The sequence below is a fragment of the Pelagerythrobacter sp. Soil_C_18 genome, assembly GCF_057657235.1.
On sequence record NZ_JBDGIU010000002.1, the window covers coordinates 386,543 to 499,184 of the forward strand.

Here is a 112,642-nt window from a genome sequence, read left to right on the forward strand (position 1 = left end):
CTGGAACGCCTCGCGCGGGATGTCGCCGGAAGGGCGCGGCCATGACGACCCGCATCGCCATGTGGTCGGGCCCGCGCAACATCTCGACCGCAATGATGCGCAGCTTCTCCTCGCGGGCCGACTGCGCCGTTTCGGACGAGCCGTTCTACGGCGCGTTCCTCAAGGCGACGGGCGAGCCGCACCCGATGGCGGAGGAAACGATCGCCTCGATGGATTGCGACTGGCGCTCGGTGCTGGCGGCCCAGTCCGGCGACTCTCCCGGCGGCGAGCCCATCTGGTATCAGAAGCACATGCCGCACCATATGGTCGGCCCGGTGGGAATCGCCGACATGGCGGATCATCGGCACGCCTTCCTGATCCGTTCGCCGGAACGGGTGGTCGCGAGCTACCGCGCAAAGAACGAATTGCGCCGGCCCGAGATGCTCGGCTTCGCGCAGCTGCGCCGCTATTTCGAATATGAGGCGGAGCGGACGGGCAGCATTCCCCCGGTGGTGGACTCGGACGACATTCTCGCCGACCCGCCGGGCGTGCTGGAGAAGCTATGCCTTGCGCTCGGGATCGACTGGGATCCCGCCATGCTTCGGTGGGAAACGGGGCCGCACCGGGAGGACGGCGTCTGGGGCGCGCATTGGTACGACAGAGTCAATGACTCCACGGGATTCGGCAACCCTCCCGGTCCTTTGCCGATGCTCGGCGAAAGCCACCGCGAAGTCGCGGACGCGTGCCGCGCAGACTACGAGGCGCTGCAAGGCCACGCGATTACCGCCTGACAGCGGTTCGGCGAAAAAACCGGGCGCTCCACCGACGACGCCGTTACCACTTGAAGTCCCACGCGTTTCTCCATCGAAGGAGAGGTGCGATGGAGTACGAAATCGACGACGACCCGCAGGATCACGAGGGCGACCGCTGCGAGGCGAACCGAAGAGGCGGCGTCCGCGAAGATCACCTGCTCCGCACACGCAGGGAACACGGCCCCGCCGAACCGAGGTCGGCCCCGCCACCGATTCATTGAACGTCGGAAAGTGGCGGACAGGGTGGGATTCGAACCCACGGTGGGCGTTAACCCACGGCGGTTTTCAAGACCGCTGCCTTAAACCACTCGGCCACCTGTCCGCTGTTTTGCGCGCTAGCGGCTGCGCGCGCGGTTGTCATCATCGGCGCGTCGGTTCGGCTCTGCCGCCAGCATAAACATCGAAAATCATTTGCGGTTAAACTGAGCTCTGCCACAACGTCCACATGATCAAGCGCGCTCTCCTGACCCTCGCCCTGTCCGCCGCCGTGTTCACGCCTGCCGTTCCCGTCGCGGCGCAGGACATGCCGTTCGATAGCTATCTCCAGCAGCTCACCGCACGGGCGCGGGCCGAAGGGGTGAGCAAAGCGACGATCGTGCGCATGACTCAGGGTCTTCAACCCAACCACCGGGTGATCGAGCTCGACCGCGGACAGCCGGGGTCGTCGTCGAGCGGTAGCGGGTTCCCGCCGTTGTCGTCCTATATCGACAGGCATGTCGATGCCGCGCGGATCAACGGCGGCAAGCGCGCCTATTCCTCGTCGATCGGCACGATCCGTGCGATCGAGCGCGAATACAGCGTGCCCGGTGAAATCCTGGTCGCGATCTGGGGCCACGAAACGGCCTACGGCGCGGTGACCGGGAGCTTCGATCTGGCCCAGGCGCTCGCAACGCTCGCCTGGGAAGGGCGCCGGCGGGAGCTGTTCGCGGGCGAGTTCGTCGACCTGCTCAAGGTCGCCGACAAGGGCTATCCACGCTCGCAGCTCAAGGGGAGCTGGGCCGGCGCGTTCGGCAACCCTCAGTTCCTGCCGAGCGTCTACCTGCGTCTGGCGACCGACGGCGACGGTGACGGACGGGCGAACATCTTCAGCAACAGTGCCGACACGCTGGCGTCGATCGCCAACTACTTCCGCGATGCAGGCTGGCGGGCCGGCCAGCCCTGGGGCGTGCGCGCCTCGGTGCCGAGCGGGTTCAACTGGTCCGCGGTGCGCAGCAAGGTCGTCTCTCCGGTCTGTCCGCGCGTGCACGAGCGGCACAGCCAGTGGCGGACCGTGGGCGAGTGGCGTGCGCTCGGCGTTCAGCCGCAGCGCCCGCTGGACGACAGCGTGATGGCCTCGCTCTTTCAGCCGGATGGGCCCGGCGCTCCGGCGTGGCTCTTAACGGCAAATTATAGGGTTATCCTCGAATACAACTGCTCGAACTACTACGCGATGAGTGTGGGATTGCTTGCAGATGAGATTGCCCGATGACCTGTTTCGTGGAGCCGCCGCGCTCGCACTGAGCGTCGCCCTGGCCGGGTGCGGGCTCGCCGGTGGAGGCGATCGTCCCGCTGCCGAAGCGGGATCGCCGCTCGCGGCGCAGGCGACCGGACCGGCGGCCGATTATCCGATGGTGTTGGGGAATCCATTTACGATCGACGGCATCGAGTACGTCCCCACCGACGTGATGAACTACGACGAGGTCGGCTATCTGGCTGCCGACGAGGGCGCCGCGGGCGTGACCGCGGCCCACAAGACGCTTCCGCTGCCGAGCTACGTCGAAGTGACCTCGCTCGAGACCGGCCGGACCATTCTCGCGCGGGTCGAGCGGCGGGGTCCGATGTCGACCAAGCAACTGGTGGCGCTGTCGCCCGACGCGCTTGTGCAGCTCGGCGCAGGCGCGGGAGCACCCGTGCGTGTGCGCCGGGTCAATCCACCTGAGGTGCAGCGCGCCGAGCTTCGCGCCGGCCGCACGGCACCGCTGCGCATGGACACGCCGGAGACCCTTCTCGGGGTGTTGCGGCGCAGTCTGCCCAAGCACGGATCGGCCAGCCTGGCGGACGGTCGCAGGCCGCCCGTTCCCTCGGGCGTTCAGACGGCGGGCCCGCCCACCGCACCGCCGCCCCTTGCACGCGCCGAACCGGCCACGAGCGCACCGTCTGCGCCATCGGGGCAGCCGGCGGCCGCGGCATACCCGCTCGAACCTCTCGAGGGCGCGGCGCCGGCGCAATCGGAACCGCCCGCTGGCGCCTTCGTGGTTCAGGCTGCCGCCTTCTCGAGCAAGGAAAACGCCGATCGGGCAGCCGTTGCGCTGGGCGGGTTCGTCTCCAAGGCCGGGCGCTTCTACCGCGTCCGCACGGGCCCTTACGCGACCCGTGGACAGGCCGAAGCCGCGCTCGCCAAGGTACGCGCTGCCGGTTATAGCGACGCGAGAGTGTCCACAGCAGGTTGATCCGCCGGCTTCCCGCCGGCGGCGGGAGCGCAATTGACCGGTCTTCTTCGATATTTCGCCGTTCTTCCCGCGCTGGCGCTTGCCAGTGCGGCGGGAAGCGCCGATCCCGAGCCGGGCACGGTGCAGCCGTTCTCGGGCGCGCCGATCGCGCTGCTCGTCGACCTTTCGTCCGGACAGGTGCTGTTTTCCCGCGAGGCCGACCGGCGCTTCATGCCCGCCTCGATCACCAAGGTGATGACCGCGTTCCTCGCCTTCGAGCTGATGGATGCCGGCGAGCTGTCCCCCGGCCAGTCGTACATGATGAGCGAGAACGCCTACCGCGAGTGGTTTGGCAAGGGATCGCGCATGTTCCTGGACAGGAGCGAACCCGTCACGGTCGAGACGCTGCTGCTCGGGGTTACGAGCGTTTCGGCCAACGACGCGGCGGTGGTGCTGGCGGAAGGCGCGGCCGGCTCGGTCGACAACTGGGTCGCGATGATGAACGCCAAGGCGCGGGAGATCGGGATGACCGACAGCCACTTCGGCACGCCCAACGGCTGGATGGACGAAGGGCGGACATTCACCACTGCCAACGACCTGGCCATCCTCGCCCGCGAGATGATTGTCCGTCACCCGGATCTCTACAGCTTCTATTTCGGGCGCGAGGGCATGACATATCGGGGAATCGCGCAGGCGAACCATGACCCTATCACCGGCAAGGTCGAGGGCGCGGATGGGATCAAGACCGGCTTCACCAATCAGGCCGGCTACGGCTTCCTCGGCAGCGCCGAGCGTGACGGCCGGCGGCTGATCATGGTCGCGGCGACTGCACCGACGCCGCGCGACCGCAACGAGGCGTCGATTGCGATGATGGAATGGGGCTTCGAGGCGTTCGACACGCGCAAGCTCTATGCGCGCGGCGGCTATGTCGGTGAAGCGCTGGTACAGGAGGGCGCTCGCAGCACGGTTCCGCTGGTCGCGGCAGGGCCGATCCACGCGACCTATCCAGACGGGACCAGAGCCACACCGCGCCTGACGATCCGCTACGACGGTCCGCTCGAAGCGCCGCTGGAAGAAGGCGAGCACGTCGCGGAACTCGAAATCGCGGTCGAAGGCGCGCCGCCCTCGCGGGTGCCGCTGCTGACGGGCGAGGCCGTCCCGCAGGCGAACGCCTGGCAGCGACTGGTGAACGGCGTGGTAGGTGTGTTTCGATGATCCGCGGCCGCTTCATCGCGCTCGAAGGCGGCGAGGGGACGGGCAAGTCCACCCAGGCGAAGATGCTCGCCGAAGCGCTCGCCGTGCGCGGCGTCGATGTCGAGCTGACCCGCGAACCCGGTGGCACACCAGGCGCCGAAGCCATTCGCGGGCTCCTGCTGGACCCGCCGGGGGAAGGGTGGGGCGCACCTGCGGAGGCACTGCTCTTCGCTGCCGCGCGTGCGGATCACGTCGCGCGCCGCATTCGCCCCGCGCTCGAAGATGGGCGATGGATCGTGTGCGACCGCTTCGTGGATTCGAGCAGAGCCTATCAAGGCAGCGCCGGCGGGATCGGCGACGATGCAGTGCGGGCGCTGCACGACATCGGCAGCGGCGGACTGCGGCCGGATCTTGCGCTGCTGATCGACGTCGCGCCCGACATCGCGGCCGAGCGCCTGGCCGCGCGCGATGCCGGACGGTCCGACGCGATCGGCGGGCGCGACGCCGGCTATCACGCGCAGGTGGCGGAGGCCTTCCGAGGTTTCGCGGCAGCCGCCCCCTCGGCTTTCGCCGTCGTCGACGGCACAGGAACGCCCGAGCAGGTCCACGCTCGGGTTCTCGAGGTGATCGAGCCGCTGCTGCGGGAGGCAGCGCGATGACGATGCTCGGGCACGACGAACCCTGGCGGCAATGGCGCGATGCCCTGCAGGGCGAGCGCATGCACCACGCATGGCTCCTCGCGGGCCGGCGCGGTCTCGGCAAGATGCGCTTCGCAGAGGCGGCCGCGCGCGAGCTGTGCGCCGAGCCGGGCATTCCTCAGCCCCAGGGCGTCCATCCGGACGTCCACGTTCTCACGCACCTGCCGAAGGACGAGAAGGAGGAACGCAAGCGCGAGGAAGGCAAGCCGTACGAGGTCAAACGCAACATCACCGTCGCGCAGATCCGTGCGATGCAGCAGCGCTTGACCACCCGGCCCACGCTGGGATCGCGCCGCGCGGTCATCATCGACCCGGCTGACGACCTCGAGAAGAGCGCTTCGAACGCGTTGCTTAAGAGCCTCGAGGAGCCTCCCGCGGGCACTTTCTTCCTGCTTGTCGCGCACAGGCCGGCCAAGCTTCTGCCGACGATCCGCTCGCGTTGCCGCGTGCTGCGGTTCCCGGCGCTCGGCGAGGCGGAGTTGGCGGCCTGGCTTGCCGCGGAAGCGCCCGATGCCGATGCGGGAACGCGGGAGGCGGCCGTGCGCGCCGCGAGCGGCTCTCCCGGTGCGGCGCTCGAGTTCGTGGAACGCGACCTCGCTCCGCTCGATAGGTTAATGACGCGGATCGTCCACCAAGGCGACCAGAGCTTCGAACTGCGCGGGCAACTGGCCGAGGCGATCGGTGCGCGTCCGGATCGCGAGAGGATGGTCGCGGTCCTCGACCTTGCCCGCTCGGTGCTCGCCAGCCAGATGGCTGGCGAAGGCAGGGCTGACTGGTCGAATCTGGTCGACGCGCACGCTGCGCTCGTCCGCCTCGCCGGGGAAGCCCCGACCTACAATTTCGATCCGGGCCTGCTGGTAATGGAGATCGGCACCTTGCTCGCCTCCGCCGCGCCCGCTAGCGAGCGCGCCGATGCCTGATCCTTTCTATATCACCACCGCAATCAACTACCCGAACGGCCGGCCGCACATCGGCCATGCGTACGAGGCCGTCGCAGCCGACGTCGTCGCCCGGTTCCAGCGGGCCATGGGGCGCGAAGTTCGCTTCCAGACCGGCACCGACGAGCACGGACTCAAGATGGCGCGCAAGGCGGCCGAGCAGGGCAGGACCGCGCGCGAGTTGGCTGACGAAATGGCCGGCTACTTCAAGGTGATGGCCGATGCCCTTAACGTCTCGTATGACCGCTTCATCCGCACGGTGGAGGAGGATCACCACCGCGCCAGCCAAGCAATCTGGCGCGCAATGGAGGCCAGCGGTGACCTCTATCTCGACCGCTACGAAGGCTGGTACTCGGTCCGCGACGAGGCCTACTACGACGAGAAGGAACTTGTCGAAGGTGAAGGCGGAGAGAAGCTCTCCCCGCACGGCACACCGGTGGAATGGACGGTCGAGGAAAGCTGGTTCTTCCGCCTCTCGAAGTACCAGGAACCGCTGCTGGAGCTCCTGCGCGCGCCGGGATTCGTCGAACCGGAGAGCCGCCGCAACGAAATGATCGCCTTCGTTTCCGGCGGGCTGAAGGACCTTTCGGTCAGCCGTACGAGCTTCGACTGGGGCGTGCCGGTGCCGGGCAACGACGGACACGTCATGTATGTCTGGGTCGACGCGCTGACCAACTACATCACCGGCCTCGGCTATCCCGAAGATACCGAGCTCTGGCGCAAGTTCTGGCCCGCCAGCCTGCATCTGATCGGCAAGGACATCGTCCGTTTCCACACGGTCTACTGGCCTGCCTTCCTGATGAGCGCGGGGCTGCCGCTGCCGACGAAGGTTTTCGGCCACGGCTTCCTGCTCAACCGCGGGCAGAAGGAATCCAAATCGGTCGGCAACGTGACCGATCCGCTCGAACTGGCGGAACGCTTCGGGGTCGATCCTCTGCGCTATTTCTTCCTGCGCGAGATCGCGTTCGGGCAGGACGGCAGCTATTCGCCCGAAGCGATCGTGACCCGCGCGAATGCGGAGCTCGCGAACAGCTTCGGCAATCTGGCGCAGCGGACGTTATCCATGATTCACAAGAACATGGACGGCAAACTTGCCGTGCGCGAGCCGGACGCGGCGGACCAGGCGCTGACGGCGGCGGTACGTACCGCCTGCGCCGAGGATCTGCCGCGTGAGTTCGAGCGGCTCAACTTCTCGGTCGGTCTGGAGGCCTGGATGCGAGCAGTGTTCGCCTGCAACCAGTATGTCGACGAGCAGGCCCCCTGGGCGCTACGCAAGACCGACCCCGCGCGGATGGAGGCGGTGCTGATGACGCTCTTCCGCTGCGTGCACGATCTGGCGATAGCGGTGCGGCCCGTCGTGCCCAGCGCTGCCGGCGCCTTGCTCGATCAGATGGGGGTTGCCGAGGATGCGCGCGGCTACGCCGCGATCGGGAACGACACCTGGTTCGAAGCGCTCGTTGATGGCGGGTTCGCTCTCGACAAGCCGGTCGGCGTGTTCCCGCGTCTCGAGCTGCCGGAGAACGAGACGGCCTGATGCTGATCGACAGCCACTGTCACCTCGAATACGAAGGACTGGCGGAGAACCAGCCCGACGTGCTCGCGCGTGCCCGAGCGGCAGGGGTAGGGGGCTTTCTCAACATTTCCACCCGCCGCAGCGAATGGGACAGGGTGGTCGGCACCGCGGAACGCGAGAGCGACGTCTGGGCGAGCGTCGGCATCCATCCGCACGAAGCCGACGCGCATGAAGATCTTGGCGCCGCGGAACTGTTCGCTGCAACCGAGAACCCGCGCGTGATCGGCATCGGCGAGACTGGGCTCGACTATTATTACGACAAGTCGGACCGCGGCGTGCAGCAGGCGCTGTTTCGCACGCACATCGGCGTCGCGCGGGAAACCAACCTGCCGGTGATCATCCATACGCGTGATGCGGAGGACGATACTGCCGCAATCCTTGCTGACGAAATGGAGAAGGGCGCTTTCCCGGCGCTGATCCACTGCTTTACCGCTTCGGCCGAATTCGCGCGCAAGGTTCTGGATCTCGGCCTGACGATCTCCCTTTCGGGGATAGTGACTTTCAAGAACGCGTCGGAACTGCAGGAAATTGCGGCCGGATTGCCGGCAGAACGGCTGCTGGTCGAGACCGATAGCCCATTCCTCGCGCCGGTGCCTCATCGCGGCAAGAAATGCGAGCCAGCCTTCGTGCGCAACACGGCGCAGTTCATTGCGGACCTGCGCGGCGAACCGTTGGAGCAGCTTGCGGAGACCACCACGCGCAACTTCTACCGCCTCTTTTCGAAGGCGAAGGCGTGAAGTGCATCCTGCTCGGCTCGGGCACGTCCACCGGGGTTCCGCGGATCGGCGACGACTGGGGCGATTGCGATCCCGACGAGCCGAGAAATCGGCGCACCCGCGTGTCGATTCTGCTCGAGAGCAACGAGGGGCGCCGGATCCTGGTCGATACGTCTACCGATCTCCGCCAACAGCTCCTGGCCAACCGCATCGACGCAATTGACGCGGTGTTCTGGACGCACGACCATGCCGACCACTGTCACGGTATCGACGATCTGCGGGTGCTTCGCTATGGGCGCGGCGGACCGATCCCGGGGTACGCCAACGCCGTGACGGCTGATCGCCTGCGGCGACGGTTCGACTACGTCTTCGCCGGGCAGCACGGCTATCCCACGATCGTCTCGCTGGAAGCGCTCGATCGACTGAGGCTTTGCGCCGGCTTCTCCATCGCATGGTGTCAGATGGCCCACGGACCGGCGCAATCCACAGGGTTTCGCTTCGAGATTGACGGGAAATCCGTGGCTTACGCAACGGATTTCAGTGAAATTCGTGATGAAATGGTCGAGATCTTCGCGGGCGTCGATCTTCTCGTTACCGATTGCCTGCGCCGCGAGCCGCATCCGACGCATGCGCACCTTGCCATGGCGCTCGATCTCGCAGAGCGCTGCAAGGCGCGGCGTACCGTGCTGACGCATCTCGACAAGAGCATGGATTACCGCACGTTGTCCGACGAAGTGCCGGATGGCGTCCTAGTGGGTTACGACGGGATGGAGGTCGTGCTGTGACGGATCTCGATGCGCTCCGAATGGTTTCGCTGATCGGATGGCTGGCTGTGGCTATCGCTGCCTACGCGTCGTTCCGGTTCGACTGGAAGAAGAGCGTGCGCATGGCGCTGCTGTGGATCGCGATCTTCGTGGGGGTCGCATTCCTGTTTTCGTCGATCGGCGGATGGGGCGGCTAGCTCCGTCACCCTCTTATTTTACATAATATATATTATCATTCTATTATGACCGACCAGCTGACCCGCCTTCTCCGCATCATGGCCACTCTTCGCGACCCGGAGCGCGGTTGCGAATGGGATCGCGCGCAACGCTTCGAGACCATCGTGCCGCACACGATCGAAGAAGCCTACGAAGTCGCCGACGCGGTAGCGCGCGGCGACGTTGCCGACATTCGCGATGAACTCGGCGATCTGCTGTTCCAGGTCGTGTTCCAGGCCCGCATTGCCGAGGAAGCCGGTCATTTCGATTTCGAGGACGTGGCACGATCCATCGCCGACAAGCTCGAGGCCCGCCATCCGCACATCTTCGGTGACGCCGACATGCCGGGCGGCATGCGCGAGGAACGCTGGGAGGCACTCAAGGCGCAGGAACGGGCTGCCAAAGGCGCAGAAAGTGCTCTCGACGGTGTTGCGGCCGCGCTTCCGGCGCTCATGCGCGCCGAGAAGCTCCAGAAGCGGGCTGCACGTGCCGGGTTCGACTGGCCCGATCCGGAAGGGCCCCGGGCCAAAGTCGTCGAGGAGATGGCGGAACTCGCCGACGCCACCCCTGACGACCGAGCCGCCGAAGCGGGCGACTTGCTGTTCGCGGCAGTCAATCTCGTGCGCGCGTACGGTATCCCGGCGGAGGAAGCCCTGCGCAGCGCCAACGACAAGTTCGAGCGCCGCTTCCGCGCAATGGAAGCCTTGGCGGGCGGCGCGTTCCCCGACCTCTCGCTCGAAGAGCAGGAAGCGCTCTGGCAGGAGGTCAAGCGAACGGAGCGTTAGCGCAGGCTGGCAAAGCGCCCGAATTCCTTCGGCGTCAGACGCACCTGGAGTCGATGAACCGGACCGCCTTCGCCGTCCTCCGCCCGATCGCCAAGCACTTGCCCGTGCGCGTGAAGCCAGGCGATCTTCTGCCCCTCGCCCGCCGGCAGCACGATCTCGTGCACTTTGGCACCGGCGGTCAGCAAGGCGTCGAGCCGACCGAGCAGCGCTTCAACGCCCTCGCCAGTTTCAGCAGAGATCGGGACGATATTCTGCTCACTCTCCGCGACCGCAAGCAGTTCCTCGAACGGCTCCTGTGGCAACAGGTCGATCTTGTTCCAGGCTTCGACGATAGGGATGGCGCTCTCGCCCCCCTCCCCTTCGACGATGCCGAGCTCGGCGAGCACCTGAAGGACCTGCGTCTTCTGGGCGCCGGCCGAAGCGTTCGCCATGTCGCGCACGTGAACGATCACGTCGGCGCCAGTGACTTCCTCCAGCGTGGCGCGGAATGCAGCTACGAGCTGGGTCGGTAGATCGGAAATGAAGCCGACCGTATCGGACAGGATCGCCTTCTCCACACCCGGCAGACGAATCGCACGCATGGTCGGATCGAGGGTGGCGAAGAGAAGATCTTCCGCCATCACAGTTTCGCCTGTCAAACGATTGAAAAGCGTTGATTTCCCAGCGTTCGTGTAACCCACCAGCGCGATCACCGGCCAAGGCGCCCTGCCCCGTCTCTCACGGTGCAGCGTGCGCGTCTTGCGCACTTGCTCGAGCTCCTTGCGGAGCCGCCCCATGCGCTGGCGGATCATTCGCCGGTCCGCCTCGATCTGCGTTTCGCCGGGTCCGCCGAGGAAGCCGAAGCCGCCGCGCTGACGCTCGAGGTGGGTCCAGGATCGCACCAGACGGCTCTGCTGATAGTCTAGATGCGCGAGTTCGACCTGCAGGCGCCCTTCGGCGGTCGCGGCACGTTCGCCGAAGATCTCGAGGATCAAGCCGGTCCGGTCGATCACCTTGCGCTTCAGCGTCTCTTCCAGATTGCGCTGCTGGATCGGCGACAGTGCCCCATCGACGACGACCAATTCGGCCTCGTTCTGCTCGCAGGCAATCGCAATGTTCTCGACCTGACCTGCGCCGAAGAGGGTGCCCGGCCGCACCTGGCGCACGGGCAGAACGAAGGCGTCGGCGACCACGATCCCGATGGCGAGCGCGAGCCCGCTTGCTTCGGCGAGGCGTGCCTCGGCATCCAGATCATGGTGCTGTCCGCGGATCTCGGGGCAGACGACAAGGGCCCGCGCACCGCGGGACACCTCGCCGAGAAGATTGTCGTCGAAGCTCAGTCGTCCTCGCCTTCGAAGTCGTCATCGTCGCTCAGATCGACCGGCGTTGCGGGCTGGATCGTCGAGATCGCATGCTTGTAGGCGAGCTGCACGTAACCCTCGCGCTCCAGCAGCATGCAAAACAGGTCGTAAGCCGCAATCGCGCCTTGCAGCATGACGCCGTTGACGAGGAACATCGTCACCTGCGCTTCCGCGTCACGCACGCGCGACAGGAAGACGTCCTGCAGGAGGCGCTGCTTCTTGCTCGAATCCTGACTTGCGAACTGCGACGCGTCCATCGGCTGCGCGGGCATGATCGTCGAGATCGCATGCTTGTAGACGAGCTGCGACTGACCGTCGCGGCGCAGCAGGATCGAGAAGTTATCGAACCAGGTGACGATACCCTGCAGCTTGACGCCCTTCACCAGGAACATGGTCACCGGCGTCTTGTTCTTGCGCAGGATATTGAGGAACGCGTCCTGCAGATTCGCCTGGCGCGTCTGCTGCTTCGACTCATCGGCCGGCTTGGGCTCAGGTTTGGGCTTGGGACGCGCGGAAAGCGTCTGTCCGGTAGGCATGGCTGCTTCCTTCTTCTTGGCGGCCGCCCTTGCGGTCCGCATTCTGACCACGGCTCGAAAGCCGCCGCCGCATGGGTAACCGATTATGCCGCGATTGGTGCCCGCGGGCAAATCGTTATTGCATCCGATGCAATCCGAGGCTGTTCAGACCTTCCGGTCCGGTGCGTGCCGCTCGCCCATGCCGAGCAGCTTCAGCTTGCGGTGCAGTGCCGAGCGTTCCATCCCGATGAAGCTCGCGGTCTTGGAGATATTGCCCGAGAAGCGCCGGATCTGAATGCTCAGATACTCGCGTTCAAACGTCTCGCGCGCCTCGCGCAGGGGGACGCCCATTAGCGTGGAAAGCCCGTTCGCGCCGCCCAGCTTGCCGCCGGTAACCTCACTCGGCAGCATCTCGGCCTCGATCACTTCGAGGTTCTCGCGTGGGGAGAGAATCACCGTCCGCTCGACCACGTTCCTCAACTGGCGGACGTTGCCGGGCCAGTCATAGGCCTGCAACGCGGCCATGGCCTCCTCCGAGATATCGGGCGCTGGAACACCCTGCTCGGCAGCATAGCGCGCGAAGAAATGCTGGGCGAGCGCCGGGACATCGTCGCGGCGCTCGGCAAGCGAGGGAATCGCGACAGGCACGACGTTGAGACGGTAAAACAGATCTTCCCGGAAGCGCTTGTCCTCCATCTCCTCGGTCAAATCACGCGAGGTCGAGGAGACGACCCGCACGTCGACGCCGATCTGCCGATTCCCGCCGACACGGACGAAGGATTGTTCGGTCAGCACGCGCAGGATGCGTGCCTGGGTCGAGAGAGGCATGTCCGCCACTTCGTCGAGATAGAGCGTGCCGCCATCGGCTAGTTCGAGAAGACCGGGCCGGACGAGCTGACCGTCGGCTTCCTCGCCGAACAGCTCCTGCTCGAACCTCTCCGGCGTGATCCGCGCAGAATTGACGATGACGAAGGCGGAATCGGCGCGTCCGCTCCAGCTATGCAGCAGGCGCGCAGCAACTTCCTTGCCCGCCCCGGCTGGCCCGCTGATGAGCACGCGGCTGCCGGTGTTGGCGACCCGCTTCAGCGTAGCGCGCACCTGGTTGATGGCCGGCGAATTGCCGGTGAATTCCTCGCCATGCGAGAAACCCTGCCGCAGACGAGTATTTTCCCGCCGCAGCCGTTCGGTCTCGGTCGCGCGGCCAACGAGATGGAGCAGGCGTTCGGCCTCGAACGGCTTCTCGATGAAATCCATCGCCCCGCGGCCGACGGCCGACACCGCGGTGTCGATATTGCCGTGGCCGGAGAAGATGATCACTGGCAGCTCGGGCTCGCGCTTCTTGATCTCGTCGAGCACCTCGAGCCCGTCCATCGCGCTGCCGTGCAGCCATACGTCGAGCAGCACCAGGCTCGGGCGGCGCTCATCGATCGCGGCCAGCGCTCCGTTGCTGTCACCTGCCGTGCGGCATTCGTAGCCCTCGTCGCACAGGACGCCGGAGACGAGCTCGCGAATGTCGCGTTCATCGTCGACGACGAGGATGTCTAGGGCCATCAGGGGAACTCCTTGTCATGCATCATTCGGCGGCCTCGCTCCCCTGCACCGCAGGTTCGCGCGTAAACCGCAGTGTTACGCGAGTGCCGCCACCTTCGGCGGTTGCGAAGATCATCTCCCCCCCGTGTTCCTCGACGATCTTGTTGACGATGGCGAGCCCTAGCCCGGTGCCCTTCTCGCGCGTCGTGACGTAGGGTTCGACGATGCGATCGCGGTCCTGCGGCAGGCCGACGCCGTTGTCCTCGACCGTGACCGTAACGTCGTCTTCGCCCGGAACGACCGACACCGTGATCTGTCCGCGGAAATCCGGCTCGGCGTCTCGCACGCGCGCGTCCACAGCCTCGACGGCGTTCTTGAGGACATTGGTAAGCGCCTGACCGACCTGGTGACGGTCGCAGGCGAGCGGGATCGGACCCTCGCCCTCGTAGCTGAAGCGGAAGTCGATCTCGGGATGGGCGACTTCCTGCAGGAACAGCGCTTGCCGCACGAGATCGAGCGCGTCCTCCTTGCGGAAGACCGGCTTGGGCAGGCGCGCGAAGGACGAGAATTCGTCGACCATTTTCCGCAGGGCGGCCACCTGTCGCACGATGGTGTTGGTGAGCTCGTCGAACAGGTCTCCGTCGCTGTCGATCTGCTTGCGGTAGCGGCGCTTGAGACGCTCGGTCGCGAGCTGGATCGGAGTGAGCGGATTCTTGATCTCATGCGCGATCCGCCGCGCGACGTCCGACCAGGCAGCCTGCCGCTGGTCGAGCAACTGGCGCGTGATATCCTCGAACGTGATCACCTTGCCTTCGGAGAAGTCGGCAACCTTGACCGCGAGTGTCAGCAGGTCTCCGCCCACGGTCTGGTTCACAATTCCGCGATCGACTCCTCCGCGAACGAGCGTCGAAATCTGAGGGCTGAGCTGTTCGAGCGTGAGGCCGAGGGGCGGCGGCGAAGCTTCTTCGATCAGTAGCGCCTGCGCCGACCCGTTCATCAGCAGTACCTGCCCGTCCTGATCGACCGAGATCACCCCTGCGGTGACCGATTCGAGCACGGTTTCCATGAACGCGCGGCGATTTTCCAACTGGCGGTTGGCGCTGACGAGAGCATCCGTCTGCTTCTCGATCTGCGCCGTCATGCGGTTGAACGCGCGGTTGAGCAACCCGATCTCGTCGGGCCCGGTTCGCCCCTCCACGCGCAGCGCGAAGTTGCCGGCGCCGACCTGGCGCGCCGCTCCGACGAGATCAGTAAGCGGTTCGACTTGCCGGTCTGCGAAGCGCAAGGCGAACCACACCGAGAGTGCAAGCAGCGCAAGCGAGACGAAGAACAGCGCGAGATTGAAACGCAACTGTAGCGCCCGCGCGCGCTGCGTGAGCAGGTCGTAATTGGTGGAGATCGCGTTGGCGCGGTCCCACAAGTCGAACGCAAAGGCCTGGGAATTGCGCGCGTTGTAGAGGAAGATTCCGCTTTCTTTATCGATAGCCGCCACCGCCTCGATGCGCTCGGGACTGCCCTGCACCACAACCTGTTCGCCGCCCGCAACCCGATCGAATATCGTCGGATCGAGCTCGGTCGGATCATTGTCGCTGACAAGCCCGAGCATCGCCGCGGTGCGAAGACTTCCGTCCGCCACGCGCTGGAGAATGGCCGATTCGTTGATCCCCCTCCCCTCTGCTTGGTAGCGGTAATAATCCTCGAAACCCCCGTCAGTGAGCGAGCCCCTCTGGAAATAGAATAGCAGGTCGCTCGCCATGCTTACGGTCTCGCTGGCCACTTCGAGTTGGTTCTGCTCGTAGTAATCCTGTGCGAGTTCGTTCGCGTTGCGCATCAATCCGCGCGAATCGTCGGAGAACCAGAAGTCGACGCCCGATTGGAAGAGCACCGCCGCAAACACGGCGACGAGCAGCGTCGGAATGGCCGCAACGAGCGAGAAGAAGAACACGAGCCGCACGTGAAGCCGGGCCGTGCTGCCGGCTGCGCGACGCAACGCAAACCGCCGGCCGAAAAGCACGACCAGCGCCATCGCTGGCAGCAGCGTGCCGATCAGCAGGCTCGCCACCTGCCCCGCCGGGACGAGTTGGCCATCCGGCGGCGCGCTTTCGAACGTCACCCAGGTCGTCAGCACCATTGCCGCGAGAGCAAGCGCCGCAGCAATCTCGAGCAGGAGGAAAAAATTCGACCGGCGCGAAGCGACCACGACGCGGCGCCACAAGCGCGGCGCTCGCCTGGTCAACGGGAGTGTCGGTGCTGCCACAGTTGCAAGCTTACAACGCCGCTGTTGCAGTTTTGCAAGCTCATTTTCGCTCAAGCGAACGTTCGTGCGGACGAAAGGTCAGTTGGCGCGAACGAAGCTGTCTGCCTGGATCTCGAGATCCGCTAGCTTCTTGCGCAGCGTGTTCCGATTGATGCCCAGAAGTTTCGCCGCCCGCAACTGATTGCCGGCGGTCTGCGCCAGCGCGTGTTCGAACAGCGGCCGCTCGAACGCTGCGAGGGCGCGATGATAGACTGTGCCCGGCGCCGGCGCGCTACCGACGATCCAGCCCTCCAGCGCGCTGCGCAGGCCGTCATCATCGTCGGGCCGAGCCGAATGCGCCGCGTCTTCGCCAAGAACCGATGTGATCGTCTGGGAATCGATCACATCGTCGCGTGCCATCAGCGCCAAGCGATAGATTGCATTCCGCAATTCGCGGACGTTGCCGCGCCAGGGCTGTTGTTCGAGCAGCGCGATGGCGGCGCGGTCGATCCGGCGTTCGGGCAGACCCTCCCGCGCGGCATGGCCGAGGAAATGCTTGGCCAGCGCCTCGATGTCTTCCGCACGGTCGCGCAGCGGCGGCAATTGGATCGGCACGACATTGAGGCGATAGAAAAGATCCTCGCGGAACCGGGCGCTGGCGATCATCGGCTTGAGATCGCGGTTCGTCGCGGCGACGATACGCACGTCCACGCCGATCTCCTGGCGCCCGCCGACGCGCCGGATGCGTCCAGACTGCAGCGCGCGAAGCAACCGCGTCTGCGCCTCCATCGGCATGTCCCCGATCTCGTCGAGGAACAGTGTGCCCCCATTGGCCTGCTCGAACTTGCCGATCGCCTGCGCGATGGCACCCGTGAAAGCGCCCTTTTCGTGCCCGAACAGCTCGCTTTCGATCAGGTCCGACGGAATCGCCGCTGCGTTGACCGCAACGAACGGCCCGGACTTGCGATGGCCGAGTTCATGGATGGCCTCTGCCACGAGCTCCTTGCCAGTCCCCGATTCGCCGAGGATCAGGACCGTCAGATCGTTGCGCAGGACACGAGTGATCATGCGGTAGACCGCCTGCATCGCCTGGCTACGGCCAACGAGCGGCAGCCCGTCGCCGGCTTCCGCCTCCTCGCCCCGCCGCACGCCCGAACCCGCTGCCTGCACGACCGCGCGCACCAGATCCTCCAGATCGAACGGCTTCGGGAAGTACTCGAACGCACCGGTGTCGCTCGCACGCACCGCCGTATCGAGCGTATTCTGGGCCGACAGCACGATCAGCGGCATGGTTGGGCAAGCCGCACGGACACTGCCGATCGTCGCAATGCCGTCGCCGTCGGCGAGCACGACGTCGGTCAACATCACGTCATACTTCCCCGACGCGAGCAGCTTGTCGCGCGCGGCGATGCTGTCGCAGCGGTCGACCGCAAACCCCTCGTCCTCCAGCGCGGACCGGATGACGGTCGCGATCGAAGTATCGTCCTCGACCAGCAGGATCTTGCCGCTCATGCCTGTTCCCTCTCGTCCTTCGCCAGCGGCAGATGGATGCGAAAATGCGTCAGCCCCGCACGTTCGTCGCGCTGATGTCCGATCCGCCCGTCCATGTCGCGCACCAGCTTGCGCACCAGCGCGAGGCCGAGGCCCTGTCCGCTTGCCTTGGATGTGACGAACGGTTCGAACACATGATCGCGGAGCGCGGGATCGATACCCGACCCGTTGTCGCTGACGGTGATCTCGATCGGAAGGCGCACGGTCCGCCCGAGCTTGAGGTTCGAGACAAGCCCGCTGGCAAAGCGCGTGCGGATAACCACCCGCGGTGTCTCGGCGTTGGCGCAGGCGTCACGGGCGTTCGATATCAGGTTGATCAGCACCTGTTCCAGCGCATCGCGGCTGGCGAGCACCGGCGGCAAGGATGGGTCGAACTCCTCAATCAGTTCCACTCCGCTGTCATCCGCCGCGCGGACCGAAGCGATCGCGCTGCGGACCGCGGCGTGGAGGTTGACCGGCGTGACCGGATCGGCGCGCTCGCTGCCGAGACGCTGCATGCGATCGACCAGGCGCGCGATCCGGTCAACTTCGTCCGAGATCATCGCCGCCAGCGGCCGGTCCTTCTCGTTCAGTTTGCGCGCGACGAGTTGGCCGGCACCGCGGATCGCTGCGAGCGGATTCTTGATCTCGTGCGCGAGGATAGCCGGCGCGCGGAGCGTGGTTGCCTCGCCGGCATCCTCCGCCATCTCGCCCTGCCCCACTTCGGAGACCGTCATGACGCGCCACCCCGGGTGCGACGCAAGGGGGGAGACGGTCAGATTGACTTGCGTCACACGCGCGCCGCAACGCAGCGTCATGCCGCGCACGGTAAGCCTTGCATCGGTTTCCGTCAGGCGCTTCGCCACGCGCACGTCATCGAGTTGAACGACATCGAGCAGCCCGGCGCCGACAAGCCGCTTGGCGCTGCGGTGGAGCAGGTCTTCAGCCGCCGGATTGGCCTCGCGCACGACGAGGTCGGGATCGAGCAGCAGGACCGCGAAGATCAGCCCGGCGATCTGCGCCCGCGGGCCGGGCGGCGCACCCTCCATGATCACGCAGCGCGACGGCGCATGAACGGCTCGTAGAACCGCTCGAGCTCGCCGAGCACCTGGTCGGGATCGTCGATGAAGTTCACGCGATTGCGGAACTCGGCCGAGCCGTGCATGCCTTTCGTGTACCAACCTAGGTGCTTGCGCGCGACCTTGGCGCCCACGTCGCGGCCATAATGCTCGAGCATCCCGCGATAGTGCTCGACAAGCACCTCGAACTGCTCGTTGAAGCTCGGGCTCGCGAGGCTCTGCCCCGTGCGCCACCAGTGCATGACCTGGCCGAGCAGCCACGGCTTGCCATAGGCGCCGCGGCCGATCATCACACCGTCAGCGCCCGACTGCTCGAGCGCCTTGGCTGCATCGGCGATGCTGCAGATGTCGCCGTTGACGATCACCGGAATGGACACCGCCTCCTTCACCTTGCGGATGAAGGACCAGTCGGCGCTGCCCTTGTACATCTGGTTGCGCGTGCGGCCGTGAACGGTGATCATCTTGACGCCGAGATCCTCGGCGATCCGCGCGAGTTCCGGCGCGTTGAGGCTGTCATGGTCCCAGCCCATGCGCATCTTGACCGTTACCGGCACCGAGACGGCCTCGACGGTCGCCTCCATGAGCCTGGTTGCCAGGGGCACCTCGCGCATCAGCGCGGAGCCGGCCATGCCGTTGGTAACCTTGCGCACCGGACAGCCGAAGTTGATGTCGATGATCTCGGCGCCGCGGTCTTCGTTGAGCTTGGCCGCGTCCCCCATCGACTCCGGATCGCATCCGACGAGCTGCATCGAGACCGGCTCTTCGGTCGGATCCCACGCAGCCTTTTGGATCGACTGGCGCGTCTCGCGGATCGCAGCCTGGCTGGCGATCATCTCGGTGACGTTGAGGCCTGAGCCGTAGCGCCGGACGAGCGTGCGGAACGGCATGTCGGTGACGCCGGTCATTGGCGCGAGGACCACCGGGCAGTCGATCGTCACCGGACCGACATGGATCGGCTTCAGCGCCGGGGGAGTGGGAAGCGGAGTCATAGCGACGGCGTGCCTAAAATTTGGGCAGCGCATAGTGGATTGCCCGTCCTCGCGCAAGCGGCTAGCCGCGGCGGCGATGCCGGACAGCCCGCCCCTGCCCCTATTCGCCGCGGTTGTCGTCGCCGCGGGCAAAGGGCTGCGCGCAGGACAGCCGGTTCCCAAGCAATTCGCGCGCTGGCGCGGCAAGCCGGTGGTGCGCCACTCGGTTGAGGCACTGATCGACGCAGGGGCCCAGAGAGTGGTGGTCGCCATTCCGGAAGGAGCGGAGACGGTCGCCCGAGAAGCGCTGGCAGGTCTCGCCCCGATGGAGCTGGTGACCGGCGGCGCAACCCGGCAAGGTTCCGTGCGGCGGGCTCTCGAGACGCTGGAGCCCCGGGCGCCCGAACTGATCCTGATCCATGACGCTGCTCGCCCCGCCCTCGCCCGACCCGTGATCGCGCGGCTGCTGGCGGCGCTCGCTGGCAGTCCGGGCGCAATTCCGGTTCTGCCGGTCGTCGATAGCCTCGCAATCGACGATCACGGGATGATGGGTGGCGCGGCCGACCGCGAAGCGTTGCGCCGCGTCCAGACACCGCAGGCATTCCGTTTCCACGACATTCTCGCTGCGCATCGTGCATGGTCTGACGAGCCAACAGCCGGCGACGATGCGCAGGTCCTGCGCGCCATCGGCGGGACGGTCGCGCTCGTCGAAGGGGACGAAGCGCTCAGGAAGCTGACATTCGCGGAGGATTTTGTGCCCCAACCTAGCCCCATCCGCACCGGCATGGGCTTCGACGTGCACCGGCTCGCCGCTGGCAAGGAACTGTGGCTCGGCGGCGTGCTCGTGCCGCATGACAAGGGACTGGCGGGGCACAGCGACGCGGACGTCGCGCTCCATGCGCTGGCGGACGCGCTGCTGGGCGCGATCGGCGACGGCGACATCGGCGCCCACTTCCCGCCGAGCGATCCCCAGTGGAAGGGGGCACACTCGGCGCGCTTCGTAGAGCACGCGGCCGCGCTCGTCGACGCCGCCGGTTACCGGATCGCCAACGTCGATCTCACCATCATCTGTGAGATGCCGAAGATCGGTCCGCACCGGGACGCGATGAGGACGCGCATCGCAGCGCTCTTGGCGATCGACCTTGGCGCGGTTAGCGTGAAGGCCACGACTACCGAGGGACTCGGCCTTACCGGCCGCGGCGAAGGCATCGCCGCCCAGGCGGTCGCGACTTTGGTCGGAAAGGATTGAACGGATCCCATGAAAGCCATCCTGGCACGCACCGCTCTCGCGCCGCTGGCGCTCGCGTCCTTCGCCATGCCCGCGAACGCGCAGGCCGGACCGAGCGGTCCGGAGATCGAGGGCGCGGTCCGCTTCGGCCTGCCAGCCTTGTTCGACGGATTCCGGGCGACCTGTTCCGCCCAACTGGCACCGCACGGCTATGTCGCGCAGAACGCCGACCGTCTCAGGGCCAAGTTCGCGGAAGGCGCGGATGCGCACTGGCCTGCGGCGAAGGCCGCGCTCTCCACGTTGGGCGAGGATCAGGGCATGGACAGCGCGATGCTTGCCGAGATGCCCGACGACGCGCTCAAGCCTTTCGTCACCGCCCTGCTGCAGCAGATGGTCGTGGCGGAGATCGAGCCTACGCAATGTGTCGACGTGGAGCGCGGGCTCGAGCTGATCGATCCACTGCCCGCCGACAATATCGCGGGCCTGATCGGCTTTATGGTCGAAATAGCCGAGCGGGATGAGAGCAATACCGACGCCGCTGGCGTGGCTGGCGAATAGATGGCCGGCGCTCTCCTGTCGGACGACATCGAGGAACTCGCGCGCCGCTGTGTCGAGGAGAATCTCGCAGCGTGCCGCCGCGTCGCGCTGGCCGAAAGCTGCACCGGTGGCCTCGTCACCGCCGCGCTGACCGAAATTCCCGGTTCCTCCAAAGTCCTCGACCGCGGCTTCGTCACTTACTCCAACGAGGCCAAGTTCGAACTTCTCGGCGTGTCTAACGAAATCATGGAGACGTTCGGCGCGGTCTCGATTGCCTGCGTCTGGGCCATGGCGCAGGGTGCGCTCGAGCGTAGCCAGGCCGACGTCGCAGTCGCTATCAGCGGCGTGGCCGGACCGGACGGCGGCTCTGGCCTCAAGCCGGTGGGTACGGTCGTGTTCGCCCGCGTCACACGGGGCGAAGTCGGCGATCCTGAAGGTGAATTGAGGAACTTCGGCAACGTCGGCCGGGCCGAGGTGCGCCGTCAGGCAACGCTCTGCGCGCTCGAACTCCTGTTGCCGTAAAGCTCTTCCGCCCGGGCTTCGAACGCGGCGACCATCTTGCGGAAGGCGCGATCGAAATACTGGCCGGCTAAGGCTTCGAACACGCGGTTCTTGAAAGTGAATTCGACCGCAAAATCGACCCGGCAGCCGCCTTCGGGCAGGTCGGTGAAGTGCCATTCGTTATCGAGATCGCGCAGCGGCCCGTCGATATAGACCACGTCGATCATCTCCGCCCGGCGCTTGGTCACTTTCGATGTGAAGCTCTCGCGGAAGCTCTTGAAGCCGACCAACATGTCGGCAACCATCTCGGTCTCGCTGTTCGAACGGACCCGGGTCGCGATCACCCAAGGCAGAAATTCCTTGTAGTGACCTACGTCCGCAACCAGGTCGAACATCTGTTCGGCGCTGTAGGGGACGTGTCGGGTCTCGCGTATTCCGGGCATGCTCGTCTTCTGGGTGCTCGTTAGTTCGAGGCGTTCGTCGCCATCTCGGGTCCGCGCAGACCGCGTTGCCGCGGATGCAGTGTTACGCCCGCGCCGATACCTTCGCCAGCTTCGCCTCGCGCGCGGCCTTCATCTCTGCGAAATCGTCGCCCGCGTGATAGCTCGAGCGCGTGAGCGGGCTTGCAGCAACCTGCAGGAAGCCCTTGGCGCGCGCAATCGATCCGTAGGCAGCGAAGGCCTTAGGGGTCACGAATTCCTCGACCTTCGCGTGCCGCGGCGTTGGCTGGAGATACTGGCCCATGGTGATGAAATCGACATCGGCGCTGCGCATGTCGTCCATCACCTGGTGCACTTCGAGCCGCTGCTCCCCGAGCCCGAGCATGATGCCCGACTTGGTGAAGATCAGCGGGTCGTGCGCCTTGACCTCCTCCAGCAGGCGCAGCGAGGCATAATAGCGCGCGCCTGGCCTGATCGTCGGGTAAAGACGTGGCACGGTTTCGAGGTTGTGGTTGTAAACGTCAGGCCCGGCTTCGCAGATCGCCTCGACCGCGGCGCGCATCTTGCCACGGAAGTCCGGGGTGAGAATCTCGATCGTCGTATCAGGCGCCTCGCGGCGGAGCGCCTTGATCACCTTGACGAACTGCCCTGCCCCGCCGTCCGGCAGGTCGTCGCGGTCGACGCTGGTGATCACGATGTGCTGCAGGCCCATCTTGCCCGCTGCGATCGCAACGTTTTCGGGCTCCATCGGATCAACCATCCGCGGCATGCCGGTCTTGACGTTGCAGAACGCGCAGGCGCGCGTGCAGACGTCCCCCAGGATCATCACCGTCGCGTGTTTCTTGGTCCAGCACTCTCCGATATTCGGACAGGCCGCTTCCTCGCACACCGTGTTGAGGTTGAGCTCGCGCATCAACTGGCGCGTCTCGTGATAGCCCTTACTCACCGGGGCCTTGACGCGAATCCAGTCGGGCTTGCGCTGCCGTTCGGGGCGCGGGCTCTCGGGTACGGGTGCGCTGGAGAGATCGTTCATGGGGCCCATCTAATGGCGGCGTTGCAGTCTTGCCAGCCCTTTCCCAGCGCGGCATGGGGCGGGCATGAAGAGCTTTGCAGAACTGATCGACGGTTACCGCAACTTCCGCAGGAATGCCTGGTCCACGCAGCGTGAGCGGTGGAGCGAACTTGCCGAGGGCCAGTCGCCGAGGGTCATGGTCATCGCCTGCTCCGACAGCCGGGCCGATCCAATGCAGATATTCGACGCTGCCCCCGGCGAGATCTTCGTCGTGCGCAACGTTGCGGCGATGGTCCCGCCGTTCGAGACCACGCCCGGCAACCACGGCGTCTCGGCAGCTCTGGAATTTGCCGTCCAATTTCTCAACGTCCGCGAAATCGTGGTGATGGGGCATGGCTTCTGCGGCGGCTGCAAGGCGGCACTGACCCAGGATCTGCGCGGTACACAGCCCGGCGAAGGCGGCTTCATCGCCAACTGGATGGCCATGCTGGACGAGGTGCGCGATCCGATCGCGGCCGAGCTGGGCACCGAAGGGCGCGAAGCGGAACGGGCGCTGGAGCATGCCGCGGTCAAGGTCAGCCTCGGCAACCTGCGCACCTTCCCGTGCGTACAGGCCAAAGAAGGCAAAGGCGCGCTCAAGCTCCACGGCGCTTTCTTCGCGATTTCGGACGGCGTGCTTCACCTGCTCGACGAGCGGATGGGCGAGTTCAATCCCGCCGACTAAGCGCTTGTCACGCCTCGCTCCGCCCGGCATGTAGCCGCACATGGCCGAAGAGCTGCAACGCAACATCGCTCTCCTGATCGACTCCGACAACGCGAGTCCCGCCGGCATTGATCCGGTGCTGACCGTTCTGGCGGAGCTCGGGCAGGTCAATATCCGGCGCGCATACGGCAACTGGCGCAAGCCCGCGCTCAAGAGCTGGGCCGATCTCGTTCACCGTTATGGCATCGAACCGCAGCAGCAGTTCGATCTCACGCGCGGCAAGAACGCGACCGACATGAAGATGACCATCGATGCGATGGATCTGATGTACCGCGGCCGCGTCCATGGCTTCGGCATCATGAGTTCGGACAGCGATTTCATGCCGCTTGCGATGCGCATCCGGCAGGATGGCTATCCCGTTTACGGCTTCGGCAGCCCCAAGACGCCTGAGGCCCTCCGCCAGGCTTGCACGCGCTTCATCGATGTCGAAGCGCTGATCCGTGCGGAGAAGGAAGAGCGCGCGAACGGCGGCAAAAGAAAGGACAAGCTGGACGAGGAACTGCTCCAGCTTCTGTTCGACGCCTATAACGCGAGCAAGCGCGACGAGAAGGGCTTCGCCAAGCTCTCCGAAGTTGGCCAGCTCGCCGGCAACCGCTCCAGCTTCGACACGCGCAATTACGGCTTCGCGCGGCTGATCGACATGATCGAGACTATTCCCAACTTCGCGACCGAACGGCGCGATGGCGGACAGATCTGGGTCAAGCGCCTGCGCTGAGAACGCGCAAAGAAAAAGGCGCGGGCCAAAACCCGCGCCTCCTCTTGTTTCGGTAAACAACGATTACTGGGCAGGCGCCGGAGCGGCAGGTGCTGCCGGCCTGGCGCCAGCGGTCTGCGTGGTGGCGTAGAGAGCCCACAGGTCTGCGATCGGCGCACGGATTCCCTCGATCCTGTCGAAGGTCGCCTTGGCTTCCGCGGACTTGCCCTGGTCGATCTGGGCGATGCCGAGGCGCGTCAGCACGCGGGCGGTATCCACGTCCGGCCGCGTCAGAGCGAGCTGGTACATCTCCTCCGCTTTCGCGGGCTGCTCGAAGTTCAGGTACATGTCGCCCGCCGCCGCTGCGAGAAGCGCGTTGGCGCCGGAAGCGCGCGCGTCGCTCTCGAGCTCGGGGAGATCGGCACGTGCCGAAGCAGTCTGTCCCTGCGCCGTCGACTTCGCTTCGGTCACGAGGACGTCGCCCTGCTTCAGCATGTTCGCCGCCAGGCCCGCGTCGATAACGCGCCCGACCTCTGCCGGCAAACGGCGGGGATCGGCCGCCGCAATGTAATCGACATAGTCACGTTCGCTCCGCAGGCTGTTCGTGCGCTCGGCGAGCCGCATCAGGTCGAGCAGCGCCTGATCGTCGTAGTTGTAGAAGCTGCGCTGCACGGCGATCGCATCGCCCCACACGTCGCTCGACGGGTAGTGCGTGACATAGAGCCTGCTGAACGCGGTCGCCTGCTCGGGAAGCTGATTGTTGTAGGCGATCGCGAAACCGCGCTGGATCCAGCTCTCCTCTACCGGCTGCCCGGCTTGTTCCTGCGCGGTGATTGCCTGCATGAGGAAATCGAGGCCGGCCGCATGGTTGCCTTCGGAGAAATAGGTTTCCGCGATCAGCCCCTGGGCGTTCGCGCTCTCGAAACCGCCGGCAACCGCCTGTTCGAAGCGTGTACGCGCCTTCGCCCAATCCTCGGCCTGATAGGCGAGCTGTCCGGCCGCGAAAGCCATGCGGCCCTGGTCCGCCGCGGCGACCTTGCCGCTTTCCAGCATCATCTCGACGCCCTGGCGCTGGAGAGCGGTGTCCTCGCTGCGGGCCCCGATGGTATAGATCGCCTGCCCGGCAACCAGCTTGTCGTCCGGGGTCTGGGCGGCCGCGAGCAGCGTGGGGATCTCGGCTTTCAGCACAGCCGGATCCTCCTGGGCCTCGAGGCGCTTGCCGAGCGGCTGATAAACCTCGATGAAGCCCTTGGAATAATCGGACTTCGCCTGCTCTTCCTTCTTGTCCTTCTGGGCCTGCGCGGGGGATTCCAGTGCGACGGTGGCGATCGCCCCGCCCGAGAGGAGCGCGATGGCGAGAGCAAGGTGTGAGCCGAACGGCTGGGCGCGCGCTTTCGGATCGCGGACGAATGACTGCATCTGGGTATCTCCCCTTGACAAAATAGACGCCATTTAGGCTGAGAAGCACATGAGGCAGGCGCTAGTGCCGCCTCGTGCCGGGTATTGCAATATCTTGTAGGGGAAGCGTGCTGAACGGGCTTTGAATGCCTCGTTCGGCCTCCGGTGAGGCACAAGTCGCCGGAAGTGTGGAAAAAGCGGGCCTGAATGCCCATCTGGGGCCTGTTCAGGTGGCGATTCCCAGTCATCTGGCCTAGGCATAACGCCGGATTCCCAGCAACAGAACCAAAAGAAAAGAAGTCCGTTGAGCGACGATACCGATACTCTTGCACCGCCCCTTCCCGCGGGCGATTTCGATCGGGTCGACATTGTCGACGAAATGAAGACGAGCTATCTCGATTACGCGATGAGCGTGATCGTGAGCCGCGCGCTGCCGGATGTGCGCGACGGCCTCAAGCCCGTCCATCGCCGGGTTCTTTTCGCCAGCCAGGAAGGCGGCTTCGTCGCCGGGCGCCCCTACCGCAAGAGCGCCAAGATCGTCGGCGACGTGATGGGTAACTACCACCCGCACGGCGACGCTTCGATCTATGACGCGCTGGCGCGTATGACGCAGCCGTGGTCGATGCGCGTGCCGCTGGTCGACGGCCAGGGCAACTTCGGCTCGATGGACCCCGATCCGCCCGCCTCGATGCGATACACCGAGGCACGCCTGGCGAAAGTCGCGAACAGCCTGCTGGACGATCTCGACAAGGATACGGTCGATTTCGCCGACAACTACGACGGTTCCAGGCGGGAGCCGACCGTTCTCCCGGCACGCTTCCCCAACCTGCTGGTCAACGGCGCCGGCGGCATCGCGGTCGGCATGGCGACGAACATTCCGCCCCATAATCTGGGCGAAGTGATCGACGGCTGCCTTGCCTTCATCGACAACCCCGGAATCAGCATCGAAGAGCTGATCGAGATCATTCCCGGGCCGGACTTCCCGACGGCGCCGCTGATCCTCGGCCAGTCGGGCGCGAAGTCGGCCTATACCACCGGGCGCGGCTCCGTCCTGATGCGCTGTCGCCATTCGATCGAGACGACGCGCGGCGATCGCCAGTCGATTGTGCTGACCTCGATCCCCTATCAGGTCGGCAAGTCGGGCCTGGTCGAAAAGATCGCCGACGCCGCCAAAGAAAAGCGAATCGAGGGCATCGCGGACATTCGCGACGAATCTAGCCGCGAGGGCGTGCGCGTAGTCGTCGACCTCAAGCGCGACGCGACGGCCGAAGTCGTGCTCAACCAGATCTGGCGGCACACGCCGGCACAGGCGAGCTTCCCGGCGAACATGCTCGCCATCCGTGGCGGGCGGCCCGAAGTCCTCAACCTGCGCGACTTTATCCAGGCTTTCATCACCTTCCGCGAGCAGGTCATCACCCGCCGCACCAAGTTCGAACTGAACAAGGCGCGCGAGCGGGCCCATATCTTGCTCGGCCTGGTGGTCGCGGTTTCGAATCTCGACGAGATCGTCGCGATGATCCGCGGGTCGTCCAATCCGGCCGCCGCGCGCGCCATACTGCTCGGCAAGGAATGGCCGATCGGCGACATCGCGCAGTACATCCGCCTGGTCGAGGCGATCGAGCCCGACGCCGAGCAGCAGGGCGGCACCTATCGTCTGTCCGAGCGGCAGGTGAAGGCGATCCTCGACCTGCGCCTTCACCGCCTCACCGCGCTCGGCCGGGACGAGATCGGCGGGGAGCTCAAGGAGCTGTCGATCGCGATCGAGGAGTATCTCTCGATCCTCGGCGACCGAGCGAAGCTCTATGGCGTGATGCGCGACGAGCTGACCGAGATCCGCGAACTCTACGCCACACCGCGCATGTCCGAGATTGCGCCCGCGTGGGACGGCATCGACGACGAGGACCTGATCGAGCGCGACGAGATGGTCGTGACGGTCACGCTCGACGGCTACATCAAGCGCACGCCGCTCTCTACTTTCCGCGCACAGAACCGCGGCGGCAAGGGCCGCGCCGGGATGGCGACAAAGGAAGAGGATGCGGTGATGGAGATGTTCGTCACCTCCACTCACAATCCGGTGCTGTTCTTCTCCACGGCAGGCAAAGTCTACCGCCTCAAGGTCTGGAAACTGCCTGAAGGCGGCCCCGCGACCCGGGGGCGGCCGATCGTCAATCTGCTTCCTGCGCTCGACGAAGGGGAAACGATCCGCACCGTGCTCCCGCTGCCGGAAGACGAAAGCAGTTGGGGCGCGCTATCGGTCGTGTTCGCCACGGCCAAGGGTAATGTCCGCCGCAACTCGATGGATGCGTTCGCCAACATCCCGTCGAACGGCAAGTACGCGATGAAGTTCGAGGAGGGCAGCGATGATCGCCTGATCGGCGTGGCGCTGCTCGACGCGAACGACGACGTGCTGCTCGCGAGCCGCAACGGCAAGGCCATCCGCTTCGCCGGCGACGATGTGCGCGAGTTCACCAGCCGCACCTCGACCGGGGTCCGCGGGATGAACCTCAAGGACGGCGACGAAGTCGTCTCGCTCTCCATCCTGCACCGCGTCGGCACCGATTCGGAAGAGCGCGACCGCTACCTCAGGTACGCGCCGTGGAAGGGTGAGAGAGACGGCGAGACCGACCTTGCTCGCGAACGGTTCGAGGAGCTGGCTGAAAAGGAGCAGTTCATTCTTACCGTCTGCGCCAACGGTTACGGCAAGCTGTCCTCGGCTTACGAATATCGCCGCATCGGGCGCGGCGGCCAGGGCATTCTCAACATCGACAATTTCGAGCGCAACGGCCCGGTGGTGGCGAGTTTCAACGCCACGCAGCGCGACCAGCTCATGCTGGTGACCGACCAGGCCAAGCTGATCCGCATCGGGCTCGACAGCCTGCGCGTGATCGGCCGTGGATCGGCAGGGGTGCGCCTGTTCAAGGTGGCGGAAGGCGAGAAGATCGTCAGCGCCGTGCGACTCGACGAGGAGCCCGATCCCGAGAACGAGGCCGAGGAGGCGATCGTCGAAGAAATGGCCGCCCGAGGCAGCGTGGAAACTGTGCCCGAGACGACCGCACAATCGGACGCCGATGTCGAAGGCGAGCCCGGCGGCGAGTGACGCCGCCGGAGGTCCGCCTCTAGGCGTTGCGGCGCAGCGTCTGGATCACGCCGGTGGCAATCAGGAACTGGCCGGCGAAGTAGGCCGGCCAGACCAGCAGCCCCGGTAGCGCGCTCGACGCGAGCGGCCCCATGCGCGCGAAGATCAGCCAGTCGGAAATGACGAATAGAACCGCCCCGAAACCGACCCGGTAGCGCGGGAAGCGGCTCATCCACGCACAGGCGGCCATGCCACCGAGTGCCAGAGCGTAGAGCGCGATCCCCTCGTCGCGCGTGAGCAGCCATGAGATCAGCGGCGTACCGATCAGCAGTGCGACAGCGAGCGCCTTCTGGCTGGGCGCAGGTGCTTCTCGCCCATTACGCAGGTAGAGAGACATGGCGGCGAGGTGGGAGGCGAAGAAAGCCGCGCCGCCCCAGATGAAGTCGAGCTCCAGCAGCATGTCGCCCAGGGCCGAAAGTGCCATGACGAGCGCCAGAAGTCTGCCGTCGGCGCTCGCATGACGCCGCCAGGCGTAAACCGCGAGGAAGCCGACACCCGCCCCCTTGAGCAGGATTAGCCACAGCTCGTCGATCGGCCACGCACGGACGAAAAAATAGACCGTCGCCGCCGCAATCGCGGCTAGCAGCCACGGCCGGTGTTCAAGCAGCGCGCGTTTCGGCATCGTTCTCATCCCCTCGACGCGGGTACTTGGACTCGAACCCCATGGCAGGCAAGCACGAAGGGCTCCGCTGCCATGGCACGCCCACCCCGACCATTGCAGGTTATCGGCCCGGCCCCTAGGTGCACGCGATGACACATGACGTCCACATCATCGGCGGAGGTCTCGCGGGCAGCGAGGCGGTCTGGCAACTCGCGCAGCGCGGCTACCGCGTGCGCCTGTCGGAGATGCGCGGCAGCGGGGACATGACGCCCGCGCACCAGACGGACGGCCTGGCAGAGCTGGTCTGCTCCAACAGCTTCCGTTCCGACGACGACGAGCGCAATGCCGTCGGCCTTCTGCACCACGAGATGCGGCGCCTCGATTCTCTGGTGATGCGCGCCGGCGAGGTCGCACGCGTCCCTGCGGGCTCAGCGATGGCGGTCGACCGCGACGTGTTCTCGGCCGAGGTCGAGCGCGCCCTCACAGCACATCCGAACATAACGATCGTGCGCGAGCGGATCGACGAGCTGCCCACCTCGGGCCTCACGGTAGTGGCGACGGGGCCTCTCACCGCGCAGACGCTGGCCGAAAGCATCATCCGGGCGACGGGACAGGATCGGCTCGCCTTCTTCGATGCGATCGCGCCAATCGTCCACCGCGACTCCATCGACATGGACGTGTGCTGGTTCCAGAGCCGCTGGAACAAAGGCGACGGCTCAAATGAGAACGGGGACTACATCAACTGCCCGATGACCAAGGAGCAGTACCTCGCCTTCCATCAGGGCCTGCTCGACGGAGAGAAGATCGCTTTCAAGGAGTGGGAGGCCGATACCCCCTATTTCGAAGGATGCATGCCGATCGAGGTCATGGCCGCGCGCGGCGTCGATACGCTGCGTTACGGCCCGATGAAGCCGGTCGGGCTCGACAATCCGCGCGACGCAACCCCCGAGTTTCCTCAAGGACGCTGGCCCTATGCCGTGGTGCAGCTACGGCAGGACAACAAGCTTGGCACGCTGTGGAACATGGTCGGCTTCCAGACCAAGCTGAAGCATGGCGCACAGATCGAGCTGTTCCGCACGATCCCTGGCTTGGAGAACGCGGAGTTCGCGCGGCTGGGCGGGTTGCACCGGAACACCTTCCTCAACTCGCCGCTGGTGCTCGACCGACAGCTGCGCCTCAAGGGCGGCGAGCACATCCGTTTCGCCGGGCAGATCACCGGTTGCGAGGGCTATGTCGAAAGCTCGGCGGTCGGGATCATGGCCGGACTGATGACCGCGGCCGAACTGGCGGGTGCGGGGTGGACTCCGCCGCCGCGCACTACCGCCATGGGCGCACTCCTCGCACACATCACCGATGATGCGGAGGCGGAGACGTTTCAGCCGATGAACGTAAATTTCGGGCTCTTCCCACCGCTCCACGACGTGAAGAAGAAGTCGCGCAAGGAAGCCTACACGAGCCGCGCGAAAGCCGATTTCGGAGAATGGCTGGAGAGTATCATGCGGGTCCCGGCGTAGGCGGCTAACATTCGCATGCCGGCTTCGGCTTGCGCTTCGGCGCGGTGGTGGCGAACTCCGCAGGGGTCAGTTCGCTGTTCCCATCGGCATCGGCGCTTTCGAAGCGTTCCGCTGTCGTTACCGCCCACTCCTCGAAGGTCAGCAGATTGTTGCCGTCCTTGTCGAGCTCCCGGAATCCGTCGCTTCGCGTGGAGAGCATCTCGTTGCGCGTGATCTTGAGGTCGCGGTTGCGGTCGTAGCGGAAGAAGCGGCGCTGCTCGCGCGTCAACTCGGTTGCCTCGGGGGGCTTGGGGCCGATCAGCGTTTCGGGATCGGCCTGCGGCAACGCTTCGTCATCGGGCTCCGCCATTTCGGGCAGTGGCGGCGGAGCCCCGCGCTCGACCTCCGCCCTTCCCTGCCACCAGAACATGCCGATCCCGACAAGAATCAAGGCGCCGACCGCCCCCAGAACCAGCCGGTTCATCGTCCATTCTCCCCCTGCTTTGCCGGGAGATAATAGGCTACCGACCGATCATGCCAAGACGCAGCGCGGCTAGAATGTCGCGCCGCCGCACGACCAGCGATGCTCCGCCGCGCGCGAGAGAGCGATGCGCAAGGCCCCGAAGCACGGCCAGTGGCCGCAGAGCACGCGGCAGAGACGGGAAGCGGTGCCCGTGCGCATCCGCGAGGCCAAGGGCCGTCTGACGCTCCTCGACGTTGCTCACCCGCGCGGCAAAATCGGCAAGCGCCCAGATCCTTCCCGCTTGGTGGGCGCCCTCTTCTGCAGCGGATTGGCCGGCGAGGCGGGCAAGTGCAGCGAATGCGCCGGCCCGGCCGCTTGCGAAGCCGCCGATCGCAGGAGTGGGCAGTGGCGCTTCGCCGACGAGCTGCTCCCACCCGTCGATCAGGCGGACGAGCGCGCGTTCCTCTCCCGTCCATGTTTCGCCGATCGCATCGAGTATGGGATCGCCTTTCGCCCGATCCGTGGGCGCCTTGCTCAACTCGTCGCGCCACCAAGCCAGGCGTAGCTGCGCGAGTAGCGGTTCGTTGGCCTTGGCGACGAGTTCGCCCAGACGCGCGTCGAGGGCAAACAGCGCAGCGGTCGGCGCACGCAGGTACGCGGGGGCGTAGTTCAGCGCCAGCCGCTGCGGCAGAGGGAAGAGATCGTCATGCATCGAGACGGCTGCCGATAGCACCGATCAGACCGGCGGCGCCACGCCGATCCGAAATGCTCCCCATTTGGAGTTTCTTAATGCTACTCCCCTAGGGCGGCGGTGAACAGCTTCGGACGTTCCATGAGGGGTATCGGCATCGCCAAATCGCTGGCAGCGCTCTGGCGCGATCGACGGGGGAACACCCTGCCGATTTTCGCGGCGTCGCTCGTTCCACTGCTCGCGATCGTCGGCGGCGGGGTGGACGCCAGCCGCGGCTATCTCATCAAGACGCAGCTACAGAACGCCTGCGACGCCGGCGTTCTCGCCGGCCGGCGCGCGATGGCCAAGTCCGGCCTGTTCGAAACCTCCGAAAAGGCGAAGGCATCGCGCATGTTCGACGCGAACTTCGATTCCGCAATTGTCGATGCGGAGGAGGTGACGTTCAATACCCGCGCCGGCACCGACGGCGACGTCTACGGCACCGCCACCGCCACGATCCCGACCGTGCTGATGAAGCTGTTCGGCACGAATGAGCTTTCGTTCTCGGTCGGATGCATGGCCGAACTGCAGATTACCAACACCGACGTGATGTTCGTGCTGGATACGACCGGATCCATGGCCGGCACCCGCATTCAGGGTCTGCGCGATGCAGTGAAAGACTTCCATAAGACGATCGCCTCGTCGGTGACCGACGATGACGTGCGGGTGCGGTACGGCTTCGTACCCTACAGCATGACGGTGAACGCGAAGCGGCTGCTCGTGAACGGCGATATGCCGAAGGACTATATCGCCAACACGGTGCAGTATCAGTCCCGCACGGCAGTATTCCAGCGGGCGAAGACAGTGAACGGCAAGACCGTTTATGAGTTTTCCAATTGGCACTACGGACCGGCGGAAATCGACGTATCCGCACTGAAGAACTTTACCCCTGTCACCTTCGTGAATGAAATCGAGACTGGTTACTGGGACGACGACCAGAAAAGATATCGAGACCGCGCCTACATCGAGAACCGGGGTGAATACGATATCCGGACGCTCGCCCTGCTTACTGGCAAAGTAAAGGTCTACACGCAGGATTATACGTGGGGTGGCTGCATCGAAGAACGTCAGACCGTAGCGGAACTGGACATGGACCCTGTCCCTTCCGGGGCTACGGACCTCGACATCAACTCGGCGCCCGACAGTGACCCAACGCGCTGGAAACCCTACTTTCCCCGGGCAGTATTCAATCGGGCCGGTTATTACAATGGTCATTATAATGAGTATTACGACGGACGAGATACGTCCTCGAATCTGTCGAGCACGACCAATTATTGCCCGGCGCCGATGCGAATCTTTGAGGAAGTGGACCTTACGCCCGATGTCGTGCCGGAATGGCTCGATGATTATCTCGACGACCTCACTCCTGTAGGCGGCACCTATCACGACATAGGGATGATCTGGGGAGGTCGTCTTGCAAGCCCCAACGGCATCTTCGCAACCACAGTGAATGACGAACCGGATCGGTCGGTCAGCCGTCACATCATCTTCATGACCGACGGCGAGATGGCGCCTGAAACCGAATATTATTCGGCTTATGGATTCGAGAAATACGACAATCGCGTCGCCCCGCGCTATACCAGTCGGACCGGCTTGATCCCCTACCATAACGCTCGGTTCGTGGCGGCATGCAACGCGATCAAGGACGAGGGCTACACCGTCTGGGTGATCGGTTTCGGCTCGTCTCTGACGAAGCAAATGAAGGACTGCGCGACCGGCCACCGCGCGTACTACTCCAACGACTCCGACGAACTGCGCGCCACCTTCCGCTACATCGCCTCGCAAGTGGCCGACCTGAGGCTAGGCGAGTGAAGCGCTTGTACTCTCTCCTGCGCGATCGTGCCGGCGTCACGGTCGTCGAATTCGCGATCGTGGCACCGGTTTTGCTGACGCTGATCTTCGGCGTACTGGACCTGGGGCACGGCCTCTACATGCAGTCGGTGCTTCAGGGCGCGGTGCAGGACGCGGGGCGCGATGCCGGGCTCGAGAGCGGGCGTACCACGCAAGCCACGATCGACGGGAACGTCCGGGCGAGCGTTCAGGCCGTCATGCCATTCATCCCGGACGAGGATATCGATATCCGGCGCTCCAACTACGCGACGTTCAGCGACGTCGGTGTGCCGGAGGACTACGACGACACCAACAACAACGATGCGTACGACATTACCGAGTGCTTCACAGATCAGAACGGTAACAACCACTGGGATGATGACATCGGCGCCGATGGTCTCGGCGGCGCAGACGATGTCGTCTACTACGAAGTGACTGTCGGATACGACCGGCTCTTCCCGCTCTGGTCCATGATCGGCCTATCGCAGCGGGCGACGGCGCAGGCGACCACCGTTATGCGCAGCCAGCCGTTCGGTGAGCAGGCGGCTCGCAAGTCGGTGCGCATATGCCCGTGATGCATTTGACCTCCAGATTGGTGCGCGAGCTTCGCGCTCTCGCCCGCGCGCGCGACGGCGTGGCGCTGATCGAGTTCGCGTACTCGCTGCCGATCATGGTCACCCTCGGCCTCGGGGGGCTCGAACTGGTCAACTACACAACCGCGCATCTGCGAGTGAACCAGATCGCGATCTCGCTCGCCGACAACGCCTCCCGCGCCAAGCAGGAGGTGGTCGGCAGCAATCCCCGGTTCCGGGAACTCGACGCGAACGAATCGATCCGCGCCGCGCAGTTGCAGGGCGGCAACCTCGACCTGAAGGCGAACGGCCGGGTCATTCTCTCCAGCCTTGAGGTGAATGAGGACCACGGCCAGTGGATTCATTGGCAGCGCTGCGGCGGAGATAAGTCCTATCCGTCGCGCTATGGCGAAGAGGGCGAGGGAGAGACGGGAACTTCGTTCGCCGGGATGGGCTCGGGCACACGATTAGTGCAAGCAGAACCGAGGTTCGCAATCATGTATGCCGAGGTTTTCTATGACTATCAGCCCGTCGTATTCCGCGGGCTTATTCCGGCACAGACGATCTACAAAACAGCCGCGATGTACGTCCGCGATGATCGCGACCTCAGTGGGATCTTCAATCCGGCCCCAGAGGCGGTTCAAGGTCTCTGCTGAGCCGAAACGAACGATCTCAATAAATTAACTCCAGTCGTTCACGATAATCTTACCCTCCCGCGATAACAGCGAAGCGTGGGAAACCGCCTCGCCTCGACCAGCCGGTCCGTCGCCGGAATGCTGACGCGCCTCGGCCGCGATCGTTCGGGCAACACGCTGGCGATCATCGCCGCGGCGATCGCCCCGATCCTCGCCATGGTCGGCGGCGGGATCGACATGGGGCGCTCCTACCTCAGCCAGAGCCGGCTACAGCAGGCATGCGACTCGGGCGTGCTCGCGGCACGCAAGCGGCTGGGCGCACAAGCGGCCTTTACCGGTGAGATATCGCCCGAGGTTGCCGAGACCGGACAGCGCTTCTTCAACATCAACTTCCGCTCGGGCTCATACGGCACCGAGGATCGCGATTTCGTGATGACGCTGGAGGAGGATTTCGCCATTTCCGGCGTGGCGACCGTCGACGTGCCCACCACCATCATGCAGATCTTCGGCTTCACGGTCGTCCCGGTGCGCGTCGAGTGCGAGGCGCAGATCGACTTCGCCAATACCGACGTGATGATGGTCCTCGACGTCACCGGCTCGATGGCGCAGCATAATCCGGGCGATGCGCAATCTCGCCTCGATGCAATGAAGGAGACGGTCGCAACCTTCCACGCGCAGCTGGCGGCGGCGTCGCAAGCCGGTTCGCGCATCCGGTACGGCTTCGTGCCCTACTCGACCAACGTCAATGTCGGGGGTCTCCTGCGGGACGAGTGGGTGACCGAAACCTGGACCTACCAATCGCGCGAGAAGGTCGCCGATCGACAGAACTCATCCACGCGGACTTATACGACCGGTGCGACGAAAGTCTCGGGCGACGTCAAGGTCACCGAATACGAGTCCTACAAGGCAAGCTTCACCGAGTTGGAGGGCTATCACTGCCCTTCCCGCCCCGCCAGCAATGTGACCACGAAGGAGGAGCAGACCGCATACGAGGAGGAAGCGGTCGTCGACCCGGTAGAGGGCGTGCGCAAGGAATGGACCTACGTCCGAACGCGCACCGGCCAGAGCTACTCGACGGTGCTCAACGACACGACCTGCATCGTGCGCCAGCACACCTACAGCAACTATGTGGACACCTATAAGAGGGTTCAGGAACCCTCATTGTCGAGCAAGAAAGAGTGGCGATACGCCCCGATCGAATACGACGTTTCCGATTGGCGGAACATCGGAAACGGCTGCATCGAGGAACGCGATACCTACGAAATCAGCAATTACACCGCGGTAGATCTCGCCCGTGCGCTCGACCTCGATCTCGACCGCGTCCCGAGCAGCGGCAACCCGGCGACGCAGTGGCGTCCGATGATCCCCTCCTACATATATGGCCGCGCTCTCCAATGGAACGGCAAGGGAAAGTTTCAGACGAAGGAAAAGATCACCGGGGACGAGTATGTTTCGCCGGCCGGCCTTGAGTCCGCCGCATGCCCCGCTCCCTCGCGCAAGCTGTCGGAAATGACGGCGGACGAATTGCAGGACTATCTCGGCACTCTGAACGCGGAAGGCAGCACCTACCACGACATCGGAATGATCTGGGGCGGCCGCCTCATCTCTCCGACCGGCCTGTTCGCGGCAGAGAATGCGGATGGCGCCAACTCCATGACCAGCCGCCACCTGATCTTCCTGACCGACGGCGAGACCGCGCCGCTCGACCTCAGCTATTCGAGCTACGGCTTCGAGCCGCTCGACCAGCGGCGGTGGTCGCCGGACTCTCCGCTCTCGCTCGCCGAAACCGTCGAGCAGCGCTTCGCCTTCACTTGCGGAGAAGTACGCAGGAAGAACGTCACCGTGTGGGTGATCGGCTTCGGCGTCACGTTGACCGACGTGATGAAGAATTGCGCGGGCGAAGGTCACTACTTCGAAGCGGCCGACGCGGCGGAGCTCAACGCCTCGTTCGCCGCGATCGCCGAAAGCATGAGCGACTTGCGGGTGAGCCGATGACGCCGCAGCGCAGCCTCCTCGCCGACCGCGACGGCGCCACACTGGTCGAGTTCGCGCTGGTCGCGCCTGTGCTGCTGCTCATGCTGCTCGGCATGTTCGACATGGGCTACAACTACTACGTCCAGTCGCAGCTCCAGGGCGCAATCCAGAAGGCGGCGCGCGATTCCGGCATCGAAGGCGCGCATTCGCGGATGGACGAGATCGATGCGCGGGTGACCGATGCCGTTCACGCCATCGTGCCCAGCGCGGAGGTGACGTTCTCGCGCAAGGCCTATGCCCGCTTCTCCGATGTCGCGCGGCCCGAGGATTTCAGCGACGTCGATGGCAACGGCGCGTGCAACGGCGGCGAGCCGTTCGAGGATGTGAACGGCAACGGCGTGTGGGACCAGGATCGCGGCGCAGACGGCCTCGGCGGGGCTCGCGATGCGGTGCTTTACGTCGTCACCGTAAGCTACCAGCGCGCTTTCGCCATCACTGCCTTCGTCGGCATGCCGGACACGTTCACCACACAGGCGACGACGGTGCTGCGCAATCAGCCATACGGCGAGCAGGATGTCTCTTCGCTGATCAGGAACTGTGCATGAAGCCGCTCCGCGCCCTCCTCGCGCACCTGCGCCGCTCGACATCGGGCGCCGCGCTTACCGAGTTCGCCCTCGCCGCACCGTTGGTGATGACAGCCGGCCTCTGGGGAGTGGAATCGGCGCATCGTGCAGTCGTGCAGATGCGCATCAGCCAAGTCGCGGTGCTGATCGCCGACAATGCCTCGCGCGTGGGCGAGAACTCGCTGCTCGGCGAGACCAGGCTCTACGAGACCGACATCAACGACGTGCTCTACGGCGGGCATGTCCAGGCGGGGACCTTCGACCTCTACAAGCATGGGCGGGTGATCCTATCCAGCCTCGAGGTGGTGCCGGGAACCGAGGATCAGCAGTACATTCACTGGCAGCGGTGCAAGGGCGAACTGGTCCACACGTCGAGCTACGGACATGCCGGCGACGGGCAGATGAGCGGCATCCCCGGCATGGGACCACCCGGCGAGGAGATCATCGCGTTCGACGGGGAGGCGGTGATGTTCGTAGAGGTGGCCTACGACTATCAGCCGCTGATCTCACATGCCTTCACACATGCGGATAAGATAACCGCCACCGCCGCCTTCAACGTGCGCGACAATCGCGATCTGTCGCAGGTTTACCAGCACGATTCAGGGAATCCCGACGCGACCGCGGACTGCAACGTATATGACGGAGTGGCGACGCTCGACTGAGCGCCGCCGCACGTCAGACGTAGCAGACCTTCTTCACAGCCTCGATGATCCGCGGGGCATCGATCAGCGCCATCTTCTCGAGGTTGGCCGCATAAGGCAGCGGAACGTCCTCGTTGCACACACGCAGGACCGGCGCGTCGAGGTGGTCGAAGCCTTCCTCCATGCAGATCGCGATCACTTCCGACGCGATCGAGCACGTCGGCCAGCCTTCTTCCGCGACGACCAGGCGGTTGGTCTTGGCCAGGCTTTCGAGGATCGTCTGCCTGTCGAGCGGGCGGAGCGTGCGCAGGTCGATGACTTCCGCTTCGATACCCTCCTCGGCGAGCTTCTCGGCCGCCTGGAGCGCGAAGCCCACGCCGATCGAATAGCTGACGATGGTGACGTCCGAACCTTCGCGCACGATCCGCGCCTTGCCGATCGGCAGGACGTGATCGTCGAGCTCCGGCAGTTCGAAGCTGCGACCGTAGACCAGCTCGTTCTCGAGGAAGACGACCGGATCCTCGCTGCGGATCGCAGCCTTGAGCAGGCCCTTGGCGTCTGAACTGTCGTAAGGTGCGATCACGATCAGGCCCGGCACGCTGGCGTACCACGGGCCGTAGTTCTGGCTGTGCTGCGCGCCCACGCGGCTCGCTGCGCCGTTCGGGCCGCGGAACACGACCGGGCAGCGCATCTGACCGCCCGACATGTAGTTCGTCTTGGCCGCAGAGTTCACGATGTGATCGATCGCCTGCATGGCGAAGTTGAACGTCATGAATTCGACGATCGGACGCAGACCGCCCATAGCAGCGCCCGTGCCGATGCCGGCAAAGCCGTACTCGGTAATCGGCGTGTCGATCACACGCTTGGGCCCGAACTCCTCAAGCAGACCCTGCGTGACCTTGTAAGCGCCCTGATATTCGGCGACTTCCTCGCCCATGATGAAGACGCGCTCGTCGCGGCGCATCTCCTCCGCCATGGCATCGCGCAGCGCTTCGCGCACGGTGACGGTGGCCATGTTGGTGCCGTCTGGAATGGCAGGATCGGACTTTGGCTCAGACTTCGGCTTGCTCGGAGCGATCGCATCCTTCTCGTCGTCGGACTTTTCCTGCTCTCCCGAGGACGCGGGAGGTTCAGGCTGTTGCTCGCCCTCGTCGGAGGTTGCCGCCTCTGCCGAGGCAGCGGCTTCGGAGGCGTCCTCGCCCTCGCCCGCGAGCACGGCGATCACGGTGCCGACTTTGACGTTCTCGGTCCCTTCCGGGATCAGGATCTTGCCGACCGTGCCCTCATCAATGGACTCGAATTCCATCGTCGCCTTGTCGGTCTCGATCTCGGCGAGGATATCGCCGCTGGAAACGGTGTCGCCTTCCTTGACCAACCACTTGGCGATCGTGCCTTCCTCCATGGTCGGGGAAAGCGCGGGCATCTTGAGTTCGATCGCCATGGCTCAGTACTCCTCCACCAGCACGTCGGTGTAGAGTTCGCTCGCTTCCGGCTCGGGAGAGTTCTCCGAAAAATCAGCCGCTTCTGACACGATCTTGCGAATCTCCTTGTCGATCGCCTTCAGGTCGTCCTCGCTCTTGCCCTTGTCGACCAGCACTTTCTTCAGGCCCTCGATCGGGTCCTTGTGCTCGCGAACGTCCTGCACTTCCTCGCGCGTGCGGTACTTAGCCGGATCGGACATCGAGTGCCCGCGATAGCGATAGGTGTTGAGCTCCATCAGCACCGGGCCATTGCCTTCGCGCACGTGCTTGAATGCGACTTCGGCCGCGGCGCGCACCTCGAGCACGTCCATCCCGTTCACGTCCATGCCGGGGATGCGGAACGCGGTGCCGCGGCGGTAGAACTCGGTCTCCGCGCTCGACCGCGCGGTGCTGGTGCCCATCGCGTACTGGTTGTTCTCGATCACGAAGACGATCGGCAGCTTCCACAGCGAGGCCATGTTGAAGGTTTCGTAGACCTGCCCCTGGTTCGCCGCGCCATCGCCGAAATAGGCGAGGCACAGGCCGCCATCCTCGTTGTACTTGTGCGCGAGCGCGAGCCCTCCGCCCAGCGCCACCTGCGCGCCGACGATGCCGTGCCCGCCGTAGAACTTATGCTCGGTGCTGAACATGTGCATCGAGCCGCCCTTGCCCTTCGAGATGCCGGCCTGGCGTCCCGTCAACTCGGCCATGATGACCTTCGGATCGATGCCGTACGCGAGCATGTGCCCGTGATCGCGATAACCGGTGATCACGCTGTCCTTGTCGTTGTCGAGCGCGCTCTGAAGGCCGATCGCAACCGCTTCCTGCCCGATGTAGAGGTGGCAGAAGCCGCCGATCAGGCCCAGGCCGTAGAGTTGCCCCGCCCTCTCCTCGAACCGGCGGATGAGCAGCATCTGCCGGTAGAATTCCATCATCTCGTCTTCCGAGGCGTCGTAGACCTTCGCCTTCTCGAAAGCTTCCTGCAGGCTGTGCAGCGCGAAATCGGAATCGTCTGACGGGCCGCCCTGCTGCTGGCTTTTCGCGGGCGTCTTGCGGGTCTTGGCGGTTCTGGCCAATTCTCTTTCCTCGGTTGTGGCGATCACCTGGGGAGGTGCGCCGCATCGCGCGGCATGCCGCGCCTATAGGCGCAAGCAGCGCGCACGTGCAACGCCCCGGACTGCAGATGAATACGAAATTCCCGGCGGCGCGAAGAGTGCCCGCAGCAGGCCTACTCGCCGTCGGGCTCGAGCATCAGGACGACCTCGTCCGGATGCACCACGTTGAAGTTCCGGCGCAACTGCTCGCCCACCAGATCGGGGTCCGCGTGATCCGGGTCCAGCAGCTCGACCCGGTTGCGGAGCGCGTTGCGCTCTTCCGTCAGCTTCGCGATGCGCGTCTGGTGCTTGCCCAGCAACTGCTCGTTCTCACCCCACGCAAGCAGTCCACTCGGCCCTGCGATAGCAAGACCCATGAGCAGCAGGAGAAGCGCCAGGGCGAACCCTTGCGTCAATTGCTCCTTCGGCAAAGTGATCTTGTGCCCTGCTCGCGTCACGAGAGCGACAGAATCACAGTTAATGCCGCGATTCAAGCGGTTTGTCGGCGATCATCACCCATTTGCGACGACCCGATGCTCCTGCGCGAGCCCTACCGTGCCTCCCGCGCGTTTCCAACATGACCTCACCCTTGCGGAATCGGATCGAATTGGTTACACTTGAAACCAATAGAGGAGACGACATTCATGCCCGACCTGTTCGAAAACCCCGCCGGCCTCGATGGCTTCGAGTTCGTGGAATTCTGCGCGCCGGAGAAGGGCGTTCTCGAACCGGTGTTCGAAGCCATGGGTTTCACGCACGTGGCCACCCACCGCAGCAAGGATGTGCACCTCTGGCGCCAGGGCGGCATCAACCTGGTCACCAATTACGAGCCCAGAAGCGCAGCCTGGTATTTCGCGCGCGAGCACGGCCCGTCCGCCTGCGGCATGGCGTTCCGCGTGAAGGATGCCACCAAGGCCTGGCAGCACCTGATGGACAACGGTGCCGAGCCGGTCCACGTCGAGACTGGACCGATGGAATTGCGCCTGCCTGCGATCCGCGGCATCGGCGGCGCGATCCTCTATCTCGTCGACCGTTATGAGAACGAGGGCGGCGAAGGCCTGACGATCTACGACATCGATTTCGAATATCTGCCCGGTGTCGAGAAGCACCCGGCCGGCGCCGGCTTCAAGCTGATCGATCACCTGACGCACAACGTCTACGGCGGGCGCATGAAGTATTGGGCGGACTACTACGAGACGCTCTTCAACTTCCAGGAAATCCGCTACTTCGACATCAAGGGCGAATATACCGGCCTCACCTCGAAGGCGCTGACGGCACCCGACGGCAAGGTCCGCATCCCGCTCAACGAGGAAGGCGAAAGCGGCAAGGGCCAGATCGAGGAATACCTGCGCGAATTCAACGGCGAAGGCATCCAGCACATCGCCCTCATCTGCGACGATCTCCTGGCCTGCTGGGACAAGCTCAAGAAGCTTGGCGTGCCGTTCATGACCGCGCCGCCCGCCACTTACTACGAAATGCTCGACGAGCGCCTGCCCGGCCACGGCGAGGACGTCGAGGCGCTGAAGGCGCGCGGCATCCTCCTCGACGGCACCACCGAAGGCGGTCGTCCGCGCCTGCTCCTGCAGATCTTCGCGGAGGCGCAGGTCGGCCCGGTGTTCTTCGAATTCATCCAGCGCAAGGGCGACGAAGGCTTCGGCGAGGGCAACTTCAAGGCGCTGTTCGAATCGATGGAACGCGACCAGATCAAGCGCGGCGCACTCAAGGTCGAGGACGCGCAACCCGCAGAGACGGAACCGGCGGAGTAAGCCATACGGAGGCAGCGATGACCGAACAGGCAATGCACCCGATTAAGCTCGGCGGGGTCCACCACGCGGCCTACCGCTGCAAGGACGCCAAAGAGACGGTGGAATGGTACGAGAAGGTGCTCGGCATGGAGTATGTCAGCGCCTTCTCCGAAGACCATGTACCCTCCACGGGCGAGTACGATCCCTACATGCACGTGTTCCTCGATGCGGGTAACGGCAACGTTCTGGCGTTCTTCGAACTGCCCCAGCAGAAGGACATGGGCCGCGACGAGAACACGCCCGCCTGGGTCCAGCACCTCGCCTTCCGCGTCGGCTCGGAGGAGGAATTGCTCGCAGCCAAGGAACACGTCGAAAGCCTCGGCATCGACGTGATCGGCCCGACGCATCATGGCATCTTCAAGTCGATCTATTTCTTCGACCCCAACGGCCACCGCGTCGAGCTCGCTGCCGACATCGGCACCGATGAACAGTATGCAGAACTCAAGCGGGTCGCGATGCCGATGCTCGAGGAATGGTCGCAGACCAAGAAGGCACCGCGCCATGCGGACTGGCTGCACGAGATCGCCCGCGCGGAACACTCCGCGAAAGGCTGACACCTTCTCGCGTGGGCGTCGTCCGGCCCGGGGGCCGGTTCCGCGTAGTTCTTGCAGCGCCGCGCCCGCGACCCTAAAGCGCGCTGCGGGGCGCCCGTAGCTCAGTCGGATAGAGCACCAGATTCCTAATCTGGGGGCCACAGGTTCGAATCCTGTCGGGCGCACCACACTTCGATCGAGCAGCTCACATGCCTGGGAAGCCGGCGGCCCGGCGGGCATCGAGAAGTGCGGGCACCCGGTCCGCCGCAATCGCTCGGCCGAAGTAATATCCCTGCCCCAACGAACACCCCTGCTCGAGCAGGATGCGTCTCTGCTGCTCGGTCTCGATGCCTTCGGCGACCACCGAGAGGCGCAGGCTTCGCGCCAGTGCGGCGATGGCCGCGACGATCGCGCGCATGTCGGGATCGGCCGCCACCTTCTCCACGAACGAGCGATCGATCTTGACCAGGTCGACCGGGAAATCCCTCAGATGCGAGAGCGAGGAATAGCCGGTGCCGAAGTCGTCGAGCGCGATGTGTACGCCGGCGCAGCTGAGCACCTCGAGAGCGCGGCCGACGTAGCCCGAGCACCGGTCGAGGAAGACGTGCTCCGTCACCTCGACTTCGATGAGCGCGGGGGGCACATCGTGTTCCTGCAACCGCGCCAGCAATCGTTCGGCGAAGTCGTCGCGGAGAAATTCCGCCGGCGCGGCATTGATGGCAATGCGGCCGACGCTGAGCCCCTGCCCCAGCCATTCGCGCACATCGGAGAAGACGCGCCGCTGCACGAGATCGCCGATCTTTGAGGCCAGCTCGTAGTCGCGGAAGGCTTCGAGCACGGAATCTGGCGGCTGCAGCCCTCGCCCTTCGTGATGCCATCGGAGCAGCGCTTCGAAGCCGACGATCCGGCCTGTGCAGAGATCCACCTTGGGTTGATAGTGCGGGTCGACCGTGCGGTCCGAGACGGCCGACCGCGCGAGATCGAGCTGCGTCGCGACGACGAGCGCCTGTTCGAGCATTTCCCGGCGGAACATCCTCGTCCCGCCCCGTCCGCTGTCCTTGAGGGCGTAGAGCGCGACGTCGGCGTGCTTGAACAGCTCGTTCGCGCTTTCGGCATCCGCCGGGAACATCGCCCCGCCGATACTCACATCGACGTTGATCGTTCGTCCGTCGATCCGAAACGGGCGGCGCAAGTGCTTGCGGATCTCGTTGCCCAACGCGGCGAGCTCGGCACTTCCATGGCAATGCTCAACCAGGATCGCGAACTCGTCGCCCCCGAGGCGCGCTGCGAGATCGGTGTGCCGCAGACACTTGCCGAGCCGGTCCCCGATCTCCTGCAGAAGTTGATCGCCCGCGGCGTGGCCGGCGCTGTCGTTCACGTGCTTGAAGTGATCGAGGTCGAGCAGGAGCAGCCCGACAGCGCGGCGCGTATGCATCGCGCGGAGCGTGGCGGCCTGCAGACGCGCATCGAAGGCGCGGCGATTGGGCAGTCCGGTCAGCGCGTCGTGCTCGCTCGCCCACTTCAGGCGTTCGTTCGTCTCGCGCTGCTGCGTGATATCCTCGGCAACGACGATCGAGCTCTCGACCTCGCCAGTCGGCGCGCAAACGAATGACACGCTGACGCGGCACCAGACGATCGTCCCGTCGGGGCGAACGTATCGCTTCTCGATCTGGAAGGCCTCGCCGTCCTTGCGCTGCTTGCCAAGAAAGGCGTTGTTCCAAGGCAGATCGTCGGGGTGCGTGAAGTCCATCACGTCGACCCCGAGCACCTCGTCCTCGCTGCGGCCGAGTATCTCGCAAAAGCGCGCGTTGACCAGCCGCGCGCGCCCGTCAGGGCCGCTCTCGAGAATGCCGACCAAAGCCTGAGAGAAGATGTTGGCGAGCTGAGCGGTGCGGCGCCGGATCGCGTTGTTGGCCCGGTTCTGTTCGGAAACGTCCCGCACAGCCACGATCATGCGGAGCGGATGTCCGCGCCTGTCGCACTGTACCACCCCGGTCTGCCGCACGTCGGCATACGTCCCGTCGGCCTTGCGGAGCCGCATTTCGCATACGAAGCGCTCGCCGGTCTCGAGGCCCCGGCGGATCTCCGAGAAAACATCTGCCCGGTCAGCCGGATGCACCCGCGCAGCACACCACCGGCGCGAGCGGGCGATGCCGTCGCCGAAACCGAAGTCCGACTGGAGCGACTCCCAGAGCACGACCTGCCCAGTCTCCAGATTCCAATCGAGGACCAGATCGGTGGCGGCGGACGCTGCGAGCCGGTACCGTTCCTCGGCGCGGCGCAGCTCTTCTTCGGCCTTCTTGCGTCCGTCGATGTTGCGGAACCAGACCGCGAGACCGCTACCTGCAAGGGGCGCGACGGCAACCTCGTACCAGCCGCCGAGAGGACCGTAGTAGGCCTCGAGGCGGGCCTCGCGTCGTGCGGCCATCGCGTCGCGATACTGCCGCTCGACTTTGGTTCCGAGCAGCGCCGGGAACTCCGTCCACAGCGACTTGCCCAGGAGAGATCGGCCCTCGGCGATCTCGTCACAGGCAGGCTTGTTCAGGTAGGTGAAGTGCCAGTTCGCATCCACGGCGAAGACGCACGCGGTCGCGAAGTCGAGGATCCTGCTCGCGGGATGCGTCGGCGAAAGCTCTTCGAGAGCCGAGACATCGTGCCGGTCCGCGTACGGCGCAACTCCGCGGCGGGGCGATGCCGCAACTGCCTTCGATGCTGCCACCAAGTGGGTTCCTATGAGACGTGCCCCGCGGGCGTAGTGAATCGCATCCCGCCGTAGCCAGGAGCCTTCTACAGACCGCTAGGTCTCGACCAGTTAATGCACTGTAAAAAATATGAAACCGGCAGCATTCATAATCCGCTGCCTCGAAGCGATTCGATGCGGCCGTCAGTTCAGCTCGTCGGGTTCGGGTACCGGAAACGGCAGCGGGGCGAGCGAGATGCCCTCGTCCAGCAGTTCCTTCGCTTCCTTGAGCGTCGCCTTGCCGTGGATCGCTTCGAGATCCTTCTCGCCATAGTGCATCGCGCGCGATTCCTCGGCGAAGCCGTCGCCGACCCAGCGGCTGCTTTCGAGAGCCTTCGCCTGGGCCTTGGCGAGCGCTTCCATTGCCTTGCGCACCTCGGGCGGTATCTTACCGCCGCTCATCGGCTTCTTCGGCTCGCCTGCCGCAGGCCGCCGATTGCCTTTGGCCCCCACTGCCGGCGCCATCGGCGCCTTGACGATCTCGGCCGAACCGCACTGCGGGCAGGCCACGAGCCCACGCGCCTGCTGGCCGGCAAAGTCGTCGGACGAGCCGAACCAGCCTTCGAAACGGTGCCCTTCGGCGCAGGAGAGGTCGAACACGATCATCGCGGGCGCGCTAGTCGGGCATCTTGCGGCGATTGGCAAGGCTCGGGACCTGCCGGCGCGCCTCGGCGATGCGCTCTGCCTCGATCTCCGCGAAATCCAGCCCCGGCGCTTCGCCGCCCATGTCGAGCAGGACTTCGCCCCAGGGATCGACCACGAGGCTGTGCCCGTAAGTTCGCCGGCCGTCCTCGTGAGTGCCGACCTGTGCCGCGGCGATCACGTAGGCGCTCGTCTCGATCGCCCGCGCCCGCTGCAGCACGTGCCAGTGCGCCTCGCCCGTCGGTACGGTGAAAGCGGCGGGAACGGCAATCGCGTCGCACCGGCGGTTGCCGAGCGCCTCGAACAACGCCGGGAAACGCAGGTCGTAGCAGACCGAAAGACCCAGGCGGCCGAGCGGCGTTTCGGCCGTCACGACCTCCTCGCCCGGACGATAGGCGTTCGATTCGCGCCAGCTCTCGCCGCTCGCGAGATCGACGTCGAACATGTGCATCTTGTCGTAGCGTGCGGCGATATTCCCGCCGGAGTCGATCAGATAGCTGCGGTTCGCCCACTTGCCGTCGCCGAGATCGATTGCGAGCGAGCCAAGGGCGATCGACAGCCCTTCCCGCGCCGCCGCCTCGCGTACGGCGACCAGCACGCGGTCGTCGGCTTCCCGTGCAACGTTCTGCGCCGCGCGAACGCGGTCGCGGTCGAGCAGGCCCGACATCTCGGGCGTGAACAGCATCGCCGCGCCCTCGCCCGCAGCGCGTTTCGCAGCCTCCACTATCGCTGCAGCATTGCGCCCCGGGTCGATACCCGACTGCATCTGGAGAAGCGCGACGCGGGTCATCCGCCGAGCAGCGCGTCCAGCTTGCCTTCGCGCTCGAGCGCGTGAAGCTCATCCGATCCGCCGACATGCGTGTCGCCGATGAAGATCTGCGGCACCGTGCGCGCGCCCGACGCGCGCTTCAGCATCTCGTCGCGCTTCGGGCCGCCCAGAGTGATATCGTATTCGGTATAGTCGACATCTTTCTGATCGAGCAGGCGCTTGGCGCGAACGCAGTATCCGCATCCGAACTTGGTGTAGATGTCGATCTTGGGCGTACTCATTGTTATTTCTCGATTATCCTTGCAAGAATGAAGCTCTTGAACGGCGGATCGTGCTCCCTATCTGGCGAATGGAGGCGCATGCCGCAATGGATGCGTCCTTCACGAAACCGCCGGGTGCCGCATTGCGTGGGCCCGGCACATGGTCAAATTGCTCTTTGGAGGATTTGTTTTCGATGAACCGCTTTGATTTTACCCCCTATCGCCGTTCCACCGTCGGCTTCGACCATCTGTTCGACCTGCTCGAGCGGCAGGCGCGCAGCAACACCGGCGACAACTACCCGCCGTTCAATATCGAGCGTCGCGGCGAAGACAGCTATCGCATCGTTCTGGCGATTGCCGGCTTCCGCCCCGCGGACATCGATATCACGGCGCAGCAGAACCTGCTGGTCGTTCAGGGCAAGAAGCGCGAAGAAACCGACGGCGAGAGCGAGATGCTCCATGTGGGCATCGCCAACCGCGGGTTCGAGCGCCGCTTCGAACTCGCCGACTACGTTCGCGTCGAGAACGCGCGGCTCGAAGACGGGCTGCTCACGATCGATCTGGTCCGTGAGGTACCCGAAGCAATGAAACCGAAGAAGATCGCCGTAAACGGGCAGAAGACGCTCGAGGTCGTGCGCGACGACAACGAAGAAAGCGAAAGCAAGGTCGACGCCGCCTGACGGCATCGCGCAAGTCGAGCGGCCCGCCTCCGGAAACGGGGCGGGCCGTTTGATTCCGTAGCGGGAGCGGATGGAGGCGGGCCCGAAAGCCCGCCCCCGCGGCGCGGACGCCGCCTTGTCACGGAGCATGATCGTCCGGGTCGCAGAAGACGATCGACTCCGAGCCAAGCTCGATGGAATAGCCTGGGGCCCCTCGCGGACGACTCGAAAAAAATCGCGTACGCCCAACGGCATCATGCGCCGAATTCATCAAAAGATAAAGCGCGGGCGCAAACATCCGCGCTTCCCTGTCCCGATTTGACGCTGTTTATTGCGCCTGCGCGGATCAAAGAGGCGTATGAGTTCGCAACTTCGCTAACAATAATACGCGCTTACGCGACTTAGACGAGACGCGACTGGTCCAGCGCGGCCGCCACGAAGCCGGCGAACAGCGGATGCGGATCGAAGGGTTTCGATTTCAGCTCCGGATGGAACTGCACGCCGACGAACCAGGGATGTTCGGGCCGCTCGACGATCTCGGGCAGCAGGCCGTCGGGCGACATGCCCGAGAAGATCAGTCCGCCGCTCTCCAGCGCATCGCGATATGCGACGTTGACCTCGTAGCGATGGCGATGGCGCTCCGAAATTTCCGTAGCCCCGCCGTAGATGCGCGAAACGTGGCTGTTGCCGGTGAGCTTGGCGTCATAGGCGCCGAGCCGCATCGTTCCGCCGAGGTCGCCGCCCGCCTCACGCTTCTGCAGGCCTTCCTCGCTCATCCACTCGGTGATGATGCCGACGACTGGTTCGTCGGTTGCGCCGAATTCGGTCGAGGAAGCGCCGGGGTGCCCGGCGCTGCGCGCACCTTCGATGCAGGCCATCTGCATGCCGAGGCAGATGCCGAGGAACGGCACGCCGCGCTCCCGCGCGAAACGGACGCTGGCGATCTTCCCTTCCGACCCGCGCTCGCCGAATCCGCCCGGCACGAGAATGCCGTGCAGCGGCTCGAGCTTGGCGGCGAGTTCGGAATCCTCGCTTTCGAACATCTCGGCGTCGATCCAGCGGATGTTGACCCTGACCCGGTTGGCCATGCCGCCGTGGATCAGCGCCTCGTTGAGCGACTTGTAGGCGTCGGGCAGACCGACGTACTTGCCGACTACGCCGATCGTCACTTCGCCCTCGGGTTGCTCGTAGCGGTCGAGGATGTCGTGCCAAGTCGACAGTTCCGGCTCCGGCGCATCGTCGATTCCGAAGCCGCGGAGCACCTGGGTGTCGAGCCCCTCGCGGTGATACTGCAGCGGCACAGCATAGATGGACGACGCGTCGAGCGCGGGAATGACCGCCTCTGGGCGCACGTTGCAGAACTGCGCGATCTTGCGGCGATCGCTGTCGGGCAGCGGATGCTCGCAGCGGCACAGCAGGAGATCGGGCTTGATTCCCAGGCTGGCGAGTTCGCGCACGGAGTGCTGCGTCGGCTTGGTCTTCAGCTCGCCGGCCGCGGCGATGTAGGGCACCAGCGTGACATGCACGCTCAGCGTCCGGTCGGGCTCGAGCTCGTTCCTGAGCTGACGGATCGCTTCCATGAAGGGCAGCGATTCGATGTCGCCCACGGTGCCGCCGATCTCGCACAGGATGAAGTCGTGATCGTCCTGATCGGCAAGCGCGAATTCCTTGATCGCGTCGGTCACGTGCGGGATCACCTGGACGGTAGCCCCCAGGTAGTCGCCGCGGCGCTCGCGGGCGATGATCTGCTGGTAGATCCTGCCCGAAGTGACGTTGTCGCTCTGGCGCGCGGAAACGCCGGTGAAGCGCTCATAGTGGCCGAGGTCGAGGTCGGTTTCGGCTCCGTCGTCGGTGACGTAGACCTCACCGTGCTGATAGGGGCTCATCGTCCCCGGATCGACGTTGAGGTAAGGGTCGAACTTGCGAATGCGGACCTTGAAGCCGCGTGCCTGCAGCAGCGCGCCGAGGCTCGCTGCCATGAGACCCTTGCCGAGCGAAGAGACCACGCCGCCGGTGATAAAGATGTACCGCGCCATGGGAGTCGGGCCTTAAGCGTGAGGTATGAGTCGGGGCAAGCGGAATGGTGCGGGCAGGCGCCCGCAATCCACAGCTGTCCGGGTGATGTTACTCGGTGACGTCAGCGAGCGGATCGTCGCCGGCCGGCGTGACCAGCTGCGTTGCCGGTGCCGCCGGCGGCGGCGCACCGCCGGCAGCCGGGCCGAGCGGATCGGCAGCCGAGCGGTCGAGCGTCGAGGTAATGCTGTCCTGCCCGCTCGTCTCTGCCGCAATCGCCGCGAGCGCGATCGAGAGGACGACGAAGACGACCGCCAGCCACTTGGTCGCGCGCGTGAGGAAGTCGGCCGCGCCGCGGGCGCTCATCAGCCCGGTGGGGCTGCCACCGATGCCGAGACCGCCGCCCTCGGAACGCTGCATCAGCACGACGCCGACCAGCGCCGAGGCGACAATCGCCTGAAGCACGAAAAGGAAAATGAAGAGGGACATGCGTTCTATCTCGATCCGTTTGCCCGCGCATCTAGGGACTGCGCGGCGCCGGGGCAAGCCGCGCCTCCGGCACAGAGCTTAGTGCTCGTGTACCTCCGCCGCGGCGATGACGATACCCATGAAGCTGTCGGCCGTCAGGCTCGCCCCGCCGACCAGCGCGCCGCCGACCTCGTCGGCCGCGAGCAGTTCGCGCGCGTTGTCCGCCTTGACCGACCCGCCGTAAAGGATTCGCACGGCAGCGCCGTCGGCTTCTCCGTAGAGTTCGACCAGCAGTTCGCGGATCGCCCTGTGCATCACGCCGATGTCGTCCACCGTGGGCGTGCGGCCGGTGCCGATCGCCCAGACCGGCTCATACGCGACCGTCAGCATTTCGCCGGCACGCTCGCGGTTCTCGGGCAGCGACGTGCGGAGCTGTGACGTGACGAACGCGACCGCATTGCCCGCATCGCGGACGTCCTCCGTCTCGCCGCAGCACATGATCACGCGCAGGCCGGCGGCCAGAGCCGCTTCCGCCTTGGCGTGAACCAGCGCGTCGTCTTCGCCGTGGTTCTGCCGCCGCTCGCTATGTCCGAGAATCACGAACTTCGCGCCCGCGTCGGCGACCATCGTCGCGGAAACGTCGCCGGTGTGCGCACCGTCGGTAGCGCAATGGCAGTCCTGAGCGCCGACGCCGATCTGCTCGACCTCCCGATGGGTCGCGTGAATCAGCGTGAAGGGCGGCGCGAGCGCCACTTCGACCTTCATCAGGTTCTGTGCGGCGCGGTCGATGGCACGCGCCTGGGCGAGCATTGCCCGCGTGCCGTTCATCTTCCAGTTTCCAACGATATAGGGCCGTTCGGCCATGACAATCCGTCCTGTAATCCCGATTTTAGACGATTCCGATCGCCGCCTATATGGGGCGATATGCCCGGCCTGCCAGATGCTTCGCCTTGCAGGGCCAAAAGCGCTGCCGACCTGTTGCCGGGACGCCGCAGGCCGGATAAAGCGCTCGCCGTATAGCGCAACCCCAAATCGATCGCAGCTTCCGGAACCACCCACGACATGCTCCTATTCTTCCGCAACTTCTTCCAATCGAAGTTTGGCGTTCCCATCACGTTGGCCTTTCTCGCGCTGATCGCGGTCGCCTTTGCGAGCAGCGATCTGGCTAACACGGGCACTTTCGGCGGCGTCGCGGGCGGCGACAGGGTGGCGGTCGTCGGCGACCGGAAGATCGATTCGGCCGATCTGGTCAGCAGCGCGAATGCCGCGCTCGACCAGGCGCGCCAGAGCAATCCCAACATGTCGATGGACGCCTTCATCGCCCAGGGCGGTCTGGACGACGTGCTCGACCAGATGATCGACCGCGCAGCGATTGCGGAATATGCGAAGCGGCACGGGCTCCGCGCGGGCGAGAACCTGGTCAACAGCGAGATCATCGCCATTCCGCAGTTCCGTGGGGCGAACGGGGAGTTCGACGCGAACGTCTTCCGCCAGTTGATCGGCGCCCAAGGCCTTTCCGAGGCGACGTTCCGCGCCGATCTCGCGCAGGGCCTGCTTGCACAGCAGCTGCTCGTGCCCGTCGCGATCGGCGGCAAGGCTCCGGAAAAGGTCGTGATGCACTATGCCGCCCTGCTCAAGGAGCGGCGCCGCGGCGCCATTGCGGTTCTCCCGGCGCAGGCCTTCGCGCCGACCGGCAACCCCAGCCAGTCTGCACTCGACGCTTACTACACCGAAAACCGCAGCGACTTCATCCGGCCCGAACGGCGGGTGATCCGCTATGCGGTGTTCGGCGCCGACACGCTCGGACAACAGGCCGAGCCCACGGCCGCCGAAATTCGCGCACGTTACGAAGAGAACCGTGCGCAGTATGCAGCGAGCGAGGATCGCAGCGTCACGCAACTGATCGTGCCCACGCAGGAAGCCGCGAACGCCATCCGCCAGCGGGTGAGCGCAGGCGGTTCGCTGGAGGCGGCAGCGCGCGAGGCCGGCTTCGACACCGCAACGCTGGGCCCGGTCTCGCGCGAAGCCCTCGCGGCCCGCAGTTCGCCCGAAGTCGCCAGCGCAGCCTTCGCTGCCGGTCGCGGACAGATCGCGGCGCCCGCTCGCAGCGGTCTCGGCTGGCATGTCGTGCGCGTCGACGAGATCGATGCGCGGGCGGCGCGCAGCCTCGAGCAGGTTCGCGGCGAGATCGCGGATGCCCTGCGGGTCGAGAAGCGCCAGACCGCCCTCGCCGATCTCGCGGCGAGCGTCGAAGAACAGCTCGCGGACGGCGTCTCGCTCTCCGACATCGCGGAAGACCTCGGCGCCGAAACGCAAACCACGCGTCCGCTGCTTGCGACCGGCGGCGTCTACGGCACGCCGACCGAGACCGCGCCGGAGATCCTCGCGCCGGCGCTCGAGACCGCGTTCCAGATGTCCGAAGCCCAGCCGCAGGTTGCCGAGATCGAACGCGGCGAGACCTTCCTGATCTTCGAGGCGAGCGAGATCGTTCCATCGGCCGCCGCACCGCTGGCGGAGATCCGCGACGACGTGATCGCCAGCTGGCGGCTGGCGCAGGGTGCCAAGGCGGCGCGCGCCGCAGCCGATCGCGTCCTCCAGCGCGTCAAGGGCGGCGCCACCCTCGCGGCGGCGATTGGCGAGGAAGAACAGAGCCTGCCGGGCGTGGAGCAGATCGACCTCACGCGCGAGCAGCTCGCGGCGATGCAGGGGCGCTTCCCTGCGCCGATCGCGCTGTTGTTCAGCATGGCGGAGGGCACCACGAAGAAGCTCGAGGCGCCCGACAGCAACGGCTGGTTCGTTGTCGACCTCGACGATATCGAGACCGGCGAAGTGAGCCGCAACGATCCCGTGTTCGCGCAGGCAAGTGCGGACCTCGGGGGCGCGATGGGCCGCGAATATGCCGATCAGCTTCGCCTCGCCCTGCGCAAGGAACTCGGCGTGGAGCGCAACGAGACGGCGATCGAGGCGATCCGCAAACAGCTCCTCGGGCAAAATTGAGGGGGCCGGCCCTGGCCGCCCCCCGCCTCTCGAACGCGGACGCCGCCCGCAGTGCGCTTGCCGCAGGGCGCCCCGCGCTCGTCTGGCGCAAGGTGGTCGCCGATACAGAGACTCCGGTCGGCGCGGCGCTGAAGCTGATCGAGCCGGGCCGCGGCGATTTCCTGCTCGAATCGGTCGAAGGCGGCGAAGTGCGCGGGCGCTACAGCCTGCTCGGCCTCGATCCTGATCTCGTGTTCCGTGCCGAAGGTGACAGTGCCGAGATCAATCCGCGCTGGCGGGAAGATCGCGCGGCGTTCGAGCCCTGCGCCGAAGGATCACTCGCGGAACTGCGCGCGCTCGTCTCCCGCTGCCGGATAGACGTGCCCGACGACCTGCCCCCCGCCCTCGCCTGCCTCGTCGGCTATTTCGGGTATGAGACGATCGGGCTGGTCGAGCGGCTGCCGCGCGCGCCGCAGAGCTCGGTCGCATTGCCCGACATGCTGTTCGTCCGGCCCACGGTCCTGCTCGTGTTCGACCGGCTCGGCGAAGAGCTGTTCTGCATCGCGCCGATCTGGGCCGGCGCCGGCGAACCAAATCAGGCAATCGAAGCCGCGGCGGAGCGGATCGACGATACCCTGCGGAAGCTGGGAGGCCCGGTCGCCCCCGCAGACCGCACCTCGCATCTGCCCGAGATGGCGCTCACCCCTACGATGGCCGGCGAGGACTACGCCGCAATGGTGGCCCGCGCGAAAGGTTACATCGAGGCCGGCGATATCTTCCAGGTCGTGCTCGCCCAGCGCTTCAGGTGCCCGTTCCCGCTGCCGCCATTCGCGCTTTACCGCGCGCTTCGCCGGGTGAATCCATCGCCGTTCCTCTACTTCCTAGACCTACCCGGCTTCGCCGTCGTCGGGTCGAGTCCCGAGATCCTCGTGCGCGTACGCGACGGCGATGTCACGATCCGCCCGATCGCCGGCACCCGCCCGCGCGGCGCCACGCCAGAGGCCGATCGCGCGGCCGAGGCCAGTCTGCTCGCCGACCCCAAGGAACGCGCCGAACATCTCATGCTGCTCGACCTCGGCCGCAACGATGTCGGCCGGGTCGCGGCGAAGGGCACGGTCGAGGTCACCGACAGCTTCACCATCGAGCGTTACAGCCACGTGATGCACATCGTGAGTAACGTTGTGGGCCGTCTCGGTGCCGGTCAGGACGCGTTGGACGCGCTCTTCGCAGGCTTTCCTGCGGGCACCGTCAGCGGCGCACCGAAAGTCCGCGCGTGTGAGATCATTGCCGAGCTCGAGCCGGAAACGCGCGGCGCCTACGCAGGCGGCGTCGGCTACTTCGCACCGGACGGATCGGTCGACAGCTGCATCGTCCTGCGCACCGGCGTGGTGAAGGACGGCGTGCTCCACGTCCAGGCCGGCGCAGGCATCGTCGCCGACAGCGATCCGGCCTACGAGCAGCGCGAATGCGAAGCCAAGGCCGGCGCCCTTCTTGCCGCCGCGCGCGAGGCGGTGCGGATCGCGCAGGAGCCCGGGTTCGGCCAGTGAAACGCCTGATGACCCTCGCCCCGCTCTTTGGCCTTGCCGCATGCGGAGAGCAGCCTGCGGGTGAGCCCGTCATCCGCACAGAGATCGGAAGCGGAGTCGCCGAGAAGGCAGCTGCGCCCCGGCCCACGCCGACCCCCACGCCGAGCGTCGCATCGGCCTGCGAGAGCGCCACGTTCGAGGACGCAGCCTTCACCCACTGCATCGCCGATCCCGCGAAGCATCGCGTCCTCACCGACCTCGGGCCCGAGGACGGTGCGCCCTACCGCAGTCTCGCGAAGCTAGCCGCCGCTCGCGGCGACGATGCACCGAAGGTCGCTTTCGCGATGAACGGCGGAATGTACGACGGTGAAGGCAAGCCGATCGGCTACTACGTCGAAAGCGGCGACCGTCTCAAGGAGCTCAACCGCGCGGACGGACCGGGCAATTTCCACATGAAGCCCAACGGAGTGTTCTTCGGCACCGGCAGCAAGTGGCAGATCCGCACGGCGGACGACTTCTACGCCAACGTCGGCGACCGTCCGGCCTTCGGCACACAGAGCGGGCCGATGCTGGTGATCGACGGCAAGCTGCACCCGGAAATTTCGGAAGACGGGCCGAGCAAGGCGATCCGCAACGGCGTCGGCATCGATGCACAAGGGCGCGCGCACTTCGTCATCTCGGAAGGACCGGTGAGCTTCGGGATTCTCGCGCGATACTTCCGCGATGGGCTCAAGACGCCCGACGCATTGTTTCTAGACGGAAGCGTCAGCGCGCTGTGGGACCCTGCGACCGACCGCCTCGACAACCGGGCACCGATCGGACCGATGATCGTAGTCGAGCACAAGGACAAGCCATGATCCAGATTGCATACGAGCGCACGCTCTATCCGCCCATCGAGCCGAACGAGACCGGAATGCTCGACGTCGGCGACGGACACACGATCTACTGGGAGCGCATCGGCACGCGCGGCGCCAAGCCGGCCGTGTTCCTCCACGGCGGCCCCGGTTCCGGCTGCAGCGACACGCAGCGCCGGCAGTGGGATCCGGAACTTTACGACATCCTGCTGTTCGACCAGCGGGGTTGCGGCCGCTCGACACCGTTCGCGAGCCTGGAGAACAACACGACGTGGGATCTCGTCGCCGACATGGAACGGCTGCGCGAGATGTGCGGTCACAAGACCTGGCAGGTCTTCGGCGGGAGCTGGGGCTCCACCCTCGCGCTCTCCTACGCCCAGGCACATCCCGAGCGCGTCAGCGAACTCGTGCTGCGCGGCATCTTCCTGTCGAGCCAGGCGGAACTCGACTGGCTCTATACCTACGGCGCAAGCGAGCTCTATCCGGAAGCCTGGGCCGACTTCATCGGCCTGATCCCGGAGAACGAGCGGGATGACGTGGTCGAGGCCTATCACCGCCGCCTCACCAGCGATGATCACGCCACCAAGCTCGCCGCCGCAAAGGCATGGAGTATGTGGGAAGGCATGACGGTAACGCTGCTGCCCGACCCTGCGATGCTCGAGGAATTCACCGAAGACGATCACGCAATCTCTATCGCACGGATCGAGAACCATTATTTCCGCCACAAGTGCTGGCTCGATGAAGGCCAGCTCCTCGTCAACGCACACCGCCTGAAGGGCATCCCCGGCGTCATCGTGCAGGGGCGGCACGATTGCTGCACTCCGCCCGCCGCGGCTTGGGCGCTCAAACAGGCCTGGCCCGAGGTGGACCTTCAGATCGTGCCCGACGGCGGCCACCTGTTCACCGAGCCAGGCATCACCGACGGCCTCGTCCGCGCCAGCGACCGGTTCGCGGGGAAGCAGGCGTAGGCCGGTAGCTCTCTCCCGTTGACCCAAGCTGCTATCTCCCCCCGGAAAGGGAGGAGAGCAATCGACACCCCAATAGCTTTCCTTGCTTGATCGCGCGCGGCCGAACCACGAAGACCTCCGACATGATCCTCGTCATCGACAACTACGACAGCTTCACCTTCAACCTGGTCCATTACCTGATGGAGCTGGGGGCCGAAGTCCGCGTCGAGCGCAACGATGCGCTGACGGCGGCGGAGGCGGTCGCGAGTGGGCCCGCGGGCGTTCTGATCTCTCCCGGACCGTGCACGCCGAACGAAGCCGGGATCAGCCTCGATCTCGTCGCCGCCTGCGCGGACGCCCGCCTGCCGCTGCTCGGCGTTTGCCTCGGCCACCAGGCGATCGGGCAGCATTTCGGCGGGCGCGTCGTGCGCGGCGGGCTGATGCACGGCAAGACCTCGCCGGTCGAGCACGACGGCACCGGCGTCTTCGCCGGCCTGCCTTCCCCCTTCACCGCCACCCGCTACCACTCGCTAATCGTCGAGGACGTGCCCGAGGTTCTGACGGTCAACGCAACCAGCGAGACGCCCGGGCTCGACGGCACGAGCGTGATGGGCTTCCGCCACGTCGAGCTGCCGATCCACGGGGTTCAGTTCCACCCGGAGAGCATAGCCACCGAGTACGGCCACGCGCTGCTCGCCAACTTCCTCGCGATCTGCGGGATCGAAGCCAAGGTGCCCGCATGAAGACGCTCCCCGAGGCCGAGCCCCACCTCTCCGAAGCCGAGGCCGAGGAAGTCTTCGGCTGGATCCTCGACGGCGAGACCAGTGAGGAGGAGATCGCCCGGTTTCTCATCGAGATCACCGAGCGCAGCGAGACGGCGGACGAGATCGCCGGCGCGGCGCGGGCGCTCCGTGCGCGGATGATCCCGGTTGCGGCGCCGGACAATGCCGTCGACTGCTGCGGCACCGGAGGCGACGGCCATCACACGCTCAACGTCTCGACCGCCGTGAGCCTCGTCGTTGCGGCCGCGGGCGTGCCCGTCGCCAAGCACGGCAATCGTGCGGCCAGCAGCAAGTCCGGCGCAGCGGATACGCTGGAAGCGCTCGGGCTCGATATGGAAGCGGCTGGAAGAACAGCCGAAAAGACATTGGCGGAGCTGGGAATTTGCTTCCTCTTCGCGAAGAACCACCACCCCGCGATGGGACGGATTCAGCCGCTCCGTCAGCGGCTCGGCCGGCGCACGATCTTCAACCTCATGGGCCCCCTGTCGAACCCGGCCGGCGTGCGGCGTCAGTTGATCGGCATCGCCCGCCCCGGCTACGTGCCGATCTACGCAGCGGCCAAGGCCAGGCTCGGGACCGAGCGCACCTTCATCGCCTCGGGCGACGAGGGGCTCGACGAGCTGAGCCTCGCCGGCGGCAATGAGGTGGCAGAAGTCGTCGGCAACGATTTCGAGATGCGCCGGGTCGATGCTTCGATGGCCGGTCTGCCGCATGCCCCCGTCGAGGCGATCCGCGGCGGGGATTCGCTGCACAATGCCAAGGCGCTCAAGGCGCTGCTGATGGGCGCGCCGGGCCCCTATCGCGACGCTGTGCTGCTCAACGCGTCGGCGATGCTGATCCTCGCGGGCTCGGCTCGGGGATGGGAGGACGGTGCAGCGATCGCCGCGGAGTCGCTGGACAGCGGCAATGCGGGTACCCTGCTCGATCGCTGGATCGAAATGGCGCGTTAGATCGTGCGACGAACGCAAGCTGCCACACGGAAACCGGACGATGAACAAGCTCGACGAAATCTGCGCCACCAAGCGTGAGGAAGTCGCTGCCCGCAAAGGGCTCGCCACGATCGAGGATCTCGACCGTGCCGCGCGGGATGCCGGGCCGCCGCGGGGCTTCGCCGACGCACTTGCGGCCAAGGCGCGGAACGGGTTCGGCCTGATTGCGGAAATCAAGAAAGCTTCGCCGTCCAAGGGTCTGATCCGCGCCGATTTTCGCCCCGCCGAACACGCTTTGGCCTATCAGGCGGGAGGCGCCGCCTGCCTCTCGGTTCTCACCGACGCGCCCTACTTTCAGGGGCATGAGGATTTTCTGATGGATGCGCGCGCGGCCTGCGACCTGCCCGTGCTGCGGAAGGACTTCATGGTCGACCCATGGCAAGTCGCCGAGGCGCGCGCGATCGGAACCGATGCAATTCTCATCATCGTGGCCGCGCTGGACGATGGCGCAATGGTCGAGATCGAGGCGGCCGCGCTCGAGCGCGGCATGGACGTCCTGGTCGAGGTTCACGACGAGGCGGAGATGGAGCGTGCGAGCGCACTACGCTCGAGGCTCATCGGAATAAACAACCGCGACCTCAAAACCTTTCGCACCGATCTTGCCGTGACCGAGCGCCTCGCGCCCCTCGCACCGGAGGATGCGCTCTTGGTCGGGGAGAGCGGAATCGAGCGCCATGCGGACTGCGAGCGCCTGGCTGCGGTGGGCGTGCGTTGCTTCCTCGTGGGCGAGAGTCTGATGCGGCAGCCCGATCTCACCGCCGCGACGCGGCAGCTTCTCCTCGGCTAACGGCCGGATGTCGAGACGAAAGCGGAACGGATGTTCTCTACTATCGACTCCAGAATGGCGGAGTTGCTTGACTTCACCAAATCGGTTGCCTAATTGTTCCGCATTCGTTCGCAACCTGGACGAGCGTGTCAGGCGACCGAGGAGACTTCGCCATGCTGACGGCAAAGCAGCACGAGTTGATCCGTTTCATCCAGCAGCGGCTGGAAGAAACCGGCATTTCCCCTTCGTTCGAGGAGATGAAGGAGGCGCTCGATCTCAAGAGCAAGTCGGGCGTTCATCGCCTGATCTCTGCGCTCGAGGAACGCGGCTTCATCCGCCGCCTGCCCAACCGCGCTCGCGCGCTCGAAGTGCTCAAGCAGCCCGAAGATGCGACACCCGCCGCGCGCAGCGCGAAGGGTGACAATATCGTCGAACTGCACCGGGTCGCGCCAGCGCAGCCGAGGCCTGCAAACGACGTAATCGAAATTCCGCTCCACGGCCGCATCGCTGCGGGTGTGCCGATCGAGGCGATCGAGGGGCAAAGCAGCTTGCCCGTCCCCGCCGCGCTGCTTGGACCGGGCGAGCACTATGCACTCGAGGTTTCGGGCGATTCGATGATCGAAGCCGGCATTTTCGACGGCGACTTCGCGCTCGTGCGCCGTACCGACATGGCGCGGGATGGCGAGATCGTGGTGGCACTCGTGCGCAACGAGGAAGCGACGCTCAAGTACCTGCGCCGGGAGAACGGAATGATCCGGCTCGACCCGGCCAACGGCAGCTACGAACCGCAGATCTACCGACCTGACGAAGTGCAGGTGCAGGGCAAGCTTTCGGGATTGCTGCGCCGTTACCACTGATCGCCGAGCAAATGGCGGCGACACTGCTCGATCGTTGATCTAGCGCCGCGTGCCGCGCCACCAGCCATGTTCGCCCTGCCCCTCGGCGACCGTCTCCATGCGCGGCTCGTCTAGGTAGAGCGCGAGCCCACCCGTCCCGCTGAGCAGGCGTCGATCGGCCTTTAGCCAGCGGGGGCGGCAACTGCGCGGAAGAAAGCGGTCGGCGACGACGATATCGGCGCGGTCGCAGGCAGCGGCAAGCGCCCGTTCCTCCACCATGTCGCGGCCACGCGCCATCAGCAGCGTCCAGCGCCTCTCGCCGCGGTCGATTGCAAGCCTGCAGAAATCGCGGCTGCAGCGCGCACCGGCCCAGCGGCTGAGTGGAACCGGTTCGCCCTCCAGTCCCGCGAGTTCCAGGAGATTGTCGCGCGCGAACTCGCTGCGGGTATCGCGCAGCATCAGCAACCGGTCGCCCTCGCCTGCAATTCCGACGTGCCGCCCATCGCCCGAGATGAGCACGTCCGGCGCGGGCGTCCCGATGAGCAGGATCGTTCCGAGAGCTGCCGGCGCGAGGCCGAGCAGCCGCGCCCGCCCTCGCCAGAGCGCCAGCCATAGTCCGCCGGCAACGAACAGCGCGATGGTCGCCAGGTCCATCTGGGGCGCAAGCTTTACCGCTCCGGGCTGCGCGGCGGTGAAGTGCGCGATGGCGAGCAGCAGTTCGAGGGATTTGCCCGCGAGCCACCAGACAGGCGCGCCCGCTCCAGCGAGATCGAGCAGCAAGGCAAATGCGATCAGCGGCATCGATACGAAAGTGACCAGCGGAATCGCGATCACGTTCGCCAGCGCGCCGTAAAGACCGGCACGATGGAAATGAAACAGCACGATGGGCATCAGCGCTATCTCGATCACAACGCCCATGAGCAGCAGCATCCCGGCGCGCCGCGCGAACCGGACGATCCAGTTCTCCTCGCGTGGAGAAAGGAAAGCCTGCACCGGCGCGCTGCCATGCAGCGCGACGATGGCGAGCACCGCCGCGAAGCTCATCTGGAAGCTGGGCCCGACGAGCGACTCCGGCCACAGCAGGAGCACGGCAACGGCGGCCACCGCCACCATTCGCATCGACAGCGGCTCGCGTCCGAGCGCCAAGGCAATCAGCACGAGCACGGCGCCGATGCAGCTTCGCACCGTCGGTACCTCCGCACCTGTCAGCAGCGTGTATCCGACGCCTGCTCCGGCCGCGATGGCTGCGGCAACGACCGGCAGCCGCACGCGCAACGCAAGCCACGGCCAGAGCGAGAGGAGCTTGATGGCTAAAAGGTAAGCCGCCGCGATCACCGCGCTGACGTGAAGTCCGCTGATCGACAGCAGGTGCGTCAATCCGGAGTCCCGCATCGCCTCCTCGTCGGCACGGGTTATGGCTCCTCGATCTCCACTCGCGAACGCCGCCGCGATCGTGCCAGGTGAGCCCGACAGCCGCTCGCGCACGTGCGCGGCCAGCACGCGCTGAACCCCCGCCAGGCTGCTCGCGCCGCGGCCAGGCTGCACGATCTCGATCTCTCCGATCAGCGATCCCGTCGCTGAGAGCCCCTGGAACCATGCAGTGCGCGCAAAATCGTAGCCGCCCGGCAGCATGGGGGGCGACGGTGGCATCAGCCGAGTTCGCAGGCGCACGACCGCACCCTCCGCCAGTCCCGGCTGGTCCGCCGCGAGCGGCACGTTGATCCGCACCTTTCGCGCACGCGCCGCCTCCGCATCGCGGTACGCCAGCACGAGACGCAGGCGGTCTTCCGCCGGCTGGTCGATCCGTTCGAGAACCCGCGCCTCGATCCGTTCGACCCGGGGATAGGCGATCGGCTCCGCTCCCACGACCGCGGAACGCAGCCACACAATAGCCATCCCCGCCGCGACCACGATCGCCAGCGAAATTACGGCCAGGCGCAAGTTGGCCCGATCGTCCCGATCCCGCCACAGGGCCTGCGCCGCGATCGCGGCGAGCGTCGCAAGGGCGATAACGGCGATCCACTGCCATGGCACCGGCAAAAGGAACCAGACACCGATCCCGGCGGCGAAGGCGACGGCGAGCCAAGGCCCGCGATCAAATCCTGCCACGGCGAGAAACGTCTCGATCCGGTCCACCGCACTGGACAAACGCGCCGCGCTGCGCCAATTGCGCTGCGCTGCAGCATTGGCCTCTTCGGGCCCGCCCCCCAACGGCACCTCGGGCACCCCCGTCGCCATGGGAGACATAGGAAAGGATCACGTCGGATATGGCAAGCGATAGCGGACAGGTCGTGACGCGCTTCGCTCCATCGCCGACCGGATTCCTTCATATCGGCGGCGCCCGCACCGCGCTATTCAACTGGCTTTACGCCCGCCATCACGGCGGCCGGGCGCTGCTGAGAATCGAGGATACCGACCGCAAGCGCTCGACTCCGGAAGCGATCGAAGCGATTCTCGACGGGCTCGCGTGGCTCGGCCTCGAGTGGGACGACGACGTCGTGTTCCAGTCGGAACGCGGGGCCCGCCACGTGGAGGTGGCCGAGCAGCTCCTCGCCGCAGGGCACGCCTACAAGTGCTATGCAACGACCGAAGAGCTCGAGGAAATGCGGGCCGCCCAACGCGCCGCCAAGCAGCCGCTGCGCTACGACGGCCGCTGGCGCGACCGCGATCCCACCGATGCACCGCTCGGCGCGCCCTACGTCCTCCGCCTGAAGACCCCGAACGAAGGCGAGACGGTGATCGACGACCGCGTCCAGGGCCGGGTGACCGTGCGCAACGAGGAACTCGACGATTACGTCCTTTTGCGCGCCGACGGCACCCCGACCTACATGCTCGCGGTGGTGGTCGACGACCACGACATGGGCGTCACCCATGTCATCCGCGGCGACGACCATCTCAACAACGCCTTCCGCCAGTTGCCGATCTACCGAGCGATGAACTGGCCCGAGCCGGTCTATGCCCATATCCCGCTGATCCACGGCAGCGACGGGGCCAAGCTGTCGAAGCGTCACGGCGCGCTCGGTGCGGAAGCCTATCGAGACGAGTTCGGCATACTGCCCGAGGCGCTGTTCAACTACCTCCTCCGCCTCGGCTGGGGCCATGGCGACCGCGAGGAAATCACGCGCGAGGAGGCGATCTCGCTGTTCGATCTCGACGGCGTGGGCAAGAGCCCTTCCCGCTTCGACCTCAAGAAGCTGCAGAACCTCAACGGCCACTATATTCGCGAAGCCGACGACGCGCGGCTCGCAGGTCTCGTGGCCGAACGGGTTGGACCCGAAGCGGACAAGGCGCTGCTCGAACGCGCCATGCCGGTGCTCAAGACCCGCGCACGCGATCTCGACGAGCTTGCCGAAGGCGCGGCCTTCCTGTTCAAGCGCCGTCCGCTGACGCTTACGGAAAAGGCCGAAGCGCTGCTCACCGAGGGTGCGCGTGAGGTTCTGGCGCAGATCGCCAGTGGGCTACGGGCGGAAAAAAACTGGACAATCGAGGCGCTCGAAGCCACTACCAAGGCACTCGCTGAGGAGCTCGGACTGGGCCTCGGCAAGCTCGCGCAGCCCATGCGCGCAGCGCTGACCGGGACAACCACGTCCCCGGGTATTTTCGATGTGCTGGTCCTGCTTGGACGGGAAGAAGCGCTCGCGCGGATCGACGCGCAGGCCGCTCCGGCAAAGCAGGGCTAGGCATCAAAGAGGAGAACGAATTTGGCGGACAAGCAGGCGAAACTCGAACTGGGCGGCCAGACCCATGAATTCCCCGTGCTTCAGGGGAGCGTGGGGCCGGACGTGGTCGACATCCGCAAGCTCTACGGCAGCACCGGCGCTTTCACCTTTGACCCCGGTTACAAGTCGACCGCCAGCTGCGAAAGCGCGCTGACCTATATCGACGGGGAGGAAGGCGTTCTCCTTCACCGTGGCTACCCGATCGGTCAGCTTGCCGAACACTCGAGCTTTATGGAAGTCGCCTACCTGCTGCTGAACGGCGAACTGCCGTCGCAGGTCGAGCTCGACGACTTCAACTACACAATTACCCGCCACACGATGCTGCATGAGCAGCTCGCGACGTTCTATCGCGGTTTCCGCCGCGACGCCCACCCGATGGCGATCATGTGCGGCGTCGTGGGCGCACTGTCGGCCTTCTATCACGACAGCACCGACATCTCGGATCCCGAGCATCGCAAGATTTCCAGCCACCGCCTGATCGCGAAGATGCCGACGATCGCGGCAATGGCCTACAAGTTCTCCGTCGGGCAGCCGTTCCTCTACCCGCAGAACGACCTGAGCTATACCGGCAACTTCCTGCGCATGACCTTCGGCGTCCCCGCCGAAGAATACGAACTGCATCCGGCGGTCGAGAAGGCAATGGACCGGATCTTCATCCTCCACGCCGATCACGAACAGAACGCGTCGACCTCGACCGTCCGGCTCGCCGGGTCCTCCGGCGCCAACCCCTTCGCCTGCATCGCAGCCGGCATCGCCTGCCTCTGGGGCCCGGCACACGGCGGCGCGAACGAGGCGGCGCTCAACATGCTGCACGAAATCGGCACGCCAGACCGCATCCCGCACTACATCGAGCGCGCCAAGGACAAGAACGACCCCTTCCGCCTGATGGGCTTCGGCCACCGCGTCTACAAGAACTACGACCCGCGCGCGACGGTGATGCAGAAGACCGTGCGCGAGGTGTTCGAGGCGCTCAAGGTCACCGATCCGGTGTTCGAGACCGCGCTTCGGCTCGAGGAAATCGCGCTGAGCGACGACTACTTCAGGGAAAAGAAGCTCTTCCCGAACGTGGACTTCTACTCGGGCATAATCCTCTCGGCGATTGGCTTCCCGACCACCATGTTCACCGCCCTCTTCGCGCTCGCCCGCACGGTCGGGTGGGTCGCACAGTGGAACGAGATGATTTCCGATCCCGGCCAGGTCATCGGCCGCCCGCGCCAGCTCTACACCGGGCCGACCGAGCGCGACTACGTTCCGCTCGACAAGCGCTGAGCTTCACTCGGGTTGCCGGCAGCGCAGAGGCTCGCCGGCGACCCGATTATCCCTGAGACTTATGGCCCGCCGGTAGATCGAGCGTGAAGCTCGCGCCCTTCCCGGGCTCGCTCTCCACCGTCAGGTCTCCGCCCATCGCGCGAGCAAGCCGGCGTGAAATGTAGAGCCCGAGCCCGGAACCGCCATCGCCGCTGCGACCGAGCCGTTCGAACTTGTCGAACACCCGCGCCTGCTGCTCGGCGTCGAGCCCCGGCCCTTCGTCCACCACGCTCACCCGGACGCGCTCCCCCTCGCCTGAAAGCTCCAGCCGAATCTGCGAGCCCTCAGGGGAATAGCGGATCGCGTTGCCGACGAGGTTGAGCAGGATCTGCAGGACACGGCGGAATTCCGCCACTGCGGGCACGGAAACGCCCGCGGGCGGCGCGGTCAGCGCTATTCCCTTCTCCTTCGCACGCACCGCCAGGATCCCCGCTGCACGGCGGGCGACATCGCCAAGGTCGATCTCATCGGGGGCCGTGGCGAAGCCTTCCGCTTCGACGACCTCGAGATCGGATAGGTCTTCGATCAGCGCCAGGAGGTGCTGGCCGGCAGCCGCGATATCGGCCGCGTAGTTGCTGTACTCCTCGGCCAGCGGTCCGGCGAGGCGGGTGCGGATCGTTTCCGCATTGGCGATGATCCGCGCAATCGGCTGCCGCAGCACCGGTGCAAGATTTCGCCCGATCAGATGAGTTGCGGGGAGGCCAGCGGGTGCGGCGTCGGCCGGCGCTTCCGCGCGGGGAAGAACGGCCTCGGATGCGAGGTAGAGCTCGAATCCGGACTGCCCGGGCTCGGGCCCTCCGAGCGGCACCAGGGTCACTGTCCATTCCCGCGGCGATTCCGGCACCCGGACCGCCTGACCGTCAAGCAGGCGCCAGTGCATCGGCTGCTCGTGGACGGCACCGGTTAGCTCGACGAAATCGGTCCAGGGCCGCCCCGCGCCCTGCTCCATGCGCACAGCGAGCGCGGCGAGATCTGGCGCACGCGCTTCGGCGGCCAGCACCCCTTGCGTGGAATCGAGCCGCGCCCACAAATCGGCAACGCTGCGCTCGATCTCCAGATGCCGCGCAGCAGCCTGCGCATCGTCGTCGCGCGCCGCGGGGGATACCTGCCAGTCGGCGATACCGATGGAGCAGCCCGCTTCGCTTCCGGAATGGGGAAAAACCTCGATCCAGGCGCGGATGACTTCTTCGCCGCCGAATGCCTCGATCGCGCCGCCGAGGCGCGTACCGGCGATGCGCGCCTGGCGCACCCGTTCGAGCAGAGCAGGCACGGCAAGCACGCCGGGAACTTCGCCCCCGCAGCTCCGCTGCAAGGCGGCGATCAGTTCGTCTGCCTCGATCAAGCGATCTTCCGCATCGGTTCGTCCGCGCGCGAGAAAGCTGGGAGAGTGGGCATTCATGGGCTCAGCCCAAGGCCTGCCGGTCCGACGCCGCAAGGATCGCTGCGGCGCGATCGGCGCGCAGCGTGTCGAACGCGCCGGGCAGAGTGATGCCGGGGTGAAAGAGGACGAACTGCTCGGCGATCTGCTCAGGCTTGAGCCCGGCAGCGCGGAGCGCAAGCGCCAGTCGTCCGACCTGGCTTTCGTTGGTCGCCACGGCCATCAGATCGCGGTCCTGCCCTGTCGCCAGCGAAAGCGCCGAGAGGAACAAGGCCGCCCCGGCATGGCCGATCGAAAGCGCCGGCTTCATCCCGTCGCCGACCGCCCCGACCGCTCGTTCGAGCAAGGCGAGGCGGGTGGCATGCGGATGGTATGCGTCACGCAGGCGCTTGTCCGCTTGCTCTATGGCGTTTTCGTCGGTGCCGCCAGCTTGCGCGCGCCAAGTGGAAAGCGCGTGCTCGAACAGTGCCAAAGGCAGCTCTGCCAGCGGCAGTTCCACCCTGCGCTGCTGCTGAACGAAACGGGCTTGCGCGGCGAGAAGCGCCATGGCGAGCTGCGCGGTGTCCGTGTCAGAGGACGCGATCAGCGACTGAAGCAGCGGGGACAGCACCGGATCGATCGCGTTCCGCCGCTCCAGCTGCATGGCCAGGCGATGTTCGAGCGCGAGTGCGTGGCAGTGGCCGAGAAACTGCAGGTTTCGCGCAAGGCTCTCGGCCAGCACCTCTCCATGCTCGGCAGCGAAGGCGAACGGATCCTCGATACCTGCCGCATTTGCCTGCGCGACCAGTGCCTGCCGTGCCACGTGAAGGCCCATTCCTCGCACATTCGCCACGATCTCGTCGCTGAACAGCGCGCTGTCGTGATTGGCGAGCAACATGCCTAGCATCGGACCGACCGTGCCGAGCACGAGGTCGCCGCGCGCGAGCTCGCCCGCGAGAACCGCCTCGATCGGCGAATACGAGGCGCTGTTCGTGCCGGAGTCGGTCATTCATCCGCCTTAGCGCGGTATAGTTAAGCGTGCGTTATCCGCCCTCGCACACCGGCGAGATAGAACGCTGCCAGAACCGCGAGCGCAAGTAGCTGAATTCCAGTGAGAGTTTGATCGAGCGCCGCACATAGTGCGAGCACCAGCGCCAGTATCCCCCTATCCGTGGCCGCGCGCGCGAATGATTCCACCTGCGAGTGCTCGGCGATCCGCAGCGCGAAAAGCAGCGCAAGGCCCGCAAACAACCATCCCGCAAGTTCGCCAACCGGCGCGAGCATTCCGATCAGCGCCAGGATCGTCGCATCGACCACCATTCCCGGCAGGGCGCGGGCGATGCGCGCAACCATGCCGCTCCGGCGGCCTTCGCTCAAAAATGCGGCAACCGTCTCGCCTGTACGCAGCAGGAAAGCGCCTATCGCAACCGATCCGAAGGCGAGCGCTGGCAGCTTCCACCATGCGGCGGCAAGCGCTCCGCCGAGGCCCAGGATACCGCCCGCGATCGGAAGCGCCGCCTTGCCGCGCTGCGCGAGGATGCCCGGCGCCAGGACCATCGCGGCCCTATCCGCCAAGGCATGCACCGGCGCGGCGAACGAGGACAGCGTGACCCGCTGGTTCAGCCACGCGGTCTCGAATGCACGCGCCTGCTGCTCGTTGCGGAGCAAGCCCCAGCGGCGGTCGGTCACCAGTGACTGCGGGAGCGGCACGATGCGCGTGCCCGTCTGCAGGCCGACGCGCAGCAAGGCAGGCACCGCATCGACTTCGAACGGCATTTCGACCAGGCGCTCCACCGCCGATCCCGGCAGGCGCGCGACGCCGGCCCAGGCGTGGTCGCGGTCGATTCGCTCGAACCCTGCCTCGATGCCTGCTTCGGCCGGCAGGGCGACGATGCCTGAGCGCTCGCCCAGCAGTTCGCCCATCACCAGGGGGTCGGGTACGACACCTTCGGCAAAGAGGAACAATTCGTCCTGCGCCCGGACCAGCCCGGAAAGCGACCGCGCGCTGCTCAGCGCGTGGAAGGTCGCCCCGCCCTGCTCCGCACGGTGAAGCAAGGGCAGCACGCCTTCGTTCAGGCCCTCGGCAAGGCACACGATGCGTTCGCACCCGAGGCGCAGCGCGAGATCGAGCTGGAGCGCGGCGACGCTGCGCCCGGCCACGGTAAGCAGGCCGCGCACGGTCGCCTCGGTGCCTTCTCCGCCCGGATGGATCGCCGACAGGATCGCAACCCGCAACTGCTCACTCCCGCATGAAAGTGGGGAGGTTTAAGCCCAGCTGGCGCTCGTGCCAAGCGCGCCGGTCGGGCGCTCAGTTGCGTCCGGCGGAGAAATCGCGGGTGAACGCCGCGAGCTTGCGCAGCACGGTCGGTTCCCCCGGGGCCGCAGCGATCGCTTCGTCCGCAAGTTCGATGAGGTCGGCGGCATGAAAGCTCGCAGCCAGACCCTTCAGCCGCAAGGCGGCGACATTCCAGTTCCCGTCGCAGCGCGCCCGCGCGAGCAGGTCGATCTGCCGCGCGAGACTGTCCGCGAAAGCCGCGCGCAGTTCGGCGAGCAGGACGGGATCGTCGCCGGCCGCTGCTGCCAGCGTAGCATCGAGGGCGCCGCTTTCGTGGACCATTGCACTCGGTCTATCGCAAGACTGGTTAAAGCAGGGTTTCAGCCCCCCCTTTTCGTGATAGCCTTCCGGCTATGTCTGGAGGATCGAATATCAGGGCCATAGGGCCGGACGACGCGGGGAGCGGGCAGGTCACGAGCGAGGTCGAAACGACCGAAATCGAGGCGGACGTCGGCGAGCATACCGCGTTCGAGGAGGAATGGGACGAAGATCTCGAACCAGAGGTGAAGGCCCGATGGCTTGCGCCGGCGCTCGCCCTGGGTGCGACGCTGGTGTGGACCGCAGCCTTCGTGTGGATCGTCCACGAACCCATGCTTGCGGGCGCCCCGCCGGCCCAGTGGCTCACCTGGATGGGCCAATGGGCAGTGCCGGTTCTTCTCGTGGCGGTGTTGTGGCTGCTCGCGACGCGCAACAGCACGCATGAAGCGCGCCGCTTCAGCGAAGTCGCCCATCTGCTCTCGCACGAGTCACGCGTGCTGGAGACCAGGCTCGTTACGATCAACCGCGAGCTCAGCCTCGCGCGCGAGTTCCTCGCGTCGCAATCGCGCGAACTCGATACGCTTGGGCGGGTCGCAACCGAGCGGCTGTCGACCCACGCCGATCGCCTGCAGGGGCTCGTCCAAGACAACGGACAGCAGGTGGAAGCGCTTGCAACTGTCAGCACCACTGCCCTGACCAACATGAACAAATTGCGCGACGACCTGCCCGTTATCGCCAATTCGGCCCGCGACGTTTCGAACCAGATCGGCAACGCGGGTCGGATCGCACACGAGCATGTCGCCGAACTGACGAGAGGCTTCGAGCGGCTCAACGAATTCGGTCAGGCGAGCGAGCGACAGGTCGGCACTTTCGAGTCCCGCATCGAGGAAGCCCTGGCCGTGTTCGGCAACCAGCTCGATCAGCTCGATCATCTGACTGCCGAGCGCTTCGAGGCGCTCCGTAGCAGAAGCGAGACGTTCCGCACCGAACTCGACGGGCGCGAAGTGGAAACGCTGGCCGCGTTGCGCCGCCGTGCAGGCTCGCTTGCCGAAGAACTGCAGGCCACGCACGAGGCGCTGGCGTCGGAAGAGGAGGAAGCGCTCGTTTCCCTCCGCGCCCGCCTCGGTGGCCTGCGCGACGAGGCCAAGATCATCGGCAATGCCGTGCGCGAGGGCGAAGATGCCGCGCTCGGCACCTGGGCCGAACAGATCGAGGCGATGAAGCAGCGCCTCAACGAGGCAATCGAGGTGATCAAGGGTGTCGACGACAACGCCCTCGCCTCGGCCAATCAGAAGCTCGCCGCGCTCAAGGTCGAAGCCGAAGCCGTCGACCGCGGCATCGCGGAACGTGATCAGCGTCTGCAGGAGCGGATCGCCGAGCGTCAGGCGATCCTCGCCGAGGCAGAGCGGGAATATACCGAAGCGCTTGCGTCGCGCCTTGCGGAAATCGATGCGGCCATTGCCGAGCGGCGTGAAGCCCATATCGCCCAGACCGACGAACTTGCACGCAAGGGCGAGGCAGTGACCGAGCGGCTGGTTCAGTTGCGCGCGGAAGTCGAAGCAATCGCGCATCATGGCGGAGAAACCGAGCAGGTCCTGGCGCAAAGCCTCGAACGGCTCGAAGTGAAGCTCGGCGAAAGCCGCGCGACGCTGCACGGAACCGACGAAGCGGTCGCCTCCCTCACAGAGGCCAGCGTGCGCCTGCTCGAACTGCTCCAGGCGAGCGAGCAGCATTCGCGTGAGGATCTGCCTCTCGCCATCGGCGAAGCGGAAGGCCGCCTTGCGTCGGTCGAGGAACGCGCTGGCAATCTCAAGCTTGTGCTCGACGAAGCGAACGCCACCAGCGCGCAGTTGTCCGACTACGTTGCCGGCGCCCGCGACACCGGCCGCGAGACGATCGGCGATGTGGAAGTCTTGCACGAGCGGTTCGCGCAGGCGAACGAAGCCCATGTGGCACAGGTCGGCGAACTTCGCGCCGTGATCGCCGCCCTCGAAGAGGACAGCACTGCCGTCGCCGAGAAGGCGCGCGCGGATCTGCGCGACGCCATCGAGGCGCTCGAAACCGCGGCCCGCTCGGCCCGGGCCGCCATCGGCGAGAGCGCGAGCGAGAGCATTCGCGAACTTGCCGAGCGCGTGGGCATGGAGACCTCGCAAGCGCTGGACGAGGTCATGCGGGAGAAAGCCGAGCAGTCGATCGGCCAACTCGAGAAAGCGGCCGCGAAAGCATCGGATGCTAGCCGCCAGGCCGCCATCCAGCTCCGCGACCAGCTCGCCAAGGTGGACGAGCTCGCCGCCAACCTCGAAACACGTGTCGTGCAGGCGCGCGAACGCGCCGAGGAGCAGGTCGACAACGATTTCGCGCGGCGTATGGCGCTTATCACCGAGAGCCTCAATTCGAACGCGATCGACATCGCGAAGGCGCTCTCGACCGAAGTGACCGACACGGCCTGGGCATCATACCTGCGCGGCGACCGCGGCATCTTCACCCGCCGCGCGGTGCGCCTGCTCGACCGGGCGGAGGCGCGCGATATCGCCGGCCTTTACAACAGCGAGCCAGATTTCCAGGAGAACGTAAACCGTTACGTCACGGACTTCGAGGGAATGCTGCGCACGATGTTGTCCACGCGCGACGGAAACGCCCTCGGCGTGACCTTGCTCAGCTCCGACATGGGCAAGCTCTACGTCGCGCTCGCCCAGGCGATCAAACGGCTACGCGAATAGGCGGGTGACGTCGAGATCGTCGACGTCGACCCAGCGATACTCGTAGTTGAGCGCGAATAGGCCGGTGAGCACCGCCGCGAGGATCGTCGCGCGCAGCGCAACGCGGCCGGGGCGGAAGTTGGCCGGCGCACTGTCGGCCTGACCCGGGATCTTCTCGAGACCAAGCTCGTCGTGCGTGCGAACGCCGAACGGGAGCAGAAAGAACGCACTCATCACCCAGACGATGAAATAAATCGCGAGGATCGAAGTCCACTGCATCTCGTCAGCCCTCTACCGCCACGACCTTGACCTGCGGGTTCTTGCCCGACCAGCGCCGTGCGGCGCGGCGAGCGGCGAGCCGAGCAGCCTCGGCAACACCTTCCGTGCCCACGCTCCCCTTGCCGCGCAGCTTGCCGATGGCTTCCAGCACATCGGCTTTCGCCTCCGCGACGAAGTCGGTCATATCTTCCTCGAGCGGGAGCCCGAAGGATTCAACTTCCACCCCGCCGTTGGGGGAGAGAATGACCACCAGCGCGCCTTCCGCAGCGATACGCCTGCGCATGACGATGCCCTCGCCATCGGCGGGTGCGATGATGTCGCCGTCGAGCACGAGCCGCCCTGCGCGCACTTCCGCCACTTTCCCCGGTTCGCCGGGTGCGAGGCGCACGACGTCGCCATTCACCTGCGCCACCGCGTGGGGAATGCCGCTGGCAAGGCCGAGCCGCGCCTGTTCCTGCATGTGCCGCACTTCGCCATGGACCGGCACAAGCACCTCGGGGCGCAGCCATCCGTAAAGCGCCTCGAGTTCCGGCCGACCCGGATGGCCGGACACGTGAATCGCGCTCTGCCGGTCGGTAACCATCACGATCCCCCGCGCGGCGAGCTGGTTCTGCACCCGCCCGATCGCGATCTCGTTGCCCGGGATCTGGCGGCTGGAGAACAGCACCACGTCGCCGGCGGTCAGCTCGATCGGATGCGATCCGTCGGCAATTCTTGCGAGTGCCGCTCGCGGTTCGCCCTGCCCACCCGTCGCGAGGACTAGCACCTCGCCGCGCGGCAGGCCCATGGCGGTGACGAAATCGACCAGCGGCGGCAGGTCTTCCAGATAGCCGTTGTCCTGCGCGACGTCGATGATCCGGTCGAGCGAACGGCCGGCGACGCACAGCTGGCGCCCGGTCGCCTTCGCGACCTCACCCAGGGTGTGCAGCCGGGCAACGTTGGAAGCGAACGTGGTGACGAGCACCCGCTTGCCCGTGTGGCGCTTCACCTCGTCCATCAGCCCTTGATAGACGGCGCCTTCCGAACCACTCGCCGCGGGATTGAAAACGTTGGTAGAATCGCACACGAGCGCGAGAATGCCTTCATCGCCGAGTTCGATCAGTTCCTCCTCGGTCGTCGGCTCGCCGACGATCGGATCTTCGTCGAGCTTCCAGTCCCCGGTGTGAAACACGCGGCCGTAAGGGGTCTCGATCAGCAGCGCGTTCCCCTCGGCGATCGAGTGAGCGAGCGGCACATAAGAGATACCGAAGGGGCCCAAGGAGAACTGATCGGTGCTTGCGACTACGTTGAGTTCGACCGTGCGCGAGAGCCCGGCTTCCTCCAGCTTGCGCATCACCAGATCGGCGGTGAACGGCGTGGCGTAGAGCGGAACGCCGAGGTCCGCGGCGAAATAAGGCACCGCGCCGATGTGGTCCTCGTGCGCGTGGGTGAGGACGATGCCGACGAGGTCCTTCGCGCGCGTCTCGATGAATTCCAGGTCCGCGAACACGAGGTCCACGCCGGGATATTCGCCGCCGGAGAACGTCATGCCGAGATCGACCATCAGCCACTTCCCGTCGCATCCGTAGAGGTTGACGTTCATGCCGATCTCGCCCGATCCGCCGAGCGCGAGGAACAGAAGTTCCTTCTCCGGGGTGAAGTCCTTTTTCACCGTGATGCACGCTCCGCGAGAATGGCAAGGCCTTCGAGCGTGAGGTCGGCGTCGACCGCGTCGAAGATCTGCGTGTGCTGATCGAACAGGATCGCAAGACCGCCGGTCGCGACTACCCTGGCGGGACGGCCGATCTCGGCCCGCATGCGAGCGATCAGGCCCTCCATCATCGAAACGTAGCCCCAGAATACGCCGATCAGCATTTGATCCTCGGTGTTCGTGCCGATCACGCTGTTCGTGCGCGGCGCTTCGATCGCAATTCTCGGCAGCTTCGCGGTGTTGCCCACCAACGCGTCGAGCGAGAGGTTGATCCCCGGGGCGATGATCCCGCCCTTGTAGGCGCCGTTGAAATCGACCGCGTCGAACGTTGTCGCGGTGCCGAAGTCGACCACGATGAGGTCGCCCTGATACTTGGCGTGCGCGGCGATCGCGTTGAGCGCACGATCGGCGCCGAGCGAACGCGGCTCGTCGACATCCACCGAGAAGCCCCAGGCGGCATCGCCCTCGCCCGCGATTATCGGCGTCAGGCCGAAGTACTTCTCCGCCAGCACCGCGAGATTGTGAATCGCGCGCGGCACGACCGAGCCGACGATGATCCGCGTGATCGCCGTCCGTTCGTAACCTTCGATCTTGAGCAACTGGAGCAGCCAGACGGCATATTCGTCGCCCGTCCGGCGCGGATCGGTGGCAATGCGCCAGCGGGCCTTGATCTCCAGGCCCTCGAACAATGCGAAGACCACGTTGGTATTTCCGACATCGGCAGCGAGCAGCATGGCGGGTTCCTTCAGCCGAGCGTCACATCGCCTGCGTGGATGGCACGGGTCGTCCCGTCTTCCAAGCGCAGGAGAAGCGATGCGTCGGGCGCAAGGCCGGCGAAGGTGCCGTATATCGGCACGCCATCGGCATCGTGGACCTTAAGCGGGGTGCCGAGCGGGTGCGCCACGGCCAGCCAGCGGCGGATCAGCGGTTCGATCCCGAACGTGCGCCAGCGCTCGATCTCCCGGTCGAAGGCGGCGGCCAGGGTGAGAGCGAACGCATCGCGGTCGGGCGCCGGTCCGAAATCCGACAGGGCCACCGTCGGCCGGTCGGGCAGATCGGGCGCCTGCGCGAGATTGATCCCGATGCCGGCCACCACCGCCTCGCCTTCGCGCTCGAGCAAGATGCCCGAGAGCTTGGCGCCGCCGAGCAAGAGATCGTTCGGCCACTTGATGACCAGCGCGCGCGGATCGGGAAGCAGCGGCAGGACGGCTTCGTAGGCCGCGAGCGCCGTGGCGAGCGTCAGCGTGTGTGCGGGCGGATCGCCGGGGCCCGGATGGACCACGGTCGAACCCATGAAGTTGCCCGACGCATCCTGCCACGGACGCCCCTGGCGGCCCCGCCCTGCGACCTGCCGGTCCGCGACCAGCCAATCGCCCTCGGCGACGCGCTCCCCCGCGCGCAACCGCGCGGCGAGGTCGGCACTGGTCGATCCGGTTTCTGCGACGGTGCGGATCAAGCGACGAAGAACAGCGCGGCGGCCGCCTTGTCGGCCAAATCGCCCAGCGGACTCGTCAGGAGGTAACCCAGCGGGGACACGAACACCGTCGTCACGCCGAGGATCAGCCAGTGAGCCCAATCGCTCTTGCCCGTCACCACACCGGCGGGTTCGTCGAAGTACATCACCTTGATGATCTTGATGTAGTAGAACGCGCTGATCACGCTGGCCGCGATGCCGATGGCCGCGAGGGCCACGAGATCGGCCTCGACCGCCGCCTGGAAGACGACGAACTTGCTCCAGAAGCCGAATAGCGGTGGGATCCCGGCGATGCTGAACATCATCGCCGCGAAGCATAGCGCCAGGAGCGGCTGCGTGCGCGAGAGGCCCGCGATGTCGGCAACGCCCTCGAGCTGCTCACCATCGGCGGTGCGCAGCATCAGCACGACGACGAAGCTGCCGAGCGTCATCGCGACGTAGATCACGAGGTAGACGAGCATCGCCGAAACGCCGCTCACCGTTGCCGCCGCAAGCCCGATCAGGATGAAGCCGACGTTGTTGATCGACGAGTAAGCCAGCAGGCGCTTGAGGTTGTTCTGCCCGATCGCGCCCAGCGCACCGAGGACGATCGATGCAAGCGCGGCAAAGATGACGATCTGCCGCCAGGCATCCACCTGCGCGCCGAACGCATCGACGGCAACGCGCGCGGTGAGCGCGATCGCCGCCACCTTGGGCGCCGTCGAGAAGAAGGTCGTCACCGGCGTCGGCGCGCCTTCGTAGACGTCGGGCGTCCACATGTGGAACGGCACCGCCGAGATCTTGAACGCGAGACCGGCGAGCACGAAGATCAGCCCGAACAGCGCGCCCATCGAGAGCTCGCCCGTGAGCGCGGCGCGCGCGCCTTCGAACGAGGTGGTGCCGGTGAAGCCGTAGACCAGGCTGATGCCGTAGAGGAGGATACCGCTCGCGAGCGCGCCGAGCACGAAATACTTGAGCCCTGCCTCGGCCGAACGGTCGTCCGTCCGCATGAACGACGCGAGGACGTAAGCGGCCAGGCTGTTGAGCTCGAGCCCGATGTACAGCGTGATGAAATCGGTCGCCGAGACCATGATCCCCATGCCGAGCGTGGCGAGCAGCACCAGCACCGGATACTCGGGCCGCATTGCATCGTGGCGGTCGAAGAATGTCGGCGCGATCATCAGGCAGGCGATCGCCGCGACGTAGATCAGGATCTTGGAGAACGAAGCGAAGGCATCGGCGGCGAATTGCCCACCGAAGGCCAGCGTGTCCGGCCCCATCGCCCCGGCGCAGAGCGCGGGCGCGGCGAGGAACGCCGCACCGCCGAGCGCGACGGCGGCAAGTATACTCACCAGGCGGCTTGAATTGCGGCTCCAGGCCGCGACCAGCAGCAGCGCCAGCGCGGAGAGGCTGAGCAGGATCTCGGGCGCTATGAGCGCGAGGGAAGCCTTGAAGTCCATCAGTGCGCTCCCTCCGCTTCGCCGTGGCCGGCATCGTGCGTGCCCCCCACGGCATTGGCGGCCTCGGCATGCGGCGTGCCGGCAACGAGGTGCGCGTCACCTTCAGGCGCAGCGCGCGAGAGGCGGGCATCGAGAGCTGCAATGTCCTGACGCATCGGGGCGAGGAAGCTTTCCGGATAGACGCCCATCCACAGGACGGCCGCGGCGATCGGACCCAGCATGAGCCATTCGCGCAAGGAGAGATCGGGCATGGCGGCGGCGTCCGCATTCTTCTGCACGCCGAACGCGATGCGCCAGTAGAGATAGAGCATGTAACCCGCGCCCAGAATGATACCCGTGGCACACACCAGGGTCACCCAGGTGTTCGCCTGATAGATGCCGGCGAGGCTCAGGAACTCGCCGACGAAACCGCTCGTGCCCGGCAGGCCGATGCTTGCCATCGTGAACAGCAGGAAGAACAGCGCATATTTCGGCATGTTGATCGCGAGGCCGCCGTAGCGGTCGATCTCACGCGTGTGCAGCCGGTCGTAGATCACGCCCACGCACAGGAACAGTGCGCCCGACACGAGACCGTGGCTGAGCATGACGATCATTGCGCCTTCGAGGCCCTGCACGTTGAAGGCGAACAGGCCGACGGTGACGATCGCCATGTGCGCGACCGACGAATAGGCGATCAGCTTCTTCATGTCCTGCTGCACCAGCGCGATCAGGCTGGTGATGACCACCGCGGCCATCGACAGACCCCAGATAAGCCACACGAACTGGGCGCTCGCTTCGGGGAACATCGGCAGGCTGAAGCGGATGAAGCCGTAGCCGCCCATCTTCAGCAGCACGCCGGCCAGGATCACGGAGCCGGCCGTCGGCGCCTGAACGTGCGCGTCGGGAAGCCAGGTGTGGACCGGCCACATCGGCATCTTCACCGCGAAGCTGGCGAAGAACGCGAGCCACAGCCAGGTCTGCGCGGCAGGCGGGAAATCGTACTGCATCAGCGTCGGGATGTCGGTGGTGCCCGCTTCGTTCACCATCCACAGCATCGCGATCAGCATCAGCACCGATCCGAGCAGCGTGTAGAGGAAGAACTTGTACGCGGCGTAAATCCGGTTCTGGCCGCCCCAGATGCCGATGATCAGGTACATCGGGATCAGCACGCCTTCGAACAGCATGTAGAACAGGAACAGGTCCTGCGCCGCGAAGACGCCGATCATCAGCACTTCCATGAACAGGAAGGCCGCCATGTACTCGCTGACGCGCTTCTCGATCGAATGGCTGGCGAGAATGCAGATCGGCATCAGGAATACGCTGAGCACGATCAGCAGCATCGCGATCCCGTCGATCCCGAGCGCGTAGTTGAAGCCCGCGAACAGCGGCGCGTGCTCGGTGAACTGCCACTGCGGCCCGCCGATGTCGAAGTTGAGCCACAGCACCACGCCCAGCGCGAGGTCGATCAGCGTCGCCGCCAGCGCGATCGTGCGCGCCGCCTTCGCTTCCACGAACAGGCAAGCCACGGCCGCGAGCAGCGGCACCAGCAGCATCACGGAAAGGATCGGGAAGCCCCCCATTACATCAGCACCCACGTAACCGCGGCCACCAGCCCGAGCAGCATGACCAGCGCATAGCTATAGAGATATCCGGACTGCACCTTCTTCGCCGCAACCGTGCCCTTGGCGACCACCCAGGCGGCTCCGTCCGGGCCGAACCGGTCGATCAGGCCGACGTCGCCGCGCTTCCAGAACTGGCGGCCGAACCAGAACGCCGGCCTGATGAACACCAGGTTGTAAAGCTCGTCGAAGTACCACTTCCGGTAGACGAAGTTGTGCAGCAGGCTGAACTGATCGACGAACTTGCCCGGGATCGAGGTATCGCGGATGTAGGCGAGCCAGGCACCGAACAGGCCGATCAGCATGACGATGGTGGCGGTCAGCTTCACCCACAGTGGCACGGCGTGCATCTGGTGAATCAGCGCTTCGTTGTAGAAGATCGAATCGCCCCAGAACGCCGGATCGTCGAGGAAGGCGTGGCTGAACACCCAGCCCGCGAACACCGCACCCAGCGCCAGCAGGCCCAGGGGGACCAGCATCGTCAGCGGACTCTCGTGCGGGTGATAGCCGGCGGTGCCGTCGCCATGCTCGGGCGAAGGGACGTGATGCGTCGCATCGTCGCCCGTATCTTCCTGCGCCGGCGGATTGTCCTCCTCCGGCTCGTCGTGGCCGTGATGGACCGCGTGCTGGATATGCTCGCTGTCCGCCCAGCGCGGCTTGCCCCAGAAGGTCAGGAACATCAGGCGCCACGAATAGAAGCTCGTCAGCAGCGCCGCGATCGCACCCATCCAGAAGGCGAAGGTGCCCATTTCGGTCCCGCGCGCGAACGCGACTTCGAGGATCGCGTCCTTGGAATGGAAGCCTGCGAATCCCGCGTGCAGCCAATAGACGCCCACACCGGTGATCGCGAGCGTGCCCGCCATCATCGCCCAGAAGGTGAACGGGATGTGCTTACGCAGCGCGCCGTAATAGCGCATGTCCTGCTCGTGGTGCATCGCATGGATCACGCTGCCCGCACCGAGGAACAGCAGCGCCTTGAAGAAGGCGTGCGTGAACAGGTGGAACATCGCCGCACCGTAGGCGCCGACGCCTGCGGCGAAGAACATGTAGCCGAGCTGCGAGCAGGTCGAATAGGCGATGACCCGCTTGATGTCCCACTGCGTCGTGCCGATCGTCGCGGCGAAAAAGCAGGTCGCGGCGCCGATGAAAGTCACCATGCCGAGCGCCACCGGTGCGGTCTCGAACATCGGCGAGAGACGGCAGACCATGAACACGCCCGCGGTGACCATCGTCGCCGCGTGGATCAGCGCGGAAACCGGCGTCGGGCCTTCCATCGCGTCCGGCAGCCAGGTGTGCAAGCCGAGCTGCGCCGACTTGCCCATCGCGCCGATGAACAGGAGGATGCAGAGAACATCCATCGTCTGCAGCCGCATGCCGAGGAAGCCGATCGAGCTGCCGCTCATGCCCGGCGCGGCGGCGAGGATCTCGGGGATCGAGGTCGTCTGGAACACCAGGAACGTGCCGAAGATGCCGAGCATGAAGCCGAGATCGCCGACGCGGTTGACCACGAAGGCCTTGATCGCGGCCTTGTTGGCGCTCGGTTTCTTGAACCAGAACCCGATCAGGAGATAGCTGGCGAGGCCGACGCCTTCCCAACCGAAGAACATCTGCACCAGGTTGTCCGCCGTCACCAGCATCAGCATGGCGAAGGTGAACAGCGAGAGATAGGCGAAGAACCGCGGCTGATCCGGGTCCTCGTCCATGTAGCCCCAGCTATAGAGGTGGACGAGCGCGGAGACGCTGGTGATCACCACCAGCATGACCGCGGTCAGCGTGTCGACCCGCAGCGCCCAGTCGAAGCTCAAGGTGCCCGACTGCACCCACTGCAGCACCGGCACGACATGCGCCTCGGCCGTTCCGTTGAGGAACCCGAGGAAGATCGGCCACGAAAGCGCACACGAGACGAACAGCGCGCCGGTCGTGAGCGACTTGGCAACCGTGTTGCCCAGCGCGCGATTGCCGAGCCCGGCAACGATCGCCGCGAGCAGCGGCAGAAAGACGATAAGCAGGATCTGCACCGGAGCTTATCCCTTCATCCGGTTGACGTCGTCGACAGCGATTGTGCCGCGGCCGCGGAAGTAGATGACGAGGATCGCCAGCCCGATCGCCGCCTCGCCGGCGGCGACGGTCAGCACGAACATCGCGAATACCTGCCCCGTCATGTCGCCGAGGAAGGCGCTGAAGGCGACAAGATTGATGTTCACCGCCAGCAGGATCAGCTCGATCGCCATCAGGATGACGATCACGTTCTTGCGGTTGAGGAAAATCCCCAGGACGCCGAGCACGAACAGGATCGCGCTGACGACGACGTAGTGTTCTATGCCGATCACAGCTCGACCCCCTTGCCCACTTCGGGGCGCTTCATCTCGGTCGCCTCGTCCGGGCGGCGGCGATTCTGCTTGCCGATGTTTTGGTGGCCCCGCGCGCCCTTGGGCTGCTCGCGGTGCGTCAGCACGATCGCGCCGACCATCGCGACCAGCAGGATCAGGCCCGCGGTTTCGAACAGGAACAGGTATTCGCCGTAGAGCACCGCACCGAGGCTCTCGATGTTGGTCCGGTCCATCAGGGGAGCTGCGCTGCCGTCCGGCACGCCCAGTTCGATCGCACCCGCGCGGTAAGCGCCGATGCCGAGCACCAGCTCCGCGAGCAGCACGAGCGCGATGGCAATACCGAGCGGGAAGTTCTTCACGAACCCCGCACGCAGCTCGGCGAAATCGATGTCGAGCATCATCACCACGAACAGGAACAGCACCGCGACCGCGCCGACGTAGACGATCACCAGCAACGCGGCGATGAACTCCGCACCGACGATGATCATCAGCCCCGCTGCGTTGAAGAACGCGAGGATCAGCCACAGCACCGAATGCACCGGGTTGCGCGCCATGATCGTGAACACGGCGCTCGCGATCACGAGAAACGCGAAAAGATAGAAGGCTAAGGTCTGGATCATAATGCCCCGATCGGTCTCGCGCGCCGCCTAGCGGTAGGGCGCATCGGCTTCAAGGTTCGCCGCAAGCGCGCGCTCCCACTTGTCCCCGTTGGCCAGCAGCTTCGCCTTGTCGTAGAGCAGTTCCTCGCGCGTTTCGGTCGAGAACTCGAAGTTCGGTCCCTCCACGATCGCATCGACCGGGCAAGCCTCCTGGCAGAAGCCGCAGTAGATGCACTTGGTCATGTCGATGTCATAACGCGTGGTGCGGCGGCTGCCGTCCGCGCGCGGCTCGCTCTCGATCGTGATCGCCTGCGCGGGGCAGACCGCCTCGCACAGCTTGCACGCGATGCAGCGTTCCTCCCCGTTGGGATAGCGGCGCAACGCATGCTCGCCCCGGAAGCGCGGGCTGATCGGGTTCTTCTCGAACGGATAGTTGATCGTCACCTTGGGCTTGAAGAAGTACTTCAGCGTGAGGGCATGGGCCTTCACGAACTCCCACAGGGTGAACGACTTTATGAGATGGGCGACGCTCATGCGGCGACTCCGTAACGGGTGAACATCAGCCAGCCGGAAATGAGCACCACGAACAGCAGGCTCAGCGGCAGGAAGACCTTCCAGCCCAGGCGCATCAGCTGGTCGTAGCGGAAACGGGGGACGGTGGCCTTCACCCAGCTGAAGATGAAGAAGAACAGGAAGATCTTGGCGAAGAGCCAGATCCAGCCCGGAATGTCGAACCACGGGATCAGGTCTACGTTCAGCGGGGGCAGCCAGCCGCCGAAGAACAGGATGGCGTTGAGCGCGCACATCAGCAGCACGTTGGCATATTCGCCCAGCCAGAAGAGCGCGAAGCTCATCGAGGAATACTCGGTCTGATAGCCAGCGACGAGCTCGCTCTCCGCTTCAGTCAGATCGAACGGCGCCCGCGCCGTCTCCGCCAGCGACGAGATCAGGAACATGATCCACATCGGGAAGAGAAGCAGGTTGAAGAAGAACCCGTTGACCAGCCCGAAACCGTGGCCGCGCTGTGCCTCAATCATATCGTTGAGATTGGTCGTCCCGGCATAAAGAATTACGCAGATGAGAATGAAGCCGATCGACACTTCGTAACTGATCATCTGCGCTGCCGCGCGCATAGCGGAGAAGAACGGATACTTCGAGTTCGAAGCCCAACCCGCGATCACCACGCCGTAGACGCCGAGCGAGCTGATCGCCAGCACGTAAAGCAGGCCGATGTTGATGTCGGCAAGCACGGCTTCCGGCCCGAAGGGGATCACCGCCCAGGCAAGCAGCGCGACGGTGAAGGTCACGATTGGCCCGATCAGGAACAGCCCCTTGTTCGCGGCCGAAGGGATGATCGTTTCCTGCAGGAACACCTTGAGGCCGTCGGCGAAGCTTTGCAGCAGGCCGAAGGGGCCGACCACGTTGGGTCCGCGCCGCAGCGCTATGGCGGCCCAGATCTTGCGGTCGGCATAGATGATCATCGCCACCGCCAGCATCAGCGGCAGGGCGATCAGCAGGACACCGGCGAGCGTGGCGACGAACCACGCCCATTCGTAGGTCATGCCGAGCGATTGGAAGAACGCGGTCATTCCGCCGCCTCCAGGATTTCCTCGCCGTGGAGAAGTTCGGCCGAGCACCGCTGCATCACGGCGCTCGCGCGGGCGATCGGGTTGGTCAGATAAAAGTCCTTGATCGGGTAGGAGATCGCGCCCTTCACCTTGACCGCCTTGGCCTTGGGCAGCTCACCGTAGTCGGCAAGGCCTTCGACGCCCAGTGCAGGGACTTCCGCGATCATCGCAGCCTGCAATTCGGCGAGGCTGTCGAAGCCGACCTCGACGCCAAGCGCGTCGGCAAGCGCGCGCAGGATCGTCCAGTCCTCCCGCGCGTCGCCGGGCGCGAACACGGCCTTCTCGGCAAACTGCACGCGCCCTTCGGTGTTCACGTAAGTCCCGTCCTTCTCGGCATAGCTCGCCGCGGGAAGGATGATGTCCGCCGCGTGCGCGCCCTTGTCGCCGTGATGGCCGATATAGACCTTGAGACTCTTGCCGAAAGCCGACCAGTCGACCTCGTCGGCGCCGAGCGCAAGCACGACCTTGGGCTCGGCCTTCACCACATCCGCAATGCCGCCCTTCTGCGCATAGCCGAGCATGAGCCCGCCCATCCGCGACGCGGCGGTGTGCAGGACGTTGAAGCCGTTCCACCCTTCCCTGCTCCAGCCCTGCGCGAGCGCAAGGGCAGCCTGGAAGGCGCCCGCCGCGAGGCCGCCGGCGCCGACGATCACCGCCGGGCGCTCCGCTTTCTCGAACAGTTCGGCGACTTCGGAGGGAAGATCGCCGAGCACGCTCACGTCGTCGCCCAGGAACTCGGCGGGATAAGTCGTATCCCAGCGCGGACCGACCACGAAGATCTTCGCCCCGCGCTTGACCGCCTTGCGCAGGCGGACGTTCACGAGCGCCGCTTCCCAGCGGACGTGGCTGCCGACGATCAGGATCGCATCGGCCGTCTCGATCCCGGCGAGAGTCGAGTTGAAGTTCACTGCGGCGAGATTGTCGGTCGGATAATCCAGCCCGGTCTGCCGTCCCTCGAGCAGGGTCGAACCGAGCGCGCCGAGCAGCTTCTTGGCCGCGAACATCGTCTCGCAGTCGACCAGGTCGCCGGCGATCGCGGCGATGCTGCTGCCCGGCTTGGCCCTGGCGATCGCCTTGAACGCGTCTTCCCAGCTCGCCGGCTGCAGCTTGCCGCCCCTGCGGATCCACACCCGATCGAGCCGGCGCCGCGTGAGCCCGTCCACCATGTAGCGGCCCTTGTCGCTGAGCCACTCCTCGTTGACGTCGTCGTTGATGCGCGGCAGCGCCCGCATGACCTCGCGCCCGCGGCTGTCGAGGCGGATGTTCGCGCCGACCGCGTCGCTGACATCGATGCTCAACGTCTTCTTCAGCTCCCACGGCCGCGCCTCGAAGGCGTAGGGGCGGCTGGTCAGCGCGCCGACCGGGCACAGATCGATCACATTGGCCGAAAGCTCGTGCTTCGCCGCGTGCTCGAGGTAAGTGGTGATCTGCATGTCCTCGCCGCGATAGAGCGCGCCGATCTCGTCCACGCCGGCGATCTCCTCGGAGAAGCGCACGCAGCGGGTGCAGTGGATGCAGCGGGTCATGATCGTCTTGATCAGGGGGCCCATGTACTTCTCAGTTACCGCGCGCTTGTTCTCGTGATAGCGCGAGCCGCCGCGGCCGTACGCGACCGCCTGATCCTGCAGGTCGCACTCGCCGCCCTGGTCGCAGATCGGGCAATCGAGCGGGTGGTTGATGAGCAGGAACTCCATCACCCCTTCGCGCGCCGTCTTGACCATTTGGCTGTCGGTGCGGATCTCCTGCCCGTCGGCAGCGGGCAGCGCGCAGCTCGCCTGCGGCTTGGGCGGCCCCGGCTTCACTTCGACCAGACACATGCGGCAATTGCCGGCGATCGACAGCCGCTCGTGATAGCAAAAGCGCGGAATCTCCTTCCCCGCCAGCTCGCACGCCTGCAACACGGTCGCGCCGTCGGGGACCTCGATTTCCTGACCGTCTACGGTAACTTTAGGCATCAGCCTGCCTTTCCGAGGTTGATCGCGTAATAGACCACTTCGGCGAGCTGGTTGCGCAGCGTGGGCGCGCTCAGCTCCAGTTGCTGTCCTTCCATCACGCATTGCCGAAAACTCGGGGCCATCGCGACGACGGCCGCTTTTTCCTCCGCGCCACCGGGCTGAGTAGCGAACAAACCCTGTATCGCAGTCGGGTGATGACCCATTACGCAGCCGGCGAAACCAAGAGCAAAGACGCGCGTGGTCTCGGTCGAGCGCGCGCCGTGAAAGCGTTCGGCCACGAAAATGCCCTCGTCGCCAAGCGAGAGCAGTTCGGGCGATATTTCGACCTCTTCTTCTCTCAACAAATTTTCAGCAAGCGCTCCCCGCAGCGCCGAGTGCTCGAACAGCATGGTCATGGTCCCACGGGCGCGGTTTGCGTTGCCGACCGTCGACATGTCCATATCGGGCATGCACCGCCCGATTTTCTTTTCGAGTTTGGCGAACGTGGCCGTCTCCGCTTTCGAGGCGGGAACGCTGGCCAAGTATGCGCGCACTTGCTCCGGCTTGTCTTTCACGATGCAGCGCGCGGTGCGCATCATGGTAGCCTCGGGCGCGGCACTCACCGCGACCTCGCGTGAATCGGTAGGCACTCGCTTCAGGCGAAATCCGCGCGGATCGCTGTAGTCCTGGGCCACAGCGGGAAGCGCCGCGGCCGCCGCGAACATCGCGACTAGTAGAGGGCACAAACGCCTCATCATTCCGCCGCCTCCGCGAATTGCGCGTTATGCTCCTCGATCCGCCGTTCCAGTTCGGGGCGGAAGTGGCGGATCAGCCCCTGGATCGGCCAGGCGGCGGCGTCGCCCAGAGCGCAGATGGTATGGCCTTCTACCTGCTTGGTGACCTGCTGCAGCATGTCGATCTCTTCGATCGCCGCATCGCCGGTGCGCAGGCGCTCCATGACGCGCCACATCCACCCGGTGCCTTCGCGGCAAGGGGTGCACTGGCCGCAGGACTCGTGCTTGTAGAAATAGCTGATCCGGCTGATCGCGCGGACGATGTCGGTGGACTTGTCCATCACGATCACCGCCGCGGTGCCGAGGCCCGAGCCGAGCGCCTTGAGCCCGTCAAAATCCATCGGGCAGTCCATGATCTGCTCGGCGGGAACGAGCGGTACGGAGGAGCCGCCGGGGATCACCGCCAGCAGATTGTCCCACCCGCCGCGAATGCCGCCGCAGTGTTTTTCGATCAGCTCGCGGAACGGGATGCTCATCGCTTCCTCGACCACGCAGGGCTTCTCGACATGACCGCTGATCTGGAACAGCTTGGTGCCCGCGTTGTTCTCGCGTCCGAAGCTGGCGAACCATGACGCGCCACGGCGCAGGATCGTGGGGACGACGGCGATCGATTCGACGTTGTTGACCGTGGTTGGACAGCCGTAGAGGCCCGCGCCGGCCGGGAACGGCGGCTTGAGGCGCGGCTGGCCCTTCTTGCCTTCGAGGCTCTCGATCATCGCGGTCTCTTCACCGCAGATGTAGGCACCCGCCCCGCGGTGCAGGAACACGTCGAAGTCGTAGCCCGAACTGCTGGCGTTCTTGCCGATCAGCCCGGCGTCGTAAGCCTCGTCGATCGCCGCCTGCAGCGTTTCGGCCTCGCGGATATATTCGCCGCGAATGTAGATGTAGGCCGCCCGCGCGCGCATCGCGAAGCCGGCCACCAGCGCGCCTTCGATCAGCTTGTGCGGATCGTGGCGGATGATCTCGCGGTCCTTGCACGAACCCGGCTCGGACTCGTCGGCGTTGATGACGAGGAAGCTCGGACGCCCGTCCTTGCTTTCCTTGGGCATGAACGACCACTTGAGGCCGGTCGGGAAGCCCGCCCCGCCGCGACCGCGCAGGCCCGATGCCTTCATCTCGTCGATGATGGCGTCCTGCCCGCGCCCGATCAGCGCCTTGGTGTCGTCCCAGTCGCCGCGCGCCTGCGCCGCCTTCAACCCCCAATCCTGGAAGCCGTAGAGGTTGGTGAAGATGCGATCCTTGTCGGCCAGCATCACATGGTCCCTTGCGAAACGAAATAGATCGCGGCCACCGCCACCAGGACGATGGCGCCGAACTTCACGAGGCCGGCCAGCACCTTCCAGGCGATGAAAATCAGCACGAGCGCGACGAGAATGGCGACAACGTCCATTACTTGCCGCCCCTCTCGTGCCGTTCGCGTATCTCGCGGCTCTTCGACTGGCTCGCGGAAATGGCGAGGAAGGCCGCACCGATCGCCACGAAGGCGCCGCCAAGCGCACTGTTGCCACTCGCGATGAAGGCCAGCGCGCAAGCGATGAACGCGACTCCGGCGAGTTGGAGCATTCGGGGCTGGGACATCACCACTCACCTCGATAATCGTGGTTCTCGGTGACCATTTCCCTGAGCGTCGTCGGCCCGCCGACGGGCTCGCTGGTGTGCCGCCCCGGCTCCTGGGTGCCAGCCTTAGGCTGGCGGCCCGCCGCGAGTTCGTCGAGGACGTGATCGAGCCGTTCGGGCGTCAGGTCTTCGTAATTGTCGTCGTTGATCTGGACCATCGGCGCGGTAGCGCAGTTGCCGAGGCACTCGACCTCGGTCAGCGTCCACAGCCCGTCTTCGGAGACGTGGCCCTTCACCATGCCGCGCTTCTTGCAGGTTTCGATCAACCCGTCCGAGCCGCGCAGCATGCACGGCGTCGTGCCGCAGACCTGCACGTGGAAGCGGCCCACCGGCTGGAGGTTGTACATGAAGTAGAACGTCGCGACCTCGAGCACGCGGATGACCGGCATCTCGAGATAGCGTGCGACGTACTCGATCACCGGCAGCGGCAGCCAGCCCTGCGTGTTCGTTTCCTCACCCACCTGACGCTGGGCGAGGTCGAGCAGCGGCATGACCGCCGAGCGCTGGCGCCCCTCGGGATAGCGCGCGATCGCGGTGTCGGCCTTCGCCTTGTACACGGGCGAGAACTCGAATGAGCCCCAGCGCTCGCGCAGCTCGGGGGTATCGGGTGCGGGGGAGCGGTCAGCCATTGATCAGCTTTCGTTCCAGATAGCGGCCGACATAGAGGCCGACGACGGCGGCAAATGCCGTTGAGAGGACTTCCTTCAAGCTCGACTGGCCGTGCACCGCCAGGAGATAGGCCGCGACGGCCGAAGCGAAGGCGGCGAACGCCGCGACGAGGATGAACAGTTCGCGGATCACCGGTCGCACTCCCCGAACACCACGTCGATCGCGCCGAGGATGGCAGTCGCATCGGGCAGCATGTGGCCCTTCGACATGAAATCCATCGCCTGCAGATGGCTAAATGCGGTCGGGCGGATCTTGCAGCGGTAGGGTTTGTTCGACCCATCGCTGACCAGGTAGACGCCGAACTCGCCCTTCGGGCTCTCGGTCGCCACGTAGACTTCGCCGGCGGGCACGTGGAAGCCTTCGGTGTAGAGCTTGAAGTGGTGGATCAGCGCTTCCATCGACTGCTTCATCTCGCCGCGCTTCGGCGGGGAGACCTTGCCGTCGGTGCTCTGCACCGGCCCTTCAGGCATCTCGGCGAGGCACTGCTTGATGATCTTCGCGCTCTCGTAGACTTCCTTCACGCGGACCATGAAGCGGTCGTAGCAGTCGCCATTGTTGCCGACCGGAATCTCGAAATCCATGCGGTCGTAGACGTCGTAGGGCTGGCTCTTGCGCAGATCCCAGGGAATGCCGGATGCGCGGATCATCGGCCCCGAGAAGCCCCAGCGGATCGCGTCCTCCTTGCTGACGACGGCGATGTCGACGTTGCGCTGCTTGAAGATGCGGTTGTCGACGACGAGGCTCATCGCGTCCCCGAACAGCTCCGGCAGACGCTTGTCGACCCAATCACCGATGTCGGCGAGCAGCTTGAGCGGGGCATCTTCATGCACCCCGCCGGGACGGAACCAGGCGGCATGCATCCGCGCGCCCGAGACCCGCTCATAGAAGTTCATGCAATCTTCGCGCAGCTCGAAGAGCCACAGGTTCGGCGTCATCGCACCCACGTCCATGACGTGGCTGCCGATGTTGAGCATGTGGTTCTTGATGCGCGTCAGTTCGGCGAACAGCACACGCAAATACTGCGCTCGCAGCGGCACCTCAACGTTGAGGAGCTTCTCGATCGCGAGAACCCACGAATGCTCCATGCACATCGGGCTGCAGTAATCGAGCCGGTCGAAATACGGCAGCGCCTGCAGATAAGTCTTGTGCTCGATCAGCTTCTCGGTGCCGCGATGAAGCAGCCCCACGTGCGGGTCGATCCGCTCGATGATCTCACCGTCGAGTTCCATCACCAGTCGCAGCACGCCGTGTGCCGCCGGGTGCTGGGGCCCGAAGTTGATCGTGTAGTTGGAGACGGCCTCGCCTTCGGTGGTCGGCGAGGATTCCTGAATCAGGCCCGCCATCAGTCTTCTCCGTTTTCTTCGGGCTCGGTCGCGCCGGAGGTGTCGCGCGCGGTTTCCTTGCGCGGCTTCCTGTCCGGACGACCCTCGGTCGGCTTCGGCGCATCGGGCTCGTCCTGCCCGGTATCGACTGGCGCCGGGTTGGCGTCGCCCTGCCCGGCTACCGAGCCGCTCGACCGCTCCGCCGGCGCGACCTTTTCAGCCGCCTTGGCGTTGGTTGTCTCGCCGGCGCCGGTTTCGCTCTTCTTCTCGGTCGTCTTCACTTCGTCGACCGGTGGCGTCTCCGCCTTCTCGTCGCCCGGCAGCACGTAGTTCGCGCCTTCCCATGGGCTCATGAAATCGAACCGGCGCAGGTCTTGCGGCAGGTCGACCGGCTCGTACACGACGCGCTTTTCCTCCTCGGAATAGCGCAGTTCGATATAGCCGGTGAGCGGGAAGTCCTTGCGGAAGGGATGCCCCTCGAAACCGTAGTCGGTGAGGATGCGGCGCAAGTCCGTATTGCCCTCGAACAGCACGCCGTAGAGATCGAACACCTCGCGCTCGAGCCAGCCCGCGTTGGGCCACAGCGTGGTGACGGTCGGCACCGGCGTCTTCTCCGACGCGGTGACCTTCACCATCACGCGGTGGTTCTTCGTCACGCTCAGCAGCATGTAGACCACCTCGAAGCGCTCCGCGCGCTGCGGGTAGTCGACCCCCGCAATCTCCATGAGCTGTTGGTACTGATGCTCGTCGCGCAGCAGGCGCAGCGCATCCTCGATGCGCGCCCGCTTCACCGTCAGCAGGATCTCGCCATGCTCCTCATGCGCCTCGACGAGCATGTCGCCGAGCGCGGTCGAAAGCGCGGCCTGCACGCCTTCGTTGGAGGCGAATCTGGGGGCGGAATGAACCACGGTCATCGTGAGCCAATCACCTCTCAATAGTCCCTTCGCGGCGAATCTTCCGCTGGAGCTGCATCACGCCGTAGAGCAGCGCCTCGGCGGTCGGCGGGCAGCCGGGCACGTAGATGTCGACCGGCACGATGCGGTCGCACCCGCGCACGACGCTGTAGCTGTAGTGATAGTAGCCGCCGCCGTTCGCGCAGCTCCCCATGGAGATGACGTACTTCGGGTCCGACATCTGGTCGTAGACCTTGCGCAGCGCCGGGGCCATCTTGTTGCACAGCGTGCCCGCGACGATCATCACGTCCGACTGGCGCGGGCTGGCGCGCGGGGCGACGCCGAAGCGCTCCATGTCATAACGCGGCATGTTCACGTGGATCATCTCGACCGCGCAGCAGGCGAGGCCGAAGGTCATCCACCACAGCGAGCCCGTGCGGGCCCACTGGAACAGGTCCTCGGTGCTGGTGACGAGGAAGCCCTTGTCGTTCACCTCGGTCTGCAGCGCGCGGAAGTAATCTCCGTCTGGCTGGCGCACGTCACCGCCGCGTGCGGTCGGCGCATCGTGCAGTGCCGGGTTGAGCTTCGGGCGCGTCGGGCTGTGGTCTACTCCCATTCCAGGGCTCCCACTTTCCAGGCGTAGGCAAGGCCCACGGCAAGTTCGAACAGGAAGATCATCATCGTGATCCAGCCGGGCCATCCGGTCAGGTCGAGGCTGACGGCCCAGGGAAACAGGAACGCCGCCTCCAGATCGAACACGATGAACAGGATCGCGATCAGGTAAAACCGCACGTCGAACTGGCTGCGTGGATCCTCGAACGCGGGAAAGCCGCACTCGTACTCGCTCAGCTTCTCGGCGTCGGGATTGTGTGCCCCGGTCAGTCGCGAGACGCCCATCGGCAGGAAGACGAACGCTGCCGACAGGCCAAGGGCGATGATCAGGAAGATCAGTATCGGAAGGTATTGGCTCAGGTCGACCACGCTTGTTCCTTGGCGGTTTTCCTAGGGGCGATTCCCATCGGGACGGATGTTGCGCGCCCGCCTCTAGGCCCCTCGCCCGCATGGTGCAAGGGCATGGAAATGCGAACGATTCGCAACAGTTGGCGGGCGGCGGTGGCCCGCGGAGGAACCGCTATTTCATCATGGTTCGAACGGCCTTTTCGGTCGCGGCGCCATAAGGGGGCTTGAACCCGCCGAGCTTGGCGATGTCGACCTTCGGCTGGGTGTAGACGCTGCGCGCGTGGCTGAACTCACGGAAGCCCTCGACCCCATGGTAGGAGCCCATCCCGCTCGGGCCGACCCCCCCGAACGGCAGGTCCTCCATCGACACGTGGAAGACCACGTCGTTGACCGTCACCCCACCTGAAATTGTCCGCCTCAGCACCTGTTCGCGCTCCCCGGCGTCCTGGCCGAAATAGTAGAGACCAAGCGGCCGGTCGCGCCGGTTCACGTAATCGATCGCTTCGTCGACGTCCTTGTAGGTTTTCACCGGCAACACCGGCCCGAAGATCTCTTCCTGCATCGCCTGCATGTCGTCGGTGACGCCCCGCAGGATGGTCAGCGGCATCTTGCGCGCGTTGGTATTGCCGAAATCCTCGCCCCCCGGATTGACCTCGATCACCTCGGCGCCTTTGTCGCGCGCGTCGGCGACGAGGGCCTGCAGGCGATCGAAGTGCCGATCGGTCACGACCGAGGCATAGTCCTCGTTCTCGAGCAGGGTCGGATACATCTTATGGACGCCCAGCTCGACCGCCGCGATCGCCGCGTCCTCCTTGTCCTCGGGAACGTACATATAGTCGGGCGCGAGGCAGATCTGGCCCGCGTTCAGCATCTTGCCGAGCGCGATCCGCTCCCCCGCCTGCTCGAGATTGGCGCTGCGGCCGAGGAACACCGGCGACTTCCCGCCGAGCTCGAGCGTTACCGGGCACAGGTTGCGCGCCGCGGCCTCCATCACCTTGCGCCCCGTCGCGGTGGAGCCGGTGAAAACGAGATGGTCGAACGGCAGCCCGGAGAATTCGTGCGCGACCTCTGGACCGCCGGTGACGAAGGCGGCTTCCTCCTCCGCGAAATACTTCGCGCACAGCTCCGCCGAAAGCTCCGAAGTGCGCTCGGTGAATTCGCTCGGCTTGATCATCGCCCGGTTGCCCGCGGCGAGCACCTGCATCAGCGGCCCGAAGCTGAGATTCACCGGGAAGTTCCACGGGCTGAGTATCCCGATGATGCCCTTGGGCTCGTAGCGCACCTCCGCCTTCGCGCCGAGCAGGCCGAGCGGGAACTGCACGTGCCGCTTCTCCGCCCTCGCCCACTTGTCGAGATGCTTGAGGCAGTACTTCCCGAAGTTCGCCGTCCCCGCAATATCGGTGATCATCGACTGGTGGGGGCTGCGATTTCCGAAGTCGGCGCTCATCGCGTTGCACAAGGCATCGGCGTTTTCCTTGAGCAGCGCGATCGCCCGCTTCACCCGGTCGCGGCGCACGTCGAGCCCTTCGGGCCGCGCGACGGTGAAGGCATCGCGCTGCTTGTGCAGCAGGGCCGCCATTGCGGACTTCGGGGATTCGGCCATCGCTCTCTCCACTGGTTTCTCTTTGCTACCGAGTGTTTACCAGACCCTCGCCTTTGACAAGCGATCGCGCGATTTGCCTTTGCCGCACTGCAACATTACCTAGGCCGCCAAGACACGAGTCCAACCGAAAGGCATTCTCCCGATGGCCCAGTTCTCCGCCGCCGATCCCGTCGTGATCCTCTCCTACGCGCGCACCCCGATGGGCGGCATGCAGGGCGCCCTGGCGGACGTCTCGGCGACCGATCTCGGCGCCACCGCGGTCAAGGCCGCGGTCGAGCGCGCCAGCGTTTCGGGCGAGGACGTCGAACGGATATACATGGGCTGCGTGCTCCCCGCCGGCCTCGGCCAGGCGCCGGCCCGCCAGGCGGCGATCAAAGCCGGCCTGCCCAAGTCGGTTCAGGCGACGACGGTGAACAAGGTCTGCGGCAGCGGCATGCAGACGGTCATCATGGGCGCGGAAGCGCTCGCCTCGGGCACGATCGACGTCGTCGTGGCGGGCGGCATGGAGAGCATGACCAACGCGCCCTACCTGCTCAAGAAGCACCGCTCCGGCGCGCGCATCGGCCACGACACCGCCTACGATCATATGTTCCTCGACGGGCTCGAGGATGCCTACGAAGCGGGCCGGGCGATGGGCACCTTCGCGCAGGAGACCGCGAACGAATACCAGATGACCCGCGAGGAAATGGACGACTACTCGATCGAATCGCTCCGCCGCGCAAATGCGGCGATCGAGAGCGGCGCCTTTGCCGACGAGGTCGTCCCGGTGACTTTCACGACTCGCGCCGGGGAAACGGTGGTCGATACCGACGAGCAGCCGGGCCGCGGCAAGCCGGACAAGATCCCGACTCTTCGGCCCGCGTTCGCCAAGGACGGCACGATCACCGCCGCCACCTCCAGCTCGATCTCCGACGGCGCCGCTGCCGTGGTCCTGACCCGCGAGAGCGTCGCGAAGGACAAGGGCCTCGCCCCGGTCGCGAAGATCGTCGCCATGTCAGCGCATGCGCAGGAGCCTGCGAAATTCACGGTCGCCCCGATCGGCGCGATCCAGAAGGTGCTCGACAAGGCAGGCTGGTCGGCCGACGACGTCGACCTGTGGGAAGTCAACGAAGCCTTCGCCTGCGTGGCGATGTTTGCCATGCGCGACATCGGCATCCCGCACGAGAAGATCAACGTCAACGGCGGCGGCACGGCGCTCGGCCACCCGATCGGGGCGAGCGGCACGCGTATCATCGTCACTCTGCTCAACGCGCTCAAGCGCCAGGGCAAGAAGCGCGGCATCGCCTCGCTATGCATCGGCGGCGGCGAGGCCACGGCAGTGGCGGTCGAACTGGTCTGACACCCGCAACCGGGGACACCCGGCGCAGATCGTTTGCCGTGCGCGGTCCGCAGGAGTATCATCGCCTAACCTCCAGGAAATAAGGAGATCTGGGAGATGAGAAGCCTTGTTCTGATCGCTGCGACGGTCGCACTGTCCGCCTGCTCGCAGAGCGCCGACGAAACGCCGGCGCCGGCCGAAACGACCGATGCGGCAGCGGCTCCGACCGGCTCCGCGGGAGCTACTGGGGGAACGTCCGCGCTGGCCGCCGCAGATGCCGCCGGCACCTACACCGTGACCTGGGCGGACGGGACGACCACCAGCACGATCATCAATGCCGACGGCACTTACGTCGACATGATGGAAGACAAGGAAACGGCGCGCGGCGTCTGGGCGGTGAAGGAAGGCAAGAGCTGCCTGACACCCGAAGGCGGTGCGGAGCTGTGCTGGACCGACAGCGCCCCCGCGGCCGACGGAAGCTGGACCGCCACCGCCGACGACGGCACCACCGTCACGGTCGTAAAGGCCGACGCCGCGACGAGCTGATACGAGAAGCACCGGCGGGGCGGCAGCACACCGCGCCGCCGGCGTTTCCTTCGACGACGGAGCGGATCAGTGCCCGGCGGCCATGCCGGCTTTTGGCGTTTCCATGATCTCGGTAAGCTGCCCCATCATGTCTTTCGGGTGGACGAAGAAGATCGGCGTGCCATGCGCGCCGATCCGCGTCGGGCCGAGGATACGCTTGCCCTTCCCCTCGAACCATTCGCGCGCCGCCGCGATATCCTCGACCTCGAAGCAGACATGATGCTGTCCGCCGAGCGGGTTCTTCTCGAGGAAGCCGCGGATCGCGGAGTCCTCGCCCAACGGCTCGATCAGCTCGATCTGTGTGCCGTTCATGCCCCCAGGACCATCAGCGCCGGTCGGTGTGTTGACGAAGCAGACCTTCACCCCCTGCTCGGGCAGGTCGAAGGGCTCGGTGATGTCGGTCGCACCCATCGCCTCGCGATAGTGCGCTATGCTGTCGGCAATGGACGGCGTCGCGACGCCGATGTGGTTGAGACGGCCGAGTTTCATCGCATCACCTCACAAGGGAATGTTATCGTGCTTCTTCCACGGGTTCTCGAGCTGCTTGCCGCGTAGCTTGCGCAGGCCGAGCGCGATGCGCCGCCGGGTGGAGTGCGGGTAGATCACCTCGTCGATATAGCCCCGCGATGCGGCGACGAACGGATTGGCGAAGCGGTCTTCGTATTCCTTCGTCTTTTCCGCGATCTTTTCCGGATCGTCGCGGTCCTGGCGGAAGATGATCTCGACCGCGCCCTTGGCGCCCATCACGGCGATCTCGGCGGTCGGCCAGGCGTAGTTGAGATCGCCGCGCAGATGCTTGGAGGCCATCACGTCGTAGGCGCCGCCGTAAGCCTTGCGGGTAATCACGGTGATCTTCGGCACGGTCGCCTCGGCATAGGCGAACAGCAGCTTGGCGCCGTGCTTGATGATCCCGCCGAGCTCCTGGCTGGTGCCGGGAAGGAAGCCGGGCACGTCCACGAACGTCAGGATCGGAATGTCGAACGCGTCGCAGAAGCGCACGAAGCGCGCCGCCTTCTTGCTCGAGTTGATGTCGAGCACGCCCGCCAGCACCATCGGCTGATTGGCGACCACGCCCACGGTGCGGCCCTCCACCCGGCCGAAGCCGCACAGGATATTGCCGGCATGCGCCGGCTGGATCTCGAAGAAGTCGCCTTCGTCGAGCACCTTACGGATGACTTCGTGCATGTCGTAAGGCTGGTTGGCGTTGTCGGGGATGAGCGTGTCGAGCGACCGCTCCTCGCGGTCCCACGCATCGGCGGTCGGCCGCTGGGGCACGTCCTCGCGGTTCGACAGCGGCAGGTAGTCGAAGAATTTGCGCGTCGAGAGCAGCGTCTCGATATCGTTCTCGAACGCCAGATCGGCGACGCTGGTCTTGGTCGTATGCGTCACCGCGCCGCCCAGTTCCTCCTGCGTGACCACTTCGTTGGTGACCGTCTTCACCACGTCGGGCCCGGTCACGAACATGTAGGAGCTGTCCTTCACCATGAAGATGAAGTCCGTCATCGCCGGCGAATAAACCGCCCCGCCCGCGCACGGGCCCATGATCAGGCTGATCTGCGGCACCACGCCGCTGGCGAGCACGTTGCGCTGGAACACTTCGGCATAGCCGCCGAGAGAGGCGACGCCTTCCTGGATGCGCGCGCCGCCGGAGTCGTTGAGGCCGATCACGGGCGCGCCGACCTTCAGCGCCATGTCCATCACCTTGCAGATCTTCTCCGCATGGCGCTTCGACAGCGATCCGCCGAAGACGGTGAAGTCCTGGCTGAAGACATAGACCAGGCGGCCGTTGATCGTGCCGCTGCCGGTGACGACGCCGTCGCCCGGGATCTTCTGGTCCTGCATGCCGAAATCGACGCAGTCATGCTCGACATAAGTATCGAGCTCCTCGAAGCTGCCCTCGTCGAGCAGCACGTCGAGCCGTTCGCGCGCGGTCAGCTTGCCCTTGGCGTGCTGCGCGTCGATCCGCTTCTGCCCCCCGCCCAGGTGAGCGGCTTCCCGGCGGCGTTCCATTTCGGCGATATTGGCGGACATCCTGACCCCTGATCTTGCGGTGGCGGAGGCCTAGCGGGCGGCGCAAGCGAGCGTCAATCTTTCATGCACGTGACACGAGCCCCTGCCTCACGGGGCTCGTGTCGGGGCTCACCGCATCAGGACCAGTTCTTCCGCCATCGTGGGATGGATCGCGACCGTCGCGTCGAAGTCCGCCTTGGTCAGCCCGGCCTTCACCGCCACGGCGGCGGCCTGCATGATTTCGGCTGCATCGGGCCCGATCATGTGGATGCCCAGGATGCGGCCGGAGTCCTCATCGCAAATCATCTTATAGAGCGCCCGCTCGCTGCGGCCCGCGAGCACGTTCTTCATCGGCCGGAAGTCGGACTGGTAGACGCGCACCGAACCGTACGTATTGCGCGCCTCGCCTTCCGTCAGCCCGACGCCGGCGAGCGGCGGATGGCTGAACACGGCGGCGGGGATGCAGCTATGGTCGACTTTCGTCCGCTTCCCGCCGAACACGGTGTCGGCGAAGGCCTGCCCCTCGCGGATCGCAACGGGGGTGAGTTGTACGCGGTTCGTGACGTCGCCCACGGCGTAGATGTGATCGGCGCTGGTCTTGCTGTACTCGTCGACCACGATCTCGCCCCCGTCGCCCAGCTTCACGCCGGCCTTGTCGAGCCCCAGCCCTTCGGTGTTGGGCACCCGACCGGTGGCGAACAAGACGGCGTCGACGACGAGATCGTCGTGATTGGTCATGGAGACCTTCAGGCTCCCGTCGTCGTTCTGCTCGATCCCGCGGAACTCGGCATGGAAACGGAAGTCGATGCCCTTCATCACGCTGATCTGCAGCAGCCGGTCGCGCAGCGCCGCGTCGTAGCCGCGCAGCAGAACGTCCGACCGGTTGATGATCGTCACCTGGCTGCCGAACTCGTTGAAGATGCCGGCGAACTCGTTGGCGATATAGCCACCGCCGGCGATCAGGATGCGCGGCGGCAGGGCATTGAGATGGAACGCCTCGTTGCTGGTGATGCCCAGCTCGTTGCCGGGGCAGTCGGGCACGTGTGGCCGCGCGCCCGTCGCGATCAGGATGTGCTTCGCGGTGACTTTCCGCCCGCTCGCGAGCGCGATCTCGTGCGGCCCGGTCAGTTCGGCGCGTTCGTTGATGATCTCGACGCCGTGGTTCTCCAGCGTCTCGGTATAGAGGCCGTTCAGCCGGTCGACGTCGCGCAGGACGTTGTCGCGCAGCGTGGCCCAATTGAACTTCGGATTGTCGATCGTCCACCCGAAGGCCCTGGCGTCTTCCAGATCCTCCGCGAAATGGGCGCCGTAGACGAGCATCTTCTTGGGCACGCAGCCGCGGATGACGCAGGTGCCGCCGACCCGGTGCTCCTCCGCTATGGCGACCTTCGCCCCATGCGCCGCGGCCACGCGGCTCGCGCGTACCCCGCCCGAACCGGCACCGATGGTGAAGAGGTCGTAGTCGTACTGGTCCGCCATGTGCGCGCGCTCCTTGGTTGGAGGCGCGATATGGCTGGCCCGCGGACGATTGCCAACCGTGCCACGTTCAAATGGGTCAGTCGCAGCGGCGGTGGGCCGGCGGTTCTTCCTTTGCCAGTCGGCGCGCGGTCGACGCAGTCTGCGTTGCAAAGAGTGCGATCAACAGCAGGCCCACGCTGCCGACGAACAGGTCGAAAACGTTGAGCTGCCAAATGATCGGGTTCTCCGGCCCGGCGATCAGCATCGCCAAGGTCAAACCGATCAGGATCAGGCGCAACTCGGTGGGGCCGGCGTTGAGGTAGGACAGTCTGAGCTCGCCGAGCACGCGCACCGAGAGGAACGCATGGATCGACATGAGCAGGTATCCGACGAGCGCGATAAGGGCGACCTCCATCTCGACATGGGAGCTGAGGCCAATGCCCACGACCACGAGCATGGTCGCGAAACCGTCACAACTATGATCCAGAAAATAGCCGTAGCGCGGACGTTCGATCTTGCGGAAGCGTGCCAGACTACCGTCGAGCGAATCGCCGAACCAGTGGACCACGTAACCGGCGATAGACAGCCACAGCCAGCCCGCGTCGAGATTGCTTGCCAGGTAACCAGCGAAGACGAGGACGGCGCCGAACATGCCGGTGAAAGTCAGCATGTCGGGCGTCACCCACGGGGGCATCGCGGCGCAGAGGCGGTTGAGAATCCGCCGCTCGACGCGAGCGATCAGGTTTTCCTGAATACGCTCGATCGGCGCCGCTGTGGCGTTGGAAAGTGGTTCCATCACAAGTCGCCCGTTGCTGGCTGGGTCGCGCAAAAGAAGCGCATTACCGGTGCGTAGGCGGTGAAGTCCAGCAAAGTAACGCCGGTCTTAACCTTGCGCGCCCCGTCCCGAGCGTCCCCGACGCCGCTGTGAACGGCCGCGGCCGGCGCCTTCGCTCCGTTCGCCCGCACCGTGGGACTTGCCCGCGTGATTCGGATGCTGGCGCTTGGGCTTGCGCTGTTCGCCCCCGGCAGAGCGTGCCTCGCCCCGCGGCTTCACCGCGACACGCTGGCGCGGCTGGCGCGGCTCGGGCTTGGTCGGCCCGACGCCTTCGACCACCGCGCGGAAGTTCGCCGGCAGGTCGAGCCGGGTGAATTCCGCGTCGGTCACCTTGCGGATGTCCTTCAGGTAGGCGCGCTCGTCCTCTGCACAGAAGGCGATCGCGATCCCGTCCGCTCCGGCGCGCGCGGTGCGGCCGATGCGGTGGACGTACTGCTCAGGCACGTTGGGCAGCTCGTAGTTGATGACGTGGCTCACGCCCGGAATGTCGATCCCGCGCGCAGCGACGTCGGTGGCGACGAGGACCCGCGTCTTGGCAGAGCGGAAGTCGGCCAGCGCACGCTCACGCTGCGGCTGGCTCTTGTTGCCGTGGATCGCATTGGCGGCGATGCCGACTTGCGCCAGCTTCTTCACCACGCGGTCCGCGCCATGCTTGGTGCGGGTGAAGACGAGCACACGCTCGATCTTGCCCGGCACCGGATGGCGGCCGGCGAGGATCATCTCGATCAGCGTCTGCTTCTCGTCCTGCTGGACCATGAACAGGTACTGGTCGATCCGCTCGGCCGTCGTGCTTTCCGGCGTCACCGAGACCTGGACCGGGTTATGGCAATACTGCCCGACCAGGTCCTTGATCTGCTTCGGCATCGTCGCGCTGAAGAACAGCGTCTGGCGCTCCTTCGGCACGAGCTGACTGATCTTGCGCAGCGCGTGGATGAAGCCGAGGTCGAGCATCTGGTCGGCCTCGTCGAGGACAAGGATCTCGACCCCGCCCAGCCCGAACGCCTTCTGGTCGATCAGGTCGAGCAGGCGGCCCGGCGTGGCGACGAGGATGTCGGTCCCGCGGTGGAGCTTGTTGCGGTCCTTGCTGACCGAAGTCCCGCCGACGATCGACTGGACCTTCAGGCCCGCAAGCGCGCCGTAATCCTTGGCCGACTGGGCGATCTGCCCGGCCAGCTCGCGCGTCGGGGCGAGCACCAGCATGCGGCACGACTTGAACGGCGTCTGCCGCTCCGCGTCGCGCAGCCGGTCGATCGAGGGCAGCATGAAAGCCGCCGTCTTGCCGGTGCCGGTCTGCGCGATCCCGAGCAGGTCGCGCCCTTCGAGCACGGGCGGAATGGCCTGCGCCTGGATCGGCGTGGGCGTGTTGTAACCCTTCAGGTCGAGCGCCTGGAGGACGGGCTGAGACAGCCCGAGTTGTTCGAATGTCATGTTGTTATTGAACTCGCAAAATATGCGGCGCGCAGCCGAAATGGCGCGCGCTCGCGGTGGTTGTCAAAACCGCCCGCGTGAAAAGGGAAGTCTCTTGGGTAAACCGAAGTGCGGCCGGGGCGTCCCTGTCTCGGGCCGCCGCTTCACGCTGGCACGCGCGCTTCGCTGAGGCCGCAGATGGGGGCAAAAGCCGCCAAAGTCAATGCCGCACGTGAGCCCGGCCAGACCGCGGCCGGGCAACGAAAGGGGAACCGGGTCCCGCTGCAACCGATTCCATCTAGGAGGGCGCGGCGTGCCGGCGCGTCTCCGTCCGACCTCAAAGCAACCGGAGCTCCCCCATGTTCGACCCCCTCGTCGATGCGATCGACCGCCAGACACAGGCCCTGTCCGACCCCTGGAGCATCATCGCCGTCGCGCTGGTGGCGACGCTCGCCGCGCTCCTCGCCCACTGGATCGCGTTCCGCGTGCTGCGCCGCGTGGCCCGGCGCAGCGACAGCGATTCCGACAACGTCCTCGTCCGCTGCCTCGCCCGGCCTACGCGCGTCGCCCTGATCGCGCTCGCGCTGGTGCTCGTCGCGCGGGAGGTCCCCGCGCTCGATTCCGTGTGGCAGAAGATCGCCAGCTTCGTCATGCCCGCGCTGGTGGGCTGGATCGCGCTCGCGATCCTCCACGCGCTGGTCGAGGCGATGAAGCTGCGCGCAGACATCACCGTGGCCGACAACCTCGCCGCACGCCGCCAGCGCACCAAGCTGACCATGTTCAGCCGTATCGCGACATTCCTGATCGTGTTCATCACCGTCGGGCTGATGCTGCTCTCCATCCCCGGCGTGCGCGACGTCGGGCTGACGCTCGTCGCGTCCGCGGGGCTCGCGGGTCTCGCAGTGGGTGCCGCCGCCCAGCCGGCGCTCAGGTCGCTTATCGCAGGCGTGCAGATGGCACTGACAGAGCCGATCAACATCGACGATGTCGTCATCATCAACGGCGAGTGGGGCCGCATCGAGGACATCCGCACGACCTATGTGGTGGTCAAGATCTGGGACGAGCGGCGCCTGATCGTCCCCACCTCCCGCTTTCTCGAGGATACGTTCCAGAACTGGACCAAGAAGACCGCGCAACTGCTCGGCACGGTCGTGCTCTACCTCGACCCCGCGGCCAAGATCGCGCCCATCCGGGCCGAGTTCGAGCGCCGGATCAAGGCGAACCCCCGGTGGGACGGGCGCGTGCAGGTGGCACAGGTCACCGAAACCCACCGCGACGCGATCGAGCTGCGGCTGCTGATGAGCGCGGCGGATTCGGGAACCCTGTTCGACCTGCGGTGCGACATTCGCGAAGAGATGCTCGACTGGATCGCGGACAACTGCCCCGATGCGTTCCCTAAGAACCGCCTCGCCGCGCCCGATCCCATCGGTCTCGAACTGGAAAGCCGCAAGGCGGCGTGAATCACTCCGCTACTGCGGCGGCTTCCGCCTCGACTTCGGCCGTGTCCGAGCCGTCTCCTGAGAACACCTTCTCCGTCGTCACGATGCGCCAGACGACTCCCTCGGGCGCATAGTCGAGCGTCACCTTGCCGCGCAGCGCCATTTCCGGATTGCGCGTGATGATGGCCGTGCCGAAGCCCTTATGTCTCGGGCGGCTGACCGGCGGTCCGCCGCTCTCGCGCCATTCGATTTCGAGGCGGCGCTCGCCCTCGGCCTGGGCAACGCTCCAGCGTAGCGACACCTTTCCGGTGTCGCTCGAGAGCGCGCCGTATTTCATCGCATTGGTCGCCAGTTCGTGGATCGCCAGCCCCAGCGCCTCGGCCGCGGTCGGCTTCAGCACGAGGCCTTCAGGTCCGTCGAACGCGACGCGGCCGTCCGAGGAATCGACGACGTGGAGCATCTGCGACTTGCAGATCGCGTCAACCGCCGCGCCTGACCAGTTGCTCTTGGTCAGCAGGTCCTGGTTTGCCGCGAGCGCGGTGATCCGGCGAACCAGCGCTTCGGTCAGCTTCCGATCGGCGTCGCCCACCGTGCGGTGGACGATGGCCTGGATCGTCGCCAGAATGTTGCGTGCGCGGTGATTGACCTCGTTCATCAGCAGCCGAATGCGTTCGTTGGTCTCGCGCTCCTCCGTGATGTCGGTGTTGGTACCGCACCAGAACAGCAGATTACCCTTCTCGTCGCGCACGGGCTGCGCGCGCGACAGGAACCAGTGGTATGTGCCGTCGGCGCCGCGCAGCGGATAAGTGTCCTCCCACGGCTCGCCCCTGGCCCAGGTCTCCCGGATGCTTTCGATCACCCGTTCGGCATGATCCGGATGCACGACCTCGTGCCAGCCCCAGCCTCTCGCGCTTTCCGCGGTGGTGCCGGTGAACTCATACCAGCGCCGGTTGTACCAGAAGACACTCCCTTCGCTGTCGGCCATCCAGGCGAGTTGCGGGATGTTGTTCGCGAGCGCTTCGAGCTGCCGCTGGCTGCGCAGCAGTTCGGTACGCAGGCTGGTCTGCTCGCGCAGATCGTTGGCGATCTTGGAAGCGCCGATGATCCGGCCGGACTCGTCGCGGATCGGCGACACGGTGATCGCCACGGGGATCTCGGACCCGTCGACGCGCTGCCGCACGGTCTCGAACTTGGGGACCAGCTCTCCGCTGCGGACGCGCGCGAGGATCCGGTCCTCTTCGTCCTGCCGGTCAGCCGGGATGATCCGTCGGATCGACTTTCCAAGCATTTCCGAAGCCGAGATGCCGAACAGCCGCTCGGCCGCGGCATTCCAGCTCAGGACATTGCCGTCGAGATCCTTCGACACGATCGCGTCTGAGGAATGGTCCACGATCGCGGCGAGGTGCGCGTCGCGAAAGCTGCTGGTTCGCCCCACTTTCACCAGCGGTGAATACTATGGATAACCATCCAGAAACAATGGCACATTTGTTAACTGGAGCGGGAGGCGCGCCTGGCCTCTGAAAGCCGCCGGTTTCACACCATGCCGAGCTGCGCCGCCGCGACCTGCTGCAGCGCCTGCGCGACCCTGGCGGGCATGCCGAGGTCGCGGGCCGCCTGCTCGTCCGGGCCAAGCGTACGCGGATCGATGCCGGTGACATAGCCGAACACGACCAGCGCTTCGAGGTACGACCCATCGATGCTCGCGTGATACTGGTCGTAGCTCCACAGGTCGATCTGGCCGAAGGTCCGCCCGTCGTAGGGGTTGGGATCGGCCACGCCGCGCCACATGGCGCGGTTCCACGCCTCTCCCACAGGGATCACGCCGTCGATCTCGGGCGAGGCCGCGTCGGCAATATCCATCGCCCGCCGCAGATCGAGCGCCATTGCGGCGACTGGCCGGCCGTACCAGTGCCCGTCCTCGCGGTAGACCTGGTCCGCGCGCGACCACGCCGCCATCAGGTAGACGTCCACGGCCGGGTTGGCGCGGGTGAACATCTGCGCCAGCGCCGGTGCATCGGCCAGCGTCTGCGCGGGGTCGCCCGGCCGTTCGGGGTCGAGCACCGAATACTGCTGCATCACCACCACGTCCCACGGCGCTTCGATCCTGTCGCGCCGCTCGTTGAGATGGAAGCCCAGCGTCGATCCCCCGCGCGTCTCGTGCGAAACTTTCCACGCCTGGTCCGCCTGCTCGGCGAAGCGCGCGAAAAGCGCCGGAATCCCGCCCACACCCTCCCCGTTCAGGTCGGTCACGCTCTCCGGCCGGTAATGCATGACAGCCGATGTCGCGCCCTGGGTGAAACTATTGCCGATGAACAGGATTCTCCGCGCCTCCTCGGCGGACGCGGGGGACGCCAACGCCAGCAGGGCGGCGAGCGCTGCGATAAGCGCCTCTATCGGCAGAAAGCCCCTTCGGCGCTTGATAATGCCCTCTTTCGTCATCCCAGCGAAAGCTGGGATCGCTCTCAATCCAATACGATGTCCCATAAATCGTCCCAGCTGGGATTGATCCTTTCAATCGGTTCGACCTTCCACCCTCGCTGCCACGCTTTCAGCGCCTTTTCGCGCGCGATCGCCTCTTCGATCGTGGCATGGTGTTCGATCAGGACGAGCCGATCGAGCCCGTACCGGCGCGCGAATCTTGAGCCTGTCCCCTCCCGATGCTGCGCATGACGCGCCGCGATATCGCTCGTGACGCCAATATAGAGCACGCCGTGGGGCTTATTGGTCAGAATGTAGGTATAACCGCCCCTCTCCACTCGTCCCCCTCCTCCAGCGTCCCGCATACACGCCGGAATCGAGTTCTGCCACGTGCGACCGTCCGACCCGGAGGACAGCGATCCCAGCTTTCGCTGGGATGACGGATATCCTCTACTACGTCATCCCAGCGAAAGCTGGGATCGTTCGCCCCCTCACCCCAGCCCGGCGGCTTCGAGCAGCGCCTGCGTGCTCGCGTCGAAGTCGCCGCCGCCGGCCTCGATGTCCTTGGCCATGCGCTTGCCCAGTTCCACGCCGAACTGGTCGAACGGGTTGATGCCCAGCATGACTGCGTTGGCGAAAGTGCGGTGCTCGTGGAAGGCGATCAGCGCGCCCAGCGCGGCGGAGTCGAGATCGTCGCACAGCATCGTCGCGCTCGGGCGATCGCCGGGGAAATGGCGTGCGGGATCTTCGCCCGCGTCGCCGGCCATCAGCGCGGCGCCTTGTGCGAAGCAGTTGGTCAGCAGGATGCGGTGGTGTGCGGGGTCGAGCGTGTCGCCGGGCGCCACACTGGCGATGAAGTCGATCGGCACCAGGTTGGTCCCCTGGTGGAGCAGCTGGAACACCGCATGCTGCGCATCGGTGCCTACCCCGCCCCAGGTGATCGGCGCGGTCGGGCCCGAGACCGGCCGCTGGTCGGCCGTCACCCGCTTGCCGTTCGATTCCATCTCGAGCTGCTGGAGGTAGTCGGGCAGCAGCGCGAGCCGTTCGTCGTAAGCGAAGACGGCGCGGGTCTGGCAGCCGCGCACGCTGGTGTAGTACTGGTCGGCGAAGGCGGCACGCAGGCACAGGTTGTCGCGTCCGTTCGTATCGCGGAAATGCTCGTCGACCGCCCGCGCGCCGGCGAGCATGGATGCGAACTCCTCCCACCCGACGGCGAGCGCCACCGGGAAGCCGATCGAGGACCACAGCGAATAGCGTCCGCCGACGCTCTCGGGAAACGGCAGGACGCGGGTTTCGTCGACGCCCCATTCGACCGCCTTCTCCGGGCTCGCAGTGAGCGCGACGACCCGGCCGGAGGGATCGGACACGCCGTTCTCGCCCAGCCACTTGAGCGCGCTGGCGGCGTTGGTCATCGTCTCGATCGTGGTGAAAGTCTTGCTTGCCATCGCGATCAGCGTCTTCGCCGGATCGCAGGCGGCGAATGCCTCCTCAAGCGCAAGCCCGTCAATGTTCGAGACGACATGCACGTCGACGAGCGCGAGGTCGCGGGTCAACGCGTCGATCGCCATCGCCGGGCCCAGCGCGCTGCCGCCGATGCCGATGTGGATCAGGTGCTTCACGTCGCCCAGGGCACCCCCGTGGATCGCCTCGACCAGGAGCCGCATGCGCGCGTGGAGCGCCGCGGCCTCTTCCACCGACGCTTCGCTGCCGACGCCGCGCTGGGCCGTGTGCTCGGCCGCGCGGCCTTCGGTGACGTTGATCTTCTCGCCGCCGAGCAGGGCCGCGCGCTGCGCCGCGAAGCCGCGCGCCTCGGCCAGCGCCTCGAAAGCGGCGAGGAGGGCTCCGTCGAGATGGGTCTTCGACCAGTCGAAGAGGATGCCGCCGGCAGTCTCGCCCTCGCCCCATTCGATCCGCTGCGAGAGCTTGGCCACCCGGCCGGGATCGCTTGCAAACAGCTCCTTCAGCGTGCGCTGCGGCACGGCCTCAATCTGCTGCCAGGCTGCGGAAACTGCGTCGGTCATGCGAAAATCCCTTTCCTACATCGTGGGCGCCCGACTAGGGACTGTGGCGATGTTTGCAAGCACTCAACCGAGCCGGAACCGTCCTCTTCAGAAGGTCACGGGCCGCTGTGACCTTTCCCCTCGGAACCGCGGTTTTCCAACGGCGCGAGCGTGTCGCATCTGTCAACACCCGGGCCCGGCATGACCGCCGTGTCCGAAGCCGAAACGCCGAAGCGCGAGGAGCAGAGCGAGACGCTCGGCAGCTTCCTCCTGTTCCTGGCCAAGCTCGCGCTGGTGGTGCTGATCTTCCGCAGCTTTATCTTCTCGCCCTTCTCGATCCCCAGCGAATCGATGCTGCCCCGGCTGATGAACGGCGACTACCTGGTCGCCGCCAAGTGGCCCTACGGCTACAGCGACTACTCGCTGCCCTTTTCCGCTCCGCTGATCCCGGGCCGTCTGTTCGCCGGCCAGCCCGAGCGCGGCGACGTGGTGATCTTCAAGCACCCGATCGACAACACCGACTATATCAAGCGCGTGATCGGCCTACCCGGCGACACCATGGCGATGCGCGGCGGCCAGCTCTTTCTCAACGGCGATCCGGTCGCGAAGCAGCGGATCGAGGACTTCGTGATCCCCGTCTCGCCGAACACCGACTGCGCTTGGGCAGCGGTGCGCGAGGCGGACGGTGAAGGCGGGGAGCAGTGCCGCTACGCCCGCTTCCAGGAGACGCTGCCCTCGGGCCGCAGCTACGACGTCCTCGACTTCGGCCCGACCCCGCAGGACGACTACGGCCCCCTAATCGTGCCCGAGGGAACGATCTTCGTGATGGGCGATAACCGCGACAACTCGCAGGACAGCCGCTTTCCCGCGATGCCGGGCGGCGGCGTCGGGCTCGTTCCGCAGGAGAACCTCGTCGGCCGCGCAAGCGCGATCATGTGGTCGACCGACGGCCGCGCCGAGTGGATCAAGCCCTGGACCTGGTTCACCGCCGCGCGCTGGGGCCGCATCGGGGACGGACTGTGAGCACGCTCGACGGGAAGACCCGCGACTGGCTGGCCGGCGCCGGCTTTTCGGTCGGCGACGAAGCGCTGTGGCGCGAGGCGCTGACCCACGGCAGCACGGGCGATACACGGCACTACCAGCGGCTCGAGTTCCTCGGCGACCGGGTGCTTGGCCTCTCGATCGCCGAATGGCTCTACGGACGTAATGGCGCGGCGGAGGGCGAGCTGGCGCAGCGCCTCAACGCCCTCGTCAGCCGCCAGGCCTGCGCCAGCATCGCCCGCGAGATCGGCGCCCCGGCCCACGTCCGCCTCGGGAAGCAGGCCCGCGACGACGGTGCGGCCGAGAGCGACAACGTCCTCGGCGACGTGATGGAAGCACTGCTCGGCGCCAGCTTCATCGAGAGCGGGTTCGATGCCACGCGCGATCTCGTCCGCAAGCTGTGGAACGACTTGGTCGAGGGGCACGCGGGCCGCTCCAAGCATCCGAAAAGCGCGCTGCAGGAATGGGCGGCGGGCAACCAACGCCGCCCGCCGCAATACGAGCTGATCGACCGCTCAGGCCCCGACCACGCCGCCAGCTTCACCGTGCGGGTCAAGGTGCACAAAGTCGGCGAGGCCGAGGCGACCGCAAGCAGCAAACAGGAGGCCGAAACAGCGGCCGCACACAAGTTCATGGAGATGTACGGGTGACCGACGATACGAATACCCGCTGCGGCCTCGTCGCCGTGATCGGCGCGCCGAACGCGGGCAAGTCCACGCTGGTGAACCAGCTCGTCGGGCAGAAAGTCGCGATCACCAGCGCCAAGGCGCAGACCACGCGCGCGCGCATGCTCGGCATCGCGCTGCACGGGGAGACGCAGATGATCCTGGTCGACACTCCCGGCATCTTCACACCGCGCCGGCGGCTCGACCGCGCAATGGTAAGCGCCGCGTGGGAAGGCGCCGAGGCGGCCGACGCGGTGCTGCTGCTGGTCGATCCGGTCAAGCAGCGGCGGCACGAGCTCGAACCGCTGCTCGAAGCGCTCGCCGCCCGGCCGGAGCGCAAGATCCTGGTGCTCAACAAGGTCGACGTGGCGAAGAAGGAACCGCTCCTCGCACTGGCGCAGGAGCTTGCAGGCAAAGCTGACTTCGCGGAGATCTTCTTCGTCTCCGCCCTCACCGGCGACGGCGTGCCGGAGATGAGAACGGCACTCGCCGAGATGATGCCCGCAGGCCCGTGGATGTACCCCGAGGACCAGGTGTCCGACGCCAGCGAGCGCCTTCTCGCCGCCGAGATCACGCGCGAGCAACTCTACCGCCAGCTCCACGAGGAACTGCCCTACGACAGCGCCGTACGGCCCGAGAGCTACCAGCAGCGCCCCGACGGCAGCCTCGAGATCCACCAGCAGATTGTCGTCGGCCGCGAAAGCCAGCGCGCGATCGTCCTCGGCAAGGGCGGCAGCCGCATCAAGGCAATCGGCGAGGCGGCGCGGATGGAACTCAGCGAAATGCTCGGGGTGAAGGTCCACCTCTTCCTCCACGTGAAGGTGGAGGAGAACTGGGCCGAAAACCGCGAGATCTTCGAGGAAATCGGGCTGGACTGGGGGCGCTGAACGCACGGCTGGTGAAGCACGGTCGACCGAGCGCTACCGCGTCGCCAGCAACTGCCCCTACCGCTTCTTCGCGATCGCGATCTTGTTCTTCTTGGCGAAGTCCTTGACCGATTCCTCGCTGCGGTTGAGCGCCTTGGCGATCGCCTTGAGGCCGTGCCCCTTGGCGGCAAGCGTGCGAAGCTGACCGGCTTCGTCGGCCTTCCATGGCTGCTTGTGGCGCTCGAAGTGCTCCTTCGCCATGCCTATCCCTTTCGGCCCCGGACAGAAGGCGGAACCGCGACACTCACTTCGCAGCCCCCTTCTTCGGTGCGGCCTTCTTCTTCGCGGCAGGCTTCTTCTTCGGCGCCGCCTTTCGCCCGCCCTTCTTCTTAGCCGGGCCCTTTGCCGCCCGGGCATCGATGAGTTCGATGGCCTGCGCTTCGGTGACGTCCTCGGGCTTCACGTCCTTCGGGATCGTCGCATTGGTCGTGCCGTCGGTGACGTAGGGGCCATAGCGGCCCGGCATGACCTTGATCTCGCCGCCGCTGGTCGGGTGAGCGCCGAGGGTCTTGATCGGCTCCGCCTTGGCACGCGTGCCGCCCTTGCGGTTGCCGGCTTCGGCGAGCGCCGCGACGGCCGCATTCATGCCGGTTTCGAACACGTCGCGGGTCGAAGACAGCTTCGCGTACTTGCCGTCATGGCGCAGGTACGGACCGTAACGCCCGATATTCGCTTCGATGTCCTGCCCCGTTTCGGGATGTGTTCCCACGATGCGGGGCAGTTCGAGCAGCTTGATCGCCCATTCGAGGTCGAAGTCCGGCAGGTCCTTGGGAATGCTCGCGCGCTTGGCGTCCTTGCCCTCGCCCATCTGGACGTAGGGGCCGAAGCGACCAGTCTTACGGTGGATGTCCTCGCCCGTTTCGGGATGCTTGCCGAGCACGCCGTCGTCGGCCGCGGCTTCCCCGTCGTCACCCGGCTGCGCGAAGCGGCGGGTGAACTTGCACTCGGGATAGTTGGCGCAGGCGACGAACGCACCATAGCGCCCGCCGCGCAGCGCGAGCCGGCCGCCGGAGCGTCCCTCTGCCTCGCACAGGGGGCAGGTGCGCGGGTCCTTGCCGTCGGCGCGCGGCGGAAAGAGGTAGTCGGACAGGAAATCGTCGAGCGCCTCGGTCACTTCCGAAGGCTTGCGCTCCATCACTTCTTCGGTCTTCGGTTTGAAGTCGCGCCAGAACTGGGTGAGCAGCGCCTTCCATTCCTCGCGCCCGCCCGAGACCTCGTCGAGTTCGTCCTCCATCCCGGCGGTGAAATCGTAGGCGACGTAGCGTTCGAAGAAGCGCTCCAGAAACGCGGTCAGGAGCCGGCCCGATTCCTCTGCAAAGAAACGGTTTTTCTCCATCCGCACATATTCGCGGTCGCGCAACGTCTGGATCGTCGATGCATATGTCGACGGCCGGCCGATGCCGAGCTCCTCGAGCCGCTTGACCAGCGACGCCTCGGAGAAGCGGGGCGGCGGTTGCGTGAAGTGCTGGTTGGCGTTGACGCCCTTCTTCACCGGGCTGTCACCCTTGTGCATGACAGGCAGCAGACCCTCGTCGTCTTCGCTGTCCTTGTCGTCGAAGCCTTCCTGGTAGACCGCGAAGAAGCCCGGAAACTTCACCACCTGCCCGGTCGCGCGCAGTTCGTTCTTGCCGGTCCCGTCTCGCAGGGTAACAGTCGTGCGCTCCAGCCGCGCGGCGGCCATCTGGCTGGCCATCGCGCGCTTGAAGATCAGATCGTAGAGCTTGCCCTCGTCCCCCGACGCCGCGCGGTCGCGCGAGAAATCGGTCGGGCGGATCGCCTCGTGCGCTTCCTGAGCATTCTTTGCCTTGGTGCTGTAATGGCGTGGTTTTTCCGGGATGTAGTGCCCGTCGTAGCGATCCGCGATCGCCTTGCGCGCGGCGCTGATCGCGCTACCGTCCATCTGCACGCCGTCGGTCCGCATGTAGGTAATCGCGCCGGCTTCGTAGAGCGACTGCGCAAGCCGCATGGTATGGCTGGCGGAAAAGCCGAGCTTGCGCGCGGCTTCCTGCTGCAGCGTCGAGGTGGTGAACGGCGGCGCCGGATTGCGCGTGAGCGGCTTGGTCTCGATCTCCTCGATCGTGAAGCGGCCCTGCTCGACCGCGGCCCTCGCGGCCATCGCGCTGCCCTCGTCGCCGAGCGTCAGCTTGTCGAGCTTCTTGCCATCGTATTTGACGAGGCGCGCGTCGAATTCGGTGCCGTCCTGCTCCAGCTTCGCAACGACGGACCAGTACTCCTGCGCGCGGAAGGCCTCGATTTCCCGCTCGCGGTCAACGATCAGCCGCAGCGCGACCGACTGCACGCGGCCCGCGCTCTTGGCTCCCGGCAGGCGGCGCCAGAGTACCGGCGAGAGCGTGAAGCCGTAGAGATAGTCGAGCGCGCGCCGCGCGAGGTAGGCATCGACGAGATCGTTATCGAGATCGCGCGGATGCGCCATCGCCTCGGTCACCGCCGGTTTGGTGATCGCGTTGAAGGTGACCCGGTCGACCTTCGCCGGCAGCGCCTTGCGCTTGGCCAGAAGCTCGCGCACGTGCCACGAAATCGCCTCTCCTTCGCGGTCGGGGTCGGTCGCGAGCACGAGCCGGTCGGCCTTCTTCGCCGCATCGGCGATTTCCTTGAAGCGGCTCTGCTTGTCGCGATAAAGTTCCCAATCCATCGCGAAGTCCTCGTCCGGCCGCACGCTGCCATCCTTGGGCGGCAGGTCGCGGACGTGACCGTAGGAGGCGAGGACCTTGAAGTCCTTGCCCAGGTATTTCTCGATGGTCTTCGCCTTGGCCGGCGATTCGACGATAACAAGCTGCATGGAGTTGGAGACGGTCCCTTACGTGTGTACGTGCGCGAGGGTGGGGACGGCGGCTCGCCCCCGTCAAGTGAGATTGTGGGCGGTGCGCTAGCCGGCCAGCGAGACCCGCCCGCCCGCGTGTCGCTGCAAACGACCGGCGATTTCAAGTTCCAGCAGGGCCATCTGCACGGCTGACGAGCCGGCGCCCGATTGGCGGATCAGTTCGTCTACCGGTACCGGAGCGGTCGTCAGCAGGCCGGAGATGTCGGCCGGTTCGGCATGGTCCAGTTCGTCGGGCGCGTAGTCGTATCCCCGAGCGGCTTCGCGGAAGGTGGAGCGCGGGGTGCCGTCGAAGCCGCTGAGCAGCTCGATCGCGTCCTCCGGCGCCTGAACCAGGACCGCGCCGTCGCGAATCAACTGATTGCACCCTTGCGAGCGTCTATCGAGCGGGCTGCCCGGGATCGCCATGACCTCGCGCCCAGCCTCCCCCGCAAGGCGCGCGGTGATCAGCGAGCCGGACTTGGGCGCCGCTTCCACCACCAGCGTTCCTGCTGCGAGCCCTGCGATGATTCGGTTGCGGCTCGG

Annotated in this window: 108 protein-coding genes and 2 tRNA genes (2 of these 110 cut by a window edge); 46 read left to right on the forward strand and 64 right to left on the reverse strand. The window is 65.7% G+C overall.

Going from position 1 to position 112,642, the window contains the following annotated elements; genetic code table 11:
* Together AC3A5N_RS07515 and AC3A5N_RS07520 are read left to right on the forward strand one after the other, a co-directional pair.
* Positions 1-45, forward strand: partial view of an aminotransferase class IV gene (locus AC3A5N_RS07515; RefSeq protein WP_487736683.1) — the 3' portion only. It extends 882 nt beyond the left edge of the window; the window shows 45 of its 927 coding nt (coding positions 883-927); its start codon lies off the left edge, out of view; it ends in the stop codon at positions 43-45.
* Complete coding sequence (locus AC3A5N_RS07520) at positions 42-770, forward strand: sulfotransferase-like domain-containing protein (protein WP_487736684.1); 729 nt, start codon at positions 42-44, stop codon at positions 768-770. The genes AC3A5N_RS07515 and AC3A5N_RS07520 overlap by 4 nt, the downstream gene beginning before the upstream one ends.
* 253 nt (positions 771-1,023) lie before the next feature.
* On the opposite strand, the gene AC3A5N_RS07525 is transcribed toward AC3A5N_RS07520, so the two are convergent.
* Positions 1,024-1,113 (reverse strand) — tRNA-Ser (locus AC3A5N_RS07525).
* A gap of 123 nt (positions 1,114-1,236) precedes the next feature.
* Between AC3A5N_RS07525 and AC3A5N_RS07530 the strand changes: the two genes are divergently transcribed.
* From AC3A5N_RS07530 to mazG, 10 genes are read left to right on the forward strand one after another with little or no spacing between them, the layout of a single operon-like run.
* Complete coding sequence (locus AC3A5N_RS07530; RefSeq protein ID WP_487736685.1) at positions 1,237-2,259, forward strand: lytic murein transglycosylase; 1,023 nt, start codon at positions 1,237-1,239, stop codon at positions 2,257-2,259.
* Positions 2,243-3,220, forward strand: a complete 978-nt coding sequence (locus AC3A5N_RS07535) for an SPOR domain-containing protein (protein ID WP_487736686.1) — start codon at positions 2,243-2,245, stop codon at positions 3,218-3,220. Before AC3A5N_RS07530 ends, AC3A5N_RS07535 begins: the two co-directional genes overlap by 17 nt.
* Before the next feature lie 33 nt (positions 3,221-3,253).
* Positions 3,254-4,414, forward strand: coding sequence for a D-alanyl-D-alanine carboxypeptidase family protein (locus AC3A5N_RS07540; RefSeq protein ID WP_487736687.1), 1,161 nt, complete (start codon positions 3,254-3,256; stop codon positions 4,412-4,414).
* Positions 4,411-5,052 (forward strand): dTMP kinase, encoded by a 642-nt coding sequence (gene tmk, locus AC3A5N_RS07545; protein WP_487736688.1) that lies wholly within the window; start codon positions 4,411-4,413, stop codon positions 5,050-5,052. Before AC3A5N_RS07540 ends, tmk begins: the two co-directional genes overlap by 4 nt.
* Positions 5,049-6,011, forward strand: a complete 963-nt coding sequence (locus AC3A5N_RS07550) for a DNA polymerase III subunit delta' (RefSeq protein WP_487736689.1) — start codon at positions 5,049-5,051, stop codon at positions 6,009-6,011. Before tmk ends, AC3A5N_RS07550 begins: the two co-directional genes overlap by 4 nt.
* A complete protein-coding gene (metG, locus tag AC3A5N_RS07555; protein ID WP_487736690.1) occupies positions 6,004-7,563 on the forward strand; it encodes a methionine--tRNA ligase in 1,560 nt (519 codons plus the stop codon). Before AC3A5N_RS07550 ends, metG begins: the two co-directional genes overlap by 8 nt.
* Entirely contained in the window at positions 7,563-8,339 is a 777-nt protein-coding gene (locus AC3A5N_RS07560; protein WP_487736691.1) for a TatD family hydrolase, read from the forward strand. The genes metG and AC3A5N_RS07560 overlap by 1 nt, the downstream gene beginning before the upstream one ends.
* The gene (locus tag AC3A5N_RS07565; RefSeq protein WP_487736692.1) at positions 8,336-9,103 is read left to right on the forward strand and encodes an MBL fold metallo-hydrolase; all 768 of its coding nucleotides are present in this window, start codon (positions 8,336-8,338) and stop codon (positions 9,101-9,103) included. The genes AC3A5N_RS07560 and AC3A5N_RS07565 overlap by 4 nt, the downstream gene beginning before the upstream one ends.
* A complete protein-coding gene (locus tag AC3A5N_RS07570; protein WP_487736693.1) occupies positions 9,100-9,279 on the forward strand; it encodes a hypothetical protein in 180 nt (59 codons plus the stop codon). The genes AC3A5N_RS07565 and AC3A5N_RS07570 overlap by 4 nt, the downstream gene beginning before the upstream one ends.
* Before the next feature lie 45 nt (positions 9,280-9,324).
* Positions 9,325-10,083, forward strand: coding sequence for a nucleoside triphosphate pyrophosphohydrolase (mazG, locus tag AC3A5N_RS07575; protein ID WP_487736694.1), 759 nt, complete (start codon positions 9,325-9,327; stop codon positions 10,081-10,083).
* On the opposite strand, the gene hflX is transcribed toward mazG, so the two are convergent.
* The 7 genes from hflX to dusB form a co-directional block, all read right to left on the reverse strand.
* Positions 10,080-11,372: a GTPase HflX gene (gene hflX, locus AC3A5N_RS07580; RefSeq protein ID WP_487736695.1), complete on the reverse strand. Its 1,293-nt coding sequence runs from the start codon at positions 11,370-11,372 to the stop codon at positions 10,080-10,082. The two genes, mazG and hflX, sit on opposite strands and share 4 nt — an antisense overlap.
* 26 nt (positions 11,373-11,398) lie before the next feature.
* Positions 11,399-11,959, reverse strand: coding sequence for an RNA chaperone Hfq (gene hfq / locus AC3A5N_RS07585; RefSeq protein ID WP_487736696.1), 561 nt, complete (start codon positions 11,957-11,959; stop codon positions 11,399-11,401).
* Between the two features lie 144 nt (positions 11,960-12,103).
* Positions 12,104-13,489, reverse strand: coding sequence for a nitrogen assimilation response regulator NtrX (gene ntrX / locus AC3A5N_RS07590; protein ID WP_487736697.1), 1,386 nt, complete (start codon positions 13,487-13,489; stop codon positions 12,104-12,106).
* A 22-nt stretch (positions 13,490-13,511) separates the two neighbouring features.
* Complete coding sequence (locus AC3A5N_RS07595) at positions 13,512-15,668, reverse strand: sensor histidine kinase (protein ID WP_487736698.1); 2,157 nt, start codon at positions 15,666-15,668, stop codon at positions 13,512-13,514.
* Positions 15,669-15,803: 135 nt separating this feature from the next.
* On the reverse strand, positions 15,804-17,216 hold the full coding sequence (locus tag AC3A5N_RS07600) for a sigma 54-interacting transcriptional regulator (RefSeq protein WP_487736699.1): 1,413 nt from the start codon (positions 17,214-17,216) through the stop codon (positions 15,804-15,806).
* On the reverse strand, positions 17,213-18,283 hold the full coding sequence (locus AC3A5N_RS07605; RefSeq protein WP_487736700.1) for a two-component system sensor histidine kinase NtrB: 1,071 nt from the start codon (positions 18,281-18,283) through the stop codon (positions 17,213-17,215). The genes AC3A5N_RS07600 and AC3A5N_RS07605 overlap by 4 nt, the downstream gene beginning before the upstream one ends.
* Before the next feature lie 2 nt (positions 18,284-18,285).
* Positions 18,286-19,302, reverse strand: a complete 1,017-nt coding sequence (gene dusB / locus AC3A5N_RS07610) for a tRNA dihydrouridine synthase DusB (RefSeq protein ID WP_487736701.1) — start codon at positions 19,300-19,302, stop codon at positions 18,286-18,288.
* A 76-nt stretch (positions 19,303-19,378) separates the two neighbouring features.
* Between dusB and AC3A5N_RS07615 the strand changes: the two genes are divergently transcribed.
* Genes AC3A5N_RS07615 through AC3A5N_RS07625 form a run of 3 tightly spaced genes read left to right on the forward strand, consistent with a single transcriptional unit; the run spans position 19,379 to position 21,568 of the window.
* Positions 19,379-20,530, forward strand: a complete 1,152-nt coding sequence (locus AC3A5N_RS07615; RefSeq protein WP_487736702.1) for a bifunctional 2-C-methyl-D-erythritol 4-phosphate cytidylyltransferase/2-C-methyl-D-erythritol 2,4-cyclodiphosphate synthase — start codon at positions 19,379-19,381, stop codon at positions 20,528-20,530.
* Between the two features lie 9 nt (positions 20,531-20,539).
* Complete coding sequence (locus AC3A5N_RS07620) at positions 20,540-21,067, forward strand: hypothetical protein (RefSeq protein WP_487736703.1); 528 nt, start codon at positions 20,540-20,542, stop codon at positions 21,065-21,067.
* Entirely contained in the window at positions 21,068-21,568 is a 501-nt protein-coding gene (locus AC3A5N_RS07625; protein ID WP_487736704.1) for a CinA family protein, read from the forward strand.
* On the opposite strand, the gene AC3A5N_RS07630 is transcribed toward AC3A5N_RS07625, so the two are convergent.
* Positions 21,529-21,990 (reverse strand): type II toxin-antitoxin system RatA family toxin, encoded by a 462-nt coding sequence (locus AC3A5N_RS07630; RefSeq protein WP_487736705.1) that lies wholly within the window; start codon positions 21,988-21,990, stop codon positions 21,529-21,531. The two genes, AC3A5N_RS07625 and AC3A5N_RS07630, sit on opposite strands and share 40 nt — an antisense overlap.
* Positions 21,991-22,072: 82 nt before the next feature.
* Positions 22,073-23,020 (reverse strand): lipoyl synthase, encoded by a 948-nt coding sequence (lipA, locus tag AC3A5N_RS07635; RefSeq protein ID WP_487736706.1) that lies wholly within the window; start codon positions 23,018-23,020, stop codon positions 22,073-22,075.
* Positions 23,021-23,084: 64 nt separating this feature from the next.
* On the opposite strand from lipA, the gene AC3A5N_RS07640 reads away from it, so the two are divergent.
* Entirely contained in the window at positions 23,085-23,723 is a 639-nt protein-coding gene (locus AC3A5N_RS07640) for a carbonic anhydrase (RefSeq protein ID WP_487736707.1), read from the forward strand.
* A 40-nt stretch (positions 23,724-23,763) separates the two neighbouring features.
* Positions 23,764-24,477, forward strand: coding sequence for an NYN domain-containing protein (locus tag AC3A5N_RS07645; RefSeq protein WP_487736708.1), 714 nt, complete (start codon positions 23,764-23,766; stop codon positions 24,475-24,477).
* 63 nt (positions 24,478-24,540) lie between these two features.
* Here AC3A5N_RS07645 and AC3A5N_RS07650 read toward each other — a convergent pair whose 3' ends face one another.
* Positions 24,541-25,875 (reverse strand): hypothetical protein, encoded by a 1,335-nt coding sequence (locus AC3A5N_RS07650; protein ID WP_487736709.1) that lies wholly within the window; start codon positions 25,873-25,875, stop codon positions 24,541-24,543.
* Between the two features lie 283 nt (positions 25,876-26,158).
* Between AC3A5N_RS07650 and gyrA the strand changes: the two genes are divergently transcribed.
* Positions 26,159-28,951 (forward strand): DNA gyrase subunit A, encoded by a 2,793-nt coding sequence (gyrA, locus tag AC3A5N_RS07655; protein ID WP_487736710.1) that lies wholly within the window; start codon positions 26,159-26,161, stop codon positions 28,949-28,951.
* Between the two features lie 19 nt (positions 28,952-28,970).
* Here the strand turns inward: gyrA and AC3A5N_RS07660 are convergent, their stop codons facing one another.
* On the reverse strand, positions 28,971-29,612 hold the full coding sequence (locus AC3A5N_RS07660) for a lysoplasmalogenase family protein (protein WP_487736711.1): 642 nt from the start codon (positions 29,610-29,612) through the stop codon (positions 28,971-28,973).
* Positions 29,613-29,740: 128 nt separating this feature from the next.
* Here AC3A5N_RS07660 and trmFO point away from each other — a divergent pair, with 128 nt between their 5' ends.
* On the forward strand, positions 29,741-31,105 hold the full coding sequence (gene trmFO, locus AC3A5N_RS07665) for a methylenetetrahydrofolate--tRNA-(uracil(54)-C(5))-methyltransferase (FADH(2)-oxidizing) TrmFO (RefSeq protein WP_487736712.1): 1,365 nt from the start codon (positions 29,741-29,743) through the stop codon (positions 31,103-31,105).
* A 4-nt stretch (positions 31,106-31,109) separates the two neighbouring features.
* Here trmFO and AC3A5N_RS07670 read toward each other — a convergent pair whose 3' ends face one another.
* Positions 31,110-31,568, reverse strand: coding sequence for an EF-hand domain-containing protein (locus AC3A5N_RS07670; RefSeq protein ID WP_487736713.1), 459 nt, complete (start codon positions 31,566-31,568; stop codon positions 31,110-31,112).
* Between the two features lie 37 nt (positions 31,569-31,605).
* Complete coding sequence (locus AC3A5N_RS07675; RefSeq protein WP_487736714.1) at positions 31,606-32,259, reverse strand: squalene/phytoene synthase family protein; 654 nt, start codon at positions 32,257-32,259, stop codon at positions 31,606-31,608.
* A 120-nt stretch (positions 32,260-32,379) separates the two neighbouring features.
* Between AC3A5N_RS07675 and AC3A5N_RS07680 the strand changes: the two genes are divergently transcribed.
* The 6 genes from AC3A5N_RS07680 to AC3A5N_RS07705 all read left to right on the forward strand — a co-directional run bounded on the left by AC3A5N_RS07680 (position 32,380) and on the right by AC3A5N_RS07705 (position 38,573).
* The gene (locus AC3A5N_RS07680) at positions 32,380-34,089 is read left to right on the forward strand and encodes a TadE/TadG family type IV pilus assembly protein (RefSeq protein WP_487736715.1); all 1,710 of its coding nucleotides are present in this window, start codon (positions 32,380-32,382) and stop codon (positions 34,087-34,089) included.
* Positions 34,086-34,682 (forward strand): TadE/TadG family type IV pilus assembly protein, encoded by a 597-nt coding sequence (locus AC3A5N_RS07685; RefSeq protein ID WP_487736716.1) that lies wholly within the window; start codon positions 34,086-34,088, stop codon positions 34,680-34,682. The genes AC3A5N_RS07680 and AC3A5N_RS07685 overlap by 4 nt, the downstream gene beginning before the upstream one ends.
* Positions 34,673-35,335, forward strand: coding sequence for a TadE/TadG family type IV pilus assembly protein (locus AC3A5N_RS07690; RefSeq protein WP_487736717.1), 663 nt, complete (start codon positions 34,673-34,675; stop codon positions 35,333-35,335). The genes AC3A5N_RS07685 and AC3A5N_RS07690 overlap by 10 nt, the downstream gene beginning before the upstream one ends.
* Positions 35,336-35,410: 75 nt before the next feature.
* Entirely contained in the window at positions 35,411-37,309 is a 1,899-nt protein-coding gene (locus tag AC3A5N_RS07695; RefSeq protein WP_487736718.1) for a TadE/TadG family type IV pilus assembly protein, read from the forward strand.
* Complete coding sequence (locus AC3A5N_RS07700) at positions 37,306-37,893, forward strand: TadE/TadG family type IV pilus assembly protein (RefSeq protein ID WP_487736719.1); 588 nt, start codon at positions 37,306-37,308, stop codon at positions 37,891-37,893. Before AC3A5N_RS07695 ends, AC3A5N_RS07700 begins: the two co-directional genes overlap by 4 nt.
* Entirely contained in the window at positions 37,890-38,573 is a 684-nt protein-coding gene (locus AC3A5N_RS07705) for a TadE/TadG family type IV pilus assembly protein (RefSeq protein ID WP_487736720.1), read from the forward strand. The genes AC3A5N_RS07700 and AC3A5N_RS07705 overlap by 4 nt, the downstream gene beginning before the upstream one ends.
* A gap of 13 nt (positions 38,574-38,586) precedes the next feature.
* Here AC3A5N_RS07705 and AC3A5N_RS07710 read toward each other — a convergent pair whose 3' ends face one another.
* From AC3A5N_RS07710 to AC3A5N_RS07720, 3 genes are all read right to left on the reverse strand, one after another.
* A complete protein-coding gene (locus tag AC3A5N_RS07710; RefSeq protein ID WP_487736721.1) occupies positions 38,587-39,993 on the reverse strand; it encodes a pyruvate dehydrogenase complex E1 component subunit beta in 1,407 nt (468 codons plus the stop codon).
* Positions 39,994-39,996: 3 nt separating this feature from the next.
* Positions 39,997-41,088: a pyruvate dehydrogenase (acetyl-transferring) E1 component subunit alpha gene (gene pdhA / locus AC3A5N_RS07715; RefSeq protein ID WP_487736722.1), complete on the reverse strand. Its 1,092-nt coding sequence runs from the start codon at positions 41,086-41,088 to the stop codon at positions 39,997-39,999.
* Positions 41,089-41,240: 152 nt separating this feature from the next.
* Entirely contained in the window at positions 41,241-41,564 is a 324-nt protein-coding gene (locus tag AC3A5N_RS07720) for an FtsB family cell division protein (RefSeq protein ID WP_487736723.1), read from the reverse strand.
* 186 nt (positions 41,565-41,750) lie between these two features.
* Here AC3A5N_RS07720 and hppD point away from each other — a divergent pair, with 186 nt between their 5' ends.
* The 3 genes from hppD (at position 41,751) to AC3A5N_RS07735 (ending at position 43,632) form a co-directional block, all read left to right on the forward strand.
* Positions 41,751-42,872, forward strand: coding sequence for a 4-hydroxyphenylpyruvate dioxygenase (gene hppD, locus AC3A5N_RS07725; protein ID WP_487736724.1), 1,122 nt, complete (start codon positions 41,751-41,753; stop codon positions 42,870-42,872).
* A 17-nt stretch (positions 42,873-42,889) separates the two neighbouring features.
* Entirely contained in the window at positions 42,890-43,465 is a 576-nt protein-coding gene (locus AC3A5N_RS07730; protein WP_487736725.1) for a VOC family protein, read from the forward strand.
* A gap of 90 nt (positions 43,466-43,555) precedes the next feature.
* A tRNA-Arg gene (locus AC3A5N_RS07735) sits at positions 43,556-43,632 on the forward strand.
* 17 nt (positions 43,633-43,649) lie between these two features.
* Here the strand turns inward: AC3A5N_RS07735 and AC3A5N_RS07740 are convergent.
* The 4 genes from AC3A5N_RS07740 to grxC all read right to left on the reverse strand — a co-directional run bounded on the left by AC3A5N_RS07740 (position 43,650) and on the right by grxC (position 47,876).
* On the reverse strand, positions 43,650-46,163 hold the full coding sequence (locus AC3A5N_RS07740; RefSeq protein WP_487736726.1) for an EAL domain-containing protein: 2,514 nt from the start codon (positions 46,161-46,163) through the stop codon (positions 43,650-43,652).
* 165 nt (positions 46,164-46,328) lie between these two features.
* Entirely contained in the window at positions 46,329-46,790 is a 462-nt protein-coding gene (locus AC3A5N_RS07745; protein ID WP_487736727.1) for a DUF1178 family protein, read from the reverse strand.
* Positions 46,791-46,800: 10 nt separating this feature from the next.
* Positions 46,801-47,616 carry a carbon-nitrogen hydrolase family protein gene (locus AC3A5N_RS07750; protein WP_487736728.1) on the reverse strand — a complete coding sequence of 272 codons (816 nt, stop codon included), beginning with the start codon at positions 47,614-47,616 and terminating at the stop codon, positions 46,801-46,803.
* On the reverse strand, positions 47,613-47,876 hold the full coding sequence (gene grxC / locus AC3A5N_RS07755) for a glutaredoxin 3 (RefSeq protein ID WP_487736729.1): 264 nt from the start codon (positions 47,874-47,876) through the stop codon (positions 47,613-47,615). The genes AC3A5N_RS07750 and grxC overlap by 4 nt, the downstream gene beginning before the upstream one ends.
* Positions 47,877-48,049: 173 nt before the next feature.
* Here grxC and AC3A5N_RS07760 point away from each other — a divergent pair, with 173 nt between their 5' ends.
* Entirely contained in the window at positions 48,050-48,535 is a 486-nt protein-coding gene (locus tag AC3A5N_RS07760; RefSeq protein WP_487736730.1) for an Hsp20 family protein, read from the forward strand.
* 380 nt (positions 48,536-48,915) lie between these two features.
* Here the strand turns inward: AC3A5N_RS07760 and pyrG are convergent, their stop codons facing one another.
* The 3 genes from pyrG to tpiA all read right to left on the reverse strand — a co-directional run bounded on the left by pyrG (position 48,916) and on the right by tpiA (position 51,859).
* Positions 48,916-50,550: a CTP synthase gene (gene pyrG, locus AC3A5N_RS07765; protein ID WP_487736731.1), complete on the reverse strand. Its 1,635-nt coding sequence runs from the start codon at positions 50,548-50,550 to the stop codon at positions 48,916-48,918.
* 88 nt (positions 50,551-50,638) lie between these two features.
* On the reverse strand, positions 50,639-51,016 hold the full coding sequence (secG, locus tag AC3A5N_RS07770; RefSeq protein ID WP_487736732.1) for a preprotein translocase subunit SecG: 378 nt from the start codon (positions 51,014-51,016) through the stop codon (positions 50,639-50,641).
* A 78-nt stretch (positions 51,017-51,094) separates the two neighbouring features.
* Positions 51,095-51,859 carry a triose-phosphate isomerase gene (gene tpiA / locus AC3A5N_RS07775; RefSeq protein ID WP_487736733.1) on the reverse strand — a complete coding sequence of 255 codons (765 nt, stop codon included), beginning with the start codon at positions 51,857-51,859 and terminating at the stop codon, positions 51,095-51,097.
* A gap of 198 nt (positions 51,860-52,057) precedes the next feature.
* On the opposite strand from tpiA, the gene AC3A5N_RS07780 reads away from it, so the two are divergent.
* The 8 genes from AC3A5N_RS07780 (at position 52,058) to lexA (ending at position 60,692) form a co-directional block, all read left to right on the forward strand.
* Positions 52,058-53,992, forward strand: a complete 1,935-nt coding sequence (locus tag AC3A5N_RS07780; RefSeq protein WP_487736734.1) for a peptidylprolyl isomerase — start codon at positions 52,058-52,060, stop codon at positions 53,990-53,992.
* Positions 53,989-55,518, forward strand: coding sequence for an anthranilate synthase component I (trpE, locus tag AC3A5N_RS07785; protein ID WP_487736735.1), 1,530 nt, complete (start codon positions 53,989-53,991; stop codon positions 55,516-55,518). Before AC3A5N_RS07780 ends, trpE begins: the two co-directional genes overlap by 4 nt.
* Before the next feature lie 8 nt (positions 55,519-55,526).
* Positions 55,527-56,354, forward strand: coding sequence for a phosphodiester glycosidase family protein (locus AC3A5N_RS07790; RefSeq protein WP_487736736.1), 828 nt, complete (start codon positions 55,527-55,529; stop codon positions 56,352-56,354).
* Positions 56,351-57,319: a prolyl aminopeptidase gene (pip, locus tag AC3A5N_RS07795; RefSeq protein WP_487736737.1), complete on the forward strand. Its 969-nt coding sequence runs from the start codon at positions 56,351-56,353 to the stop codon at positions 57,317-57,319. Before AC3A5N_RS07790 ends, pip begins: the two co-directional genes overlap by 4 nt.
* A gap of 122 nt (positions 57,320-57,441) precedes the next feature.
* Complete coding sequence (locus tag AC3A5N_RS07800) at positions 57,442-58,041, forward strand: anthranilate synthase component II (protein WP_487736738.1); 600 nt, start codon at positions 57,442-57,444, stop codon at positions 58,039-58,041.
* Positions 58,038-59,030, forward strand: a complete 993-nt coding sequence (gene trpD, locus AC3A5N_RS07805; RefSeq protein ID WP_487736739.1) for an anthranilate phosphoribosyltransferase — start codon at positions 58,038-58,040, stop codon at positions 59,028-59,030. Before AC3A5N_RS07800 ends, trpD begins: the two co-directional genes overlap by 4 nt.
* Positions 59,031-59,070: 40 nt before the next feature.
* Positions 59,071-59,856, forward strand: coding sequence for an indole-3-glycerol phosphate synthase TrpC (gene trpC / locus AC3A5N_RS07810; protein WP_487736740.1), 786 nt, complete (start codon positions 59,071-59,073; stop codon positions 59,854-59,856).
* A 152-nt stretch (positions 59,857-60,008) separates the two neighbouring features.
* Positions 60,009-60,692: a transcriptional repressor LexA gene (gene lexA / locus AC3A5N_RS07815; protein ID WP_487736741.1), complete on the forward strand. Its 684-nt coding sequence runs from the start codon at positions 60,009-60,011 to the stop codon at positions 60,690-60,692.
* A 39-nt stretch (positions 60,693-60,731) separates the two neighbouring features.
* Here lexA and AC3A5N_RS07820 read toward each other — a convergent pair whose 3' ends face one another.
* Positions 60,732-62,909 carry a ComEC/Rec2 family competence protein gene (locus AC3A5N_RS07820; RefSeq protein ID WP_487736742.1) on the reverse strand — a complete coding sequence of 726 codons (2,178 nt, stop codon included), beginning with the start codon at positions 62,907-62,909 and terminating at the stop codon, positions 60,732-60,734.
* 29 nt (positions 62,910-62,938) lie between these two features.
* Between AC3A5N_RS07820 and gltX the strand changes: the two genes are divergently transcribed.
* Entirely contained in the window at positions 62,939-64,351 is a 1,413-nt protein-coding gene (gene gltX / locus AC3A5N_RS07825; RefSeq protein WP_487736743.1) for a glutamate--tRNA ligase, read from the forward strand.
* A 21-nt stretch (positions 64,352-64,372) separates the two neighbouring features.
* Positions 64,373-65,659 (forward strand): citrate synthase, encoded by a 1,287-nt coding sequence (locus tag AC3A5N_RS07830; protein ID WP_487736744.1) that lies wholly within the window; start codon positions 64,373-64,375, stop codon positions 65,657-65,659.
* Positions 65,660-65,705: 46 nt separating this feature from the next.
* On the opposite strand, the gene AC3A5N_RS07835 is transcribed toward AC3A5N_RS07830, so the two are convergent.
* The 4 genes from AC3A5N_RS07835 to AC3A5N_RS07850 all read right to left on the reverse strand — a co-directional run bounded on the left by AC3A5N_RS07835 (position 65,706) and on the right by AC3A5N_RS07850 (position 69,672).
* Positions 65,706-67,097, reverse strand: a complete 1,392-nt coding sequence (locus AC3A5N_RS07835; RefSeq protein ID WP_487736745.1) for a sensor histidine kinase — start codon at positions 67,095-67,097, stop codon at positions 65,706-65,708.
* Between the two features lie 4 nt (positions 67,098-67,101).
* Positions 67,102-68,064 carry a hypothetical protein gene (locus tag AC3A5N_RS07840; RefSeq protein WP_487736746.1) on the reverse strand — a complete coding sequence of 321 codons (963 nt, stop codon included), beginning with the start codon at positions 68,062-68,064 and terminating at the stop codon, positions 67,102-67,104.
* A gap of 23 nt (positions 68,065-68,087) precedes the next feature.
* Positions 68,088-69,290, reverse strand: a complete 1,203-nt coding sequence (locus AC3A5N_RS07845) for a hypothetical protein (RefSeq protein WP_487736747.1) — start codon at positions 69,288-69,290, stop codon at positions 68,088-68,090.
* Positions 69,291-69,363: 73 nt separating this feature from the next.
* Entirely contained in the window at positions 69,364-69,672 is a 309-nt protein-coding gene (locus AC3A5N_RS07850; protein WP_487736748.1) for an Hpt domain-containing protein, read from the reverse strand.
* A gap of 71 nt (positions 69,673-69,743) precedes the next feature.
* On the opposite strand from AC3A5N_RS07850, the gene AC3A5N_RS07855 reads away from it, so the two are divergent.
* On the forward strand, positions 69,744-72,368 hold the full coding sequence (locus tag AC3A5N_RS07855; protein WP_487736749.1) for a coiled-coil domain-containing protein: 2,625 nt from the start codon (positions 69,744-69,746) through the stop codon (positions 72,366-72,368).
* On the opposite strand, the gene AC3A5N_RS07860 is transcribed toward AC3A5N_RS07855, so the two are convergent.
* The 23 genes from AC3A5N_RS07860 to AC3A5N_RS07970 form a co-directional block, all read right to left on the reverse strand.
* Positions 72,357-72,626, reverse strand: a complete 270-nt coding sequence (locus AC3A5N_RS07860) for a DUF1467 family protein (RefSeq protein ID WP_487736750.1) — start codon at positions 72,624-72,626, stop codon at positions 72,357-72,359. The genes AC3A5N_RS07855 and AC3A5N_RS07860 overlap by 12 nt on opposite strands.
* A gap of 4 nt (positions 72,627-72,630) precedes the next feature.
* On the reverse strand, positions 72,631-74,277 hold the full coding sequence (locus tag AC3A5N_RS07865; RefSeq protein ID WP_487736751.1) for a ribonuclease J: 1,647 nt from the start codon (positions 74,275-74,277) through the stop codon (positions 72,631-72,633).
* Positions 74,274-75,050 (reverse strand): type III pantothenate kinase, encoded by a 777-nt coding sequence (locus AC3A5N_RS07870; protein WP_487736752.1) that lies wholly within the window; start codon positions 75,048-75,050, stop codon positions 74,274-74,276. Before AC3A5N_RS07870 ends, AC3A5N_RS07865 begins: the two co-directional genes overlap by 4 nt.
* Before the next feature lie 11 nt (positions 75,051-75,061).
* Entirely contained in the window at positions 75,062-75,772 is a 711-nt protein-coding gene (locus AC3A5N_RS07875; RefSeq protein ID WP_487736753.1) for a biotin--[acetyl-CoA-carboxylase] ligase, read from the reverse strand.
* The gene (nuoN, locus tag AC3A5N_RS07880; protein WP_487736754.1) at positions 75,769-77,229 is read right to left on the reverse strand and encodes an NADH-quinone oxidoreductase subunit NuoN; all 1,461 of its coding nucleotides are present in this window, start codon (positions 77,227-77,229) and stop codon (positions 75,769-75,771) included. Before nuoN ends, AC3A5N_RS07875 begins: the two co-directional genes overlap by 4 nt.
* Positions 77,229-78,788, reverse strand: a complete 1,560-nt coding sequence (locus tag AC3A5N_RS07885; protein WP_487736755.1) for an NADH-quinone oxidoreductase subunit M — start codon at positions 78,786-78,788, stop codon at positions 77,229-77,231. Before AC3A5N_RS07885 ends, nuoN begins: the two co-directional genes overlap by 1 nt.
* Positions 78,788-80,845 (reverse strand): NADH-quinone oxidoreductase subunit L, encoded by a 2,058-nt coding sequence (nuoL, locus tag AC3A5N_RS07890; RefSeq protein WP_487736756.1) that lies wholly within the window; start codon positions 80,843-80,845, stop codon positions 78,788-78,790. Before nuoL ends, AC3A5N_RS07885 begins: the two co-directional genes overlap by 1 nt.
* Positions 80,846-80,851: 6 nt before the next feature.
* On the reverse strand, positions 80,852-81,157 hold the full coding sequence (gene nuoK / locus AC3A5N_RS07895) for an NADH-quinone oxidoreductase subunit NuoK (protein WP_119512137.1): 306 nt from the start codon (positions 81,155-81,157) through the stop codon (positions 80,852-80,854).
* A complete protein-coding gene (locus tag AC3A5N_RS07900; protein WP_487736757.1) occupies positions 81,154-81,777 on the reverse strand; it encodes an NADH-quinone oxidoreductase subunit J in 624 nt (207 codons plus the stop codon). The genes nuoK and AC3A5N_RS07900 overlap by 4 nt, the downstream gene beginning before the upstream one ends.
* Before the next feature lie 27 nt (positions 81,778-81,804).
* On the reverse strand, positions 81,805-82,290 hold the full coding sequence (gene nuoI / locus AC3A5N_RS07905; RefSeq protein WP_203106903.1) for an NADH-quinone oxidoreductase subunit NuoI: 486 nt from the start codon (positions 82,288-82,290) through the stop codon (positions 81,805-81,807).
* A complete protein-coding gene (nuoH, locus tag AC3A5N_RS07910; protein WP_487736758.1) occupies positions 82,287-83,345 on the reverse strand; it encodes an NADH-quinone oxidoreductase subunit NuoH in 1,059 nt (352 codons plus the stop codon). The genes nuoI and nuoH overlap by 4 nt, the downstream gene beginning before the upstream one ends.
* Complete coding sequence (gene nuoG, locus AC3A5N_RS07915; protein WP_487736759.1) at positions 83,342-85,339, reverse strand: NADH-quinone oxidoreductase subunit NuoG; 1,998 nt, start codon at positions 85,337-85,339, stop codon at positions 83,342-83,344. Before nuoG ends, nuoH begins: the two co-directional genes overlap by 4 nt.
* A complete protein-coding gene (locus tag AC3A5N_RS07920) occupies positions 85,339-86,013 on the reverse strand; it encodes a hypothetical protein (RefSeq protein WP_487736760.1) in 675 nt (224 codons plus the stop codon). Before AC3A5N_RS07920 ends, nuoG begins: the two co-directional genes overlap by 1 nt.
* A 59-nt stretch (positions 86,014-86,072) precedes the next feature.
* On the reverse strand, positions 86,073-87,365 hold the full coding sequence (nuoF, locus tag AC3A5N_RS07925; protein WP_487736761.1) for an NADH-quinone oxidoreductase subunit NuoF: 1,293 nt from the start codon (positions 87,363-87,365) through the stop codon (positions 86,073-86,075).
* Positions 87,365-87,502 (reverse strand): hypothetical protein, encoded by a 138-nt coding sequence (locus AC3A5N_RS07930; RefSeq protein ID WP_487736762.1) that lies wholly within the window; start codon positions 87,500-87,502, stop codon positions 87,365-87,367. The genes nuoF and AC3A5N_RS07930 overlap by 1 nt, the downstream gene beginning before the upstream one ends.
* Positions 87,502-87,690 (reverse strand): hypothetical protein, encoded by a 189-nt coding sequence (locus tag AC3A5N_RS07935; protein ID WP_487736763.1) that lies wholly within the window; start codon positions 87,688-87,690, stop codon positions 87,502-87,504. The genes AC3A5N_RS07930 and AC3A5N_RS07935 overlap by 1 nt, the downstream gene beginning before the upstream one ends.
* Complete coding sequence (nuoE, locus tag AC3A5N_RS07940) at positions 87,690-88,358, reverse strand: NADH-quinone oxidoreductase subunit NuoE (protein ID WP_487736764.1); 669 nt, start codon at positions 88,356-88,358, stop codon at positions 87,690-87,692. Before nuoE ends, AC3A5N_RS07935 begins: the two co-directional genes overlap by 1 nt.
* Positions 88,351-88,530 (reverse strand): hypothetical protein, encoded by a 180-nt coding sequence (locus AC3A5N_RS07945; RefSeq protein WP_147391768.1) that lies wholly within the window; start codon positions 88,528-88,530, stop codon positions 88,351-88,353. The genes nuoE and AC3A5N_RS07945 overlap by 8 nt, the downstream gene beginning before the upstream one ends.
* The gene (locus AC3A5N_RS07950) at positions 88,527-89,741 is read right to left on the reverse strand and encodes an NADH-quinone oxidoreductase subunit D (RefSeq protein ID WP_487736765.1); all 1,215 of its coding nucleotides are present in this window, start codon (positions 89,739-89,741) and stop codon (positions 88,527-88,529) included. Before AC3A5N_RS07950 ends, AC3A5N_RS07945 begins: the two co-directional genes overlap by 4 nt.
* Positions 89,741-90,634 (reverse strand): NADH-quinone oxidoreductase subunit C, encoded by an 894-nt coding sequence (locus AC3A5N_RS07955; RefSeq protein WP_487736766.1) that lies wholly within the window; start codon positions 90,632-90,634, stop codon positions 89,741-89,743. The genes AC3A5N_RS07950 and AC3A5N_RS07955 overlap by 1 nt, the downstream gene beginning before the upstream one ends.
* A gap of 10 nt (positions 90,635-90,644) precedes the next feature.
* Complete coding sequence (locus AC3A5N_RS07960; protein WP_487736767.1) at positions 90,645-91,229, reverse strand: NuoB/complex I 20 kDa subunit family protein; 585 nt, start codon at positions 91,227-91,229, stop codon at positions 90,645-90,647.
* A complete protein-coding gene (gene ndhC, locus AC3A5N_RS07965) occupies positions 91,220-91,594 on the reverse strand; it encodes an NADH-quinone oxidoreductase subunit A (RefSeq protein ID WP_487736768.1) in 375 nt (124 codons plus the stop codon). Before ndhC ends, AC3A5N_RS07960 begins: the two co-directional genes overlap by 10 nt.
* Positions 91,595-91,745: 151 nt before the next feature.
* Positions 91,746-93,176: a coniferyl aldehyde dehydrogenase gene (locus AC3A5N_RS07970; RefSeq protein ID WP_487736769.1), complete on the reverse strand. Its 1,431-nt coding sequence runs from the start codon at positions 93,174-93,176 to the stop codon at positions 91,746-91,748.
* 142 nt (positions 93,177-93,318) lie between these two features.
* Here AC3A5N_RS07970 and AC3A5N_RS07975 point away from each other — a divergent pair, with 142 nt between their 5' ends.
* Positions 93,319-94,515, forward strand: a complete 1,197-nt coding sequence (locus AC3A5N_RS07975; protein ID WP_487736770.1) for a thiolase family protein — start codon at positions 93,319-93,321, stop codon at positions 94,513-94,515.
* A gap of 96 nt (positions 94,516-94,611) precedes the next feature.
* Positions 94,612-95,040 carry a hypothetical protein gene (locus AC3A5N_RS07980; protein ID WP_487736771.1) on the forward strand — a complete coding sequence of 143 codons (429 nt, stop codon included), beginning with the start codon at positions 94,612-94,614 and terminating at the stop codon, positions 95,038-95,040.
* 66 nt (positions 95,041-95,106) lie between these two features.
* Here AC3A5N_RS07980 and mce read toward each other — a convergent pair whose 3' ends face one another.
* From mce to AC3A5N_RS08005, 5 genes are all read right to left on the reverse strand, one after another.
* Positions 95,107-95,568, reverse strand: a complete 462-nt coding sequence (mce, locus tag AC3A5N_RS07985; RefSeq protein WP_487736772.1) for a methylmalonyl-CoA epimerase — start codon at positions 95,566-95,568, stop codon at positions 95,107-95,109.
* 9 nt (positions 95,569-95,577) lie between these two features.
* Positions 95,578-97,110: an acyl-CoA carboxylase subunit beta gene (locus tag AC3A5N_RS07990; protein WP_487736773.1), complete on the reverse strand. Its 1,533-nt coding sequence runs from the start codon at positions 97,108-97,110 to the stop codon at positions 95,578-95,580.
* A gap of 108 nt (positions 97,111-97,218) precedes the next feature.
* On the reverse strand, positions 97,219-98,568 hold the full coding sequence (gene gor / locus AC3A5N_RS07995; protein WP_487736774.1) for a glutathione-disulfide reductase: 1,350 nt from the start codon (positions 98,566-98,568) through the stop codon (positions 97,219-97,221).
* A 76-nt stretch (positions 98,569-98,644) separates the two neighbouring features.
* The gene (locus tag AC3A5N_RS08000) at positions 98,645-99,343 is read right to left on the reverse strand and encodes a CDP-alcohol phosphatidyltransferase family protein (RefSeq protein WP_487736775.1); all 699 of its coding nucleotides are present in this window, start codon (positions 99,341-99,343) and stop codon (positions 98,645-98,647) included.
* Between the two features lie 87 nt (positions 99,344-99,430).
* The gene (locus tag AC3A5N_RS08005) at positions 99,431-100,810 is read right to left on the reverse strand and encodes a DEAD/DEAH box helicase (protein WP_487736776.1); all 1,380 of its coding nucleotides are present in this window, start codon (positions 100,808-100,810) and stop codon (positions 99,431-99,433) included.
* Positions 100,811-101,148: 338 nt separating this feature from the next.
* On the opposite strand from AC3A5N_RS08005, the gene AC3A5N_RS08010 reads away from it, so the two are divergent.
* Positions 101,149-102,249 (forward strand): mechanosensitive ion channel family protein, encoded by a 1,101-nt coding sequence (locus AC3A5N_RS08010; protein ID WP_487736777.1) that lies wholly within the window; start codon positions 101,149-101,151, stop codon positions 102,247-102,249.
* A gap of 1 nt (position 102,250) precedes the next feature.
* Here AC3A5N_RS08010 and AC3A5N_RS08015 read toward each other — a convergent pair whose 3' ends face one another.
* The 4 genes from AC3A5N_RS08015 to pgi all read right to left on the reverse strand — a co-directional run bounded on the left by AC3A5N_RS08015 (position 102,251) and on the right by pgi (position 106,667).
* Entirely contained in the window at positions 102,251-103,669 is a 1,419-nt protein-coding gene (locus tag AC3A5N_RS08015; protein WP_487736778.1) for a PAS domain S-box protein, read from the reverse strand.
* Between the two features lie 92 nt (positions 103,670-103,761).
* Complete coding sequence (locus tag AC3A5N_RS08020) at positions 103,762-104,667, reverse strand: SGNH/GDSL hydrolase family protein (RefSeq protein WP_487736779.1); 906 nt, start codon at positions 104,665-104,667, stop codon at positions 103,762-103,764.
* Between the two features lie 23 nt (positions 104,668-104,690).
* Positions 104,691-104,984, reverse strand: coding sequence for a GIY-YIG nuclease family protein (locus AC3A5N_RS08025; protein WP_487736780.1), 294 nt, complete (start codon positions 104,982-104,984; stop codon positions 104,691-104,693).
* 153 nt (positions 104,985-105,137) lie between these two features.
* Positions 105,138-106,667 (reverse strand): glucose-6-phosphate isomerase, encoded by a 1,530-nt coding sequence (gene pgi / locus AC3A5N_RS08030; RefSeq protein ID WP_487736781.1) that lies wholly within the window; start codon positions 106,665-106,667, stop codon positions 105,138-105,140.
* A 180-nt stretch (positions 106,668-106,847) separates the two neighbouring features.
* Between pgi and lepB the strand changes: the two genes are divergently transcribed.
* Genes lepB through era form a run of 3 tightly spaced genes read left to right on the forward strand, consistent with a single transcriptional unit; the run spans position 106,848 to position 109,239 of the window.
* Positions 106,848-107,669, forward strand: coding sequence for a signal peptidase I (gene lepB / locus AC3A5N_RS08035; RefSeq protein ID WP_487736824.1), 822 nt, complete (start codon positions 106,848-106,850; stop codon positions 107,667-107,669).
* Positions 107,666-108,337, forward strand: coding sequence for a ribonuclease III (gene rnc / locus AC3A5N_RS08040; protein ID WP_487736782.1), 672 nt, complete (start codon positions 107,666-107,668; stop codon positions 108,335-108,337). The genes lepB and rnc overlap by 4 nt, the downstream gene beginning before the upstream one ends.
* The gene (gene era / locus AC3A5N_RS08045; protein ID WP_487736783.1) at positions 108,334-109,239 is read left to right on the forward strand and encodes a GTPase Era; all 906 of its coding nucleotides are present in this window, start codon (positions 108,334-108,336) and stop codon (positions 109,237-109,239) included. The genes rnc and era overlap by 4 nt, the downstream gene beginning before the upstream one ends.
* A 57-nt stretch (positions 109,240-109,296) precedes the next feature.
* Here era and AC3A5N_RS08050 read toward each other — a convergent pair whose 3' ends face one another.
* From AC3A5N_RS08050 to dprA, 3 genes are all read right to left on the reverse strand, one after another.
* On the reverse strand, positions 109,297-109,479 hold the full coding sequence (locus AC3A5N_RS08050; RefSeq protein ID WP_487736784.1) for a hypothetical protein: 183 nt from the start codon (positions 109,477-109,479) through the stop codon (positions 109,297-109,299).
* A 43-nt stretch (positions 109,480-109,522) separates the two neighbouring features.
* Entirely contained in the window at positions 109,523-112,078 is a 2,556-nt protein-coding gene (gene topA, locus AC3A5N_RS08055; protein WP_487736785.1) for a type I DNA topoisomerase, read from the reverse strand.
* 87 nt (positions 112,079-112,165) lie between these two features.
* A protein-coding gene (gene dprA, locus AC3A5N_RS08060) for a DNA-processing protein DprA (RefSeq protein ID WP_487736786.1) crosses the window boundary here: on the reverse strand, positions 112,166-112,642 show its final stretch. Its footprint extends 636 nt past the window's final position; 477 of the gene's 1,113 nt are visible here — the last part of the coding sequence; the start codon falls outside the window, past its right edge — the gene reads right to left on this strand; it ends in the stop codon at positions 112,166-112,168.

What these genes read in the sequence shown, in the direction of transcription:
- AC3A5N_RS07560 (WP_487736691.1), top strand. Translation starts at nt 7,563, where the DNA reads ATGCTGATCGACAGCCACTGTCACCTCGAATACGAAGGACTGGCGGAG.
- AC3A5N_RS07745 (WP_487736727.1), bottom strand. Translation starts at nt 46,790, where the DNA reads ATGATCGTGTTCGACCTCTCCTGCGCCGAAGGGCACCGTTTCGAAGGC.
- AC3A5N_RS07550 (WP_487736689.1), top strand. Translation starts at nt 5,049, where the DNA reads ATGACGATGCTCGGGCACGACGAACCCTGGCGGCAATGGCGCGATGCC.
- AC3A5N_RS07680 (WP_487736715.1), top strand. Translation starts at nt 32,380, where the DNA reads ATGAGGGGTATCGGCATCGCCAAATCGCTGGCAGCGCTCTGGCGCGAT.
- metG (WP_487736690.1), top strand. Translation starts at nt 6,004, where the DNA reads ATGCCTGATCCTTTCTATATCACCACCGCAATCAACTACCCGAACGGC.
- AC3A5N_RS07955 (WP_487736766.1), bottom strand. Translation starts at nt 90,634, where the DNA reads ATGACCGTGGTTCATTCCGCCCCCAGATTCGCCTCCAACGAAGGCGTG.
- AC3A5N_RS07730 (WP_487736725.1), top strand. Translation starts at nt 42,890, where the DNA reads ATGACCGAACAGGCAATGCACCCGATTAAGCTCGGCGGGGTCCACCAC.
- AC3A5N_RS07670 (WP_487736713.1), bottom strand. Translation starts at nt 31,568, where the DNA reads ATGAACCGGCTGGTTCTGGGGGCGGTCGGCGCCTTGATTCTTGTCGGG.
- nuoI (WP_203106903.1), bottom strand. Translation starts at nt 82,290, where the DNA reads ATGAGCGTCGCCCATCTCATAAAGTCGTTCACCCTGTGGGAGTTCGTG.
- AC3A5N_RS07850 (WP_487736748.1), bottom strand. Translation starts at nt 69,672, where the DNA reads ATGGTCCACGAAAGCGGCGCCCTCGATGCTACGCTGGCAGCAGCGGCC.
- AC3A5N_RS07705 (WP_487736720.1), top strand. Translation starts at nt 37,890, where the DNA reads ATGAAGCCGCTCCGCGCCCTCCTCGCGCACCTGCGCCGCTCGACATCG.
- AC3A5N_RS07625 (WP_487736704.1), top strand. Translation starts at nt 21,068, where the DNA reads ATGGCCGGCGCTCTCCTGTCGGACGACATCGAGGAACTCGCGCGCCGC.
- gor (WP_487736774.1), bottom strand. Translation starts at nt 98,568, where the DNA reads ATGGCGGACCAGTACGACTACGACCTCTTCACCATCGGTGCCGGTTCG.
- AC3A5N_RS07660 (WP_487736711.1), bottom strand. Translation starts at nt 29,612, where the DNA reads ATGCCGAAACGCGCGCTGCTTGAACACCGGCCGTGGCTGCTAGCCGCG.
- AC3A5N_RS07855 (WP_487736749.1), top strand. Translation starts at nt 69,744, where the DNA reads ATGTCTGGAGGATCGAATATCAGGGCCATAGGGCCGGACGACGCGGGG.
- AC3A5N_RS07750 (WP_487736728.1), bottom strand. Translation starts at nt 47,616, where the DNA reads ATGACCCGCGTCGCGCTTCTCCAGATGCAGTCGGGTATCGACCCGGGG.
- trpD (WP_487736739.1), top strand. Translation starts at nt 58,038, where the DNA reads ATGAAGACGCTCCCCGAGGCCGAGCCCCACCTCTCCGAAGCCGAGGCC.
- AC3A5N_RS07800 (WP_487736738.1), top strand. Translation starts at nt 57,442, where the DNA reads ATGATCCTCGTCATCGACAACTACGACAGCTTCACCTTCAACCTGGTC.
- AC3A5N_RS07930 (WP_487736762.1), bottom strand. Translation starts at nt 87,502, where the DNA reads ATGGACGTTGTCGCCATTCTCGTCGCGCTCGTGCTGATTTTCATCGCC.
- nuoE (WP_487736764.1), bottom strand. Translation starts at nt 88,358, where the DNA reads ATGGCTGACCGCTCCCCCGCACCCGATACCCCCGAGCTGCGCGAGCGC.
- AC3A5N_RS08005 (WP_487736776.1), bottom strand. Translation starts at nt 100,810, where the DNA reads ATGACATTCGAACAACTCGGGCTGTCTCAGCCCGTCCTCCAGGCGCTC.
- AC3A5N_RS07990 (WP_487736773.1), bottom strand. Translation starts at nt 97,110, where the DNA reads ATGTCCGCCAATATCGCCGAAATGGAACGCCGCCGGGAAGCCGCTCAC.
- AC3A5N_RS07530 (WP_487736685.1), top strand. Translation starts at nt 1,237, where the DNA reads ATGATCAAGCGCGCTCTCCTGACCCTCGCCCTGTCCGCCGCCGTGTTC.
- hppD (WP_487736724.1), top strand. Translation starts at nt 41,751, where the DNA reads ATGCCCGACCTGTTCGAAAACCCCGCCGGCCTCGATGGCTTCGAGTTC.
- lipA (WP_487736706.1), bottom strand. Translation starts at nt 23,020, where the DNA reads ATGAACGATCTCTCCAGCGCACCCGTACCCGAGAGCCCGCGCCCCGAA.
- AC3A5N_RS07600 (WP_487736699.1), bottom strand. Translation starts at nt 17,216, where the DNA reads ATGAGCGGCAAGATCCTGCTGGTCGAGGACGATACTTCGATCGCGACC.
- AC3A5N_RS07690 (WP_487736717.1), top strand. Translation starts at nt 34,673, where the DNA reads ATGCCCGTGATGCATTTGACCTCCAGATTGGTGCGCGAGCTTCGCGCT.
- AC3A5N_RS07700 (WP_487736719.1), top strand. Translation starts at nt 37,306, where the DNA reads ATGACGCCGCAGCGCAGCCTCCTCGCCGACCGCGACGGCGCCACACTG.
- AC3A5N_RS07710 (WP_487736721.1), bottom strand. Translation starts at nt 39,993, where the DNA reads ATGGCGATCGAACTCAAGATGCCCGCGCTTTCCCCGACCATGGAGGAA.
- AC3A5N_RS07640 (WP_487736707.1), top strand. Translation starts at nt 23,085, where the DNA reads ATGAAGAGCTTTGCAGAACTGATCGACGGTTACCGCAACTTCCGCAGG.
- AC3A5N_RS07615 (WP_487736702.1), top strand. Translation starts at nt 19,379, where the DNA reads ATGCCGGACAGCCCGCCCCTGCCCCTATTCGCCGCGGTTGTCGTCGCC.
- nuoH (WP_487736758.1), bottom strand. Translation starts at nt 83,345, where the DNA reads ATGACCGCGTTCTTCCAATCGCTCGGCATGACCTACGAATGGGCGTGG.
- AC3A5N_RS07790 (WP_487736736.1), top strand. Translation starts at nt 55,527, where the DNA reads ATGACCCTCGCCCCGCTCTTTGGCCTTGCCGCATGCGGAGAGCAGCCT.
- AC3A5N_RS07620 (WP_487736703.1), top strand. Translation starts at nt 20,540, where the DNA reads ATGAAAGCCATCCTGGCACGCACCGCTCTCGCGCCGCTGGCGCTCGCG.
- AC3A5N_RS08010 (WP_487736777.1), top strand. Translation starts at nt 101,149, where the DNA reads ATGTTCGACCCCCTCGTCGATGCGATCGACCGCCAGACACAGGCCCTG.
- nuoF (WP_487736761.1), bottom strand. Translation starts at nt 87,365, where the DNA reads ATGCTGGCCGACAAGGATCGCATCTTCACCAACCTCTACGGCTTCCAG.
- AC3A5N_RS08050 (WP_487736784.1), bottom strand. Translation starts at nt 109,479, where the DNA reads ATGGCGAAGGAGCACTTCGAGCGCCACAAGCAGCCATGGAAGGCCGAC.
- nuoN (WP_487736754.1), bottom strand. Translation starts at nt 77,229, where the DNA reads ATGGACTTCAAGGCTTCCCTCGCGCTCATAGCGCCCGAGATCCTGCTC.
- AC3A5N_RS08000 (WP_487736775.1), bottom strand. Translation starts at nt 99,343, where the DNA reads ATGGAACCACTTTCCAACGCCACAGCGGCGCCGATCGAGCGTATTCAG.
- AC3A5N_RS07605 (WP_487736700.1), bottom strand. Translation starts at nt 18,283, where the DNA reads ATGGAGGGTGCGCCGCCCGGCCCGCGGGCGCAGATCGCCGGGCTGATC.
- grxC (WP_487736729.1), bottom strand. Translation starts at nt 47,876, where the DNA reads ATGAGTACGCCCAAGATCGACATCTACACCAAGTTCGGATGCGGATAC.
- AC3A5N_RS07950 (WP_487736765.1), bottom strand. Translation starts at nt 89,741, where the DNA reads ATGGCGGGCCTGATTCAGGAATCCTCGCCGACCACCGAAGGCGAGGCC.
- hfq (WP_487736696.1), bottom strand. Translation starts at nt 11,959, where the DNA reads ATGCCTACCGGACAGACGCTTTCCGCGCGTCCCAAGCCCAAACCTGAG.
- ntrX (WP_487736697.1), bottom strand. Translation starts at nt 13,489, where the DNA reads ATGGCCCTAGACATCCTCGTCGTCGACGATGAACGCGACATTCGCGAG.
- AC3A5N_RS07935 (WP_487736763.1), bottom strand. Translation starts at nt 87,690, where the DNA reads ATGTCCCAGCCCCGAATGCTCCAACTCGCCGGAGTCGCGTTCATCGCT.
- mce (WP_487736772.1), bottom strand. Translation starts at nt 95,568, where the DNA reads ATGAAACTCGGCCGTCTCAACCACATCGGCGTCGCGACGCCGTCCATT.
- AC3A5N_RS07860 (WP_487736750.1), bottom strand. Translation starts at nt 72,626, where the DNA reads ATGCAGTGGACTTCGATCCTCGCGATTTATTTCATCGTCTGGGTGATG.
- AC3A5N_RS07835 (WP_487736745.1), bottom strand. Translation starts at nt 67,097, where the DNA reads ATGAATGCCCACTCTCCCAGCTTTCTCGCGCGCGGACGAACCGATGCG.
- trmFO (WP_487736712.1), top strand. Translation starts at nt 29,741, where the DNA reads ATGACACATGACGTCCACATCATCGGCGGAGGTCTCGCGGGCAGCGAG.
- tpiA (WP_487736733.1), bottom strand. Translation starts at nt 51,859, where the DNA reads ATGGCCGAACGGCCCTATATCGTTGGAAACTGGAAGATGAACGGCACG.
- trpC (WP_487736740.1), top strand. Translation starts at nt 59,071, where the DNA reads ATGAACAAGCTCGACGAAATCTGCGCCACCAAGCGTGAGGAAGTCGCT.
- AC3A5N_RS07760 (WP_487736730.1), top strand. Translation starts at nt 48,050, where the DNA reads ATGAACCGCTTTGATTTTACCCCCTATCGCCGTTCCACCGTCGGCTTC.
- AC3A5N_RS07870 (WP_487736752.1), bottom strand. Translation starts at nt 75,050, where the DNA reads ATGCTGCTCGCTGCCGATGTCGGAAATACCAACGTGGTCTTCGCATTG.
- AC3A5N_RS07840 (WP_487736746.1), bottom strand. Translation starts at nt 68,064, where the DNA reads ATGACCGACTCCGGCACGAACAGCGCCTCGTATTCGCCGATCGAGGCG.
- dusB (WP_487736701.1), bottom strand. Translation starts at nt 19,302, where the DNA reads ATGACTCCGCTTCCCACTCCCCCGGCGCTGAAGCCGATCCATGTCGGT.
- lexA (WP_487736741.1), top strand. Translation starts at nt 60,009, where the DNA reads ATGCTGACGGCAAAGCAGCACGAGTTGATCCGTTTCATCCAGCAGCGG.
- AC3A5N_RS07650 (WP_487736709.1), bottom strand. Translation starts at nt 25,875, where the DNA reads ATGCAGTCATTCGTCCGCGATCCGAAAGCGCGCGCCCAGCCGTTCGGC.
- AC3A5N_RS07675 (WP_487736714.1), bottom strand. Translation starts at nt 32,259, where the DNA reads ATGCATGACGATCTCTTCCCTCTGCCGCAGCGGCTGGCGCTGAACTAC.
- nuoG (WP_487736759.1), bottom strand. Translation starts at nt 85,339, where the DNA reads ATGCCTAAAGTTACCGTAGACGGTCAGGAAATCGAGGTCCCCGACGGC.
- AC3A5N_RS07975 (WP_487736770.1), top strand. Translation starts at nt 93,319, where the DNA reads ATGGCCCAGTTCTCCGCCGCCGATCCCGTCGTGATCCTCTCCTACGCG.
- gltX (WP_487736743.1), top strand. Translation starts at nt 62,939, where the DNA reads ATGGCAAGCGATAGCGGACAGGTCGTGACGCGCTTCGCTCCATCGCCG.
- AC3A5N_RS07900 (WP_487736757.1), bottom strand. Translation starts at nt 81,777, where the DNA reads ATGATCCAGACCTTAGCCTTCTATCTTTTCGCGTTTCTCGTGATCGCG.
- AC3A5N_RS07980 (WP_487736771.1), top strand. Translation starts at nt 94,612, where the DNA reads ATGAGAAGCCTTGTTCTGATCGCTGCGACGGTCGCACTGTCCGCCTGC.
- pgi (WP_487736781.1), bottom strand. Translation starts at nt 106,667, where the DNA reads ATGACCGACGCAGTTTCCGCAGCCTGGCAGCAGATTGAGGCCGTGCCG.
- AC3A5N_RS07520 (WP_487736684.1), top strand. Translation starts at nt 42, where the DNA reads ATGACGACCCGCATCGCCATGTGGTCGGGCCCGCGCAACATCTCGACC.
- lepB (WP_487736824.1), top strand. Translation starts at nt 106,848, where the DNA reads ATGACCGCCGTGTCCGAAGCCGAAACGCCGAAGCGCGAGGAGCAGAGC.
- AC3A5N_RS07780 (WP_487736734.1), top strand. Translation starts at nt 52,058, where the DNA reads ATGCTCCTATTCTTCCGCAACTTCTTCCAATCGAAGTTTGGCGTTCCC.
- AC3A5N_RS07630 (WP_487736705.1), bottom strand. Translation starts at nt 21,990, where the DNA reads ATGCCCGGAATACGCGAGACCCGACACGTCCCCTACAGCGCCGAACAG.
- topA (WP_487736785.1), bottom strand. Translation starts at nt 112,078, where the DNA reads ATGCAGCTTGTTATCGTCGAATCGCCGGCCAAGGCGAAGACCATCGAG.
- secG (WP_487736732.1), bottom strand. Translation starts at nt 51,016, where the DNA reads ATGTCCCTCTTCATTTTCCTTTTCGTGCTTCAGGCGATTGTCGCCTCG.
- pip (WP_487736737.1), top strand. Translation starts at nt 56,351, where the DNA reads ATGATCCAGATTGCATACGAGCGCACGCTCTATCCGCCCATCGAGCCG.
- AC3A5N_RS07970 (WP_487736769.1), bottom strand. Translation starts at nt 93,176, where the DNA reads ATGGCCGAATCCCCGAAGTCCGCAATGGCGGCCCTGCTGCACAAGCAG.
- AC3A5N_RS07535 (WP_487736686.1), top strand. Translation starts at nt 2,243, where the DNA reads ATGAGATTGCCCGATGACCTGTTTCGTGGAGCCGCCGCGCTCGCACTG.
- AC3A5N_RS07820 (WP_487736742.1), bottom strand. Translation starts at nt 62,909, where the DNA reads ATGGCGACGGGGGTGCCCGAGGTGCCGTTGGGGGGCGGGCCCGAAGAG.
- pyrG (WP_487736731.1), bottom strand. Translation starts at nt 50,550, where the DNA reads ATGGCGCGGTACATCTTTATCACCGGCGGCGTGGTCTCTTCGCTCGGC.
- AC3A5N_RS07645 (WP_487736708.1), top strand. Translation starts at nt 23,764, where the DNA reads ATGGCCGAAGAGCTGCAACGCAACATCGCTCTCCTGATCGACTCCGAC.
- AC3A5N_RS07960 (WP_487736767.1), bottom strand. Translation starts at nt 91,229, where the DNA reads ATGGGAGTAGACCACAGCCCGACGCGCCCGAAGCTCAACCCGGCACTG.
- mazG (WP_487736694.1), top strand. Translation starts at nt 9,325, where the DNA reads ATGACCGACCAGCTGACCCGCCTTCTCCGCATCATGGCCACTCTTCGC.
- AC3A5N_RS08020 (WP_487736779.1), bottom strand. Translation starts at nt 104,667, where the DNA reads ATGACGAAAGAGGGCATTATCAAGCGCCGAAGGGGCTTTCTGCCGATA.
- tmk (WP_487736688.1), top strand. Translation starts at nt 4,411, where the DNA reads ATGATCCGCGGCCGCTTCATCGCGCTCGAAGGCGGCGAGGGGACGGGC.
- AC3A5N_RS07885 (WP_487736755.1), bottom strand. Translation starts at nt 78,788, where the DNA reads ATGGGGGGCTTCCCGATCCTTTCCGTGATGCTGCTGGTGCCGCTGCTC.